General features: G+C 67.7%; 102 protein-coding genes, 1 other RNA gene and 2 riboswitches (2 of these 105 running past the window's edge). Of the genes, 76 read left to right on the forward strand and 27 right to left on the reverse strand.

Annotation, left to right across the window (positions count from 1 at the left end; translation table 11 throughout):
* The 20 genes from ABE463_RS03875 to bcsZ (ABE463_RS03970) all read left to right on the forward strand — a co-directional run.
* Nucleotides 1-278, forward strand: partial view of a type II secretion system F family protein gene (locus ABE463_RS03875; RefSeq protein ID WP_259261799.1) — the end only. Its footprint begins 943 nt before the window's first position; 278 of the gene's 1221 nt are visible here — the last part of the coding sequence; its start codon lies off the left edge, out of view; it ends in the stop codon at nt 276-278.
* A gap of 48 nt (nt 279-326) precedes the next feature.
* Nucleotides 327-758 carry a type II secretion system major pseudopilin GspG gene (gene gspG, locus ABE463_RS03880; RefSeq protein WP_259261800.1) on the forward strand — a complete coding sequence of 144 codons (432 nt, stop codon included), beginning with the start codon at nt 327-329 and terminating at the stop codon, nt 756-758.
* Nucleotides 759-848: 90 nt separating this feature from the next.
* Nucleotides 849-1268, forward strand: a complete 420-nt coding sequence (locus ABE463_RS03885; RefSeq protein WP_259261896.1) for a GspH/FimT family pseudopilin — start codon at nt 849-851, stop codon at nt 1266-1268.
* Entirely contained in the window at nt 1265-1681 is a 417-nt protein-coding gene (locus ABE463_RS03890; protein ID WP_346467322.1) for a prepilin-type N-terminal cleavage/methylation domain-containing protein, read from the forward strand. Before ABE463_RS03885 ends, ABE463_RS03890 begins: the two co-directional genes overlap by 4 nt.
* 2 nt (nt 1682-1683) lie before the next feature.
* Nucleotides 1684-2316 carry a type II secretion system protein J gene (locus ABE463_RS03895; RefSeq protein WP_259261897.1) on the forward strand — a complete coding sequence of 211 codons (633 nt, stop codon included), beginning with the start codon at nt 1684-1686 and terminating at the stop codon, nt 2314-2316.
* Nucleotides 2313-3176 carry a type II secretion system protein GspK gene (locus ABE463_RS03900; RefSeq protein ID WP_259261802.1) on the forward strand — a complete coding sequence of 288 codons (864 nt, stop codon included), beginning with the start codon at nt 2313-2315 and terminating at the stop codon, nt 3174-3176. Before ABE463_RS03895 ends, ABE463_RS03900 begins: the two co-directional genes overlap by 4 nt.
* Nucleotides 3173-4321 (forward strand): PilN domain-containing protein, encoded by a 1149-nt coding sequence (locus ABE463_RS03905; protein WP_346467323.1) that lies wholly within the window; start codon nt 3173-3175, stop codon nt 4319-4321. The genes ABE463_RS03900 and ABE463_RS03905 overlap by 4 nt, the downstream gene beginning before the upstream one ends.
* A complete protein-coding gene (gene gspM, locus ABE463_RS03910; protein ID WP_346467324.1) occupies nt 4290-5039 on the forward strand; it encodes a type II secretion system protein GspM in 750 nt (249 codons plus the stop codon). The genes ABE463_RS03905 and gspM overlap by 32 nt, the downstream gene beginning before the upstream one ends.
* Nucleotides 5029-5817: a hypothetical protein gene (locus tag ABE463_RS03915; protein WP_346467325.1), complete on the forward strand. Its 789-nt coding sequence runs from the start codon at nt 5029-5031 to the stop codon at nt 5815-5817. The genes gspM and ABE463_RS03915 overlap by 11 nt, the downstream gene beginning before the upstream one ends.
* Before the next feature lie 9 nt (nt 5818-5826).
* Nucleotides 5827-8025, forward strand: coding sequence for a type II secretion system secretin GspD (gene gspD, locus ABE463_RS03920; RefSeq protein WP_346467326.1), 2199 nt, complete (start codon nt 5827-5829; stop codon nt 8023-8025).
* 115 nt (nt 8026-8140) lie between these two features.
* Complete coding sequence (locus ABE463_RS03925; RefSeq protein WP_346467327.1) at nt 8141-9007, forward strand: glycosyltransferase; 867 nt, start codon at nt 8141-8143, stop codon at nt 9005-9007.
* On the forward strand, nt 9004-9840 hold the full coding sequence (locus ABE463_RS03930; RefSeq protein WP_346467328.1) for a glycosyltransferase family 2 protein: 837 nt from the start codon (nt 9004-9006) through the stop codon (nt 9838-9840). The genes ABE463_RS03925 and ABE463_RS03930 overlap by 4 nt, the downstream gene beginning before the upstream one ends.
* Nucleotides 9841-9948: 108 nt before the next feature.
* A complete protein-coding gene (gene pncB, locus ABE463_RS03935) occupies nt 9949-11127 on the forward strand; it encodes a nicotinate phosphoribosyltransferase (protein ID WP_259261809.1) in 1179 nt (392 codons plus the stop codon).
* 233 nt (nt 11128-11360) lie between these two features.
* Nucleotides 11361-11819, forward strand: coding sequence for a cellulose biosynthesis protein BcsD (locus ABE463_RS03940; RefSeq protein ID WP_123728319.1), 459 nt, complete (start codon nt 11361-11363; stop codon nt 11817-11819).
* Between the two features lie 27 nt (nt 11820-11846).
* Nucleotides 11847-12221 (forward strand): hypothetical protein, encoded by a 375-nt coding sequence (locus tag ABE463_RS03945; RefSeq protein WP_259261810.1) that lies wholly within the window; start codon nt 11847-11849, stop codon nt 12219-12221.
* Between the two features lie 99 nt (nt 12222-12320).
* Nucleotides 12321-14471, forward strand: coding sequence for a UDP-forming cellulose synthase catalytic subunit (gene bcsA, locus ABE463_RS03950; protein ID WP_259261811.1), 2151 nt, complete (start codon nt 12321-12323; stop codon nt 14469-14471).
* Nucleotides 14468-16807: a cellulose biosynthesis cyclic di-GMP-binding regulatory protein BcsB gene (gene bcsB / locus ABE463_RS03955; RefSeq protein WP_346467329.1), complete on the forward strand. Its 2340-nt coding sequence runs from the start codon at nt 14468-14470 to the stop codon at nt 16805-16807. Before bcsA ends, bcsB begins: the two co-directional genes overlap by 4 nt.
* 2 nt (nt 16808-16809) lie before the next feature.
* A complete protein-coding gene (gene bcsZ / locus ABE463_RS03960) occupies nt 16810-17970 on the forward strand; it encodes a cellulose synthase complex periplasmic endoglucanase BcsZ (RefSeq protein ID WP_259261813.1) in 1161 nt (386 codons plus the stop codon).
* Nucleotides 17952-22433: a cellulose synthase subunit BcsC-related outer membrane protein gene (locus tag ABE463_RS03965; RefSeq protein ID WP_346467330.1), complete on the forward strand. Its 4482-nt coding sequence runs from the start codon at nt 17952-17954 to the stop codon at nt 22431-22433. Before bcsZ (ABE463_RS03960) ends, ABE463_RS03965 begins: the two co-directional genes overlap by 19 nt.
* Nucleotides 22434-22533: 100 nt before the next feature.
* Nucleotides 22534-23682: a cellulose synthase complex periplasmic endoglucanase BcsZ gene (gene bcsZ, locus ABE463_RS03970; RefSeq protein WP_259261815.1), complete on the forward strand. Its 1149-nt coding sequence runs from the start codon at nt 22534-22536 to the stop codon at nt 23680-23682.
* Between the two features lie 37 nt (nt 23683-23719).
* Here the strand turns inward: bcsZ (ABE463_RS03970) and ABE463_RS03975 are convergent, their stop codons facing one another.
* Both ABE463_RS03975 and ettA read right to left on the reverse strand, forming a co-directional pair.
* Entirely contained in the window at nt 23720-25036 is a 1317-nt protein-coding gene (locus ABE463_RS03975; protein WP_346467331.1) for an NCS2 family permease, read from the reverse strand.
* Between the two features lie 93 nt (nt 25037-25129).
* Nucleotides 25130-26794, reverse strand: a complete 1665-nt coding sequence (gene ettA, locus ABE463_RS03980; RefSeq protein WP_121042662.1) for an energy-dependent translational throttle protein EttA — start codon at nt 26792-26794, stop codon at nt 25130-25132.
* Between the two features lie 235 nt (nt 26795-27029).
* Here ettA and ABE463_RS03985 point away from each other — a divergent pair, with 235 nt between their 5' ends.
* The gene (locus tag ABE463_RS03985; RefSeq protein WP_346467332.1) at nt 27030-27509 is read left to right on the forward strand and encodes an RcnB family protein; all 480 of its coding nucleotides are present in this window, start codon (nt 27030-27032) and stop codon (nt 27507-27509) included.
* A 102-nt stretch (nt 27510-27611) separates the two neighbouring features.
* Here the strand turns inward: ABE463_RS03985 and ABE463_RS03990 are convergent, their stop codons facing one another.
* Nucleotides 27612-30950, reverse strand: coding sequence for an autotransporter domain-containing protein (locus ABE463_RS03990; RefSeq protein WP_346467333.1), 3339 nt, complete (start codon nt 30948-30950; stop codon nt 27612-27614).
* 238 nt (nt 30951-31188) lie between these two features.
* Between ABE463_RS03990 and glyA the strand changes: the two genes are divergently transcribed.
* The 10 genes from glyA (at nt 31189) to thiL (ending at nt 39284) form a co-directional block, all read left to right on the forward strand.
* Nucleotides 31189-32442, forward strand: coding sequence for a serine hydroxymethyltransferase (glyA, locus tag ABE463_RS03995; protein ID WP_346467334.1), 1254 nt, complete (start codon nt 31189-31191; stop codon nt 32440-32442).
* Between the two features lies 1 nt (nt 32443).
* The gene (locus tag ABE463_RS04000; RefSeq protein WP_346467335.1) at nt 32444-32869 is read left to right on the forward strand and encodes a hypothetical protein; all 426 of its coding nucleotides are present in this window, start codon (nt 32444-32446) and stop codon (nt 32867-32869) included.
* Between the two features lie 34 nt (nt 32870-32903).
* Nucleotides 32904-33317: a hypothetical protein gene (locus tag ABE463_RS04005; RefSeq protein WP_259261820.1), complete on the forward strand. Its 414-nt coding sequence runs from the start codon at nt 32904-32906 to the stop codon at nt 33315-33317.
* 108 nt (nt 33318-33425) lie between these two features.
* Nucleotides 33426-33947 (forward strand): transcriptional regulator NrdR, encoded by a 522-nt coding sequence (nrdR, locus tag ABE463_RS04010; protein WP_019182518.1) that lies wholly within the window; start codon nt 33426-33428, stop codon nt 33945-33947.
* Between the two features lie 70 nt (nt 33948-34017).
* On the forward strand, nt 34018-35100 hold the full coding sequence (gene ribD / locus ABE463_RS04015; RefSeq protein ID WP_259261821.1) for a bifunctional diaminohydroxyphosphoribosylaminopyrimidine deaminase/5-amino-6-(5-phosphoribosylamino)uracil reductase RibD: 1083 nt from the start codon (nt 34018-34020) through the stop codon (nt 35098-35100).
* A gap of 189 nt (nt 35101-35289) precedes the next feature.
* A riboswitch (FMN riboswitch) is annotated at nt 35290-35434 on the forward strand.
* Between the two features lie 75 nt (nt 35435-35509).
* Nucleotides 35510-36112 carry a riboflavin synthase gene (locus ABE463_RS04020; protein WP_259261822.1) on the forward strand — a complete coding sequence of 201 codons (603 nt, stop codon included), beginning with the start codon at nt 35510-35512 and terminating at the stop codon, nt 36110-36112.
* Nucleotides 36109-37224, forward strand: a complete 1116-nt coding sequence (gene ribB / locus ABE463_RS04025; RefSeq protein WP_259261823.1) for a 3,4-dihydroxy-2-butanone-4-phosphate synthase — start codon at nt 36109-36111, stop codon at nt 37222-37224. The genes ABE463_RS04020 and ribB overlap by 4 nt, the downstream gene beginning before the upstream one ends.
* A gap of 133 nt (nt 37225-37357) precedes the next feature.
* Complete coding sequence (ribH, locus tag ABE463_RS04030) at nt 37358-37825, forward strand: 6,7-dimethyl-8-ribityllumazine synthase (protein ID WP_019182514.1); 468 nt, start codon at nt 37358-37360, stop codon at nt 37823-37825.
* Nucleotides 37822-38301 carry a transcription antitermination factor NusB gene (gene nusB, locus ABE463_RS04035; protein ID WP_123728334.1) on the forward strand — a complete coding sequence of 160 codons (480 nt, stop codon included), beginning with the start codon at nt 37822-37824 and terminating at the stop codon, nt 38299-38301. The genes ribH and nusB overlap by 4 nt, the downstream gene beginning before the upstream one ends.
* 8 nt (nt 38302-38309) lie before the next feature.
* Nucleotides 38310-39284 carry a thiamine-phosphate kinase gene (thiL, locus tag ABE463_RS04040; RefSeq protein WP_346467336.1) on the forward strand — a complete coding sequence of 325 codons (975 nt, stop codon included), beginning with the start codon at nt 38310-38312 and terminating at the stop codon, nt 39282-39284.
* Between the two features lie 6 nt (nt 39285-39290).
* Here the strand turns inward: thiL and ABE463_RS04045 are convergent, their stop codons facing one another.
* Genes ABE463_RS04045 through ABE463_RS04060 form a run of 4 tightly spaced genes read right to left on the reverse strand, consistent with a single transcriptional unit; the run spans nt 39291 to nt 43310 of the window.
* Nucleotides 39291-40676, reverse strand: coding sequence for an FAD-linked oxidase C-terminal domain-containing protein (locus ABE463_RS04045; protein ID WP_346467337.1), 1386 nt, complete (start codon nt 40674-40676; stop codon nt 39291-39293).
* 2 nt (nt 40677-40678) lie between these two features.
* Nucleotides 40679-41215 (reverse strand): metal-dependent hydrolase, encoded by a 537-nt coding sequence (locus ABE463_RS04050; RefSeq protein WP_346467338.1) that lies wholly within the window; start codon nt 41213-41215, stop codon nt 40679-40681.
* A complete protein-coding gene (locus tag ABE463_RS04055; protein ID WP_123729665.1) occupies nt 41215-41583 on the reverse strand; it encodes a YraN family protein in 369 nt (122 codons plus the stop codon). Before ABE463_RS04055 ends, ABE463_RS04050 begins: the two co-directional genes overlap by 1 nt.
* Nucleotides 41584-41588: 5 nt before the next feature.
* Nucleotides 41589-43310 (reverse strand): penicillin-binding protein activator, encoded by a 1722-nt coding sequence (locus tag ABE463_RS04060; protein ID WP_346467339.1) that lies wholly within the window; start codon nt 43308-43310, stop codon nt 41589-41591.
* A gap of 79 nt (nt 43311-43389) precedes the next feature.
* On the opposite strand from ABE463_RS04060, the gene rsmI reads away from it, so the two are divergent.
* Both rsmI and rnpB read left to right on the forward strand, forming a co-directional pair.
* Nucleotides 43390-44211, forward strand: a complete 822-nt coding sequence (rsmI, locus tag ABE463_RS04065; RefSeq protein WP_346467340.1) for a 16S rRNA (cytidine(1402)-2'-O)-methyltransferase — start codon at nt 43390-43392, stop codon at nt 44209-44211.
* Between the two features lie 38 nt (nt 44212-44249).
* Nucleotides 44250-44600, forward strand: an RNA gene (gene rnpB / locus ABE463_RS04070) — RNase P RNA component class A.
* 180 nt (nt 44601-44780) lie between these two features.
* On the opposite strand, the gene ABE463_RS04075 is transcribed toward rnpB, so the two are convergent.
* A complete protein-coding gene (locus tag ABE463_RS04075) occupies nt 44781-45542 on the reverse strand; it encodes an NRDE family protein (RefSeq protein WP_346467341.1) in 762 nt (253 codons plus the stop codon).
* 324 nt (nt 45543-45866) lie between these two features.
* On the opposite strand from ABE463_RS04075, the gene mraZ reads away from it, so the two are divergent.
* The 15 genes from mraZ to lpxC all read left to right on the forward strand — a co-directional run bounded on the left by mraZ (nt 45867) and on the right by lpxC (nt 62855).
* The gene (mraZ, locus tag ABE463_RS04080; RefSeq protein WP_019182494.1) at nt 45867-46313 is read left to right on the forward strand and encodes a division/cell wall cluster transcriptional repressor MraZ; all 447 of its coding nucleotides are present in this window, start codon (nt 45867-45869) and stop codon (nt 46311-46313) included.
* A 14-nt stretch (nt 46314-46327) separates the two neighbouring features.
* Complete coding sequence (rsmH, locus tag ABE463_RS04085; protein WP_346467342.1) at nt 46328-47296, forward strand: 16S rRNA (cytosine(1402)-N(4))-methyltransferase RsmH; 969 nt, start codon at nt 46328-46330, stop codon at nt 47294-47296.
* Nucleotides 47293-47556 carry a cell division protein FtsL gene (gene ftsL, locus ABE463_RS04090; RefSeq protein WP_019182492.1) on the forward strand — a complete coding sequence of 88 codons (264 nt, stop codon included), beginning with the start codon at nt 47293-47295 and terminating at the stop codon, nt 47554-47556. Before rsmH ends, ftsL begins: the two co-directional genes overlap by 4 nt.
* Nucleotides 47553-49397: a penicillin-binding transpeptidase domain-containing protein gene (locus ABE463_RS04095; RefSeq protein WP_259261831.1), complete on the forward strand. Its 1845-nt coding sequence runs from the start codon at nt 47553-47555 to the stop codon at nt 49395-49397. The genes ftsL and ABE463_RS04095 overlap by 4 nt, the downstream gene beginning before the upstream one ends.
* Entirely contained in the window at nt 49394-50896 is a 1503-nt protein-coding gene (locus tag ABE463_RS04100) for a UDP-N-acetylmuramoyl-L-alanyl-D-glutamate--2,6-diaminopimelate ligase (protein WP_346467343.1), read from the forward strand. The genes ABE463_RS04095 and ABE463_RS04100 overlap by 4 nt, the downstream gene beginning before the upstream one ends.
* Nucleotides 50893-52287, forward strand: a complete 1395-nt coding sequence (murF, locus tag ABE463_RS04105) for a UDP-N-acetylmuramoyl-tripeptide--D-alanyl-D-alanine ligase (RefSeq protein ID WP_346467344.1) — start codon at nt 50893-50895, stop codon at nt 52285-52287. The genes ABE463_RS04100 and murF overlap by 4 nt, the downstream gene beginning before the upstream one ends.
* Nucleotides 52277-53362, forward strand: coding sequence for a phospho-N-acetylmuramoyl-pentapeptide-transferase (mraY, locus tag ABE463_RS04110; protein ID WP_123728345.1), 1086 nt, complete (start codon nt 52277-52279; stop codon nt 53360-53362). Before murF ends, mraY begins: the two co-directional genes overlap by 11 nt.
* Entirely contained in the window at nt 53362-54687 is a 1326-nt protein-coding gene (gene ftsW / locus ABE463_RS04115) for a putative lipid II flippase FtsW (RefSeq protein ID WP_346467345.1), read from the forward strand. Before mraY ends, ftsW begins: the two co-directional genes overlap by 1 nt.
* Complete coding sequence (gene murG, locus ABE463_RS04120) at nt 54684-55778, forward strand: undecaprenyldiphospho-muramoylpentapeptide beta-N-acetylglucosaminyltransferase (RefSeq protein WP_259261835.1); 1095 nt, start codon at nt 54684-54686, stop codon at nt 55776-55778. Before ftsW ends, murG begins: the two co-directional genes overlap by 4 nt.
* Nucleotides 55779-55815: 37 nt before the next feature.
* Nucleotides 55816-57252, forward strand: coding sequence for a UDP-N-acetylmuramate--L-alanine ligase (gene murC, locus ABE463_RS04125; RefSeq protein WP_121042706.1), 1437 nt, complete (start codon nt 55816-55818; stop codon nt 57250-57252).
* Nucleotides 57249-58232 carry a D-alanine--D-alanine ligase gene (locus tag ABE463_RS04130; protein WP_346467346.1) on the forward strand — a complete coding sequence of 328 codons (984 nt, stop codon included), beginning with the start codon at nt 57249-57251 and terminating at the stop codon, nt 58230-58232. Before murC ends, ABE463_RS04130 begins: the two co-directional genes overlap by 4 nt.
* Entirely contained in the window at nt 58229-58981 is a 753-nt protein-coding gene (locus ABE463_RS04135) for a cell division protein FtsQ/DivIB (protein ID WP_259261837.1), read from the forward strand. The genes ABE463_RS04130 and ABE463_RS04135 overlap by 4 nt, the downstream gene beginning before the upstream one ends.
* Complete coding sequence (gene ftsA, locus ABE463_RS04140; protein WP_017355446.1) at nt 58978-60213, forward strand: cell division protein FtsA; 1236 nt, start codon at nt 58978-58980, stop codon at nt 60211-60213. Before ABE463_RS04135 ends, ftsA begins: the two co-directional genes overlap by 4 nt.
* Before the next feature lie 281 nt (nt 60214-60494).
* On the forward strand, nt 60495-61727 hold the full coding sequence (gene ftsZ / locus ABE463_RS04145) for a cell division protein FtsZ (protein WP_019182482.1): 1233 nt from the start codon (nt 60495-60497) through the stop codon (nt 61725-61727).
* Nucleotides 61728-61943: 216 nt separating this feature from the next.
* Nucleotides 61944-62855, forward strand: a complete 912-nt coding sequence (gene lpxC / locus ABE463_RS04150; protein ID WP_346467347.1) for a UDP-3-O-acyl-N-acetylglucosamine deacetylase — start codon at nt 61944-61946, stop codon at nt 62853-62855.
* Between the two features lie 308 nt (nt 62856-63163).
* On the opposite strand, the gene ABE463_RS04155 is transcribed toward lpxC, so the two are convergent.
* A complete protein-coding gene (locus tag ABE463_RS04155; RefSeq protein ID WP_259261839.1) occupies nt 63164-63592 on the reverse strand; it encodes a DUF721 domain-containing protein in 429 nt (142 codons plus the stop codon).
* Between the two features lie 12 nt (nt 63593-63604).
* Here ABE463_RS04155 and ABE463_RS04160 point away from each other — a divergent pair, with 12 nt between their 5' ends.
* The 3 genes from ABE463_RS04160 (at nt 63605) to ABE463_RS04170 (ending at nt 68901) form a co-directional block, all read left to right on the forward strand.
* Nucleotides 63605-64555 carry a M23 family metallopeptidase gene (locus tag ABE463_RS04160; RefSeq protein WP_019182479.1) on the forward strand — a complete coding sequence of 317 codons (951 nt, stop codon included), beginning with the start codon at nt 63605-63607 and terminating at the stop codon, nt 64553-64555.
* Between the two features lie 168 nt (nt 64556-64723).
* A complete protein-coding gene (gene secA, locus ABE463_RS04165) occupies nt 64724-67456 on the forward strand; it encodes a preprotein translocase subunit SecA (protein ID WP_259261840.1) in 2733 nt (910 codons plus the stop codon).
* A 485-nt stretch (nt 67457-67941) separates the two neighbouring features.
* On the forward strand, nt 67942-68901 hold the full coding sequence (locus tag ABE463_RS04170) for a Nudix family hydrolase (protein WP_346467348.1): 960 nt from the start codon (nt 67942-67944) through the stop codon (nt 68899-68901).
* Here ABE463_RS04170 and ABE463_RS04175 read toward each other — a convergent pair.
* On the reverse strand, nt 68891-69457 hold the full coding sequence (locus tag ABE463_RS04175) for a hypothetical protein (RefSeq protein WP_346467349.1): 567 nt from the start codon (nt 69455-69457) through the stop codon (nt 68891-68893). The two genes, ABE463_RS04170 and ABE463_RS04175, sit on opposite strands and share 11 nt — an antisense overlap.
* Nucleotides 69458-69507: 50 nt before the next feature.
* Nucleotides 69508-70335, reverse strand: a complete 828-nt coding sequence (metF, locus tag ABE463_RS04180) for a methylenetetrahydrofolate reductase [NAD(P)H] (RefSeq protein WP_259261843.1) — start codon at nt 70333-70335, stop codon at nt 69508-69510.
* A 124-nt stretch (nt 70336-70459) separates the two neighbouring features.
* On the opposite strand from metF, the gene ABE463_RS04185 reads away from it, so the two are divergent.
* The 5 genes from ABE463_RS04185 to ABE463_RS04205 all read left to right on the forward strand — a co-directional run bounded on the left by ABE463_RS04185 (nt 70460) and on the right by ABE463_RS04205 (nt 74832).
* Nucleotides 70460-71350 carry a TIGR01777 family oxidoreductase gene (locus tag ABE463_RS04185; RefSeq protein ID WP_346467350.1) on the forward strand — a complete coding sequence of 297 codons (891 nt, stop codon included), beginning with the start codon at nt 70460-70462 and terminating at the stop codon, nt 71348-71350.
* A 121-nt stretch (nt 71351-71471) separates the two neighbouring features.
* Nucleotides 71472-72392, forward strand: a complete 921-nt coding sequence (locus ABE463_RS04190; protein ID WP_346467351.1) for an alpha/beta hydrolase — start codon at nt 71472-71474, stop codon at nt 72390-72392.
* Between the two features lie 20 nt (nt 72393-72412).
* Nucleotides 72413-73483: a histidine kinase gene (locus ABE463_RS04195; protein WP_346467352.1), complete on the forward strand. Its 1071-nt coding sequence runs from the start codon at nt 72413-72415 to the stop codon at nt 73481-73483.
* The gene (locus ABE463_RS04200) at nt 73480-74220 is read left to right on the forward strand and encodes a LytTR family DNA-binding domain-containing protein (protein WP_346467353.1); all 741 of its coding nucleotides are present in this window, start codon (nt 73480-73482) and stop codon (nt 74218-74220) included. The genes ABE463_RS04195 and ABE463_RS04200 overlap by 4 nt, the downstream gene beginning before the upstream one ends.
* A gap of 54 nt (nt 74221-74274) precedes the next feature.
* Complete coding sequence (locus tag ABE463_RS04205) at nt 74275-74832, forward strand: DUF3228 family protein (RefSeq protein ID WP_123728362.1); 558 nt, start codon at nt 74275-74277, stop codon at nt 74830-74832.
* Between the two features lie 34 nt (nt 74833-74866).
* On the opposite strand, the gene ybaK is transcribed toward ABE463_RS04205, so the two are convergent.
* On the reverse strand, nt 74867-75340 hold the full coding sequence (gene ybaK, locus ABE463_RS04210) for a Cys-tRNA(Pro) deacylase (protein ID WP_346467354.1): 474 nt from the start codon (nt 75338-75340) through the stop codon (nt 74867-74869).
* Nucleotides 75341-75432: 92 nt separating this feature from the next.
* Between ybaK and ABE463_RS04215 the strand changes: the two genes are divergently transcribed.
* Nucleotides 75433-76191 (forward strand): hypothetical protein, encoded by a 759-nt coding sequence (locus ABE463_RS04215; protein WP_346467355.1) that lies wholly within the window; start codon nt 75433-75435, stop codon nt 76189-76191.
* A gap of 141 nt (nt 76192-76332) precedes the next feature.
* On the opposite strand, the gene ahcY is transcribed toward ABE463_RS04215, so the two are convergent.
* Entirely contained in the window at nt 76333-77778 is a 1446-nt protein-coding gene (ahcY, locus tag ABE463_RS04220; protein WP_123728366.1) for an adenosylhomocysteinase, read from the reverse strand.
* Between the two features lie 35 nt (nt 77779-77813).
* Nucleotides 77814-77902, reverse strand: a riboswitch (S-adenosyl-L-homocysteine riboswitch).
* A 126-nt stretch (nt 77903-78028) separates the two neighbouring features.
* Here ahcY and ABE463_RS04225 point away from each other — a divergent pair.
* Complete coding sequence (locus tag ABE463_RS04225) at nt 78029-80563, forward strand: prolyl oligopeptidase family serine peptidase (RefSeq protein ID WP_346467356.1); 2535 nt, start codon at nt 78029-78031, stop codon at nt 80561-80563.
* Nucleotides 80564-80720: 157 nt separating this feature from the next.
* Nucleotides 80721-83432, forward strand: coding sequence for a phosphoenolpyruvate carboxylase (ppc, locus tag ABE463_RS04230; RefSeq protein WP_346467357.1), 2712 nt, complete (start codon nt 80721-80723; stop codon nt 83430-83432).
* A gap of 112 nt (nt 83433-83544) precedes the next feature.
* Here the strand turns inward: ppc and ABE463_RS04235 are convergent, their stop codons facing one another.
* The 3 genes from ABE463_RS04235 to metK form a co-directional block, all read right to left on the reverse strand.
* Nucleotides 83545-84063 carry an acyl-CoA thioesterase gene (locus ABE463_RS04235; protein WP_070471768.1) on the reverse strand — a complete coding sequence of 173 codons (519 nt, stop codon included), beginning with the start codon at nt 84061-84063 and terminating at the stop codon, nt 83545-83547.
* Nucleotides 84064-84121: 58 nt separating this feature from the next.
* Entirely contained in the window at nt 84122-85336 is a 1215-nt protein-coding gene (locus ABE463_RS04240) for a hypothetical protein (protein WP_346467358.1), read from the reverse strand.
* A gap of 153 nt (nt 85337-85489) precedes the next feature.
* Nucleotides 85490-86701 carry a methionine adenosyltransferase gene (gene metK / locus ABE463_RS04245; RefSeq protein WP_019182462.1) on the reverse strand — a complete coding sequence of 404 codons (1212 nt, stop codon included), beginning with the start codon at nt 86699-86701 and terminating at the stop codon, nt 85490-85492.
* Between the two features lie 326 nt (nt 86702-87027).
* Here metK and ABE463_RS04250 point away from each other — a divergent pair, with 326 nt between their 5' ends.
* The 3 genes from ABE463_RS04250 to ABE463_RS04260 are packed head-to-tail and all read left to right on the forward strand — an operon-like array spanning nt 87028 to nt 89432.
* On the forward strand, nt 87028-87870 hold the full coding sequence (locus tag ABE463_RS04250; protein WP_346467359.1) for a UDP-2,3-diacylglucosamine diphosphatase: 843 nt from the start codon (nt 87028-87030) through the stop codon (nt 87868-87870).
* A 48-nt stretch (nt 87871-87918) separates the two neighbouring features.
* Nucleotides 87919-88995, forward strand: a complete 1077-nt coding sequence (locus ABE463_RS04255) for a metal-dependent hydrolase (protein ID WP_346467360.1) — start codon at nt 87919-87921, stop codon at nt 88993-88995.
* A complete protein-coding gene (locus tag ABE463_RS04260) occupies nt 88992-89432 on the forward strand; it encodes a hypothetical protein (protein ID WP_265309611.1) in 441 nt (146 codons plus the stop codon). The genes ABE463_RS04255 and ABE463_RS04260 overlap by 4 nt, the downstream gene beginning before the upstream one ends.
* A gap of 13 nt (nt 89433-89445) precedes the next feature.
* Here the strand turns inward: ABE463_RS04260 and ABE463_RS04265 are convergent, their stop codons facing one another.
* From ABE463_RS04265 to ABE463_RS04290, 6 genes are all read right to left on the reverse strand, one after another.
* On the reverse strand, nt 89446-90273 hold the full coding sequence (locus ABE463_RS04265) for a methyltransferase domain-containing protein (RefSeq protein WP_346467361.1): 828 nt from the start codon (nt 90271-90273) through the stop codon (nt 89446-89448).
* A 9-nt stretch (nt 90274-90282) separates the two neighbouring features.
* A complete protein-coding gene (dusB, locus tag ABE463_RS04270; RefSeq protein ID WP_346467362.1) occupies nt 90283-91275 on the reverse strand; it encodes a tRNA dihydrouridine synthase DusB in 993 nt (330 codons plus the stop codon).
* A 189-nt stretch (nt 91276-91464) separates the two neighbouring features.
* Nucleotides 91465-92211, reverse strand: a complete 747-nt coding sequence (locus ABE463_RS04275) for a SagB/ThcOx family dehydrogenase (protein WP_346467363.1) — start codon at nt 92209-92211, stop codon at nt 91465-91467.
* A 14-nt stretch (nt 92212-92225) separates the two neighbouring features.
* The gene (locus tag ABE463_RS04280) at nt 92226-93563 is read right to left on the reverse strand and encodes a YcaO-like family protein (protein ID WP_346467364.1); all 1338 of its coding nucleotides are present in this window, start codon (nt 93561-93563) and stop codon (nt 92226-92228) included.
* On the reverse strand, nt 93560-94135 hold the full coding sequence (locus ABE463_RS04285) for a hypothetical protein (RefSeq protein WP_346467365.1): 576 nt from the start codon (nt 94133-94135) through the stop codon (nt 93560-93562). Before ABE463_RS04285 ends, ABE463_RS04280 begins: the two co-directional genes overlap by 4 nt.
* A gap of 51 nt (nt 94136-94186) precedes the next feature.
* Nucleotides 94187-95005: a hypothetical protein gene (locus tag ABE463_RS04290; protein WP_346467366.1), complete on the reverse strand. Its 819-nt coding sequence runs from the start codon at nt 95003-95005 to the stop codon at nt 94187-94189.
* Between the two features lie 172 nt (nt 95006-95177).
* On the opposite strand from ABE463_RS04290, the gene ABE463_RS04295 reads away from it, so the two are divergent.
* A complete protein-coding gene (locus ABE463_RS04295; protein WP_346467367.1) occupies nt 95178-95780 on the forward strand; it encodes a hypothetical protein in 603 nt (200 codons plus the stop codon).
* Nucleotides 95781-96177: 397 nt separating this feature from the next.
* Here ABE463_RS04295 and ABE463_RS04300 read toward each other — a convergent pair whose 3' ends face one another.
* Nucleotides 96178-97143 (reverse strand): ribokinase, encoded by a 966-nt coding sequence (locus ABE463_RS04300; RefSeq protein WP_259261864.1) that lies wholly within the window; start codon nt 97141-97143, stop codon nt 96178-96180.
* Nucleotides 97144-97169: 26 nt separating this feature from the next.
* Nucleotides 97170-98468 carry a nucleoside transporter C-terminal domain-containing protein gene (locus tag ABE463_RS04305; RefSeq protein ID WP_121042760.1) on the reverse strand — a complete coding sequence of 433 codons (1299 nt, stop codon included), beginning with the start codon at nt 98466-98468 and terminating at the stop codon, nt 97170-97172.
* A 251-nt stretch (nt 98469-98719) separates the two neighbouring features.
* On the opposite strand from ABE463_RS04305, the gene ABE463_RS04310 reads away from it, so the two are divergent.
* The 4 genes from ABE463_RS04310 (at nt 98720) to ABE463_RS04325 (ending at nt 101850) form a co-directional block, all read left to right on the forward strand.
* Nucleotides 98720-99688: an aldo/keto reductase gene (locus ABE463_RS04310; RefSeq protein WP_346467368.1), complete on the forward strand. Its 969-nt coding sequence runs from the start codon at nt 98720-98722 to the stop codon at nt 99686-99688.
* A gap of 323 nt (nt 99689-100011) precedes the next feature.
* Nucleotides 100012-100209 (forward strand): hemin uptake protein HemP, encoded by a 198-nt coding sequence (locus tag ABE463_RS04315; RefSeq protein ID WP_019182448.1) that lies wholly within the window; start codon nt 100012-100014, stop codon nt 100207-100209.
* Between the two features lie 109 nt (nt 100210-100318).
* Nucleotides 100319-100909 carry a Hemin transport protein gene (locus ABE463_RS04320; RefSeq protein ID WP_259261866.1) on the forward strand — a complete coding sequence of 197 codons (591 nt, stop codon included), beginning with the start codon at nt 100319-100321 and terminating at the stop codon, nt 100907-100909.
* Nucleotides 100909-101850: a DUF6607 family protein gene (locus ABE463_RS04325; protein ID WP_346467369.1), complete on the forward strand. Its 942-nt coding sequence runs from the start codon at nt 100909-100911 to the stop codon at nt 101848-101850. The genes ABE463_RS04320 and ABE463_RS04325 overlap by 1 nt, the downstream gene beginning before the upstream one ends.
* A 307-nt stretch (nt 101851-102157) precedes the next feature.
* On the opposite strand, the gene ABE463_RS04330 is transcribed toward ABE463_RS04325, so the two are convergent.
* Together ABE463_RS04330 and ABE463_RS04335 are read right to left on the reverse strand one after the other, a co-directional pair.
* Nucleotides 102158-104644: an FtsX-like permease family protein gene (locus ABE463_RS04330; protein ID WP_346467370.1), complete on the reverse strand. Its 2487-nt coding sequence runs from the start codon at nt 104642-104644 to the stop codon at nt 102158-102160.
* Nucleotides 104641-105243 (reverse strand): ABC transporter ATP-binding protein, encoded by a 603-nt coding sequence (locus ABE463_RS04335; RefSeq protein ID WP_259261869.1) that lies wholly within the window; start codon nt 105241-105243, stop codon nt 104641-104643. The genes ABE463_RS04330 and ABE463_RS04335 overlap by 4 nt, the downstream gene beginning before the upstream one ends.
* Before the next feature lie 120 nt (nt 105244-105363).
* Here ABE463_RS04335 and ABE463_RS04340 point away from each other — a divergent pair, with 120 nt between their 5' ends.
* The 3 genes from ABE463_RS04340 (at nt 105364) to ABE463_RS04350 (ending at nt 108245) form a co-directional block, all read left to right on the forward strand.
* Nucleotides 105364-106014: an arylesterase gene (locus ABE463_RS04340; protein WP_346467371.1), complete on the forward strand. Its 651-nt coding sequence runs from the start codon at nt 105364-105366 to the stop codon at nt 106012-106014.
* A gap of 77 nt (nt 106015-106091) precedes the next feature.
* On the forward strand, nt 106092-106805 hold the full coding sequence (locus tag ABE463_RS04345; protein WP_019182442.1) for a response regulator transcription factor: 714 nt from the start codon (nt 106092-106094) through the stop codon (nt 106803-106805).
* Nucleotides 106806-106973: 168 nt separating this feature from the next.
* Nucleotides 106974-108245 (forward strand): HAMP domain-containing sensor histidine kinase, encoded by a 1272-nt coding sequence (locus ABE463_RS04350; RefSeq protein WP_346467372.1) that lies wholly within the window; start codon nt 106974-106976, stop codon nt 108243-108245.
* A gap of 31 nt (nt 108246-108276) precedes the next feature.
* On the opposite strand, the gene ABE463_RS04355 is transcribed toward ABE463_RS04350, so the two are convergent.
* Nucleotides 108277-108981: an SGNH/GDSL hydrolase family protein gene (locus tag ABE463_RS04355; protein ID WP_346467373.1), complete on the reverse strand. Its 705-nt coding sequence runs from the start codon at nt 108979-108981 to the stop codon at nt 108277-108279.
* A 232-nt stretch (nt 108982-109213) separates the two neighbouring features.
* On the opposite strand from ABE463_RS04355, the gene ABE463_RS04360 reads away from it, so the two are divergent.
* The 6 genes from ABE463_RS04360 to lgt form a co-directional block, all read left to right on the forward strand.
* Complete coding sequence (locus ABE463_RS04360; RefSeq protein WP_019182439.1) at nt 109214-109594, forward strand: diacylglycerol kinase; 381 nt, start codon at nt 109214-109216, stop codon at nt 109592-109594.
* Between the two features lie 54 nt (nt 109595-109648).
* Entirely contained in the window at nt 109649-110398 is a 750-nt protein-coding gene (locus ABE463_RS04365; protein WP_123728386.1) for a TerC family protein, read from the forward strand.
* Between the two features lie 112 nt (nt 110399-110510).
* On the forward strand, nt 110511-111164 hold the full coding sequence (locus tag ABE463_RS04370) for a LemA family protein (protein WP_346467374.1): 654 nt from the start codon (nt 110511-110513) through the stop codon (nt 111162-111164).
* A gap of 10 nt (nt 111165-111174) precedes the next feature.
* Nucleotides 111175-112065: a TPM domain-containing protein gene (locus tag ABE463_RS04375; protein ID WP_346467414.1), complete on the forward strand. Its 891-nt coding sequence runs from the start codon at nt 111175-111177 to the stop codon at nt 112063-112065.
* Nucleotides 112065-112553, forward strand: a complete 489-nt coding sequence (locus ABE463_RS04380; protein ID WP_346467375.1) for a TPM domain-containing protein — start codon at nt 112065-112067, stop codon at nt 112551-112553. Before ABE463_RS04375 ends, ABE463_RS04380 begins: the two co-directional genes overlap by 1 nt.
* Nucleotides 112554-112637: 84 nt before the next feature.
* On the forward strand, nt 112638-113502 hold the 5' portion of the coding sequence (lgt, locus tag ABE463_RS04385; RefSeq protein ID WP_346467376.1) for a prolipoprotein diacylglyceryl transferase. The gene runs 26 nt beyond the window's last position; the window shows 865 of its 891 coding nt (coding positions 1-865); its start codon is at nt 112638-112640; its stop codon lies off the right edge, out of view.

Here is a 113502-nt window from a genome sequence, read left to right on the forward strand (position 1 = left end):
AGGTCAAGAACGGCAACGGCCTGTCGGCGTCGTTGGCGCGTGGCAAGCGTTTCCCGCGCCTGGCGCTGCAGATGATCCAGGTCGGCGAGGAATCCGGCGCGCTGGATACGATGCTGCTCAAGACCGCCGATACGTTCGAACAGGAAAGCGCGCGCGCGATCGACCGGCTGCTGTCGGCGCTGGTGCCGGTGATCACCCTGGTGCTGGCCTCGGTGGTCGGCCTGGTGATCGTGGCCGTGCTGGTGCCGTTGTACGACCTGACCAATGCCATCGGCTGACCGGCCGCTGGTGACTATCCCAACGATTCGATGCAAGGAGCCTGCCATATGCAACGCCGTCGCCTGACCCGCTTTTCTTCCGCGCGCCACCAGTCCGGCATGAGCCTGCTGGAGATCATCATCGTGATCGTGCTGATCGGTGCGGTGCTGACCCTGGTCGGCAGCCGCGTGCTCGGCGGTGCCGATCGTGGCAAGGCCAACATCGCCAAGGCGCAGGTGCAGACCATGGCCGGCAAGATCGACAACTACCAGCTCGATACCGGCAAGCTGCCGGCCAAGCTGGATGATCTGGTCACCCAGCCCAGCGGCAGCGCGGGCTGGCTCGGCCCGTACGCCAAGCCGGCCGACCTCAATGATCCGTGGGGCCATGCGTTGGAGTACCGCGTGCCGGGCGAAAGCCAGCCGTACGAGCTGATCAGCCTGGGCAAGGATGGCAAGGTCGGTGGCAGCAGTTACGATGCGGACATCCGGTACGAGTAATCGGCATTGGGAGCGCTGTGGCCCGTGCCGAGCAGACCGCCGCATCGCGTGCCCACGGGCACCCATGCACGCGGTCTGTCGCTGCTGGAGATGCTGCTGGTGGTGGCCCTGATCGCCATCATCGGCGTGGTGACCGCCACCGCGATGAACGGTGGCATCGATGGCATGCGCCTGCGCAACGCCGGCAAGGAAATCGCCACCCAGCTGCGCTACACGCGTACCCAGGCCATTGCCACCGGCCAGACCCAGCGCTTCGTGATCGACCCGCGTGCGCGAACCTGGCAGGCGGCCAATGGTCGTCACGGGCAGCTTCCGGCCGCGCTGGACGTGCGGTTCCGCGGTGCGGGCCAGCTCAGCACCGCACCGGGGCAGGGCAGCATCGCCTTCTTCGCCGACGGCGCGGCCAGTGGCGGCAGCATCGAGCTGAGCACCCGCGGTGCGGTGTGGGAGATCCACGTCGGCTGGATCACCGGTGAAGTCCGTGCCGGTCCGCGCCGGGAGGGTGGATGAAGCGTCAGCGCGGCTATTCGCTGCTGGAGGTGATCATCGCGTTCGCGCTGCTGGCGTTGGCGTTGACCCTGCTGCTGGGCAGTCTGTCCGGTGCGGCGCGCCAGGTGGGCCAGGCCGATGTGCGCAGCCGGGCCACGCTTTATGCGCAGTCGCTGCTGGCCAGTACCGGGGTGGAAACGCCGCTGCAGGAAGGCAGCACCCAGGGCGAGTGGGAGCAGGGCAGGTACCGCTGGCAACTGCAGGTGGAGCCTTACGCGGAGCCGCGTATCACCACAGCGCCGGTGACCACCGACGTTGGTGGCCCGACCCTGGCGCAGATCACGCTGCAGGTGCGCTGGGGCGAAAGCAACGGCGAGCAGCTGCAGTGGCGCAGCCTGCGCTTGTTGCCGCCGGTACCGGGCGCACCGCGATGACGCTGCGCCCACGCCGCGCCGGCGGCTTCACGCTGATCGAGATCCTGCTGGCGACCGCGCTGCTGGTGGGCGGGCTGGCACTGGCCTTCGCCACCGTGCGCTCGGCCATGGCGATCAGCCAGCGCGGCGAGCGCATGGCCGCCCAGAACGAACGCATGCGCGCGGTCGACGGATTTCTGCGCCGTCGCCTGTCGACCGCGCTGGTCATTGCGACCTCGCCCCCGGATCCCACCCGAGACCCGGTGTACTTCATTGGCGAGCCGCAGCGGATGCTGTTTGTCTCCGATCTGCCCGGCTACCTCGGCCGCGGCGGGCCGTATGCGCATGAGCTGCAGGTCCGTCGTGCGGGTGGGCAGGAACAGTTGGAGGTCGGACTCACCCTGCTGCAGAACGGTGAAGCGATTGAAGAAGATCCGCCACGACCGCCGGAGATGCTGGCCGACCAACTGCGCGAGGTGCGCTTCCGCTACCGCGGCACCGATCCGCGCACCGGCCAGCTGAGCGAATGGCTGGACCGCTGGGAGGACACCCGCCGCCTGCCGCTGCTGGTCTCGATCGAGATCATCCCGCTGCAGGGGCCGGCGTGGCCGCCGATGATCGCGGCATTGCCGCCGCCGCGCGGAGATCTCCGATGAAGCCCGCGCGCGGTGCCGCGCTGGTGCTGGTGCTGTGGTTGATCGCGCTGCTCACCGCGGTGATCGGCGCATTTGCGCTGAGTGCACGCGTGGAGCACATGCAGCAGCGGGTGATTGGCGACGATGCCATCGGCCAGGAATACGCGCGCGCGGGGCTGGAATATGCCCTGCACCGTCTGCAGCCGCGCGCCAGCCAGCCGGCGTGGGTGGCCGATGGCCGCCGCTACCGGTGGACCTTTGATACGCGTCGGATCGATCTGACGATTCTCGACGAGAACGGCAAGATCAATCTGAATCTGGCCGACGTTAGCCTGCTCAGCGCATTCCTGCGCGCGATGGGGGAGGCGCCTGACCACGCCCAGCAGCTGGCCGGTGCCATCGTCGATTGGCGCGACGCCGACAGCCTCAAACAGCCCGGTGGCGGCGCGGAGACGCCGGATTACGTCGCGGCCGGCCTGCCCTATGGCGCACGCAACGCGCGCTTCGAGACGATGGGCGAGCTGCAGCGCGTGCTGGGCATGGAGGCGGACCTGTATGCGCGGATCGAGCCGATGCTGACCCTGTACAGCCGCCAGGCGCGGCCCGATCCACGCTTCGCGGCTGGCCCGGTGTTGACCGCGCTGGGGCTGGATGCCGAACGCCTGCTGGCCGAGCGCGAGCGTGCGGCGGCCGCGGATGACGCGGGATTACCGGCCGCAGCGCTTGCAGGTGGCAGTGGCACCTATAGTATCGAGAGTCGCGCCACGGACGAACGCGGCCGGATATCGGTACTGCGCGCCGTGGTGAGGATGGGGGCGGCAGGCACGCCGGGAACGGCATACACAGTACTTCGCTGGGAACAGGGAATGGCAGCAAGATGACGGCATGGCGTGACAGTCTGGTGCGGGCCCGCGGGCGCTTGTCGCCTGGCGTGGGCAGCAGCCTGCGCTGGTGGCGGCAATCGTTGCTGGCCTGGCTGCCGGTGCGTTGGCAATGGGCGATGGGCTGGTCGCGCTCACGGCTGCTGCTCAAGCGCGACGGTGAGGTGCTGCACGTTCAGCGCCAGACCGGTGAACAGCTCGAGGCGATTGCCGAACTGCACTGGCCGGTGTCGCCGGCCGCGCTGGACAACCTGTTGGATGCGCGTCTGCGCAGCCTGCCGAGGCATTGGTTGCTGGCTGCCGGAAGCGTGTTGCGGCGACCGCTGCGGCTGCCCGCGGCGGCCGCGGAGCGGCTGCGCGATGTGGTCGGTTTTGAGATCGATCGGCAAACCCCCTTCGATGCCAGCCAGGTCAGCTATGACGTGCGCGATCTCGGCGCGTTGCCGGATGGCCAGCTGCAGGTGGAACTGGTGGTGATCCCGCGCGTCCAGCTGGATCAGTGGGCGCAGCAGGCCGGGCCGTGGGCGCAGGCCGTGGCCGGCGTCGATGCGGTGGATGCCACGGGCCAGCCGCTGGACGTCAATCTGCTTCCGGTCGCGCAGCGGCAACCGTATCGCGACCCGATGGCGCGCTGGAACGGGCTCCTGGCCGTGGGCGCGATCGTGCTGCTTGCGCTGGCCGGCCATCAGTTGATCGACAATCGCCAGGCCGCGGCGGACCAGTTGCGTGAGCAGGTCGATGCCGCCGCGCGTGACGCACGCCAGGTCGCCGCCGAGCGGCAACAGCTTCAGAGCCTGGTCGAAGGCGCCGCGTTCCTGGAGGGCAAGCGTGCCGAGCATGCGAGCACCGTGGAGATCTGGAATGAACTTACCCGCCTGCTGCCCGATGGCACCTATCTGGAAAAAATGTCGATTGAAGGCACCACGCTGCAGTTGATCGGGCTCAGCCGCGAAGCCTCGCAACTGGTGCCGCTGCTGCAGGACTCGCCGCTATGGCGCAAGGTCAATCTGACCGGTGTGCTGCAGGCCGATGGGGCGACCAGCGGCCGCGACCGTTTCACGCTGACGGCCGAGCTGCAGCCGCTGCCCGGCGCGACACCGCCTGCCAAGGAGGTTGCCGATGGCAGCACAACCGACGCGCCGTGATCGCTGGCTGGCGCTGGGGCTGCTGTTGGCGGTGATCGCCGTGGCCTACCTGCTGCTGGTGCATCCGTGGTTGACCCGTCCGTCGCTGGCGATCAATGCCGACATCGCTGCGGTGCAGGAGCGCCAGCAGCGTGTGCAGGCGCAGTTGGCGCAGCGCGGCCAGATCGCTACCCAACTGAGCGAGGTGCAGACGGCGCTCGAGGGCCGCCCCGGCTTCCTGCGCGAGGCCACGGCCGAATCGGCCGCCGCCGCGCTGTCCAGCCGGCTGCAGGATGCGGTGGCCTCGGCCAGTCCGGGCAATCGCAGCTGCACGATCAGCAACCGCACGCCGCTGCCTGATGCCAGCCGCGAACCGGCGTTCCCGCGCGTGGCCCTGCAGGTGCGGCTGCGGTGCGGCGTGCCGGAAATGGCCGCGGTGCTGCACACGCTGGAGACCGGTACACCGCGCTTGTTCGTGGACAACCTGAATCTGCTGGCGCAGCGCTTCCAGCAATCGCCAAGTGAAACCGGCACCGGCCTGGACGTGTCGTTCGAACTGGTCGGCTATCTGCGCCCGGGCGCCGCGCTGGAGCCCGGTGCGACGGTGCCATCCCCCGTTCCGCTGCCGGCGGGACAGGACGCTGGGCAGAACGTTGAACCAGGTGCGGCCCCGCCCAGCGATGCGGCCGAACCCCCGCCAGTGCCGGATGCTGCCGAGGAGGTCGAGCATGAAGCTTGAAGCAGCCGGCCTGCGGACCTGGTGGCTGGGGGGCATCGCGCTGTGGGCGCTGGCGATCTGGATCGCCACGCTGTCCGGGCTGGGCAGCCGTATCGCGCCGGCAACCGAGGGCGATGTCGGGCCCGGGCCGTTGCCGCAGCTGGCACCGGCCGCGCCGGAGCGCATGGCCTCGGCCAGCACCTACGCACAGATCGGTGCACGGCCGCTGTTCGCCGAAGACCGTCAGCCGCGCCCGTATCTGCTCGGCGGCACCGAGCAGGGCACCGCCAGCAGCGTCTCGCTGACCGGCGTACTGCTCACGCCTGACTTCGCCATGGCCATCCTGACCACCGATCAGCGCCAGTCGCTGCGGTTGCGCTTGAACGGTGAGGCGGTGAACGGATGGCAGCTGCTGGCGCTGGAACCCCGCCGGGCCACTGTCAGCGGGCCGGGTGGCACCCAGACGCTGGAACTGCCGGTGTTCAACGGGCAGGGTGGCGAACCGCCGACGGCGCTGGGCAGCACAGCGCTCACGAGCGTTCCGCCGGCCGGTGCCGGCGCACGCCCGATCAATGGCGCATCGGCACCCATGCCCGCATCACCGCCGGCCGCCCCGCCCGCGCCGCAGCCAGTTACGCCCTCGGCTGCGGCGGCTCCCGCGCAGAACGCGCAGGGCCCCAGCGAAGACCAGATGAAGGCGATCCGCGAGCGCATCCAGGCGCGCCGCCAGCAATTGCAGCAACAACAGCAACAGCAGTCGCAGCAACCGCCCGCGGGCGGCTCCGGCCACAACCCTTAGAGTGACAGCATGACCCTGCGCCTTTTCCCCGTGTCTTTCCTTGTCGCCCTGCTGGTGGGCTGCACCACCGTGCCCGCGCCGGAGGTGCGCCGCGATGCGGTCCTCGACAGCCACCAGGTGATCGCCGGTGATGGCTCCCACGCAGGCGTCGATGCCGAGCCACTGGGAACCAGCGGTGCACCGCAGGCGGTGATCCGCCGCGGCACCGGCACGATGATCAACCGCAGCGCTGCCGCCGCGCCGCAGCCGTCGCTGGGCAATGCCTCCACCGGCAATGCGACCTTCAACTTCGAAGGCGAATCGGTGCACGCGGTGGTCAAGGCGATCCTCGGCGACTTCCTCGGCCAGAACTACGTGATCGCACCGGGCGTGCAGGGCACCGTGACCCTGGCCACGCCCAAGCCGGTGTCCTCGGCGCAGGCCTTGAACCTGCTGGAAATGGTGCTGGGCTGGAACAACGCGCGCATGGTCTACAGCGCAGGCCGCTACAACATCGTGGCCGCCGATCAGGCGCTGGCGGGCACCGTGTCGCCCAGCACCGCCTCGCCGGCCAATGCGCGCGGCTTTGAAGTGCGCGTGGTGCCGCTGCAGTACATCTCCGCCACCGAGATGAAGAAAGTGCTGGAGCCGTACGCGCGCCCGAACGCGATCGTCAACGTCGACAACGGCCGCAACGTGATCACCCTCGGCGGTACCCGCAGCGAACTGGAGAACTACCTGCGCACGGTGGAAATCTTCGATGTGGACTGGCTCTCGGGCATGTCCGTGGGCGTCTTCCCGATCCAGTCCGGCAAGGCCGAGCAGGTGGCCGCCGATCTGGAGAAAGTGTTCGGCGAGGAAAGCAAAACCCCCAGTGCCGGCATGTTCCGCTTCCTGCCGCTGGAGAATGCCAACGCGGTGCTGGTGATCACCCCGCAGGCGCGCTATCTCGACCAGATCCAGCAGTGGCTGGACCGCATCGATACCGCCGGTGGCAACGCGCGACTGTTCTCCTACGAGCTGCGCTACGTCAAGGCCAAGGACCTGGCCGAGCGCCTGGCCGAAGCCTTCGCCAACGAGAACGGCCGCAGCGGTCGTGGCAGCAGTTCGCTGGCGCCAGGCGCGTCGCCGATGGACATCGGCAGCCGCGATGGCAACAGCAACAACAGTAATTTCTCCAACACCGGCAGCAGCAACGGCAGCAGCCGCGGTGGGCTGGGCGAAGGCACGATGAGTCTGCCGCAACGCCAGTCCGGCAACGCCAGCTTCAGCCTGGAAGTGCAGGGCGATACCGTCGGTGTATCGGCGGTAGAAGAAACCAACACGTTGCTGGTGCGCTCCACCCCGCAGGCCTGGCGCTCGATCCGCGAGGTGATCGAAAAGCTCGACGTGATGCCGATGCAGGTCCACATCGAAGCGCAGGTCGCCGAGGTCGCGCTGACCGGCGATCTCAGCTATGGCGTGAACTGGTTCTTCGAGCAGGCCGTGGCCACCGGCAAGACCGAGAGCGGCATCGACCTGCCCAGTGCGCTTGGCCGTTCGATCTGGGGCAGCATCTCCGGCTCGGTTGGCAGTGATGGGGTCGGCTGGACCTTCCTCGGCAAGAACGCCGCCGCAGTGGTCAGTGCGCTGGACAAGGTCAGCAACCTGCGTCTGCTGCAGACCCCCTCGCTGTTCGTGCGCAACAACGCCGAAGCCACCCTCAACGTGGGCACCCAGATTCCGATCAACTCGGTGTCGGTCAATACCGGCGTAGGCGGCGACAACACTTACAGCCAGGTCCAGTACCTGGATACCGGCGTGATCCTCAAAGTGCGCCCGCGCATCACCCGCGATGGCGTGGTGTTCCTGGACATCGTGCAGGAGGTCAGCTCGGCCGGCGCGATCCCGAGCGGCTGCGACCCGACCCGCACCACCTGCAACCCGCCGATCAATACCCGCAAGATCTCCACCGAAGCGGCGGTGCAGAGCGGTGACACCATCATGCTCGCCGGCCTGATCACCGATTCCGGCGAAGACGGCTCCAGTGGCGTACCGGGCCTGAGCAAGCTGCCGGTGATCGGTGCGCTGTTTGGCCGGAAGACGTTGAAGTCAGAACGCTCCGAAGTGATCGTGCTGCTGACCCCGACCATCGTGCGCAACGCGCAGGAGTCGCGGAACCTGACCGACGAATACAGCAGCCGCTTCCGTGCGATGGAGCCATTCCCCGAGCGCAAGGGCAAGCGCTGAGCGATGCCAAGTCCCTGCTGTCATCGCAGGGGCCGATCTTGTTACGCTGGCCGCGCCCAAGGGAGCCTGCGATGACACAGCGACACGGCGAAGACGGCAGCACGCAGAGGTCGGCATGAGCACGGTCATCCTGCTGCCGATCGGGGTCGACGATGCCGCGCTGGACCGCTGCCTGGCCGCGCTCGATGCCGGCACAGCAGCGGGCACCGCGATCTGGCTCGCCGACGATGGCCAGGCCGGGCCGCGCGCCCAGGCCGTGATCGAACATTGGCTTGCACAGACGCCGCTGCAGGCCGAGTACACCCGCCGCGCCCGCGCGATCGGCGAGGTGGCCCATCTGGACGAAATGCTCACCGCCTGTGCGGGCGCTGATGTGGTGGTGCTCGCCCCGGATGCGATCCCGGCACCGGGTTGGTTGCAGCAGCTGGACGCCTGCCTGGCCCGCGATGCCTCGATCGGCTCGGCCACGCCGTGGTGCAACGCCGGTGAGACGGCCGCCTGGCCGCGTCTGGGCGAGATCAATCCACTGCCGGACGACCTTGATCTGGCCCCGCTGGCCCAGGCCTGCGCGGTGATGCCGCCATTGCATCCCGAACTGCCGTCTGCGGTGACCCATGCGGTGCTGTTGCGTGGCAATGCCCGACGCAAGGCCGGTGGGCTGGACATGCACAGTTACGCCTCATGGAATGCGGCCCTGATCGACCTCAGCCTGCGCATGGCCGGGCTCGGCTGGCGCAACGCCCTGTGCGAGACCGCCTTCGTCGCCCGCGTGGCCGAAGGTGTAACCGGCGAGGGCGACATGGAGGCGTTGGCGTCGCGCTGGCCGGCCTGGCCGCCGCGGCTGGCCGGCTTCCTGATGCTCGATCCACTGCAGCAGGCACGCCACGACCTGCAGCAACACCACCGGCAGGCGATAATGCCCAAGGCGCAGGGCGATCTGTTCGCGCCGCCTGTCATTGCCGCCCCGGAGTCCCCCGTTTGAGCCCTGCCATCGCCGCCATCATCGTCAGCTACCAGAGCGCCAGCACGCTGGATGCCTGCCTGCTGCGCCTGCGCGAGGCGCGCGACATCGCCGAGATCCGCGTGGTCGACAACGATTCCACCGACGGCACCCTGGAGATCGTGCAGCGCCATGCCAGCGCCGATCCGCGGGTGCGCTTCATCGCCAATCCGGACAACCCCGGCTTTGCTGCCGCCAACAACCAGGGCGTGGCCGACAGCCAGGCACCGTGGCTGGCCTTCATCAACCCCGACCTGATGGTCGGCCCGCAGACCCTGGCCCAACTGCGCGAACGTGCGCTGCCGCTGGGTGACTGCCTGCTGGGCGTCGAGCAGGTGGATGAAAGCGGTCGCCCGGACGATGCCGTGCGTCGCCGTGACCCGGATTTCGCCGCGATGCTGCGCAACCCCGGGCAGGGCGGGAAACTGGCCCTCCCGGTCGACCACCGCCAGCCGCTGCAGGTGGTGCCGGCCCTGTCGGGCGCGCTGCTGCTGATGCCGCGGGCCCTGTTCGACCGGATCGGTGGGTGGGATGCGGGCTACCGCCTGCATGCCGAGGATCTGGATCTGTGCCGGCGCGCACGCGAGGCCGGCGCGGTGATCGCCATCGCCAACGACCTGCAGGTGACCCACGTACGCGGCGTCTCCAGCCGCTCGCGGCCGTTCTTCGTGGAGTGGCACAAGCACCGCGGGCTGTGGCGGTACTTCCGGAAGTTCGAGGCGCCGCAACGTGGCTGGCCGGTGCGCTGCGCCGTGTGGGGCGCGATCTGGGCGCATGCGCTGGTGCAGGTCCCGCGGCTGCTCCGCCGCCGGTAGAGGGCCGCGCATCCGCTTCGGCACCGGGTCGATACGTGCCGTGAACGCTGTCCACGCTGAGGGCACCGGCCGTTGGTCGTACACGGTGGCAGGCGCATACTCTTCAGCATGATCATCCAGTCCCTGCTCGACACCGACCTGTACAAATTCACCATGATGCAGGCGGTGCTGCATCAGTACCCCGGCGCGCAGGTGCAGTACCGGTTCAAGTGCCGGACCCCGGGCATCGACCTGGCGCAGTTCATCGACCAGATCAACGCCGAGATCGACCATCTGTGCAGCCTGCGCTTCAGCGCCGAAGAGCTGGACTACGTGCGCGGCCTGCGCTTCGTCAAACCGGATTTCGCCGATTTCCTCGGCCTGTTCCACCTGGACCGCAAGTACATCGCGCTGCGCCCCTCGACCACCGTGCCCGGTGAGATCGATCTGGACATCACCGGGCCGTGGCTGCACACCATTCTGTTCGAAGTCCCGCTGCTGGCGATCATCAACGAGGTCTGGTTCCGCAACACCACCGACTCGGATTTCAGCGAAGGCGAGCGCCGCCTGCAGGCCAAGACCGCGCTGCTGCGCGATACCCCCGGCTTCGAGCTGTGCCGGATCGCCGACTACGGCAGCCGCCGCCGTTACTCGCGCCAGTGGCATGGGCGGATGCTGCCGATGCTGCGCGACGCGCTTGGTGCGCAGTTCGTGGGCACCAGCAACGTGCATTTCGCCCGGCTGTACGGCATGACCCCGCACGGCACGATGGCCCATGAGTACCTGCAGGCGTTCCAGGCACTCGGCCCGCGCCTGCGTGACTCGCAGGTGGCCGCGCTGGAATCCTGGGCGCGCGAGTACCGCGGCGACCTCGGTATCGCGCTGTCGGATGTGGTCGGGCTGGAGGCCTTCCTGCGCGACTTCGACATGTACTTCTGCAAGCTGTTCGACGGCGTCCGCCACGATTCCGGCGACCCCTTCACCTGGGGCGACCGCATGCTGGCCCACTTTGACAGCCGCCGGGTGGATCCACGCAGCAAGGTGCTGGTCTTCAGCGACGGGCTGAACATCGAAAAGGTGATGCAGCTGTTCGATTACTTCCGCGGCCGCTGCCAGGTGGCCTTCGGGGTCGGCACGCACCTGACCAATGACCTGGGCCCGACCCCGCTCAACATCGTCATCAAGATGGTCCGCTGCAACGGCCAGCCGGTCGCCAAGCTGAGTGATTCACCCGGCAAGAGCATGTGCGACGACCCGGGCTATCTGGCGTATCTGCGCCAGGTCTTCGAGCTGCCCGCCGAGGGCTGAGCAGTGCACCGGCGCGGCGATCCGCTGCCGCCGGACACCCTTCAACCCCGATTCCGTTCAGCCCGTCCGGGGCAGGTGACGCTGCGCGTCAGGAAGCGACGCAGCGCGCTCGCTATGCAGGAAAGCCAGATGTGCCACAATAATATGAGGCGCAGTTCACACTTTTGACCGACATCGATGCCGGTAATTGCCCGTATGCCGCCTCCGCATCGTGGTTCGTCTAGGCTTCCCGGATGAATGCATCAGCACCACTCGATTACTACCGTACCCACGCCTGCTCTCGCCAGTGGCGCGGCTTCCTGCTGGCGCTCTGCGAAGAGTTCGACAGTGCGTTGCCCGATGCCGAACTGGCGCGGTTGATGGCGCGGATCGGTGAACGCTTCGGCCGTGCCCATGCACTGCCGGCGGCAGCGACCCTGGAGGAACTGCAGGACGCCGCCAATGCGGTCTGGTCCTCTGCAGAGTGGGGCCAGGTGGCGTTCGAGGAATTGCCGGAACAGGTTCACATTCACCATGCCGCCTCGCCGTTGTCGGCGGTACTCGGCGGCCGCGTCGGGTGGGATACTGGTTTTCTGGAAGGTGTGTACCGGCAATGGTTCCGCGCCGCCGGGATGGTGTCGGTATTGGATGTCCGGCACCTGCAGAGCGACAACCCGGATGTAGCGACATACACGCTGTCGCGTGTGTTCTGAATCTCTCTCCCCCCCTTTGATGGTGCCATGAGCAAGCTTCTGAAACATGCCGATACAGAGAGCCACGACGATGACGTGGCCGGCCTCTTCAACCGCTTGGGCGGCCGCGATGACACGCGCACCTACCAGGATTTCACCCACAGCCAGCCGCAGGTCAGCACCACGGCCCGCCTGCGCGAGGAGGCCCCGCCGCCGATTCCGGCCGCGAGCCTGACCGCGGTACCCAGTGCCGCGCCGGTGATCACGCCCGTGATCGCCGCGGCCGAGGCGGCGCCGATGGACGTGCCGGCAGCGGCTGCACCGGCGCAGAGCACACCGCTGGAACAGCTGTTCCAGCGACTGGCCGGTGCGCGTAGCGCGACGCCGGGGCACAGCCCGCTGAGCCGGCTGCGCGGGGCGTGAAACGTAGCCGGTGATCGCTCGCCGCGCCCTTCGGGGTGGGGCGGGAGTGCCGGCTGATGCAAGGGGATGCCGCTGCGTGCGGCCGTGTTGGGGAACATCATGAGCAAAACTTCCACCCCGAGAGGGGATGCCGTTCTGGCCCGCTTGGCGCTGCTTGCGCTGGTGGTCGGCGGCGCCATGCTGCTGGCCTTCGTGATCACCGTGCCCATGGAGATCGGTCAGCAGTTCCTGTTCTCCGCGGTGGTGTTCCTGATCGCCCTGTGCCTGCGCAACCGCGAAAGCCGGTTGATCCCGCTGGTGTTGATGGGCCTGTCGCTGGTGATGTCCACGCGCTACATGTACTGGCGCCTGACCGACACGATGGGCATGAGCAGCTTCGTCGATCTCACTCTGGGCCTGGGCCTGGTGGCCGCCGAGGTGTACTCGTTCATCGTGCTGGTGCTGGGCTACTTCCAGGTGGCCTGGCCGCTGCATCGCAAGCCGATGCCGTTGCCCGAAGACCAGTCGCTGTGGCCCACCGTGGATGTGCTCATCCCGACCTACAACGAGCCGCTGTCGGTGGTACGCACCACCGTGCTGGCGGCCACCGTGCTGGACTGGCCGGCGGACAAGCTCAACATCTACCTGCTCGATGACGGCCGCCGCGAGGAATTCCGCGAATTCTGCGACGAGGTCGGGGTGAAGTACATCACCCGCACCAACAACAATCACGCCAAGGCCGGCAATATCAATGCGGCGTTGAAGAAGACCAGCGGCGAGTACGTGGCGATCTTCGACTGCGACCACATGCCGACCCGCTCGTTCCTGCAGATGTCGATGGGCTGGTTCCTGTTCGACGAGAAGATGGCCGTGGTGCAGACGCCCCACTACTTCTTCTCGGCCGATCCGTTCGAGCGCAACCTGGGCAACTTCGGGCGCGTGCCCAACGAAGGCGAGCTGTTCTACGGCCTGCTGCAGGATGGCAACGACCAGTGGAACGCGACCTTCTTCTGTGGCTCCTGCGCGGTGATCAAGCGCGGACCGCTGGAGGAAGTGGGTGGCGTGGCCGTCGAAACCGTCACCGAGGATGCGCACACCGCGATCCGTCTGCACCGTGCCGGCTACCGCAGTGCCTACATCCCGGTGCCGCAGGCGGCCGGCCTGGCCACCGAGAGCCTGTCGGCACACGTCGGCCAGCGCATCCGCTGGGCCCGTGGCATGGCGCAGATCCTGCGGGTGGACAACCCCATGTTCGCCAAGGGGCTGAGCCTGATGCAGCGCATCTGCTACACCAACGCGATGCTGCACTTCTTCTACGGCCTGCCACGGATCATCTTCCTGACCGCGCCGCTGGCCTTCCTGTTCTTCGGCGCCCACGTCATCCACGCCTCGGCGCTGATGATCCTGGCCTACGCGCTGCCGCACATCGTGATGGCCAACCTGACCAACCTGCGCGTGCAGGGCAAGCATCGCCATCTGCTGTGGAACGAGGTCTACGAGACCACGCTGGCCTGGTACATCCTGCGCCCGACCCTGATGGCGGTGATCAATCCGAAGCTGGGCAAGTTCAACGTGACGGCCAAGGGGGGCCTGGTCCAGCGCAGCTACTTCGATGCGCAGATCGCCCGCCCGTACCTGCTGCTGCTGTTGTTGAACCTGCTGGGCGTGGTGGCCGGCATCGTGCGGATGGTGATGGCCGATACCAGCGGCGAGGTCAATACGATCTGGTTGAACCTGGGCTGGACCGTCTACAACATGATCATGCTGGGCGCGGTCATCGCTACCTCCAGCGAACAGCGCCAGATCCGCCGCTCGCACCGCGTGCCGCTGAACATGCGGGCAGTCCTGCACCTGCCCGATGGCCAGGCGTTGCCGTGCCGCACGCTGAACTTCTCCACCGGTGGCATGGCGCTGCGGCTGGACCAGTCCCAGCCCGTGCAGCCGGGTACGTACGTGGAGGTTGAACTGGCCCATCGCCAGCGCAGCGAGCGCCTGCCGGCCGAAGTGCGGCACGATCGCGACGACCAGGGCATCAGCATCCAGTTCGGCGAGCTGACCTTGGAGCAGGAACGCTGGCTGGTCACCTCCACCTTCGCCCGTGCCGATATCTGGGTAAAGCTGTGGGGTCGCCATGACCGCGATACGTTCCTGCGTTCCACCACCGACGTCCTCAAGGCCAGCATGCGCGGCTTCCACCGCCTGGGCAGTTTCGTTCTTGCGGGAGGCCGCAAGGATGGCCCCACCCCGCCGCGCACCGGAGATTCCGCATGACCCGTCGTGACCGTTCCCTGTTCCGCCCGGTGCGCGTGCCGCGCCCGTCCGCCGCAGCGGTGGCGTTCACCCTGACCCTGCTGTGTGGCGCGGTCTACGCGCAGGATCCTGCGGTACCCGCAACGGCCACGCCCGTCGCCGCACCCGCCGATGCCGCCCCGGCAGTGCCCGTGCCGCCTGCCGCGCCAGCGGCTGGTTCGCGGCAGAGCCGCTCCACGCTCAAGCAGCTGGGCATCGATTACGAGATCACCCTGCGCGGCATCCAGGGCACCGCGGGCGTGCCGTTCTCGGTGCGCAACGACCAGGTGGTCGATCGCGCCTCGCTGCATCTGAAATACAGCTATTCACCGGCGCTGTTGCCGGATCTGTCGCACCTGAAGGTCACCGTCAACGACGTCACCGTGGCGACGTTGCCCACGCCGGTCGAGCAGGCCGGGCGGATGATCGAGCGCGACATCGATATCGATCCGCGCATGATCATCGATTACAACCGCATCAACCTGCAGTTGATCGGCCACTACACCCGCGAATGCGAGGATCCGGACCACACCAGCCTGTGGGCCAACATCGACGCCGGCAGCTATCTGGAACTGGGCTGGGCGCCGCTGCAGCTGACCAATGATCTGTCGCTGCTGCCGGTGCCGTTCTTCGATGCCCGTGACACCAACCGGCTTGAACTGCCGTTCGTGTTCACCGGGCAGCCGGGGCAGGGGCTGCTGCAGTCGGCCGGTATCGTCTCTTCGTGGTTCGGCGCGCTGGCCGGCTATCGCGGTGCGCTGTTCCCGGCCTCGATCGATACCGTGCCGCTGGAAGGCAATGCGGTGGTCGTGGCCACCCCGCGCAACCCGCCGGCCGGCCTGGTGCTGCCCGACATCAGCGGGCCGACCCTGGCCGTGATCGCCAATCCGAACGATGCCAACGGCAAGTTGTTGCTGGTGCTCGGCCGCGATGACGGTGAGCTGCGCATCGCGGCCACCGCGCTGACCCTGGGCACGCCGTTGTCCGGGCCGACCGCCAGCATCGGCGATTTCAAGGAGATCGCGCCGCGCAAGCCGTACGACGCGCCAAAGTGGGTGCCCAGCGATCGCCCGGTGCGAGTCTCCGAACTGGTCCAGCAGACCAGCGAGTTGAATGTGGTCGGTTACCACCCGGACCTGATCCGGATCGGCCTGCAGCTGCCGCCGGATCTGTTCACGTGGCGCCGTGAAGGCATCCCGCTGGATCTGCGCTACCGCTACACGCTGCCGGAAGGCGCGAACAAGTCGGCGCTGAACATCAGCATCAACGATGCCTTCGTCACCACGCTGCCCTTGAACGGCCGCCCGGCACCGCGCTCGGTGTCGGAGATGCTGTGGAACAAGATGAAGGCGCCGGGCGTGATGCCGATCCAGCAGAAGGTGATGCTGCCGACCGGGCCGTTCTCGTCCAACAGCCAGCTGCGCTTCCATTTCTTCTTTGATCGCCCGCAGGCGGCCGAATGCAAGAACACCTTCCCGGATGTGTCCGCGGCGATCGACGGCGACACCAGCATCGATCTGAGCGGCTTCGACCATTACATGGCGATGCCCAACCTGGCCGCCTTCGGCAACGCCGGTTATCCGTTCACGCGTCTGGCCGATCTGTCCGAGACCGTGCTGGTGCTGCCCAACAACCCCAACGCCGATGACGTCGGCAACGTGCTGACCCTGCTCGGCCGCATGGGTGCCTCGACCGGTTACCCGGCGCTGCGCAACCGCATCATCGCTGCCGGCCAGGTAGGCGAGCACGCCGACCAGGATCTGGTGGTGCTGGGGTCGCGTCGCAGCCAGCCGCTGTTCGGCGAGTGGGCCGCGCACCTGCCGATCGGCGAGGCGGGGCAGTCGCGCCGTTTCCAGCTGTCGGACTGGGTGTTCGAGCGGATGCCCTCGTTCCTGTCGCCGGATGCGCGCCGTACCGATCTGCCGACCACCGCCGAAGTGTCGGTGCGTCCGGATGCTGGCGATGTCGTGCTGATGGGCTTCGAGTCGCCCCTGCGCAAGGGGCGCAGCGTGATCGCGGTGATGGCCGATGATCCGGCGCAGGTCAACCGCCTGTTCGAGGCGTGGTTCGACCCGGACCGCGTGCGTGATTTCCAGGGCAGCGTGGTGCTGCTGCAGAAGGACAAGGTGCGCAGCCTGGCCGGCAACCAGACGTATTACGTCGGCCACCTGCCGCCGCTGACCTGGCTGCGCTGGTACTTCTCGCAGAGTCCGCTGCTGTTGGCTGGCTTCGTCGGTCTGGCCTGCCTGCTGTTGGCCCTGATCGCGCGCTGGCTGCTCAAGCGCAACGCCAAGTCCCGCATCGGGCTGTCAGGCTGAGCATGCGCGACACGTCCGTCCCCGCGCCGGCGCTCGCGCGCCGCCGCTTTCTGCAGGCACTCGCGGCAGCCGGTGCTGCCGCCGCGTTGCCGCTGGACGCATGGGCGCAGGCCTGTGGCACGCCGTGGCGTGAGTGGCGCACGTTCGTGGATCGGCACATCGAGCCCGACGGACGCGTGGTCGATCACCTCAACACGGACCTGCGCAGCACCTCCGAATCGCAGTCCTACGGGTTGTTCTTCGCGCTGGTCGACAACGATCCGGTGCTGTTCGACCGCATCCTGGCCTGGACCCGCCGCCACCTCTGCCGCGGCCGCGCCGATCTCAATCTGCCGGCGTGGCTGTGGGGCCGGGCCGCCGACGGCCAGTTCCGCGTGCTCGACCCCAACACCGCCTCCGATGGTGAGTTGTGGATCGCTTATGCGCTGCTTGAAGCCGGCCGCCTGTGGAAGCGCCCGGGCCTGGTCGAGGCCGGGCGGCAGACGCTCGCGCTGATGCGCACCGCCGAAATCGTCGAGCTGCCCGGATTCGGGCCGATGCTGCTGCCCGGCAACCGCGGCTTCGTGCAGGCCGACCGCTGGACGCTCAACCCCAGTTACCTGCCGCTGTTCGTGCTGCGCCGCTTCGCCGCCGTCGATGCACGCGGTCCGTGGGCGCGGCTGGCCGAGCGCAGCGTGGCGATGACCCGCGCCAGCGCCCCGGTCGGGTTCGCGCCGGACTGGATCGCCTGGAACGGCAAGGCCTTCGTGGTCGACGCCGGCAAGGGCGCGCTCGGCAGCTACGATGCCATCCGCTGCTACCTCTGGGCCGGGATGACCGACCCGGCCGATCCGCTGCGGCGCAGCTTGCTTGATGGCCTGTCCGGCCCGCTGTCGATGCTGCGCGCGCAGACCGGCTTCGCCGAGAAGATCGACACGCGTCTGGGGGTCGGCACCGGCGCACCCTCGCCGGGCTTTGCCGCCGCACTGCTGCCGTATCTCAGTGCGCTTGGCCAGCCTGCACTGGCCAAGGCACAGCTGGCGCGGATCCCGACCGGCACCCTCAACTATTACGATCGTGCCCTGGTGCTGTTCGGCAAGGGCTGGATGGATCGCCGCTACCGTTTTTCTGCCGATGGGCGACTGCTGCCCGCGTGGAGTTCGCCATGTTCCGCAAGACCCTGACCCCCCTTTGCCTGGTTGGCCTGTGCGTGTTGACCGTGCCGGCCTTCGCGCAGAACGCATCGTCCACGCAGCAGCTGGTCAGCCAGGGCAATTACTGGCAGGACCAGGGCCGTGAGGATCTGGCGGCCGATGCCTGGCGCAAGCTGCTGGCGACCGATCCCAACCAGGCCGACGCACTGCTTGGCCTGGGCCTGATCGACCTCAACCAGGGCCGCCGTGCCGAGGCACAGAAGCGGCTGCAGCAGCTGCAGGCACGCCACCCGTCCTCGGCGCAGACCACGCGCCTGCGCATGGCGCTTGGTGGCGGCGGCGGTGGCAACCAGCTGCAGACCGCGCGCCGTGCGGCGGCGGCCGGTCGATACGTCGAGGCGGTACGCGCCTATGACGAGGCCTTCGGTGCGGGCGGCCCGCCCAACGATCTGGCGCTGGAGTACTACCAGGTGCTGGCCGGTACGCCGGAAGGCTGGACGCGCGCGCGCGATGGCCTGCGCCGTATCGCCACCGGCAACAACAACCCGGCCAAGCTTGCACTGGCCCAGGTGCTGACCTACCGCGAGCCGACCCGCCGCGAGGGCATCGCCCAGCTGCGTACGCTCAGCCAGGCCACCGACACCGCCGGCCCCGCGCGTGCGGCCTGGCGCCAGGCGCTGCTGTGGCTCAACGCCACCACCGCCGATGCCGGGCTGTACCAGGCCTTCCTGGACGTGGTGCCGAATGATCGTGAAGTGGCGGCCAAGCAGGCGCAGCTGCGCGAGCAGGCCGTGGCCAACCGTCCCGTGCCGCAGGATCCGAACCAGCGCCTGCTCGGCGAGGGCTTCCGCGCGCTGGACGGTAACAATCTGGCGCAGGCCGAAGCGCGCTTTGCGCAGGTACTGCGCGCGCGGCCGCGCGATGCCGAGGCACTCGGTGGGCTGGGTTCGGTACGTCTGCGCCAGGAACGTTTCGGCGAAGCCAATGAACTGCTGCGCCCGGCGGCTGCGATCAACGGCAAGTGGCGCAGCGCGGCCGATGCCGCGCGCTACTGGCTGACCCTGCAGGAGGTGCGTCGCCAGCCCAGCGGCGATGCCATCGCCCGTGTGCAGCAGGTCATCGCGCTGCAGCCCAAGGAGCCCGCCGGCTATGTCGCGCTGGCCGACCTGCAGAGCGGCAGCGATCCGGCCGCGGCCGAGCGCAGCTACCGCAAGGCACTGGAACTGGATGCCGGCAACGCCGGTGCGCTGCAGGGCCTGGTCGGCCTGCTCGGCCGTCTCGGCCGCGCCGATGAAGCGGCCGCGTTGTTCGACCGGCTGACCCCGGCCCAGCAGGAAAGCGCCGGTGGCCAGTCCGTGCTGCGTGCCAACCTCGCCCGCGCGCGCGCGCAGCAGGCGCTGGCCGAGGGCAGCATCGAGATGGCGCAGATCGAATTGGAAGACGCGCTGCTGGTGCAGCCGCGCGATCCGTGGCTGCGGCTTGAACTGGCGCGGCTGTACACGCGCGCGGGCCGTCCGGACCAGGCCAACGGTGTGATCGAAGGGCTGCGCGCGCTGGACGACAGCTCGCCAACGTCGCTGTATGCGCAGGCCCTGTTCGCCCAGGAAAGCAGTGATTGGCCGCGGGCCTATGCGCTGCTCGAACGCATTCCCACCGCCTCGCGGGATTCTGAAATGACTGCGCTGCATGACACCGCGTGGGTGCAGGTGCAGGCCGCCCAGGCGCGCTCGCTCATGCAGCGCCAGCGCAGTGGCGAAGCGCAGCTGTTGCTGGCCCGCGCCGAAGCCGCACTCGGCGACCGGGTCAAGAATCCGTCCATCGTGGCCGCGTTGGCCGGTGCCTACGCCGACATCGGCAGCCAGCAGCGCGCCCTCGTGCTCGCGCAGCGCCTGATCGAAGGCGGTTCGCCCAGCGTCGACAATCGCCTGGAATATGCCTCGGTGCTGTTGCGCGCCGGTCGCGATGGCGAAGTCGCCGCGATCCTGCGCCAGCTCGCCGACGTGCCGCTCTCGGCGAGCCAGCAGACCCGCTTGAACGATCTGCGCAGCGGTTACGTGCTGCGCCAGGTCGATGCGCTGCGTGAGCTGGGCAATCTGGAAGGTGCATATGCGGTGCTGGCCCCGGCCTTGGCCGAGCGCCCGCAGGATCCGCGCAACATCGCTGCGCTGGCACGGCTGTACGCCGCCGCGGGCGACAACGGCCAGGCGCTGGCGCTGTATCAGCAGCAGCTGCAGTTGGCGCCGGGCGATCTGGATGCGATGGTCGCCGCTGCCGGCAGTGCCGCGGCGATGCGCGACATGGACCTGGCCGAACAGTATCTGGAGCGCGCGCTGAAGCAGGCGCCGGAATCGCCGGATGTGTTGGCGGCTGCAGGGCGCGTGTATCGCGCGGCCGGCAAGAACCGCCGCGCTGAAAGCTACTTCCGCGCGTCGCTGGCGGCTGCTGCGAAGGGCAGCGGCCAGCTCGACAACGGCTACCCGCAGGCCAGCACCGCGATGCTGGCAGGCGGTGGCAGCTTCAATCCGTTCGCCGGTCTCAACCGTGGCGGTGGCACCCGTACCGCGGCGCTGCGTGACGGCGGTCTGCCGCTGCCGGCGGCGACGGCCCGTCTGGCTGCCGAACCCCTGCCGATGGACGCCGGCCCGTCGATGGGCATGAGCCTGGGCCCGGCAAGCGTCACCCCGGTGATCGATGCCGATGGTCTGCCGGAACCGGTCATGGCCACGGCCGCGGCCAGCGGCGGTGTCGCCCTGCCGTTGCCGGTGCCCGGCTCGCGTCAGGTGCCCAGCCAGGCGAGCGCGCCGCGCGCCTCGCGCAATACCGCGCTTGGCCCGCTGCCGCCGGCCACCACCGGCAACGGCGTGCTGGATGAACTGCGCGCGCTCAAGGCCGAGAACAGCAGCAGCCTGGCCGTGGGCGCGGCGTATCGCACCCGCGCCGGCGAAGCCGGCATGGGCCAACTCGATGACCTGCAGGTGCCGCTGGAGGGGCAGTTCGCGGTCGGCGACGGCAAGCTCAAGGTCACGGTCACGCCGACCGTGCTCGATGCCGGTCGCCCGGATCCCGAATACACCAGCGCCAGCCGCTTCGGCGGTGGCCCGCAGGCCGCCTTGGCCGGCGCACTGGCGGCTGATCGCACGCCGGTCGATGACCTGGTCGGCTCGTCGCTCTACCAGACGCTGCTGACCCGAGGCGAGAGCAACGCGACCCGCAATCTGATCTACGACCGCGCACTGGACAACGGCCGTTACCAGGAACTGTTCAACCAGACCGATGGCTCGCTGACGCAGGCCGAACGTGCGGCGGCCGCGCGTGCGCTGCTGTTCGCCGATCCGCTGCCCAGCTACATCCTCAGCCGCGATCTGGCCAATACGCCGATCAGCGATATCGCCACGCAGGTGTTGGGCAACGCAGGCCTGGTGCGCGGGCTGAGCGCGGCCGAGCAGGCCCAGCTCAAGACCCTGTCCCAGGGCGGTGGTGGATCGCAGACCCCACAGGCCTTCCAGGACACCCTGTACGCGATGGTGGCCAATGCGGCCGGCTCGCAACGGATGAGCTCGCAGGATGCCAGCGGTGCCGGCGTCTCGGTGGGTTACGAACGTGGTGGCTTCCGCGCCGATGTCGGCAGCACGCCGCTCGGCTTCGATGACACCCAGATCGTCGGCGGCATCGGCTACCGCGGCCAGATCGGCGATGCGCTGACCTGGTCCGGCGAAGCCTCGCGCCGCGCCGTGACCGACAGCCTGCTGTCGTTCGCCGGTGTGGAAGACGGACGCAACGGGCTGCGCTGGGGCGGGGTGACCGCCAGCGGCGCCAAGCTCGCCGCGACCGTCGACAACGGTCAGTTGGGCGGCTACGCCAGTGCGTCGTGGCACCGCCTGGAAGGCGAGAACGTGGCCGACAACGATCGCCAGGAAGTCGGCGTGGGGGTGTACGTACACGCGCTGGAAACCACCAACCAGTCGCTGACCGCCGGCCTGAACCTGACCGCGATGCAGTACGACCGCAACCTCAGCGGCTTCACCTACGGGCACGGCGGCTACTTCAGCCCGCAGCGCTATGTGGATGTCGGCTTCCCGGTGCACTGGAACGGCCGCACCGCCAGCGGCCGCGTGGCCTGGCAGCTGGATACCAGCGTCGGCGTGCAGCACTTCAAGGAAGAGGCCGCGCCGTACTTCCCGACCGATCCGGCGATGCAGCAGGCCGCCTACGATGCCGCCTCGATGGCCGCGCTGCTGGGCCTGACCACCGAGTACGTCGATCCGGTCTACACCGGCCAGACCAAGACCGGCGTGTCCTACAACCTCAGCGCCGCCGCCGAATGGCAGCTGTCCTCGCAGCTGTTCCTGGGGGGGCGCATGGAGTTCAACAACGCGCGTGACTACCGGCAGTTCGGCACCAGCCTGTACCTGCGCTTCCTGCTCGACCGCCTCGGCGCCGGGCTGGGCAAGCAGCCGCAGCCGCTGCGTTCGCCGTACGCGTCGGGTGAATGATCGCCGTCATGCGCTGATGACCGGCCCGCTGCCAGGCTTTACCTGGCCGCGGGTGTCCCGCAGGCTTGGCCCGTTCCTGCTGCGAAGAGGCTGATGTCCCGTGACTGATTCCCCATCGTTCCACCCGATGCGCCGCCGCCTGCTGCAGGCGCTGGCCGTGACCCCGTTGTTGGCGTGTTCTGCCAACGGTCCAGCGCGTGGCCCCGGCCCGTGGACGGCGTGGCAGGTGATGCGCGCCTCCAGCGTGACCCCGGACGGCCGCATGGTCGACCACAACAACGCCGACCAGCGCTCGACCTCCGAAGGCCAGTCCTACGCGCTGTTCTTCGCGCTGGTGGACAACGATCAGACGCTGTTCGACCGCATCCTGCGCTGGACCGAGGACAACCTCGCCGGCGGCAGCATGGCCCAGCGCCTGCCGGCCTGGCTGTGGGGGCGCGATGCCGCCGCCAGCGCCTGGAAGGTGCTGGACGACAACCCGGCCAGCGACTCGGACGTGTGGCTGGCCTACACCCTGCACGAAGCGGCCCGGTTGTGGAAACGGCCCGCACTGCGGCAGACCGCCGAGGCGATGCTGGCCGCGATCCTGGCCCAGGAAGTGGTGAATGTGCCGGGCCTGGGCACGATGCTGATGCCGGGGCCGAACGGGTTTGCGACCGAAGACACCTGGCGCTTCAATCCCAGCTACGTCCCACTGCCGCTGCTGCGCCGGTTCGCCGCACTGGACCCGACCGGGCCGTGGACCACCGTGATCGGCAACAGCATGCGTCTGTTGCGCGACACCGCACCGCACGGCTTTGCGCCGGACTGGACCGCATGGCGCGACGGCAGCTTCATCGCCGACCCCGACAAGGGCCCGCTCGGCAGTTATGACGCGATCCGCTGTTACCTGTGGGCGGGCATGACCGCGGTCAACGATCCCAGCTTCCGCCCGGTGCTGGAGGCGCTGCACGGCCCGCTGACGGTGTTGCGCGACGGCCAGCTGATACCCGAGAAGGTCAACACACTCACCGGCGCGCGCGAGGGCACCGGCAACTACGGTTTCGAGGCGGCGTTGGTCCCGTACCTGCAGGCGCAGGGTGAAGTGGACCGGGCAAAGGCGATGGTGGCTGGCCTGCCCACACCGGAGCAGCAGCGTGCCGCGCCGCCGCGCTATTACGAGCAGGTGCTCAGCCTGTTTGCGCTGGGCTGGTACGAAGGTCGCTATCGCTTCGCCGCCGACGGCCAATTGCGGCCGGCCTGGGCCTGATCCGCCGCCTACCGACCGCGGGTCGGTAGGCACACCCTCATTCCAGCGCGTAACGCAGCACGAACAGCCCGGCCACCAGCCACACCGCCGGGTGCACCTCGCGCCAGCGCCCGGTGCCGGCCTTGAGCACCGCGTAGGCGATGAAGCCGAAGGCCAGACCATTGGCGATGGAGTAGGTGAACGGCATCGCCAACGCGCACAGCGCGGCCGGCACCGATTCGGTCAGGTCGCCCCAGTCCACATCGACCAGCTCACGCAGCATCAGCCCGGCCACGAACAGCAGGGCAGGCGCGGTGGCGTAGCCGGGCACCATCGCCGCCAGCGGCGAGAACAACAGGGCGGCCAGGAACAGCGCGGCCACCACCAACGCGGTCAACCCGGTGCGGCCACCGGCCTGCACGCCCGACGCGCTTTCAGCGAAGGCGGTGGTGCTGCTGGTCCCGAGCAGCGAGCCGGCCACGATCGCCGTGCTGTCGGCCAGCAACGCACGGCCGAAGCGCTTCTGTGCGCCCGGTAGTTTCAGCAGCCCCGCGCGACCGACCACGCCGTACAGCGTGCCGGTGGCATCGAACACTTCCACCAGCACGAACACCAGCACCACCTGCAGCAACACCGCGATCGGCGCGCCGCCGTCGTGGTGCAGCAGGCCGGGCAGGTCCAGCTGCAGGAAGGTCGGGGCCAGACTCGGCGGCAGCGAGATCAGGCCGTGGAACTGCACATCACCCAGCAGCCAGGCGGCACCGGTGACGGCCAGGATTCCGATCAGGATCGCACCGCGCACCTTGCGCGCCTCCAGGATCGCGATCAGCAGGAAGCCGGCCAGCGCCAGCAGCGGCGGCGCGGTGTTGAGCGGACCGAGTGCGACCAGCGTGTCGGTGTTGGCGATGATCACGCCGGATTTCTGCAGCGCGATGATCGCCAGGAACAGCCCGATGCCGGCCACGATCGCCGCACGCAGCGAGGGCGGGATGCCCGCCACCAACCACGCGCGTACGCCAGTGAGCGACAACACCAGGAACACCAGACCGGATATGAAGACGGCGGCCAACGCCTGCTGCCAGGGCAGGCCGGCGGCGCCGACCACGGTGAAGGCGAAAAACGCATTCAAGCCCATGCCCGGGGCCATGCCGACCGGGAAGTTGGCGGCGAACGCCATCACCATCGAGCCCAGTGCAGCGGCCAGGCAGGTGGCGACGAATACCGCACCCGGGTCCATGCCGGTGGTGCCCAGGATGTCCGGGTTGACGAACACGATGTAGCACATCGTCAGGAAGGTGGTCAGGCCGGCCAGCAGTTCGGTGCGCACGGAGGTGCCGTGCTGCTGCAGCTGGAACAGGCGCTCGGGGAGGGACATGGTGGTTATCTCGCGACGATAAGGCGTCACGACCAACGGTCGTGACCTACCGGAATGCAAACGGCCGCGCAGTGCGCGGCCGTTTTTCCTTTCTTATTTCAGCGCCTTGAAGCGCAGGCGCTTCGGCGCGGCGTCGTCGCCCATGCGGCGGCGCTTGTCTTCTTCGTACTCGCGGTAGTTGCCCTGGAAGAACTCCACGTGCGAATCGCCTTCGAACGCCAGGATGTGGGTCGCGATGCGATCCAGGAACCAGCGGTCATGCGAAATCACGAAGGTGTTGCCCGGGAACTCCAGCAGCGCATCTTCCAGCGCACGCAGGGTTTCGATGTCCAGATCGTTGGACGGTTCATCGAGCAGCAGCACGTTGCCACCCTGCAGCAGGGTCTTGGCCATGTGCAGGCGGCCACGCTCACCACCGGACAGCGAGCCGACCAGCTTCTGCTGATCCTGGCCCTTGAAGTTGAAGCGGCCGATGTAAGCGCGCGACTGGATCTCCACCCCGTTGATGTTGAGGATGTCCAGGCCGCCAGCGATTTCCTGGAAGACGTTGTGGTTGCCTTCCAGCGCGTCGCGGCTCTGATCCACGTAGGACAGCTTGACGGTCGGGCCGACCACGATCTCGCCGGTATCCGGCTTTTCCTGGCCGGTGATCATCTTGAACAGGGTCGACTTACCGGCACCGTTGGGGCCGATGATGCCGACGATCGCGCCACCCGGGACCAGGAAGTTGAGGTTGTCGAACAGCAGGCGATCACCGAACTTCTTGGAGACGTTCTTGAATTCCATCACCGCATTGCCCAGGCGCTCGCCCGGCGGGATGAAGATTTCATTGGTCTCGTTGCGCTTCTGGTAATCCACCGACTGCAGCTCTTCCAGGCGGGCCAGACGGGCCTTGCCCTTGGTGCGGCCGCCCTTGGCGTTCTGGCGCGACCACTCCAGTTCCTTCTGGATCGCCTTCTGGCGGGACTTCTCCTGGTTGTCTTCCTGACGCAGGCGGTCGTCCTTCTGGGTCAGCCAGTCGGTGTAGTTGCCCTTCCACGGAATGCCGCGGCCGCGATCCAGTTCCAGGATCCACTCGGCGGCGTTGTCCAGGAAGTAGCGATCATGGGTGACGGCCACGACGGTACCGGTGTAGCGGGCCAGGAACTGCTCCAGCCATTCCACCGATTCGGCGTCCAGATGGTTGGTCGGTTCATCGAGCAGCAGCATGTCCGGCTTCTGCAGCAGCAGGCGGCACAGCGCCACACGGCGCTTTTCACCACCGGACAGGGTGCCCACGATGGCTTCCCACGGCGGCAGGCGCAGCGCGTCGGCGGCCACGTCCAGCTGGTTTTCCAGGGTGTGCGCATCGCCGGCGGCGAGGATCGCCTCCAGGCGCTCCTGTTCCTTGGCCAGCTTGTCGAAGTCGGCGCCTTCCTCGGCATAGGCCAGGTAGACGGCGTCCAGCTGGGCCTGGGCCTGCAGCACTTCGCCCACGCCTTCCTCGACCGATTCACGCACCGTCTTGGTCGGGTCCAGCTCCGGTTCCTGGGCCAGGTAGCCGACCTTGATGCCGGCCTGCGGGCGGGCTTCGCCCTCGAAATCGGTATCCACGCCGGCCATGATCTTGAGCACCGTCGACTTGCCGGAGCCGTTCAGGCCCAGCAGGCCGATCTTGGCACCGGGGAAGAACGACAGCGAGATGTCCTTGATGATCTGCCGCTTGGGCGGGACCACCTTGCTGACGCGGTTCATGGTGTAGATGTATTGCGAGGACATGAGCTCTCCGAAGGCGCAACCCTGCGCCCGTTCCGGACGGAACAGGAACAGAAGAAGAAAAGGATGGCCCAATTATAGCCGGAAGCGATCAGGACCGCCGGGAGCCAAGGTGCCCGGGGCTTGCCGCCGCCTGAATGCGGGGTCAAAGCCCTTGAATTGGAAACCGTTTCCAGCCGGAGACCGTTCAGACGCGGTGCGCATGATGGAGCCATCAACCCACCAAGCGAGGCCAGTCATGCGCATGAATCGATTTGTGGTCGGGGCCGTTGCCTCGCTGCTGACCTTGGGCACCGTGGCCCCGGCCTTCGCCGATGACCACCGTGGCCGCGGTCACGACCGCCGGGAGTGGCGTGATGACCGCCGCGACAACCGCCATGACCGGCACGATCGTCATGACCGTCGCGAGGTCCGCCACGACCGCCGTTACGACCGCCGTTACGACCCTCGCTACGACAACCGTGGTTACTACCGTCCGGGCCCGCCGCCGCCGCGTGTGGTCTATCGCCCGGCGCCGGGGTATGGCTCCTACGGCTGGGCGCGTGGCCACCGTTACCGTGAGTACTACGGTGGCCCGGTCTACGTGGTCAACGACTACAGCCGCTATTCGGTGCGCCGCCCGCCGCGCGACCACCACTGGATCCGCGATGATCGCGGCAACCTGCTGCTGGTCGCCATCGCCACCGGGATCATTGCGGATTACGTGATCAACCGGTAAGCAGGCCTGGCATCGCACTGACACGCTGACCGTTAGCGTTCGAACGGCACCATGACAAAGGGCCCGCGCAAGCGGGCCCTTTGTTTGAAGCAACGCGCTGTATCAGAACTGGACGGACCAGTTCAGCTGTACGCCCACATCGCGCTGGCCGTCGCCGGCGCTGGTCTGCGCCTGCAGCGACAGGCGGCTTGCCGTCGTCGGGCTGACCGCCACGCCCAGCTCGGCAAGACCCATGCTGCGTGCCAGCGGCACGGACTGCATTGCAAAGGTCGTATCACCGTTCTCGAAGCGCGCACGCGTCGCTGCCCCCAGGTCACCATCGGCATACTGCCAGCCGACCCGTGCAATGAGCGCCGCACGGTCACGCTGCCCGCCGCTGATGTCCCACACCGCGCGCAGTGCTGCCACGCCGGTGCTCAGTTCATCGCGGTTGGCCTGCACCTGCAGCGCACTGCTGCCGCCGGTTTCGGCGATCCGGTCACTGCGCAGACGCACGTGTGCCAGTTCGATCTCCGGGGTCAACGTCAGGGTGCGGGCCGTGAAGTCCCAGCCCGCGCGCGCGAACACGCGGGTGGCGGTGGCATCCGACCGTGCCGCCAACGACTGCGACAAGGTGCTGCCGACGGTCACCGCGCGGGTGGTGTCGATGCGGTAGTCGGTGCGGCTGACGCCACCGCGCAACCCGAAGTGTTCGCCCTGGAACTGGCCGTACACGCCGTATTCGGTGGCATCCGCGTCGGCCTTGGCCTGGCGGTCGTCCAGTCGATTGGTCAAGGTCTGCTCGCCCACCGCCACGCCCAGCAGCACGCGCTCGCTGATGCGCCAGTCGGCACCGGCCATCAGGCCCTGCTGCTGCACGCGCGAACGCGCGCCCACGCCATCGGCATCCAGGCGCAGCGAGTTGCCGCTGCCGGCCACCCACACGCCGGTGTTGCCGGCGAGGACGCCACTCACCGCGGCACCGTCCAGGCGCTGATGGATGCCATCGCGCAGGAAGCGATCCTGCAGCAGTGCGGTGCGTGCGGCGGCGTGGATTTCACCGCCCAGACTGTCGAAGGCCGGCACTACCTGTGGCACTTCCAGGCGGACGACGGCGTCATACACCGCATTGCCCGCGCCCAGCGCTTCCACCGCGCCGGCCACGGCCTTCTGGTTGGCGTTGACGACCACGTCGGGGAAGGCCAGTTCGACCTCCGGCATGGAGACGTCATTGCGCGCCATGGTCAGATAGACGTTGTTGGCGTCATAGCTCAAGGTCGGATCGAGGAACGCGAAGTTGCTGCTCACCCCGGCGAACGTGCCCGTCACACCATCACCTGCCGTCAGCACGGTGTAGCGGGTGGAGATCGCCCAGTTGCCGGCTGCCGCAACGGCCACGGTACCCGCAGTACCCAGAGTGGCCTGTCCGGCCACCGAGACGAGGTCACTGCGGCCATCGGCGGCAACGTCCACCTGGTAGGTGGCGCTCGGGTCGAATACCAGGTCGCCGCTCATCGACAAACGCCCGACGCTGCCAAGCTGGCGGCTGCCAGGCGACAGCACGCTGCCGCTGAGCAGGTGCGCGCTGCCCACGCTGCCGGTGCCGGCCAGCAAGGCGTTGTTGGTCATCTGGATGTCGCCGCCCAGCGCACCGGTTACCTCCAGCATGCCGCCGTTGACGACGGTGGTGCCGGTGAAGGCGCTGCTGTCGCCGGTCAGGGTCAGGAAATGACGCCCCTGGCGCAGGGTGCCGCTGCCGCTGAACTGGCCGGCGTACTGCAGCACGCGGGTGGTGTCGGTCTCGAAGGTGGCACCGCTGCCGATCTCGATGTTGCCGCCGTTGAGCGCGTTGCCGGTCACGCGCAGGGAGCCGCCTTCCACGCGTGTCTCACCTACGGTGCCGCCGCCCAAGGTCAGCGTGCCCGCATCGCGCTTGACCAGCGTAGTGCTGCCGCTGCCGCTCACGTTGCCGGCCAAGGTGGCGCTGGTACCGCTGGCGACGGTCACCGCCACCTCGCCCAGCATCTGCACCGAGTTGTTGAACGCCACGCCATCGGCCAGGCCCAGCGTGGTGCCATCGGCCAAGCCCAGCCAGCCACCGCCGAGTGCCGCGGTATGCTGCAGGTTCACCGTCCCCGCGTCCACCTGCAGGGCACCCGTCCAGCCCGTGCTTTCGCCGCGCAGCGTCAGTTCACCGGTGCCGGTCTTGAGCAGCGTGCCGGTGCCCGAGAACGCGCGACTCGCCGTCAGGCTGCCGTCCACGTCGAAGGTCGAGTTGGCGCTGAGCAGTACGGCCGTATCCAGGTTCATCGCGCTACCCGTGCGCAGGGTGCCCCCCGCCATGTCGAAGCGGCTGGTGCCCGCGCCATTGAAGAGCACCGGGTTGCTGCTCTGGGTGCCAACGATCATCAACGCGTTCGGGCCCACCGTGATCGTGCCGCTGGCACCGGTGTTGCTGGCCAGGATGATGCCGCCGCCGATCTCGGCCGTGGCACCTTGGGTCACGGTGAAGCTGCCCTGGCCGGCTTCGCCCACGCTGAGCGAGCTGCTGATCCAGCTCGAGCCCGCACCGGCCACGAGAATGTCGCCGCGGCTGCCCGAGAACTCCCCCATCAATGCGTGGCCGACCGTCGCGCTGGCACCGTCATGAACCTCGTAGGTGCCTTGGCCCATGCGGCCGACCGTCAAGCTGCCAGTGTAATCGGCGGCGCTGCCGGTGCCGCTCACCTTGATCCGGCCCTCGCTGCCGACCTGGTTGCCGACAATGGCATCGTGCCCGTTGAGACTGCCGCCCCAGGTGACTTCGACGGTGCCGATGCCCGCTTGGCCGGCGAACAGGGTGTTGCCGGTGTTCCACGTGCTGTCAGCGCCCGCGATCCGCACCGAGCCGGTGCTGCCGCCCATCGAGGCGATGTAGCTTTCGCCGTCGATGGTCATGCTGCCGCCATTGAGGATCGACAGCTCGCCCGTGCCGAAGTGGCCCACGCCGATGCTGCGGCGGGCGTTCCACTGCGAACCGGGGCCATTGATAAGCGCCACGCCCCTCGAATCCGCCTGGGTGCCCATGTACAGGGTTTCGGTGTCCAGCCTGCCGCCCGCGAAGATATCCAGCCGACCGGCGAGGGTTCTGCCGATGTGCACTTCGTCGGCATCGGGCACGTGAGTGCCGGTGATTCGCACGCCACCGTTATTGACATAGACCATGTCGTCGGCGGTCGGGACGCCGTTGTTCCAGCTGCTGCCGACGTTCCACTCGGTGCCCGGTGGCCCAACCCATACCGTAGTGACGGCCAAGGCTGCCGGTGCCATGCAGGCCAGCGTGATACCAGTGAACAGAGGGGCCAGGCGCGGTGTGCGGCGGCGCTCGGTGCGGGCCACGCCACGGCCGCCACGGGCCACTTCCGATACCACCTGCACGCACTTCAGCGCGTGATTGAAGACCACCCGATACACATGATTCACAAGCCAACCCCTGTTTGAATGAAGACGGATCCCTGAATTGGCAATAACGGCCGCGGGCTGAACGGCTTTAGGGTTAAATTTCACGTCATCTGAACAATTCAAGGAGCCTGGTCCCAATTCAGCGTATTGGCCAAAATTGACAGGGGCAGCAGTCGGGTCCTCCGGCATGGGCCAGGGCCGCTTCGCCAGCCTTACAATGGAAGGCTGTCGTTCCCCTCACACTTGCCTGGAGTAAGCGATGTTCCCGCGTGACGTCCGCATCGAAACCTACGATCCCGAACTGGCCAAGGCCATTGCCGCTGAAACCCAGCGCCAGGAAGACCATGTCGAGCTGATTGCCAGCGAGAACTACACCAGCCCGGCGGTGATGGAAGCCCAGGGCAGCCAGCTGACCAACAAGTACGCCGAGGGCTACCCGGGCAAGCGTTACTACGGTGGCTGCGAATACGTGGACATCGCCGAGCAGCTGGCCATCGACCGCCTCAAGCAGCTGTTCGACGCTGACTACGCCAACGTGCAGCCGCACAGCGGCTCGCAGGCCAACCAGGCCGTGTACTTCGCGCTGCTGCAGCCGGGCGACACCATCCTGGGCATGAGCCTGGCCCATGGCGGTCACCTGACCCACGGCGCCAAGGTCAATGCCTCGGGCAAGCTGTTCAACGCCATCCAGTACGGCGTCGACGAAGCCGGCCTGATCGACTATGACGAGGTCGAGCGTCTGGCGCTGGAGCACAAGCCGAAGATGGTCGTCGCCGGTTTCTCGGCCTACTCGCAGGTCATCGACTGGGCGCGCTTCCGCGCGATCGCCGACAAGGTCGGTGCCTACCTGTTCGTGGACATGGCGCACGTGGCCGGTCTGGTCGCGGCCGGTGTCTACCCGAGCCCGCTGCCGCACGCCCACGTGGTCACCTCGACCACCCACAAGACCCTGCGCGGCCCGCGCGGCGGCATCATCATCGCCAAGGGGGCAGGCGAAGAGCTGCAGAAGAAGCTGCAGTCCATCGTGTTCCCGGGCATCCAGGGCGGTCCGCTGATGCACGTCATCGCCGGCAAGGCCGTGGCCTTCAAGGAAGCACTGGAGCCGGGCTTCAAGGCCTACCAGCAGCAGGTGGTCAAGAACGCCCAGGCGATGGCCAACACGCTGATCGCGCGTGGCTACAAGATCGTCTCCGGCGGTACCCAGAACCACCTGATGCTGGTCGACATGATCGGCAAGGATGTCTCGGGCAAGGATGCGGAAGCCGCGCTCGGCCTGGCCCACATCACCGTCAACAAGAACTCGGTGCCCAACGACCCGCGTTCGCCGTTCGTGACCTCGGGCCTGCGCCTGGGCACCCCGGCAGTGACCACGCGTGGTTACCTGGAACAGGACTGTGTGGACCTGGCCAACTGGATCGCCGACGTGCTCGATGCCCCGGCCGACGAGGCCGTGATCGCCCGCGTCCGCGACGCGGTCAGCGCGCAGTGCCGCAAGTACCCGGTCTACGGCTGATATGGATGAGGGCCGGCAACGGCGTACCTACGCCGTGCTGGCCCTGATCTGCGGCATCGTGGGGATGGCCGGCGGCGGCACCTTCGCCGCCATCGGGGTCTGGGTCGCGTTCGTCGAACCGGCCTATCTCGATCGCGCCTCGCGCCTGTTGATCGGGGGCTGGGGCAGTGCGGGCCTGATCGGGGTACTCGGCTGGCTGTGGTTGAGCAGCCGCTATCTTCGAGCGGGACGCACCGGCCTGCGTGACAGCGGGCCCTGGCCGTGGGCGGCCTTGGGTCTTGGAGCACTGGCCGCCGTGGCGGTCGTCGGCATGGCGTTGTGGCAGGCCGCCGCCAGTCCAACGGCGCTGGTCCTGCTGCTGGCGGGGCCGCCACTGCTGCTGCCGGCGGTCATGCTGGTGCGGCTGCGGCGAACCCAGGGCACCTGACCGGATGGAGGCCCATCGCACACAGCGGCGCGGAATGCTGCTGCACGCGGGTGTGTTTGGACTCCCGCATGCCCTGGCGGCGTTTGTCGTGGTGGGGCTCTGCCTGCGTGACGTGCTCCACCAGTACGGTGGGCCGGGCGACGCGCCGGGCTGGGCAGCGGCATGGTTCGGCACGGCCAGTCTCATCGTCCTGATCTGGCTCATCCTTGCCCGGTGCTGGTGGCAGGGCGGCCCGGTCGCCCTTCGGGCCGCCTCGACGGCATGGTGGGCGGGTCTGATCGCCGCCCTCGTCGCAACGGGCATTGTCTGGGCCGGTCTGCTGCGGTCGATCTTCCACGTTCATCTGTTCGACGGCGCCTTGCCCGCGGCGGTCGTCCTCCTGATGGCAGGCCTGCCGCTGTTCTCCTGTACGGCGCACCTGCTGTGGTTGCGTCGGCGCGTCACCTAGACAGGGCTGGACTCTCCCCCCGTCCATTTGCTGTAGCCGGTCCCTCTCAGGTACCGTTGCGACGCTGCCGTGACCACGGCATGACGTTTTCCCGATGTAAGGCGTTCCATGTACTGTCCGTTCTGCCAGCATGCCGACACCCGTGTGATCGACTCGCGCGTCTCTGAAGACGGCGCGACGATCCGGCGTCGCCGCGAGTGCGAGGCCTGCAACGAGCGCTTCAGCACCCTGGAAACCATCGAACTGAAACTGCCGGCGATCGTGAAAAGCGACGGCAGCCGCGAGGCCTTCGATGCCCGCAAGGTCCGCAGCGGCTTTGATCGCGCGCTGCAGAAGCGCCCAGTGCCCGAAGACAAGATCGAATTGGCGGTGCGCGCGGTGATGCAGCAGGCGCGTATCTGCGGTGAGCGCGAAATTCCGTCGATCAAGGTCGGCGAGTTCGTGATGAACGAGCTGCGCAAGCTCGACCATGTCGGCTACGTGCGTTTCGCGTCGGTGTACCGCAGCTTCGAAGACGTCGCCGATTTCCGCGAAGAAATCGAGAAGCTCGAGCGCGAGCTGCCCTCCAGCACCGAACAGCTGCAGCTGCTTGGCGATGTGATCGCGCTGACCAAGAAAAAGAAAGGCTGAGCCTGCGCCGCATCGCGGCCACCACGGCTGAGCTACCATCGCGGCTGCCTGCCGCCGGACGCTCACCGCCATGACTGAATTTACCGCTCTCGACCACCAGCACATGGCGTATGCGCTGCGCCTGGCCGAGCGCGCCGCGTACACCGCGCGGCCCAATCCGATGGTCGGCTGCGTGATCGCACGCGATGAGGTGGTGGTCGGCGAGGGTTGGCACCAGCGCACCGGCGGCCCGCACGCGGAAGTGTTCGCGCTGCGCCAGGCCGGCGAACAGGCCCGCGGCGCCACTGCCTACGTGACCCTGGAGCCGTGCGCGCACCACGGTCGCACGCCCCCGTGTGCACTGGCCTTGATCGAGGCAGGGGTGACACGCGTGGTGGCGGCGATGCGCGATCCCTTCCCGAAGGTCGATGGCGGTGGCTTCGTGCTGCTGCGCGAGGCGGGTATCGAGGTGGCCGAAGGCCTGATGGCCGCCCAGGCGCGCGAACTCAACCACGGGTTCCTCTCACGCATCGAGCGCGGGCGCCCCTGGGTGCGGGTGAAGCTCGCGGCCAGTCTGGACGGCCGTACCGCGATGGCCGATGGCAGCTCCAAATGGATCACCGGTGAAGCCGCCCGCGAGGACGTGCAGCACTGGCGTGCACGGGCCGGTGCGATTCTCACCGGCGCGGCGACCGTGTTGGCCGATGACCCGATGTTGACCGTGCGGCTGGCCGATACCGAGGTAGTGCCGCCGTTGCGGGTGGTGCTCGATACGCGGCTGCGCTCTTTGGAATGCGCACGTGTGCGCGAGGGTGGGGCGCCGACGCTGTATGTGCACGACGCCGCGGTCAGCCCGCCGGATGCCGCCGATGCGGAGTTCGCCAGCGTGCCCAGCCATGACGGTCGTCTGGATCTGGGCGCGGTGTTGGCGCTGCTCGCTGAGCGCGGCATCAATGAAGTGCATACCGAAGCCGGCGCCACCTTGGCCGGTGCGTTGCTGGCCGGTGGCTGGGTCGACGAACTGCTGCTGTACCAGGCGCCCACGCTGCTCGGCGAGCATGGACTGCCGCTGCTGTCCGGCCTGGGTATCCATGCGATGGACCAGCAGCGCCGGCTGCGGGTGCTGGACAGGCGCCAAGTGGGTGAGGACCTCCGCCTGTTGCTGCGCCCATAAAAAACGGGCCCCTTGCGGGACCCGTTCGATCATGGCGCGGCGCGGACGCCGCAGCCCGATCAGTAACCGACGTGTGTGCCCTCATATCCACGGGGCGCAGCACTCAGCGGGCTAACTTAACACTTATTTAACTTAAAGCCCCCAGTCAGGGTGCCCTGTTACACTAGCCGCGCCGGTCCGCCGGTACACAAACGTCTTCAGGGCGGGGTGCGATTCCCCACCGGCGGTAGGTGCGCAAGCACGAGCCCGCGAGCGCTTCCCGGTCCCCGGGAAGGTCAGCAGATCCGGTCCGATGCCGGAGCCGACGGTATAGTCCGGATGAAAGAAGACGGTGCGGCCGGGCCTTGCGCTCGGCGTGCACCTATATGCCTTGCGGCGTTTTTCGCTCACTTTCCGCGGAGAACGTTCCTTGTTTACTGGAATCATCGAAGGCGTCGGCCGTCTGGCCGCACGCGACACCCTTGGCGGCGATGTCCGCTTCACCTTTGACGTGGGCACCCTGCCGTTCGAGAACGTGCAGATGGGCGAGAGCATCGCCATCAACGGGGTCTGCCTCACCGTCATCGCGTATGACGCCACCCGCTTCCAGGCCGACGCCTCCACCGAGACGCTGGGCCTGACCACGCTGGGGCAGCTGGCCGACGGCGCCGTCATCAATCTCGAACGCGCGATGCGCCCGACCGATCGCCTGGGTGGCCATCTGGTCAGCGGCCATGTCGATGGCCTGGGCCAGGTGTTGTCGGTGCATGACGATGCACGTGCCCAGCGCTGGCGCTTCGCCGCGCCGGCCGCGCTGCTGCGCTACATCGCCAAGAAAGGCTCGATCTGCGTGGACGGGGTCAGCCTGACCGTCAACGACGTGGACGAGCAGGGCTTCGAGGTCGCCCTCATCCCGCACACCGTCGCCAACACCGCCTTCGCCGCTACTGCCGTGGGCAGTGCCGTCAATCTTGAAATCGATCTGGTCGCCCGTTACGTCGAACGTTTGTTGGGTGCAGGAGCACGCGCATGAATTTCGCCCCCATTCCCGAGATCCTCGAGGACATCCGCCTCGGCCGCATGGTCGTCATCGTCGATGACGAAGACCGTGAGAACGAAGGCGACCTGATCATGGCCGCCGAGCTGGTCAAGCCCTCGGACATCAACTTCATGGTCACCCATGGCCGTGGCCTGGTGTGCCTGCCGCTGACCCGCGAGCGTGCGGCCGACCTCGGCCTGGCACCGATGGTGCAGGCCAATACCGCGCAGTTCCAGACCAACTTCACGGTCAGCATCGAGGCTGCCGAAGGCGTCACCACCGGCATCTCGGCCTACGACCGCGCGCACACCATCCGCACCGCAGTGAAGCCGGATGCCAAGCCGGCCGACCTGCACCAGCCGGGCCACATTTTTCCATTGATCGCCCAGCCGGGCGGCGTGCTGACCCGCGCCGGGCATACCGAGGCCGGCGTCGATCTGGCCATGCTGGCAGGCCTGGAGCCGGCGGGCGTGCTGGTGGAGATCCTCAACCCGGACGGCAGCATGGCGCGCCGCCCGGAGCTGGAGGTGTTCGCCCGCGAGCACGGCCTGAAGATGGGCTCGATCGCCGACCTGATCGCCTACCGCCTGGCCACTGAAAAGACGGTCGAGCGTGTGGACGAACGCGAGATCGAGACCGAGTTCGGTCCGTTCACGCTGGTCACCTACCGCGACCGGATCGCCCACGACCTGCACTTCGCGCTGGTCCGCGGCACCCCGGATGCCGAGCCGACCCTGGTCCGCGTGCAGGTGGAAAACCCGTTGGCCGATCTGCTGCACTGGCGCCGCGATGATTTCGGCGTGGCCTCCACCGATGCCCTGCGCGCCATTGCCGCCGCCGAGCGTGGCGTGATGGTGGTGCTGTCGGCGCCACGCGATACCAACAGCCTGCTGGCCCGCCTGCGCCAGCAGCCGGTGCCGGTGGTACCGGGCAAGGACAAGGACGTGAGCCAGTGGCGCCGCAACGGGGCCGGTGCGCAGATCCTGTCCGACCTGGGCCTGGGCAAGCTGCGCGTGCTGGGCACCCCCCGCCGCCAGGTGGGCCTGGCCGGGTATGGCCTGGAAGTGGTCGAGACGGTGGAGAACACGTCATCGCAGGCGCGCTGACGTCGCGCCGCTTCGCGGCAGCCCCCTGACTCAGGGGGCTTTTGCACCCGACCCGTCCCCTGACGCGCGGCGACCCGGCTACACGCGGCCATGCGCTAGAATATTCACCTATTAAATGGACCCCACGCCGAACATGAGCCATTACGAAGGCGACCTCCGTACTCCGGAAAAGGCCCGTTTCGCCATCCTCGCCAGCCGCTGGAATGCCCGCATCACCGACGTGCTGGTGGCCGGTGCACGCCAGAGCCTGGCCGGTAACGGGATCGACGAGTCCGCCATCGATGTGATCCGCGTGCCTGGCGCGTGGGAACTGCCGCTGGTCGCCGCGCGTCTGGCCGCTGCCCATCAGCATGCCGCGATCATCACCCTGGGCTGTGTGATCCGCGGCGATACCCGCCATTACGAACACGTGGCCGACCGCTGCGCCGAGGGCCTGATGCGCGTGCAGCTGGACTTCGGCGTGCCGGTGCTCAATGGCGTGTTGGCGGTGGAACGTGTCGAGGATGCCGAAGCCCGCGCGGGTGGCAGCCACGGCAACAAGGGTGAGGAAGCCGCACTGACGGCGTTGGAAATGGTCAATCTTCTGGAGCAGCTGCCATGAACAAGTCAAACCAGGGCAAGCCCTCCGGTAAACCCGTCCGCCGTGATGGCGTCGACCCCGTGCTGCGTTCGCGCGCGCGTCGTCGTGCCCTGCAGGCAATCTACGCGTGGCAGATCTCCGGTGGCAACGCGCAGAGCGTGATCGCCCAGTTTGCCCATGAACAGGCCCGCGAAATCGCGGATCTGGCCTACTTCGAAGCGCTGGTGCATGGCGTGCTCGACAACCGCAAGGATCTGGATGCGGCGCTGGACCCGTACCTGGATCGTGGGATCGAGGAAGTGGACGCGATCGAACGCGCCGCGCTGCGCGTGGCCGCCTATGAGATGCGCTTCCGCTTGGACGTGCCGTACCGCGTCGTGATCAACGAAGCGATCGAATCGGCCAAGCGCTTTGGCTCCGAGCACGGCCACACCTACGTCAATGGTGTGCTCGACCGGGCCGCGGTGGAATGGCGCAAGGTCGAATCGGGTCACTGATCCGCCCCGTGTCCCTTGCCGAATTCGCTCTGATCGACCGCATCCGTGCGCGCACCACCGCGCGCGCCGATGTCGTGCTCGGCATCGGCGATGACGCCGCGCTGCTGCAGCCGCGTGCGGGCGAACAGCTGGTGATCACCACCGATACGCTCAACAGCGGCGTGCATTTCCCGGTCGAAACCCCGGCCTACGACATCGGCTGGAAAACCCTCGCGGTGAACCTGTCCGATCTCGCCGCGATGGGCGCCCGCCCGGCGTGGTGCACCTTGGCGCTGTCCTTGCCGGACGCCGACGCGGACTGGATCGAAGCCTTCGCCGATGGCTTCTTCGCACTGGCTGACGAGCACGACATCGTGCTGGTCGGTGGTGACACCACGCGCGGGCCGCTGTCGCTCTCGGTGACCGCGCTGGGCCAGGTCGCGCCCGGCCAGGCGCTGCGTCGCGACCGTGCCCAGTTGGGGGATGACATCTGGGTCAGTGGCACGCTGGGCGATGCCGCCGGTGCACTGCGCCTGTGGCAGCAGAACCGCTTGAAAGTGGCGGTGGCCACGCTGCTCAGCGATGACGAAACGCTGCGCGAGCGCCTGCTGCGTCCGATCCCGCGGGTCACGCTCGGCCTGCGCCTGCGTGCCTACGCGCATGCGGCCGTGGATATCTCCGATGGCCTGCTGTCCGATCTGGGCCACATCGCGGCACGCAGCGGTGTGCGCGCGGAAGTGGAGGCCGATGCATTGCCGATCTCGTCGGCGCTGCGCGAGCAGCTCGGGCGCGAGGGTGCCCGCGACTGCGCGCTGCGTGGCGGCGACGATTACGAGCTGTGCTTCACCGTCGCGCCGTCGCAGCGTGATGCGATCCATGCCTTGTCGGCGTCACTGGGTTTGCCGCTGACCCGGATCGGCCGGATCGTGGAAGGACAGGGCGTGCACTGCGCCGATGCCGACGCCACCGACGGTGGCTACGAGCACTTCTCCGAACGTCGCTGACGCCCATCACACCGGCGGCAGCACCTTGCCCGGGTTGAGAATTCCCTCCGGATCCAGCGCACCCTTGATCGCGCGCATCGCCGCCAGCGTGGCCGGCGTGAACGCCTGTGCCATGAAATCGCGCTTGGCCAGGCCGATGCCGTGTTCGCCGGAGAGCGTGCCGCCCAGTGCCAGGGTCAGCGCGAACACGCGCGGCAGCGCCGCATGGGCGCGTGCGTTCTCGCCGGCATCGTCCGGGTGGTAGAGGATGTTGACGTGCAGGTTGCCGTTGCCGGCATGGCCGAAGGTGACGATCGGCAGATCGAACTCCGCCGATAGTGCCTGCACCCCGGCGACCAGCGCGGGAATGCGCGAGACCGGTACCACCACGTCTTCGTTGATCTTGCCCGGTGCGATGCTGCGCAGCGCCGGTGACAGCGCCTTGCGCGCGGCCCACAGGGTTTCGCGCGCGCTGCCTTCCATCGCCACATCCAGCGCGATCAGACCGTCGCCTTCGGCGGCCGCCGCGAGGGCCTGCAGCAGGTAGGGCAGGGTGTCGTGGTCGCCGTCGGCCTCCACCAGCAGCATCGCGCCGGCCTCTGGCACGTCAGCACCATTGCGACGCAGCAGTTCGAGGCTGCGCGCATCCATGAATTCCAGGCGCGTGGGCACCACCGGTTGCGCCATCAGGCGCGACACCGCCTGCGCGGCGGCATCCGCATCGCGGTACAGCACGCGCAGCCCCGCCTGCGTCACCGGCAGCGGGGTCAGCTTCAAGGTCGCTTCCACGATCAGCGCCAGCGTGCCTTCGCTGCCCACCAGCAGATGGGTCAGGTCGTAGCCGGTGGCGTCCTTGGTGTACGGGCCGCCGCAGGTGATCAGTTCACCGGCGCCGGTGACCGCCACGAGGCCGAGCACGTTGTCGCGGCTGGTGCCGTACTTCACCGCGCGCGGGCCGCCGGCATTGCAGGCCAGGTTGCCGCCGATGCTGCATATCTCCGCACTGGAGGGGTCCGGCGGCCAGAACAGGCCGTGCGGCATCAGCGCCTGCTGCAGGTCGCCGTTGAGCACGCCGGGTTCGACCACCGCGCAGCGGTCGCCGGGCTGGATGGCGAGGATACGGTTCATCCGCGCGAACGAGAGCACGATGCTGCCTTCCATCGGCACGGCAGCGCCGGTGGTGCCTGTGCCTGCGCCACGCGCGACCAGGGCGATGCGATGTTCGCGGCAGGCGCGGACCAGCGCGACCACCTGCTCGCGATCGCGCGGGAAGGCGACACCGGCCGGCAGCGTGTGCCGCCACGAGTTGTCCTGCGCATGTGCCTCGAGCGCGCGGTCATCGGTGCGCCAGCCGTCCTCACCGAGCAGGGCATGCAGGGTGGCAACGAACGCCGTGGGCAGGGCAGGGGTCATCATCAGGTCCGGGAATCAACAGGGGCACGTTGGATCGCGCGCCAGCCGATCACGGCCAGCGCCAGTGGCAGCCACACCCAACGCAGTTCGGAAAGGACGGTCGCCATCCCGCGCGCGCTGAAGAATTGCGGCGCGAAGGGCGAGACGCGGATCGGGCGCCACGGGGCGAAGAAGCGTTCGCCGCTCCATGGCCACCACAGCGCGACGCCAAGGCCGCCGGAGGTGAATGCATCCAGCAATGGATGCGACAGCGCGCACAGGCCGACGAACGCAGCCGCCTGCACCGCCGTGGCGCGCAGGCGCCGGTGCAGCAGCGCGGCGAGCACGGCCATCAGCGCGGCGAATAGGATCGAATGGCTGGCGCCCCGATGGCCGAAGCTGTCGGCGTAGGGAATGTGCAGCGCGAAGGCGAGCACGTCCGCATCCGGCAGCATGGCCGCGACCACGCCGGCGGCCAGCAATGGCGTGGAGATGCGGCCGCGATCCGCGCCGCACCACAGCGCCAGCGGAATGGCGGCGTGGGTAAAGATCGAGGGCATCAGCAGTCTTCCAGCCGGAACGCGTCGCGCAGCCAGTTCAGCTGCGGGGGCTCGCCGGCGGCTTCGACGACATCGAAGCGACACGGCTGCTCGGCCAGCCAGGGATGCGACTGCAGAAACAACTGCGCGGCGATCACCAGCTTGCGTCGCTTGCGCCGGTCCACCGAGGCCGCGCCGCCGCCGAAGCGGGCGTCCGCGCGGTAGCGGACTTCCACGAACACGACGACATCACCGTCGCGCATGATCAGGTCGATCTCACCGCGGCGATACCGCGCATTGGTGGTGACCGGGCGCAGCCCGGCCTCACGGAGATGGTGCTGCGCGGCAGCTTCCACCGCCGCGCCACGTACCGCGCGCCCGGTGGGCACGTGGCTCAGTTGCTGCTGGCGATCGGCATCGGCCGGCCGCCGCTGAAGGTCGACCACGCCGGCACCCGCAGTACGTTGCCGTTGCTGTCCAGGAACAGGGTGCCGGTGGCGCCGGCCAGGCCGCCTTCAGTCGCGACCTTGTCCAGGTACGCGCTGATCTTCCACGCATCGAAACCGAACGCGAACAGGCGACCGGAGGCGCCGCGCGCCGAGGGCAGGATCTGCCCGGCGGTGGAGGCGGCCGGCAGGCCGGGCACGCCGCGCACGTTCCAGGCTTCGTTCGGATAGACGATGCCGTCCAGCGCCATGTCTTCTTCCGGCTTGCCGGCACCGACGGTCAGCTGCGAGGTGCCGACGCGGCTGGCGCCACCGGCACCGGCCAGCGCCAGCTGCGGGGTCAGTGCACGCGCCTGCGGCGCCTTCACCGCCAGCAACACACCGTCGATGGCGCCGGCCGCACGCACCTGCGCGCCGATGTCGCCGACCGTGTCGCTCACGCCGATCGTCGCCACCACCTGGCCACCGCGCTGCGCGAAGCGCTCGCGGAAGGCGGCGGCGGCGCGGCGACCGTTGTCGTCGTTGCTGTGGATCACCAGGACCTTGCTGCGCTCGCGGCCGCGCAGGTATTCGGCGGCGATGATGCCGTCGTCTTCCGGCGCCAGCGAGAAACCGGCACTGCCGGCCGGCGGGGTGTCCTTGCCGCGGTTGAGGGCCAGCACCGGCACCGGCAGGTCGCGGCGGCCGAACACGGCATCCACTTCATCGCGGCCGAGCGGGCCGACGATGAAATCGGCACCGGCGGTCACCGCCTTGTCGTAGGCGGCCACGGCACCGGCGGCGGTGCCGGCGGTATCGATGAACTGGATGTCCGGGCGGCGGCGGGTTTCACCGTAGTAACCGCTGAGCAGGCCATCGCGGACCGGCTGCGCAGCGGTGGCCAGGCGGCCACTGAGCGGCAGCAGCACGGCCATTTTCACGGGCGGGCGGTAGCCATCGCTCATCGCCGGCGGTCGCTTGCTGGTATCGAACTGCGAGGCACCTTCGCGATCGAACGGACGCGGCAGCGGCAGGCCGCGGGCGATCAGTGCACGGCCGGCGAAGTTGTACAGCGGTTCATTGGCCGGCAGCGCCGCCGCGCGGGCGCGCAGGGTGGCATCGTCCAGCGTGCCGAGCAGGCCGGCGATGGCCTGCTGGTTGTCGCTGCGTGCCTTGCCGGTCAGTGCAGCGTGCGCACGGGCGCGTTCCAGCGCGGCACCGAGGTTGTCGCCGGTGGCCTGCAATGCGTTGGCGCGGGCCAGGTGCCAGCGGGTGCGCAGCGAGGGGGTGACCGCGTCGGCCGATTCTTTCAGCGCAGCCAGCGCCTGCGCCGGCTGCTTGTCGGCCAGCGCGAGTTCGGCCGTGGTCAGCTGGTAGCGCTGCAGGCTGGCGCCGCTGAGCTGGCGCGCGGTGACCTGGGCCAGCAGCGTGCGGGCGCGGGTGGCATCGCCGGCTTCGTGCCAGGCGAAGGCGGCATCGGCCAGGGCTGCGCTGCGGGCACCGCCGCGCAGGGTGTTGGCCAGTGCTTCCAGCTGGAGGGCCGCATCGCGCGGCTTGCCCTGCTCGATCAGCGCCAGGGCCTGGCTCTGGGCCGGCGAATCCGGCGCACTGGTGAAGCTGGTCGTGGCGCAGCCGGCAAGCAGCATCAGCGACAACGAAAGGGCGGAGATCCGTACGACGGGCTTGTTCATGATCAGGTCCATTCGATGGGGGCAGCGGCCGTGGCCGGGGAACGGTACGATTCTACCCTTGACCACGGAAGAGCCGCTGATGAGTGCTGTCCCCACGCTGTATGTCGTTGCCACCCCGATCGGCAACCTCGCCGATCTGACCCCGCGCGCGCAGGACGTGCTGCGTTCGGTGGCCGCGATCTGCGCCGAGGACACCCGTCGCAGCGGCCAGCTGCTGGCCCACTTCGGCATCCAGCAGCCGCTGGTGGCGCTGCATGACCACAATGAAGAAGCGTTGTCGCAGCGGATCGTGGCGCGCCTGCTGGCGGGCGAGTCGCTGGCGCTGGTCAGTGATGCCGGTACCCCGCTGGTCAGTGATCCGGGTTACCGCCTGGTCCGCGCCGCGCGCGAAGCCGGGATCAAGGTCAGCCCGATTCCCGGTGCCTGTGCGGCGATCGCCGCGCTCAGCGTGGCCGGCCTGCCCAGCGATCGCTTCACCTTTGAAGGCTTCCTGCCGGCCAAGGCCTCCGGCCGCCGCGAGCGCCTTCATGCGCTGGCCGGTGAAACCCGCACGCTGGTGTTCTACGAATCCTCGCACCGGATCACCGAATCGCTGGCGGACATGGTCGCCGCGTTCGGGCCCGAGCGCCCGGCGGTGCTGGCGCGCGAGCTGACCAAGCTGTTCGAAACCGTGCTGGATGGCGACCTGGCCTCGCTGCAGCAGCAGGTCGAGGCGGACGACAACCAGCGCAAGGGCGAGTTCGTGGTGATGGTGCAGGGCGCGGCCGACGATGAGGAGGCCCAGCTGGTCCAGGGCCGTCGCCTCTACGCCAAGCTCAGTGAGCACCTGCCGCCCTCGACCGCGGCCAAGCTGGCGGCCGAAATCACCGGTGCCCCGCGCAAGGCGTTGTACGGCGGGTAACCGCGACGGTCCTTGTTTTGTGGGACAATGCGCGCGGCGGAGTCGGCCAGACAGTCGCGTCATCCCTTGCGGATGCCGAGGAAAGTCCGGGCTCCACAGGGCAAGGTGCCAGGTAACGCCTGGGCGGCGCGAGCCGACGGAAAGTGCAACAGAAAGATACCGCCTACGTTTCCTTCGGGAAGCCGGTAAGGGTGAAATGGTGCGGTAAGAGCGCACCGCGAGTCTGGCAACAGACCGGCACGGCAAACCCCACCTGGAGCAAGACCAAATAGGGACCTAATGGCGTGGCCCGCGTCGGGTCCGGGTAGGTTGCTTGAGCGCTGCGGTGACGCAGCGCCTAGAAGAATGACTGTCCACGACAAAACCCGGCTTATCGGCCGGCTCCGCCGCTTTTTTCGCGATTCGCGAAAAAAGCCCCACGGTTTGCAGCGCAAACCTTGGGGCCCAGGCTGCCAGCCTCCAATTCCCCGCGCCTGACGGCGCGCCCCCTTTACTAAAGGGGGCTGTTACTCCGCTTGATTGTCCTGTGCTTCGGGTGCCCGCTGATCACGGCGCTGTCCCGATCCAGCTCAGCCTTGCGCTGCCAGCGTTGTTTCACCCACACAGACACCCTCCGCATCGAACCGCCGTTCGGTGATGAAGCCGTGGCCGTTGGCGTCCAGCGCGATGATCGTGCTGGCGCGGGTGCCGTACTCGGGGCTGCGGATGAAGGCGGACGACAGCCAGCGCTCGCGCTCCAGGCCGATGCCGGTCTCCGGCAGAGCGCTGTCGTCAGCGCGGGTCTCATCACGCAGGGCCTCCCACAGCGGAGCCAGATCGTCATTGCCGAGGTCCACCCATATGCGCAGGGCGGCGTTCAATGTCACGGTTTTCGGCCAGGGCGCGTCCAGTGGGCCGTTGGACATGCCATGGATGCCCGGCGCCAGTGACTGGCGGTGCAGGGGATGGTTGCCCAGGAACTGGCAACTATCGCGATCGGCCAGTAATAAATTGAAGGGGGCGAACTCGGCCGCGTGCCGGGCGAGCTCGTCCGCGAACAGTGCGGCCGGCGCGGCATCACGCAGATAGTCGGCCACCAGCGCCCCGCGTGAGGGGCCGGTCTGCCGGGCTTGCGGGTCACGGACATTGGTCACCACCGCCATCCGCCCCTCCGGCCCGATTCCGGCCCAGGTTCCGCCCGAGCGCAGGTCCCGGCCGGCGGCCACCCCGTCATCGGGTGCGGGCCACCGGCCCAGGGCGGCGGTCGGCCGCGCGTGGAACTCATCGCGGTTACCGGCCATCACCAGTTGCCAGCGGGGGTGGGTTTTCCAGGCAAGGGCGAGCAGACACATGCCTCACAGTGTGCCGGTTCTGCGCAGGGCGGAGGCGATGGCGACCGGGTCAGGACTGAATACGGGCAGATGTTTCACGCGGTCTCCACAGGCCTGAACTTCGGCGAAATCTCAAAAAATGAGACGAAACAGCAACTTGTGGATAAGCCTTGAACAAGTCTCTAAACATTGCTGCAAGCCCTTGATGTTCAAAGTGATTTCCCCTTCGCAAAGTTGTTGACAACCCAATCGGCACTGCTAAGGTGGGCATCAGAGGGGAAACCGGGTTTTTTGTGGTTTTTCGTGGTTCAATGTTTCACCGGGCGAAGGAAAGGTGAAAACGTCGTGTTTCAAGGCGAGACGGCCATCACTGTTGACGACAAAGGGCGCATGGCGGTTCCGACCGCGCATCGCGACCTTGTCGCGCGTGTGAGCAACAACCGTCTGGTCCTGACCTACAACCCGTTCGAGTCCGGCTGCCTCTGGCTGTACGCCGAACAGGAATGGGAACGCGTCCGTGACGACGTCATGTCCAAGCCCAACACACAGCGCGTCGTGCGCCTCCTGCAACAGAAGCTGGTCGGTTCGGCCGCGCATCTGGAGCTGGACGGCAACGGCCGCATCAGTATTCCCGCCAGCCACCGTGGTGCCGTTGGCATTGAAAAGAAGGCGGTGCTGCTCGGTATGGGCGACAAATTCGAATTGTGGAGCGAGCAGGCTCATCGTGCGTTGATCCAGCAGACGTTGTCTGACGAGGATCTCGGCGATGGGTTGCTCGACCTGAAGTTGTGAGCCGGGGTGCCCGGATGCGCGGAGCAGCGCAGACCGGTCACCTTCCGGTGTCGCAGCCGCCGGCAGGCCACCTGCCGGTCCTGTACACGCAGGTCCTGGATGGCCTGAAGGTGATCGAAAACGGAGTGTATCTCGATGGCACGTTTGGTCGTGGCGGTCACGCCCGCGGCGTGCTCGAGCAACTCGGTCCTGGAGGCCGGCTGCTGGTCATGGACAAGGATCCGGAGGCGATTGCGGTAGCCGAGCGTGATTTCGCGCCGGACCCGCGCGTCTCGATCTTCCGTGGCAGCTTCGCCGACCTGCTGCAGTGGGAGGCCACCGCCGAGGGTCTGGATGGTGTGCTGTTCGACCTGGGCGTGTCCTCGCCCCAGCTGGATGTCGCCGAGCGTGGTTTCAGCTTCGGCAAGGACGGCCCGCTGGACATGCGCATGGACCCGGACAGCGGTGAAAGTGCGGCGCAGTGGCTCAACCGCGTTGAAGAGCGCGAGCTGATGGACGTGCTGTGGACCTACGGCGAAGAGCGCCAGGGCCGCCGCATCGCCAAGGCCATCGTCGCCCGCCGCGACAAGCAGCCCTTCACCCGCACCGCCGAGCTGGCGGAGTTGATCGCCTCGGTGATGCCGCGTGGCAAGGACAAGATCCACCCGGCCACGCGCAGCTTCCAGGCGATCCGCATCCATATCAACCGCGAACTGGCCGATCTCGAAGCCGGCCTGGACGCGGCACTGGCACGCCTCAAGCCCGGTGGCCGGCTGGCGGTGATCAGCTTCCACTCGTTGGAAGACCGCATCGTCAAGCAGTTCATGAACCGCTATGCCAAGGCACCGCCGAGCAACCGCCGGTTGCCCGAGCTGGCCGCCTTCGTGCCGACACTGGACCTGCACGGTGGCGCCATCAAGGCCGAAGACGACGAGCTGGCGGTCAACCCGCGCTCGCGCAGCGCCGTGCTGCGTGTCGCCGAAAAGCGCGAGGTGGCTGGATGAGCCGCCTGCTGTTGATCGTGCTGCTGGCCTGCACCGTCGCCTCGGCGATCGGGGTGGTGTTCATGCGCCATCGCCACCGCCAGACCTTCGTGGAGCTGTCCCGGGTCGAGCGTGCGCGCGATGAGATCAACATCGAGTTCGGTCGCCTGCAGCTTGAGCAGGCCACCCTGGCCGAGGCGACCCGGGTCGACCGCGTCGCCCGCGAGCGCCTGGGCATGAAGTTCCCCGAAGCGGCCGACGTCGTGGTGATCCGGCCATGAACAAGTCCGGCCGCAACCGTGCGCGCAACAGCTTCAACCTCCGCCAGCGCCTGAAGTGGGTGGGGCTGGCGCTCGGCCTGTGCTCGGTCTCGCTGGTCGGCCGTGCCGCCTACGTGCAGATCATCAACAGCGAGTTCTACCAGCGCCAGGGCGAAGCCCGTTACCTGCGCGAACTGCCGATCAACACCTCGCGCGGCATGATCACCGACCGCAATGGCGAGCCGGTGGCGGTGTCCACCCCGGTCGCCTCGATCTGGGTCAACCCGCAGGAACTGCTGCGTTCGCCGGACCGTATCCCCGAGCTGGCGACCGCGCTGGGCATGCCGCTGGATGAGCTGACCTCCAAGCTCTCGCAGAAGGCCGATAAGGAATTCATGTACCTGCGCCGCCGGATCAATCCGGACGACGCGGAGAAAGTGGTCGCGATGAAGATTCCGGGCGTGGCCTCGCAGCGCGAGTTCCGCCGCTTCTACCCGCAGGGTGAGGCGATGGCGCACGTGCTCGGCTTCACCAACATCGACGACCGCGGCCAGGAAGGGCTGGAGCTGGCCTTCGACGAATGGCTGCGCGGCAAGGCCGGCGCCAAGCGCGTGATCCGCAACCGCAAGGGCGACACGGTGGAGAGCGATCTGCTGCGCGCCGCCGAGCCGGGCAAGGACCTCACCCTCAGCATCGACCGCCGCATCCAGTTCCTGGCCTTCAAGGAGCTGCGCAACGCGCTGATCGAGAACAAGGCCGCGGGCGGCTCGATGGTGATCATGGATGTGGCCACCGGCGAGATCCTGGCCATGGTCAACCTGCCCACCTACAACCCCAATGCCGTGGGTGGCGCTGCGCCGGACACCCGCCGCAACCGCGCGGTGACCGATCTGGTCGAGCCGGGTTCGACCATGAAGCCGCTGACCATCGCCTCGGCGCTGCAGTCCGGCGTGGTCACCAAAGACACCACGGTGGACACCAACCCGGGTTACATGGCGCTGGGCCGCTACACGATCAAGGACGTGCCGCGGAACAATGGCGTGCTCACCGTCACCGGCGTGATCACCCGCAGTTCGAACATCGGCGCGGCCAAGATCGCCGCCAAGATGCCGGACCAGGTCTTCTACGACCACATTCACAGCTTCGGTTATGGCGTCGCCCCGCACAGCGGCTTCCCGGGCGAATCGGCCGGCGTGCTGCCGCGCCCGGCGCGCTGGAGTGGTCCGTCCAAGACCACCATGTCCTATGGCTACGGCCTGAATGTCAGCCCGCTGCAGATCGCGACCGCCTACTCGGCGCTGGGCAACGGCGGCAAGCTGATCGCGCCGACCTTCGTCAAAGGCCAGCGCAACGAAGGCAAGCAGATCATCGACGAGAACATCGCCAAGGAAGTCGTGGCGATGATGGAAACCGTGGTCACCCAGGGCGGCGCCAAGCAGGCGGCGGTGCTGGGTTACCACGTGGCCGGCAAGACCGGCACCGCCCGCAAGGCCGGCCCCGGCGGTTACGAGCGCGGCCATTACAACGCGCTGTTCGCCGGCGTAGTGCCGGCCACCAACCCGCGCTTCGCCACGGTCATCGTCATCAACGACCCGCAGGGCGGCAAGTATTACGGCGGCCTGGTCTCCGCACCGGTGTTCCACAACGTCATGGAAGGCGCGCTGCGCCTGATGGACGTGCCGCCGGATGACATCGAGTCGTGGCTGGCCGCCCAGCAGTCCGGAAAGATGGGCCACTCGGCCTCGGTGCTGCCGATGCCGCCGCCGGAAACGGTGATCGCGCCCGATGCCGCCGCAGAATTCGATGCCGCGCTGCCCAGCGCGCACGCCACAGTGCCGCCCGCGCAGGGAGGCACGCAATGAGCCAGATGATGTTGCTGTCGCAGTTGCTTCCCGATGTGGTGCTGAGCCACGACCCGACCATCACCGGCCTGGTGCTGGACAGCCGCGCGGTGCGCCCGGGCAATGCTTTCGTGGCGATCGCCGGCTTCGGCGCGCATGGGCTGGGTTTTGTCGATCAGGCCCGCGCCAATGGCGCCGGGGCGATCCTGTTCGACCCGCCGGCCCCGGTCGAGCTGCCGGCACCGGCCGATGCGATTGCCGTGCCGGGCCTGCGCCACCGCATGGGCGCGATGGCCGATCAGTTCCACGGCCACCCCTCGCGCGCGATGACGATGGTCGGCGTGACCGGCACCAACGGCAAAACCTCCACCGTGCAGCTGCTGGCCCAGGCCTGGCACCTGCTCGGCACCCGCAGTGGAAGTATCGGCACGTTGGGCGTCGGACTTTATGGCGACGTGGTGCCGACCGGCTTCACCACGCCGCTGGTGCTGCAGATGCATGAGGTGCTGGCGCAGCTGCGCGACGCAGGTGCCCAGGCCGTGGCGATGGAAGTCAGCTCGCACGCGCTGGATCAGGGCCGCGTGGATGCCGTCCACTACGACGTGGCGGTGTTCACCAATCTCACCCGCGACCATCTCGACTATCACGGCGACATGGCGCAGTACGGTGCGGCCAAGGCCAAGCTGTTCCACCGCGACGGGCTCAAGGCCGCCGTGGTCAATCTCGATGACAGCTTCGGCAGTGAACTGCTGCGCACTGTCGGCGAGACCGTGCGCCCGATCGGTGTGAGTTCGCGCGGTGCCGCGCAGGCCACCCTGCGCGCCGATTCGCTCACCCTGGACGGTCGGGGCATCGCCTTCGATCTGGTCGTGGACGGTCAGCGCCATCCGGTGCTGTCGCCGCTGCTCGGCCGCTTCAACGTGGACAACCTGCTGGCCGTGGCCGGTGCGCTGTATGCGCTGGACCATGCCCCGGCCGCGATCGCCGCGCTGCTCTCGCAGTTGCAGCCGATCGCCGGGCGCATGAACCGCCTGGGCGGCGAGGGCGGCCTGCCCACCGTCGTGGTCGATTACGCCCACACCCCGGATGCGCTGGAACAGGCACTGGCCAGTGTGCAGGGCCATCTGGCCGGGCGCCTGATCTGCGTGTTCGGTTGCGGCGGCGAGCGCGACACCGGCAAGCGCCCGCAGATGGCCGCCATCGCAGAACAACACGCCGACGTGGTGATCGTCACCGACGACAATCCGCGTGGCGAAGACGGCGACGTGATCGTGGCCGACATCCTGAAGGGATTTGATGCGCCCGCTGCCGTCACCGTGCAGCGTGATCGCGCCGCCGCGATCGCCACCGCGATCGGCCAGGCCGGCGCGGGCGATATCGTGCTGATCGCCGGCAAGGGCCATGAGCCCTATCAGGAGATCGACGGGGTCAAGCACGCCTTCGACGACACTGAAGTAGCCGGCCGTGTACTGGCCGCGCGCGTAGATAAAGCGGGTACGCCGCGCATGGAGGCACCATGAAGCGCACCCCGCTGTCGCTGATCGCCCACTGGGCCGGTGGCGAGATCCATGGCGAAGACACCGCCATCGATGCCATCAGCAATGACACCCGTACGCTCGCGCCGGGCAGCCTGTATGTGGCGCTGCGTGGCGAGCGCTTCGATGGCCATGACTTCGCGGCCGACGCGCTGGCACGCGGTGCCTCGGCGATGCTGGTCGAGCGACTGCTGGATGTCACCCTGCCGCAGATCGTGGTGGCCGACAGCGAGCATGCTCTGGGACGCATCGCCGCCGGCATGCAGCGTGACCGCGACACCGCGGTCTTCGCGATCACCGGCAGCAATGGCAAGACCAGCGTCAAGAGCCTGCTGCTGGCGATCCTGGAACAGGTGGCACGTGACGACCGCAAGGTGGTCTACGCCAACCCCGGCAACCGCAACAACGAGATCGGCCTGCCGCTGGCGGTGCTCGATGCCCCGGAAGATGCCGACTACGCCGTCTACGAGATGGGCGCCGGCAAGCCGGGCGACATTGCCTACCTCACCGAGATCGTGCGCCCGCACTACGCGCTGGTGAACAACATCGCCCCGGCGCATCTGGAACGCATGGGCAGCCTGCAGGGCGTGGCCACCACCAAGGGCGCGATCTACGCGGCGCTGCCTTCCGATGGCGTGGCCGTGATCAATGCCGATGACGCCTTCGGGATCTGGTTCGAACAGCACATCGTCGGCCAGCCGCCGCGCTGCCGCGTGCTGCGTTACGGCCTGGAGCACACCGCCGATGTCACCGCGCGTGCGATCCGCCCGGCCGCGCAGGGCAGCCAGTTCGTGCTGTCCACGCCGGCGGGCGATGCCGAGATCACGCTGGGCCTGCCGGGCCGGCACAACATCAGCAACGCGCTGGCCGCCGCCTCGCTGGCGCTGGCCGCGGGCATTGCGGTGGCGCAGATCGCCGCCGGCCTGGCCCGCGCCGAGCCGGTGCCGGGCCGCCAGATCGCGCACCAGCTGCCCAGCGGCGCGGTGCTGATCGATGACAGTTACAACGCCAACCCCGGTTCGCTGGCCGCCGCCATCGATGCCCTGGCCGCCTCGAAGGACGAGGGCTGGCTGGTACTGGGCGATATGCGCGAACTCGGCCCGGACGGCGAGGCGCTGCACGCCCAGGCTGGCCGCCGCGCCCGCGACGCCGGCCTGAAGCGGCTGTACACGCTCGGCCCGCTGAGCGCCGCCGCTTCGACCGCCTTCGGTGAAGGCGGCCAGCCGTTCCAGAGTCACCAGGCCCTGGCCGCCGCGCTCGCCACCGAACTGCATGCCGGCGTGCGCTGCCTGGTCAAGGGCTCGCGTGGCAGCGCCATGGACACGATCGTCAAAGCGCTGCTCGCGCAAGGAGAGGAAACCCCCAATGTTGCTTGAACTGGCCCGATGGCTGCAGCAGTTGGAGAGCCTGTTCGGGCTGTTCGGCTACCTGACCCTGCGCGGCATCCTCGCGGCGCTGACCGCCCTGTTCCTGTCGCTGTGGCTCGGCCCGGCGATGATCCGCAAGCTGGCCCAGTTCAAGGGCGGGCAGCCGATCCGTACGGATGGTCCGCAGACCCATTTCGCCAAGGCCGGCACGCCGACCATGGGCGGCTCGCTGATCCTGCTGACGATCACGCTGTCGGTGCTGCTGTGGGCTGACCTGCGCAACCGTTACGTCTGGCTGGTGCTGGCCGTGATGCTGTGCTTCGGCGCGATCGGCTGGTACGACGACTGGATCAAGATCGTCCGGCGTGATCCGAACGGCCTGAAGTCGCGCTGGAAGTACCTGCTGCAGTCGATCTTCGGTCTGGCGGCCGGTCTGTTCCTGTTCTACACCGCCGATGTCCCGGCGGCGATGACGTTCTACATCCCGATGTTCAAGTCGATCGCGCTGCCGCTGGCCGGGGTCAGCTTCGTGGCCATCGCGTATTTCTGGATCGTCGGCTTCTCCAACGCGGTCAACCTGACCGACGGCCTGGACGGCCTGGCGATCATGCCGACCGTGCTGGTCGCCTGCGCGCTGGGCGTGTTCGCCTATGCCTCGGGCAACGTGGTGTTCTCCAGCTACCTGCAGATCCCGCAGATCCCGGGGGCCGGTGAGCTGGTCATCATCTGCGCGGCGATCGCCGGTGCAGGTCTGGGCTTCCTCTGGTTCAACACCTATCCGGCCATGGTCTTCATGGGCGACATCGGCGCGCTGGCGCTGGGTGCGGTGCTGGGCACGATCGCGGTGATCACCCGCCAGGAACTGGTGCTGGTGGTGATGGGCGGCGTGTTCGTGATCGAGACGCTGTCGGTGATGATCCAGGTCGCCTCGTTCAAGCTGACCGGCAAGCGCGTGTTCCGCATGGCGCCGATCCACCACCACTTCGAACTGAAGGGCTGGCCGGAGCCGCGCGTGATCGTGCGCTTCTGGATCATCTCGGTGGTGCTGGTCCTGATCGGCCTGGCCACGTTGAAGGTCCGCTGATGAACGACCTGTCGCGCCAAGCCACCCGCCTTGAAGCCATCGGAGGCCACTTCGACAAGTGGCTGCTGGGCGCGATCATCGCGCTCACCGGGCTGGGCGTGGTGATGGTCGCGTCGAGCTCGATCGCGCTGATGAGCAGCCCGTTCTATTACCTCAACCGCCACCTGATCTTCCTGGCGGTGGGTATCGGCCTGGCGATCATCGCCATGCGCACCGAGCTCAAGAGCATCGAGCAGTACAACCAGATCCTGCTGCTGGGCTGCTTTGCGCTGCTGGTGGTGGTGTTCATCCCGGGCCTGGGCAGCAGCGTCAACGGCGCCCGCCGCTGGATCAACCTGGGCATTTCCAAGTTCCAGACCGTCGAAGCGGTCAAGGTGCTCTACATCGTGTGGCTGTCCAGCTATCTGGTCCGCTTCCGCGATGAGGTCAACGCCACCTGGCCGGCGATGCTCAAGCCGCTCGGCGTGGCCGGCGCGCTGGTGGTGCTGCTGCTGCTGCAGCCGGACTTCGGCTCGTCCACCCTGCTGCTGGCGATCACCGCCGGCATGCTGGTGCTGGGCGGGGTCAACCTGCCACGCATGTCGATGCCGATCGTGTTCGGCATGATCGGCATGACCGCGCTGGCGATCTTCGAGCCGTACCGCATGCGCCGCATCACCTCCTTCCTGGACCCGTGGGCCGATCAGCAGGGCGATGGCTACCAGCTGTCCAACGCGCTGATGGCCGTGGGCCGTGGCGAGTGGACCGGCGTGGGCCTGGGCAACTCGGTGCAGAAGCTCTACTACCTGCCCGAAGCGCATACCGATTTCATCTTCTCGGTCACCGCCGAGGAGCTGGGCTTCCTTGGCACCTGCCTGATCATCTCGCTGTATGCGCTGCTGGTCGGCCGCACCTTCTGGCTGGGCATGCGCTGCGTGGAAATGAAGCGCCACTTCTCCGGCTACATCGCCTTCGGCATCGGCCTGTGGATCAGCATGCAGAGCTTCGTCTCGATCGGGGTCAACCTCGGCATCCTGCCGACCAAGGGCCTGACCCTGCCGCTGATTTCCTCGGGCGGCTCGAGCGTGCTGATGACCTGCGTGGCGATGGGCCTGCTGCTGCGCGTCTCCTATGAACTGGACCGCGCCGAGCGCCGCCAGGCCGTGCGCATGGGCGCCGACCAGGAGGGGCCGCTGCCGGGCGACGTGCCCAAAGCCGACAGCGCCAGCGCCATCGCCGCGGCGATGCAGGACAGCGCACGCGATACCGCACCGCGTGACAGCGCCACCCGTGGCACCAGCCGCATGCAGCAGCGCATTGAACCGACCCTGGGGAGGATGGGATGAGCACGCCTCGCCTCGATCCGTCCCAGCGCCCGGTCATGATCATGGCCGGCGGCACCGGTGGGCACATCTTCCCCGGCCTGGCCGTGGCCAAGGTGCTGCGCGAACGCGGTGTGCCGGTCACCTGGCTCGGTGCCGATGGCGCGATGGAAACGCGCCTGGTGCCGCAGCACGATATCCACATCGACACGCTGGCCATCGGTGGCCTGCGCGGCAAGGGCAAGCTGGCCCTGATCGGCGCGCCGCTGCGGCTGCTGCGCGCGATCCGCGCGGCCGGTTTCCTGATCCGCGATCGCCAGCCGCGGGCGGTGATCGCCTTCGGTGGCTTCGCCTCCGGCCCCGGTGGTATCGCCGCGCGCCTGCATGGCCTGCCGCTGCTGGTGCACGAACAGAACCGCGCACCGGGCATGACCAACCGCGTGCTGTCGCGCTTCGCGCGCCGCGTGCTGGCCGGTTTCCCGGGCAGCTTCGCCCAGCGTGAGGAAGCGGTGGGCAACCCGGTGCGTGCCGAGATCGCCGCGATCACGCCGCCCGAGCTACGCCTGGCCAACCGTCAGGGCCCGCTGCGTCTGCTGGTCCTCGGCGGCAGCCAAGGGGCACGCGTGCTCAACAACGCGGTGCCCAAGGCACTGGCTGCGCTGGGCGCTGGCATGCCGGTGCAGGTGCGCCACCAGAGCGGCGAGAAGCTGCATGCCGAGGCGCTGCAGGCGTACGCCGATGCCGGTGTGCAGGCAAGCGTGGAACCGTTCATTGCCGATATGGCCGAGGCGTTCGCCTGGGCCGATCTGGTGGTGTGCCGCTCCGGCGCCTCCACCCTGGCCGAGCTATGCGCGGTCGGCGTGGGCAGCGTGCTGGTGCCGTTCGCCGCGGCCGTCGACGATCACCAGACCCGCAATGCGGAGTATCTGGTCGAGCGCGGCGCCGCGGTGTTGCTGAAGCAGGATGAAACGCTGGCGACGCAGCTGGAAGGCGTGTTGCGCGAATTGTCCGAACATTCCGCCCGACGCATGCAGATGGCCCATGCCGCGCGTGCCCTGGCCAAGGTCGATGCCGCTGAGCGCATCGCCGACATCATTCTCGAGGAATCCAAATGAACACCGCTACGCGCGCCAGCCTGGCGCGAGGCCGCGCATGATCCGCCGCCTCCACGACACCAACGACCTGGTACGCGCGTTCCCGCGCGTGCACTTCGTCGGCATCGGCGGCACCGGCATGAGCGGCATCGCCGAAGTGATGCTGACGCTGGGCTATGAAGTGTCCGGTTCGGACAATGCCGACAACGCCGCGACCCGTCGCCTGGCCGGCCTGGGTGCGCGCGTGATGCGCGGCCACTCGGCGGCCAACGTGCTCGGCACCGATTGCGTGGTCGTCTCCAGTGCGATCCGCGATGACAACCCGGAACTGATGGAAGCGCGCAGCCAGCGCATTCCGATCATGCCGCGCGCGGCGATGCTGGCCGAACTGATGCGCTTCCGCCGCGGCATCGCGGTGGCCGGCACGCACGGCAAGACCACCACCACCAGCCTGACCGCTGCCGTGCTGAGTGAAGGCGGGCTGGACCCGACCTTCGTGATCGGCGGCCAGCTGCTCGCCGCCGGTGCCAACGCCAAGCTCGGCGGTGGCCAGTGGCTGGTGGCCGAAGCCGACGAGAGCGATGGCAGCTTCCTGCGCCTGAACCCGCTGGTCTCGGTGATCACCAACATCGATTCGGACCACCTGGAAAACTACGGCAACGATTTCGCCCGCGTCCAGGCCGCGTTCGCCGAGTTCCTGCAGCGCCTGCCGTTCTACGGGCTGGCGGTGCTGTGCATCGACGATCCGGAAGTGGCCGCATTGGCCGCGCAGACGCCGCGCCATGTCATGAGCTATGGCATGAGCAGCAACGCTGACGTGCGTGCCGAGGACGTGGTCCAGGACGGCCCGCGCATGCATTTCACCCTGCGCCTTCCGGAAGGCAGCAGCCACCCGGTGACGCTGGCCCTGCCGGGCGAGCACAACGTACTCAACGCGCTGGCCGCCGCCGCCGTGGGCTGGCAGCTGGGCGTGGCCCCGGAGGCGATCGCGCGTGCGCTGGAGAGCTTTGCCGGCATCGGCCGCCGCTTCAATGATCTGGGCATCGTCACCACGCACACCGGTGCCAAGGTCCGCGTGATCGACGACTACGGCCACCACCCGCGTGAGCTGGCCGCCGTGTTCGCTGCCGCCCGGGGCGGCTGGCCGAGCCAGCGCCTGGTCGTGGCGTTCCAGCCGCACCGTTACAGCCGTACCCGCGATCAGTTCGATGCCTTCGCCGCGGTGCTGTCCGAAGTGGATGCGCTGGTGCTGAGCGAGGTGTACCCGGCCGGCGAAGCGCCGATCCCGGGCGCCGATTCGCGTTCGCTGGCCCGCGCCATCCGTGCGCGCGGCCGTAGCGAGCCGGTTGTGGTCGGCAACGCTGCCGAACTGGCGCACGTGCTGCCCGATGTCCTGCAGGACGGGGATCTGCTGCTGATGATGGGGGCCGGCGACATCGGCTACATCGCCCAGCAGATCGCCGGCGAAGGCTTCCAGGAGACCCCGGCCGCATGAACGCGCTGACCTTCCCGCCGCTGCGCCTCACCGACCCGGCCATGTTCGGCCGCGTCGGCGTGCTGCTGGGTGGCACCTCCAGCGAGCGCAACGTCTCGCTGGATTCCGGCCGCAACGTGATCGAAGCCCTGCGCGCGCGCGGCGTCGATGCGATCGCGGTCGATGGCATCCCGGCGCTGGCGCTGGCGCTGGTCGAGAAGCGCTTCGACCGCGTCTTCAACATCCTCCACGGCCATAACGGCGGTGGCGAAGATGGCATCGTGCAGGGCCTGATGGAAGCCTTCGGCGTGCCCTACACCGGCTCGGACGTGCTCGGCTCGGCGCTGAGCATGGACAAGATCCGCACCAAGCAGGTATGGCTGTCGCACGGCCTGCCGACCCCGCGCTTCATCGCGCTGGACCAGGCCTCCGATGTCCACGCCGCTGCGGCCGAACTCGGCCTGCCGGTGGTGGTCAAGCCGGCCAATGAAGGCTCCAGCGTCGGCATCAGCCGCGTGGTGGAAGAGGCCGGGCTGGACGAGGCGGTCGCGCTGGCGGTGCGTTACGACGGTCAGCTGCTGATGGAGCAGATGGTGGTCGGCGACGAGTTGACCGTGGCGATCCTGGGCGACCAGGCGCTGCCGTCGATCCGCATCGTGCCCAAGGGGCAGTGGTACGACTACAACGCCAAGTACATCGCCGAGGACACCCAGTACCTGTGCCCGGGCCTGGAGGGCGAGGATGAAATCGAGATCCGCCGCCTCGCACTGGCCGCGTTCCGCGCCGCCGGTTGCCGTGGCTGGGGCCGGGTGGACGTGATGCGCGACCGCAGCAGCGGCCGCTTCTACCTGCTGGAAGTGAACACCGCGCCGGGCATGACCAGCCATTCGCTGGTGCCCAAGTCGGCCAGCCAGGCCGGAATCGGCTTTGAAGAGCTGGTCTGGCGGGTGCTGGAACAGACCCTGCCGGGTCACGCCGCTCAGGAGCACAGCCACGCATGAACGCGGTGCTGCGCATCTTCGTCTGGTTGCTGGCCCTGTCGGTCGTGGCACTGCCCGTGGTGGCGGTGCTCAACGGCTGGGTCGGTGCCGAGCGGTGGCCGTTGGCCAAGCTGCGTGTGCACGGTGAGTTCAAGCGGGTGCCGGCCGAGCAGCTGCAGCAGGTGGTGCTGCCGTATGCGAAGTCCGGCTTCTTCGCGGTCAAGCTGCAGGATGCGCAGGACGCCATCGAAACGCTGCCGTGGGTGGAGAGCGCGCAGGTCCGCAAGCAGTGGCCGGACGTGCTGGAAATCACCTTGGTCGAGCACAAACCGTTCGCGCGCTGGGGCCATGACCGCCTGCTCTCCGAGCAGGGCAAGCTGTTCGCCACCCCGAAGAAGCTGCAGGACCTGGAGCTGCCCGACCTGGATGGGCCGGACAGCCAGACCGAAGAAGTGGTGGCGCTCTACAACGATGCGCGCGCGCTGTTCGCGCCGGCCGGGGTGGACGTCAAGCGGGTCACCATGGATGCACGCGGCAGCTGGTCGCTGGTGCTGAGCAACGGCACCGAAGTGGTCGTTGGCCGCGATGATGCCCGCTCGCGCCTGCAGCGGTTCGTACGCGTACTGCCGCAGCTGGCCAATCAAGCGGCGCCGATCGAGCGCGCCGACCTCCGATACACCAATGGTTTCACGCTGAGCTGGGGTACCCCGGCTCCGGCCGCACCGGCCACGCCGGCCAATGTGGCGCACAGGACGCAGGACAGGACATGAATCGCAAGGGTGACAAATCACTGATCGTCGGTCTGGATATCGGCACCTCCAAGGTGGTGGCGCTGGTCGGCGAGTACTCGCCGGGCAATCCGATCGAGGTCATCGGGATCGGCTCGCACGAATCGCGCGGTCTCAAGCGCGGCGTGGTGGTGGATATCGAATCGACCGTGCAGTCCATCCAGCGTGCGGTCGAAGAAGCCGAGCTGATGGCCGGCTGCGAAATCCGCTCGGTGTACGCCTCGATCTCCGGCAACCATGTGCAGTGCAAGAACTCGCCCGGCATCGTGCCGATCCGCGACGGCGAAGTGACCTGGGGCGACCTGGATCGCGTGCTGGATGCGGCCAAGGCGGTGGCGATCCCGGCCGACCAGAAGATCCTGCATGCGATCCCGCGCGAGTACGTGCTGGACGATTCGCAGGAAGGCATCCGCAACCCGGTCGGCATGACCGGCGTGCGCCTGGAAGTGCACGCCCACCTGGTGGTATGCGCACAGTCGGCGGCGGCCAACATCTCCAAGTGCGTGCAGCGCTGCGGTCTGCAGGTCGATGACCTGGTGCTCTCTTCGCTGGCCTCCAGCGTGGCTGTGCTGACCGCCGACGAGCGCGAGCTGGGCGTGGTGCTGGTCGACATGGGCGCCGGCACCACCGACCTGGCGGTGTTCGTGCAGGGTGCGATCTGCCACACCGCCTCGCTGCCGATCGCCGGCGACCACGTCACCAACGACATCGCGCACATGCTGCGCACGCCGACCCCGGAAGCCGAGCAGATCAAGGTGCGCTATGCCTGCGCGCTGGCCCAGCTGGCCACTGCCGAGGAAAGCATCCAGGTGCCCAGCGTCGGCGATCGTCCGCCGCGCCGGATGCCGCGCCACGCACTCGCCCAGGCGGTGCAGGGCCGCTACGAAGAGATCTTCGAGATGGTGCAGGCCGAACTGCGCCGCTCGGGTTTCGAAGAACTGGTGCGCGCCGGCATGGTGCTCACCGGCGGCGCGTCGAAGATGGAAGGCGTGGTCGAACTGGCCGAGGAAATGCTGCAGATGCCGGTGCGCGTGGGTATTCCGCAGCACGTCACCGGGCTGGGCGAAGTGGTGGGCAACCCGGTGCATGCCACCGGCGTGGGCCTGCTGCTGATGGGCAGCCAGATCGAACACCCGCGTCGCCCGTCGCTGCCCACCGGCCGCGCCGGCAGCATGTTCAAGAAACTCAAAACCTGGTTCCGCGGCGAATTCTGATCGCGGACCGCAACACGCAGTACACATGCAATAAGCGATAAGCAGTTCCCGAAAAATCCACACACCGTCCACGCAACACCGCAACAGATCGCATCACGACGTACACAGCAAGCGCATCACCCGGCCACCTGGCCGACCATTGAAGCAGGCAACACCGCCGCGGTTGGCTCTATCCGGCCCGGCATACCAACTACAACTCGCCGGCACGATGGGTGGGGAGGACAGGAGAAGGATTCTCCGAAGCCCCCGTCCCGCGTAAACGGCAACACGAGGACACGGACATGGCGCATTTCGAACTGATTGAAAAGATGGCACCCAATGCGGTGATCAAGGTGATCGGCGTGGGCGGCGGCGGCGGCAACGCCGTGGCGCACATGGTCAGCACCAGTGTGGACGGCGTGGAATTCATCACCGCCAACACCGACTCGCAGGCCATCAAGAATTGTGGTGCCAAGCTGCAGCTGCAGCTGGGTACCAACGTCACCAAGGGCCTGGGCGCAGGCGCGAATCCGGAAGTCGGCCGCCAGGCCGCGCTGGAAGACCGTGAGCGCATCATGGACGCCCTGCAGGGTGCGGACATGGTGTTCATCACCGCCGGCATGGGCGGTGGCACCGGCACCGGTGCAGCCCCGGTCGTGGCCCAGCTGGCCAAGGAGATGGGCATCCTGACCGTGGCCGTGGTCACCAAGCCGTTCCCGTTCGAAGGCCGTCGCCGCATGCAGGTCGCGCTGAAGGGCATCGAAGAGCTGAGCCAGCATTGCGATTCGCTGATCACCATCCCGAACGAAAAGCTGATCACCGTGCTGGGCCGCAACGCCACCATGATCCAGGCCTTCCGTGCCGCCAACGACGTCCTCCAGGGCGCCGTGCAGGGCATCGCCGACCTGATCGTGCGTCCGGGCCTGATCAACGTCGACTTCGCCGACGTGCGTACCGTCATGTCCGAAATGGGCCTGGCGATGATGGGCACCGGCACCGCGCGTGGCGATGACCGCGCCCAGGCCGCTGCCGAAGCCGCCATCCAGAACCCGCTGCTGGATGACGTGAACCTGGCCGGTGCCAACGGCATCCTGGTCAACATCACCGCCGGCGCCGACTTCACGATGGCCGAGTTCGACGAGATCGGCCGCACCATCGACGGCTTCGCCTCCGAAGATGCCACCGTGGTCGTGGGTACCGTGCTGGATCCGGACATGCAGGACGAAGTCCGCGTGACCGTGGTCGCCACCGGCCTGAACCGTGCCGTCACCGCCAAGACCCAGCGTCCGGGCGAGCGCGCACCGATCAAGCTGGTCCGCAATGCCACCACCGGTCAGCCGGAGTTCGGCGAGTTCGACAACGGCGGCGATGCGGTCTCCAAGGCCGTGGGCGGGATGGGCATGGGCATGGGCCTGCGTCGTCCGAGCGCCGACACCGTGGCACCGTCGGCACCGAGCGCGTCGGGTCCGGCTGCCGCTGAACTGCCGAACGATTACCTGGACATCCCGGCGTTCCTGCGCCGCCAGGCGGACTGAGTACTGCGTGCCGGGGCCTTGTCCTCCCCGGTAAGCATCTCCATGTCCCATGCTGCCGGGCCAGGATCGGCCCGGCAGTCTGACCGCCGTCGTGCATTGCGCACGTCCGGGCAGTGCTGTCCACGCACCACGGTTCACGGAAGGGACAGCGGTAGTGCGTGTTATTCTTGTTTGTCACAGCCGCGCTGACCGCGCGCTTTCTGGTCCTGCCCCACGATGATTCCGCAACGCACCCTCAAGAACACGATCCGCGCCACCGGCGTTGGCCTTCACAGCGGTGACAAGGTCTACATGACCCTGCGCCCGGCCCCGGTCAACCACGGCATCGTCTTCCGTCGCGTCGATCTGGACCCGGTGGTGGAAGTGCCCGCGCGTGCGGATCTGGTCACCGAAGTCACCCTGTGCACCGGCCTGACCTATCACGAGGCCAAGATCCAGACCGTCGAACACCTGATGTCGGCCCTGGCCGGCCTGGGTGTGGACAACATCATCGTGGAACTGTCCTCGGCCGAGCTGCCGATCATGGACGGTTCCTCCGGCCCGTTCGTCTTCCTGCTGCAGTCGGCGGGCATCGCCGAACAGGACGCGCCGAAACGCTTCATGCGCATTCTCAAGACGGTGGAAGTCACCGATGGCGACAAGGTCGCCCGCTTCGAGCCGTACGAAGGCTACAAGCTCGGTTTCACCATCCAGTTCAACCACCCGATGATCCCGGCCAAGCAGTCGCGGGCGGAAATCGAGTTCTCGACCCTGGCCTACACCAAGGAAATCTCGCGCGCCCGGACCTTCGGCTTCATGCGGGATCTGGAGTACATGCGCGAGCGCAACCTGGGCCTGGGCGGTTCTATGGACAACGCCATCGTGCTTGACGAGTTCCGCGTGCTCAACGACGACGGCCTGCGCTACGCCGATGAGTTCGTGCGCCACAAGATCCTCGATGCGATCGGCGATCTGTATCTGGCCGGCGGCCAGGTGCTGGGCGCGTACGAAGGCTTCAAGTCGGGCCACGCGCTCAACAACAAGCTGGTGCGTGCGCTGCTGGCCGACGCCAGTGCCTGGGAGTGGGTCAGCTATGACTCGCCCGCGGCCGCCCCACCGGTCGTCTACGGTCTGCCGGCGTACGCCTGAGTCAGGCGTTTCCGCAAGTCATTGATTTAAAAGGAAACGAGACGGCGCCCACGGCGCCGTTTCTGCGTTCAGGGCTGCGCAGGCGCGGAGCGCGGCGTGATCTTGACGTCAATGAACCGTGGGGGTGCACAGCGCACAGATTTGTGAACCTCATCAAGGTTTCTACCGAATTTAACGTTAATTTAATAAAACACTAACGACTGGCGGCGGTTCCGCCGCTACAGTGCAGACCGGCTCCCAGCCAAAGTTCACGTGATCGTGACGCGGCCGGGAAGGGGCGGGATGCCCCGATGGCTTCACGATTTGGATCAATCCACGTCGCGCAGACAAGCCAACGCGTCGCGTAGCCCTTTGTGCGTGGCGGCTGAAACAGCGTGGGGGCCATTCCTGTTGTCGATCGCTGGGGAGCGTGGGGGAGGGGCAGACGCTGTTTTGACGGTCACTTTGGTGACCTTCAGCCCGATGGACCGGGCCGCGTCGATCAACTGTGCTTCGGCAAGCCGGACCTTGGCATGCCACACGGGAGATTCGACGAGAAAAACGAGGTGCTCGCCGTTTACATTCGCCAGCCGGCAACGGGTGGCCAGTGCAGGCGGCAAATGGGGGCGCAATTGACGGTCCAGCGCGTCGAGCCACAAGGCACGACGCAGCGGGTTACCGGCTTTGTCCGCCATGACCGCATCCAGCGCCGGCTTCGGCGTGGATGGGGAACGGGCACTGGATTTCGGCTCAGACATGAAAACTCACTGATGGCATTCAAAAAGATCGTAATCAAAACGCGTGAAGGACAGGCCAAGACGCCGCTGGCGCGTTTGCGTTTCTACTTCGAAGATTCCCCCCGGGCCCTGCTGGGCAGTGTGCTGGGGGTGGGCTGCCTGATCGGCTTCGGTGCCGGTATCGGTGGCAGCATGTTCAACGATTCCCGGCTCCACGCCAAGGTCGCACAGCAGGAACGCGAGCTGGCGCAGGCCCAGAAGGACGCTCAGACCCAGGTCAACGCGCTGGCTGCGCGGATGGGCGAGCTGCAGGCGCAGGCCACTCGTCTCAATGCGCTGGGCGAACGCCTCACCCAGATGGGCAAACTGGAAGACGGCGAATTCGACTTCAACGAGACCCCCGGCCTCGGTGAAGGCGAGCCCGGCCCGACCCAGGACATCCCGGTCAGCGCGGTCAACGCCGACTTACAGGTGCTGGAGCAGCGCTTTGCTGCTTCAGGCCGCCAGCTGTCGGTGATGGAATCGCTGATGTTCGATCACCAGCTCGAACAGAACGCCGTGCCCTCGCGCATGCCGATCCGCAATACCTACATCACCTCCAACTTCGGGACCCGCAGCGATCCGTTCGGTCGTGGTGCGGCCACCCACAAGGGCATGGATTTCCACGCCAAGGTCGGTGACCCGGTGATGTCGGTGGCCGACGGCGTGGTCAGCTTCGCCGGTGTGAAGGGCGGCTACGGCAATGTGGTCGATGTGGACCATGGCAACGGCTATGTGACCCGCTATGCGCATAATTCGCGCCTCGTGGTGAAGCCGGGCGATCTGGTCCGGGCCGGCCAGGAAGTGGCCAAGGCCGGTTCCACGGGCCGTTCCACCGGTGCCCACGTGCATTTCGAGGTCTGGGAACGCGGCCAGGTGGTCAATCCGCGCAAGTTCCTCGGTGATGGCGGCAACACCCCGGTCGGCCGCGTTTCGCGGGGCTGATCACGGTAACGAACTTGAACGGGGGTGCTTGAAACGCCGGACCCCCGTCCCAAGCTACAATGGGTGTTGCCATAGACAGGGCGCGGTGCGCCCTGTTTCGTTTGCGGCGTGCGCATCCCCCGGGGAAAGCGCCGCCGTTGGGGCGTCTCATTCCAACCGGTTCCTTCAATGATCAACAGCCTGCTTACCCGCGTCTTCGGCAGTCGTAATGAACGACAGCTGCGCCAGCTCAACCGCATCGTCGCCAAGGTCAATGCGTTGGAGCCGGAAATCGAAAAGCTCTCCGACGAGCAGCTCAAGGCCAAGACCCCGGAATTCAAGCAGCGCATCGCTGACGGTGAAGCCCTGGACAAGGTGCTTCCCGAAGCGTTCGCGGTCTGCCGTGAAGCCAGCCGCCGCGTTCTGGGCATGCGCCATTACGACGTGCAGCTGATCGGCGGCATGGTCCTGCACCTGGGCAAGATCGCGGAAATGCGCACCGGTGAAGGCAAGACCCTGGTCGCCACGCTGCCGGTGTATCTGAACGCGCTGGAAGGCAAGGGCGTCCACGTGGTCACGGTGAACGACTACCTGGCCCGCCGTGACTCGGCGCAGATGGGCAAGCTCTACAACTGGCTGGGCCTGAGCGTGGGCGTGGTCTACCCGGGCATGCCGCACGGTGACAAGCGCGAGGCCTATGCCAGCGACATCACCTACGGCACCAACAACGAATTCGGCTTCGATTACCTGCGCGACAACATGGCGCTGTCCCGTGCGGACCGCTACCAGCGCGGCCTGCATTACGCGATCGTCGACGAAGTCGACTCGATCCTGATCGATGAAGCCCGTACCCCGCTGATCATTTCCGGCCCGGCCGATGATTCCCCGGAGCTGTACATCCGCGTCAACCGCGTCGTCCCGAACCTGATCAAGCAGGAGGCCGAGGAAGGCGAGGGCGACTTCTGGGTGGACGAGAAGGGCAAGCAGGTCCATCTGTCCGAAGCAGGCATGGAGCATGCCGAGGCGCTGCTGGTCGAAGCCGGCATCCTCAATGCCGAGACCGAAGGCCTGTACGCCGCGCAGAACCTGACCGTGGTGCATCACCTCAATGCCGCCCTGCGTGCGCATGCGATCTACCAGCGCGACGTGGATTACATCGTGCGCGACGGTGAAGTGGTGATCGTCGATGAATTCACCGGCCGTACCCTGGCCGGCCGCCGCTGGTCCGATGGCCTGCATCAGGCCGTGGAAGCGAAGGAAGGCGTGCCGGTCCAGCGCGAGAACCAGACGCTGGCCAGCATCACCTTCCAGAACCTGTTCCGCATGTACAAGAAGCTGTCCGGCATGACCGGTACGGCCGATACGGAAGCCTACGAATTCCAGAGCATCTACAACCTGGAAGTGGTGGTGATCCCGACCAACCGCCCGACCATCCGCAAGGACGGTTCGGACCAGGTCTTCCTCAACCGCAACGGCAAGTTCAATGCGGTGCTGGCCGATATCCAGGCCTGCAACGAGCGCGGCCAGCCGGTGCTGGTGGGCACCACCTCGATCGAGACCTCGGAGATGCTGTCCGAGCATCTGACCAAGGCCGGTGTGCACCACGAAGTGCTCAACGCCAAGCAGCATGACCGCGAAGCGACCATCATCGCCAACGCCGGCATGCCGGGCGCAGTGACCATCGCCACCAACATGGCCGGCCGTGGTACCGACATCGTGCTGGGCGGTTCGCTGGAAGCGCAGCTGCACGAGCTGGGCGAAGAGGCGACGCCGGAACAGCGCGCCCAGGTCAAGGCCGAGTGGCAGGTCCGCCACGATGCGGTCAAGGCAGCTGGTGGCCTGCACATCGTCGGCACCGAGCGCCATGAGTCGCGCCGTATCGATAACCAGCTGCGTGGCCGTTCGGGCCGCCAGGGCGATCCGGGTTCGTCCCGCTTCTACCTGTCGCTGGAAGACAACCTGATGCGCATCTTCGCCTCGGACTGGGTCCAGAAGGCGATGCGCATGATGGGCATGAAGGAAGACGACGTCATCGAGGATCGTCTGGTCAGCCGTCAGATCGAAAAGGCGCAGCGCAAGGTCGAGGCGCACAACTTCGATATCCGCAAGAACCTGCTGGACTTCGACGACGTCAACAACGATCAGCGCAAGGTGATCTACAGCCAGCGCGATGAGCTGCTGGACGCCGAGTCGGTGAAGGACAACGTGGATGGCATCCGTGGCGATGTGATCTTCGACGTGGTGGCGCGCTTCGTGCCGCCGAACTCGATCGACGAGCAGTGGGACCTGCAGGGTCTGGAAGCCACGCTGGCGTCGGACTTCGGCATCGACATGTCGGTGACCGAACTGGTCAAGTCGCACGAGGAGCTGGACGCCGAGGGCATCGCCGAAAAGGTGCAGGCCAAGGTCGACGAGCACTTCGCGGCGAAGGAAGCCGGCGTGGGCGACGAGACCATGCGCGCGCTGGAGAAGCACGTGATGCTGACCGTGCTGGACCAGAGCTGGAAGGAGCATCTGGCGCGCATGGACTACCTGCGCCAGGGCATCTACCTGCGTGGTTATGCGCAGAAGCAGCCGAAGCAGGAATACAAGAAGGAAGCCTTCGAACTGTTCTCGGAGATGCTGGAGAACGTGAAGCGCGAAGTGGTGACGTTGCTGGCGCGCGTGCGTATCCGCAGCGAGGAAGAAGTGGCGGCGTTGGAGCAGGCCGAGCGTCAGCAGGCGGAAGCGCGTCTGCTGCAGTCGCAGTTCCAGCATCAGGATGCGGGCGGTTACGGTGCGGACGAAGAGGCTGCGCAGGTGGAAGCGGCGCAGAATGGCGTGGCGCAGGTCAGCCGCGATGAGCCGAAGGTCGGCCGCAACGATCCGTGCCCGTGCGGCAGCGGCAAGAAGTACAAGCACTGCCATGGTCAGCTGAGCTGATCGGTTGATGGGAAGTGCTGAAGAAGCCCCGCCTGGTGCGGGGCTTTTTTGTGGTTCGTCGCCAACGGCGTGGCGCCTCGAATGTCCATGGCGTGAGGCGACCGGGCAGCCCCGTCCAGGACACGCCGTAAATACCTCCTTGTAGGCTCGACACCCGCATCCATGCGGGTGACGGTCCTTCCCGGAGCAGCCCGGTCGCCTCGTGACAGTAGGCTGCGGTAGCGGTGGGTAGATCAAGGACCGCTTTGCGCACTCCCACCACACGCGAGCGCCGTAGCGGCCGGCAGGCTCCTGGGCAAAATCAAGGAGGAGGCCGTCGCCGCCAGGCGGCGGCCGGGGGACATTTGCCGAGGGGCCTGCCGGTCGCTGCGGGGCCCTTACGGTCGCGGCAGACGCGAACGGAGACACATGACGGTCCGCACTGCACCTCGACGACACCCGCGGGGGCATTGCGTCATCGGGTCGGCTTTGGGCATCCTCCGGGTATGTCATCTCCCCTTCGTTCGATCCATGTCGTGGCCGGCGTCATCACCGATGCCCGTGGCCGCATTCTGCTCAACCGTCGTACCGAGAACCGCGATATGGCCGGCCTGTGGGAATTCCCGGGCGGCAAGCGGGAAGCCGGCGAGACCTCCGAGGAGGCGCTCGTGCGGGAGCTGCGCGAAGAGCTGGGGATCGAGGCGGAGATCGGTGAGTGGATCATGGACGTGCCGCAGATATACCCGGACAAGCGGCTGCGGCTGGAGGTTCGCCGGATCCAGAGCTGGAAGGGCTCGCCGCGGGGCCGCGAGGGACAGGCGATCACCTGGGTGGCGCCGGACAAGCTGCACCGGTATTCGATGCCGCCGGCCGATCTGCCGGTGGTGGCGGCACTGCGGCAGCCGGATCGGTATCTGATCACGCCGGAGCTGGAGGGTGAGGAGGACAGCGTCCACCAGGCCTGGCTGGGGCGCTTGGCGCAGGCGCTGGAAAGCGGGGTCCGCCGGGTGCAGCTGCGCACGCCGTCCAGCCCGGCGCGGGTGGCGCTGGCCGAGCGGGTGATCCAGCAGCACGGGCCGCGCACGCAGTGGCTGGTGAATCGGGATATCGAGCTGGCCGCTCGGTTGGGGGTCGGCGTGCATCTGGGCAGTGAGCAGCTGTTGGGGCTGGATGCGCGGCCGCTGGCCGCCGGTCAGCTGGTGGCGGCGTCCTGCCACGATCTGGCGCAGCTGCAGGCGGCGCAGCGGCTGGGCTGCGATTTCGCCGTGCTGGGGCCGGTGCAGACGACGGCAAGCCATCCCGGAGCGGCACCGCTGGGATGGGCGGCGTTCGAGGCGCTGCGCGAGCAGGTGTCGTTGCCGCTGTATGCGCTCGGCGGGATGACCCCCGGTGATATAGAGGCGGCGCGCCGCCACGGGGCGCAGGGCATCGCGGCGATCCGGTCGCTGTGGCCGGCTACAGCGTGATCCAGAAGCAGCCGTACTGACGGCGCAGGCCGAATACGGTCCTGGCCGGGGTGGCGGTGCTGCCGAGGGTCTGCTCGATGCGCAGGCCGACCGGGCGGGGTCGCGAGGGGGCCTCCACAGCGCCCGCAGCGGCGAGTGCCGGGTCCAGCATGACAGGCGCGCTGTCCGGATAGACCGGCACGATGTCGATCAGCGGGCGCTGCACCACCGATTCCAGCCGACCGATAATGTGGTTCGCCGTCGCGTTGGAGACGTTGCTCCAGAGGTAGATCGACGACAGCCGGTTGACGTCCTGTGCGCTGACGGCGTCGCGGATCTGCCCGGTCAGTTCACTGAGCCGGCGCGCGCAGCCGGCGCGGTAGATGCCGGTGTTGCCGACGCTCGCGGTGCGCGGGGGCATACGGGAGGTGGCACCCAGTGCATCGCAGCGGCGATCGGTGAAGACGGTTTCGCCCTGGGCAGTGGTGCAGCGGTTCACGCGCTGCGGCGCCTGCGCCAGGGCAGGCGGCGAGGGCAGGCACAGCGCACACAGCAGGAGCCACACGAGCAGTTTCATCGCAGCAGCGTAGCGGCGTGGGCGTTATCTGCAAGCGATGCGTGGCGGCCTCAGCCGCGCAGCAGTTTCAGGACCTGGGTGGTCGGCCTGGCCAGGTTGAGCGTGTAGAAGTGCAGGCCCGGCGCACCGCCGGCGACCAGCCGTTCGCACAGGCTGGCCACCACCTCGGCACCGAACGCGCGGACCGAGTCGGCATCGTCACCGTAGGCCTGCATGCGCTTGCCGATCCAGCGCGGAATCTCGGCACCGCACTGCTCGGAGAAGCGGCGCAGCTGGCTGAAATTGGAGATCGGCATGATGCCCGGCACGATCGGCACGGTGACCCCCAGCTTGCGTACCGCATCGACGAAGTGGAAGTAGGCATCGGCGTTGAAGAAGTACTGGGTGATCGCCGCATCGGCACCGGCGTCGATCTTGGTCTTGAAGTGCTTCAGGTCCAGCAGCGCGTCGTTGGCCTGCGGGTGGGTCTCCGGATACGCGCCCACTTCGATGCGGAACGCATCGCCGTGCTCGGCGCGGATGAAGCTGATCAGGTCGGAGGCATACCGCAGGTCACCGGGGTGGCCCATGCCCGAGGGCAGGTCACCGCGCAGGGCGACGATGCGGCGGCAGCCGATCGCGCGGTACAGCTTGAGCAGTTCGCGGATCTCCTCGCGGCTGCCACCGACGCAGGACAGGTGCGGGGCCGCATCGAAGCCATGGTGCTGCTTGAGGTGACGGACGGTCTCGGAGGTGTAGCTGAGCGTAGAGCCGCCGGCACCGAACGTACACGACACATATTCCGGTGCGAACACCTTCAGCTTGGCCGCGGTCCGGTCCAGCTGGGCACGCTGCTCGTCGGTCTTGGGCGGATAGAACTCGAAGCTGATGGCGGTCATGGGCAGGGTGCGTCGGCGGGCGTGGGTCAATCATATCTCTCCATCGCGATGAATGTGAAGTGCGCCGCATGCGCCGTGCACACCCCCCGGCTTACAGTGATGGCCACCTCAAGGAGCAACCGTCATGCAGATTCTCGTCACCGGTGGCACTGGCTTCATCGGGCGCCGCCTGTGCACGCGCCTGCTGGCCGAGGGCCACGACCCCATCGTCCTGACCCGCCGGCCCGGCCGGAACCCGCAGCCGGGGGTACGCAGCGTTGCGGCGCTGGACGAGGTCGGCCCGGTCCAGGCGGTGGTCAACCTGGCCGGCGAGCCCTTGATGGACGGCCGCTGGACCGATGAACGCAAGCAGGCGCTGCGCGATTCCCGGATCGGCACCACGCAGTCGCTGCTGGCCTGGATGGCCGCGTTGTCCGAACGCCCCCGGGTGCTGGTGTCCGGCTCGGCGATCGGCTGGTACGGCCCCCGCGACAGTGCGCCGCTGGATGAGACGGCCTCGCCCGGCCACGATTTCGCGGCGATGCTGTGCCGGCAATGGGAGGCCGAGGCGCTCAAGGCCGAGGACCTCGGCGTGCGCACCTGCGTGCTGCGGACCGGCATCGTGCTCGAACGTGAGGGCGGCGCACTGCAGAAGATGCTGCCGCCGTTCCGGATGGGGCTCGGCGGGCCGATGGGCGATGGTCGGCAGTGGATGAGCTGGATCCATCGCGAGGACCTGGTCGACATGATTCTGTGGCTGCTCACTCGCGATCAGTCACGCGGCGCCTACAACGGTACGTCGCCCGGCACGGTCACCAACCGGACCTTCGCCACCACGCTGGGCGAGGTGCTGCACCGCCCGGCACGGCTGACCACCCCGGCATTCGCCTTGAAACTGGGTTTCGGCGAAATGAGCGGACTGCTGCTGACCGGACAGAACGTGCAGCCGGCGCATGCCTTGGCGGAGGGGTTTGTTTTCCAGTATCAGTCGCTGGCGGCGGCCTTGCAGGCCATCGTGGGCGCGCCGGATCGCTGAGGCGCCGATGTTCATCCGCCGCTGCCGACCGCTCATCGCCGGTCTGCAGCCGCTGCTCATGTAATTGCCCATGCCGCCTCGCCCCGCGCCACGCTCCATGCTCACCCAGCAGGAGTCAGCCATGTCGACCGTCCGTCCCCGCCGCATCTACTCCATCGCCCCGTTGGCCGCGCTCGCGCTGACCGCATGGGCCACCTTGGTCAGCCCCGCCCACGCAACCACCGAGCGCTTCCAGGATCTGCAGATCGAGGTGATCGGCAGCGGCCGGCCGGTGCTGATGATCCCGGGCCTCAACAGCGGTGCCGACGTCTGGCGCGAGACCTGCGCCGCGCTGCAGCCGCAGGTGCAATGCCACCTGATCCAGCTGCCGGGCTTTGCCGGTGCGCCTGCGGTGGCCAGCGATGACTTTCTGAGCGCCATGCGCGATCGCCTGCTGGCCTACAGCGCGGACCGCAAGCTCGATCATCCGGCCGTGATCGGCCACAGCCTTGGTGGTGTGCTGGCGCTGCAGATGGCGATCGCGGCGCCGCAGAAGATCGGGCCACTGGTGATCGTTGATGCCCTGCCGTACTTCGGCGCGGTCCAGAATCCGGCCGCGACACCGGCCACGCTCAAGCCGATGGCCGAGCAGATGCGAGCCGGCATGCTCGCCGCCGACGCCACGCAGTACGCGGCACAGACCGATGCCGCGGTCGCCAACATGGCGCACGCCCCCGGGCACGTCGCGACCTTGAAGCAATGGGGACGCGACAGTGACCGCGCCACCACCGCCAACGCGATGTATTCGATGACCATGACCGACCTGCGCCAGCCGATCGCCGGCATCACCACGCCGGTGCTGGTGCTGGGCGCGTGGGCCGCCTATCAGCCGTTCGGTGCGACCGAAGCCAGCACGCGGCAGGTGTTTGCGACCCAGTACGCCGCGCTGCCCGGCGTGCGGATCGAGATGAGTCGGGCCGGCTACCATTTCCTGATGTGGGATGATCCCCGCTGGCTGCAGACGCAGATCCGGGGCTTCCTTGATCTGCCTGTGGCGCCCTGACCGGTAGCAGCGTGGAGACGATGAGCGAGAAGCGGGCAGCACGCGATTCCGGTTTCTGGTGGCGCAACAGCGCGGTGTGGTTGGCCTACCTTGGCGTGAGCCTGCTGCTCGGGTTCACCTACGGCGGGCACTGGTCCGGCATCGTCCTGATTTCTGCGATGGTGTCGCTTTCCCTGTGGGTGGGCAGCGCATTCATCCGCGGCTATGCGCTGCGGCATGACTGGTTGAAGCGCGATCTGCTGGGATTGACGTGGCGACTGCTGCTCGCGGTGGTGATCGTGGCGGCGGCCGCCCAGGTGCTCACTGCTGCCGCGCTGTTGCCCGCGTTGGCCTGGGACTGGGTGCAGCTGCCGGGACAGCGTGCGAACTATCGCCCGGCCGCTGTCTTCGGCTACTGGTTCAATACCGCCATCGTGCTGAGCGTGTGGTGCGCGCTGTGGACCGGCCGCCGCGCGCTGCAGCGTGCGCGCCACAGCGAGATGGCGCAGCTGCGCGCCGAAGCGCAGCGGGCGACGCTGGAGCACCAGGCACTGCGTGCGCGGCTCAATCCCCACTTCGTGTTCAACGCGCTCAACAACCTGCGTGCGCTGATCAATGAAGACCCGGCGCGTGCACGCGACATGGTCACCCATCTGTCCAGCACGCTGCGCCACGCCCTGGTGCATACCGACGGGGGCTGGGTCACCCTGGCCGAGGAGTGGCGCGTGGTGCAGGACTACCTGGCGGTGGAAGCGATCCACTACGAAGACCGCCTGCGGGTGCACACCGACATCGATCCGGCCGCGCTGTCCGCGCGGCTGCCGCCGATGGCGCTGCAGCTGCTGGTGGAGAACGCGATCAAGCATGGCATCGCGGTGCACCCCGGCGGCGGTGAGCTGACGATCCGCGTGCGCCTCGATGGTGGCTGGCTGCGGGTGGAGGTGGACAATCCCGCCGCGCACGACGCCAGCAGCGAAGGCCATGGCATCGGGCTGGCCTATCTGCGGGCGCAGCTGGGCATCGACGCGGCGCCCTCTTCATCCAGCCGGGGCACGTTCCGGCTGGAGCGACTGGGCGAGCGCATGCTGGCCCGCCTGGAGGTGCAGCAATGAGTGCTTCACTGCGCGTGTTAATCGTGGATGACGCGCGGCTGGCGCGCAGTGAGCTGCGCACCCTGCTGGCGGAGATCCCGTGGGTGGCGTGTGTCGGCGAGGCCGACGACGTGCCCGCGGCACGCGAGGCGATCCTGCGCGAGCAGCCCGATCTGGTGTTGCTCGATGTACAGATGCCCTCGGGCGAGGGCTTCGATGTTCTCGAGGGACTGGAGACGGTGCCGATGGTGGTGTTCGTCACCGCCTACGATCAATACGCGGTCCGCGCCTTTGAAACCAACGCGCTCGACTACCTGGTCAAGCCGGTGGAGGCAGGCCGCCTGCAGGCGGCGCTGGAACGCGGTCGGGAGCGCCTCTCGGCACCGGCCGCCCCCACTGCGGCGGACAGCGTGCGCGATGCGCTGGGTGCCGAGGATCAGGTGTTCCTGCGCGATGGCGAGCGCTGCTGGTTCGTGGCGCTCGGGGAGATCCGCAAGGTCGTGGTCGACGGCAACTACGCGCGGCTGTGGTTCCGCGACCAGAACGCGGTGCTGGCACGCAGCCTCAGCACGCTGGAGGCACGGCTGTCGCCGGCGCTGTTCTTCCGCGCCAACCGCAATACTTTGGTCAATCTGCGACGTGTGCGTGCGATCGAGCCGTCCCTCGGCGATGGCTACGACCTGACCCTCGATGACGGCAGCCAGGTCGAGGTCTCGCGGCGGCAGGCCCGCGAGCTGCGTGAGCGGCTGGCGCTGTAGGGCACGCGCCGCACGCGTTACCCTGTGCGGGATCTCCGCCGCCTGACTGTACCCATGTCCATTGTTCTTACTGCGTTCGCCCGGCCCCGCCTGTTCCCGCGCGTGCCGCGCGGCAACACCATTCAGGACTGCAGCGCCGAGCAGTTCGAACAGCACCTCAACACGCATGCGCCGTTCAAGGTGCTCGATGGCTACGCGCCCTTCTGCAAACTGCATGTGTACGAAAACTGGACCTCCACGCGCTGCCTGACCGTGCCGATCACCGAGGCCAACCGTCACCAGCTGCGCAGTGGTTATGAAGCGCGCAACCGCGAGGAACTGCCGGTGCTGGTGCGCTGGTTTGAAGGCGTGGAATCGCCGCGCGCGAACTACCTGGTGGTGATCCTGTACAGCGCCGAGCAGTTGGCCAAAGAGGGCTCCCCCATCGATGCGGAGTGGGGGATCGTGGGCTGCATCTACACTGCCGAGCCGGAGGAAGTGCCGATGGCCCCGATCACCATGATGCGCAATGCGCTGGGCGTGGAAGAGGGGGGCTCGGGCGTGCCGCTGGATCGCGAGGCGTATCAGCGCGCGGTGACGTTCTGGGACAGCAACGCCAATTGGCGGCCCTGAGGCGCTGGAGCCGGCCAGCGGCCGGCACTACCGGTCAACGTGCTTTCCCGATGCTCGCGTAGCATCCGCCAGTAAGCTGCAGCAGATCGGCCGGTGCCAGCGCCACCTCCAGTCCACGCCGCCCGGCGCTGACGTGCAGCACGGGCAGCGCCCGTGCGCTGGCATCGAGGAAGGTGCGGTGCCTCTTCTTCTGCCCCAATGGGCTGATGCCCCCGACCAGGTAACCGGTCGCGCGCTGCGCCGCCTCGGCGTTGGCCATCTCGCACTTCCGGCAGCCGGCCGCTGCGGCGAGTGCCTTGAGGTCCAGGGTGCCGCTCACCGGCACGATCGCCACCAGCAGCTCGTGCTTCTCGGTGCTTGCCAGCAGTGTCTTGAACACCTGCGCCGGATCCAGCCCGAGCTGCTCTACCGCCTCGCCGCCGTAGGACGTGGCGGCGGCGTCATGGTGGTAGGACAGCACGCTGTGCGCGATGCCGAGCGTCCTGAGCAGGTTGATGGCGGGGGTCATGGCGGCATCCTAGCGCGGTGCGGACCGGCTGCCTTGACCGAAGCTACTGCGGTCGCTGCGATAATGGCGGCGTTCCCGTCTGGAAAGATCCCATGCGCCTCTCTGGTCAATGCAACGCGCTCAGCTTCGACAGCGATGTGGCGCGCGGACCGTATCCCCCTCAGGGATTTGTGTCGATCGCGGAAGGCGCGCTCGGCAATGGCGATTGTTTCGGGCTGTATTGGCCGTTGGGGCGTGAAGAAGACGCGCCGTTCGTGTGCGAGATGTTCCATGACGAATGGCGTATGGAACTGCGCCATTCCTCGGTGCAGGTGTTCTCGCGCTGGCTGGAGCTGAACGAAGGCGAGTATGGCGAGCATGAGGTCGAAGATCCCGGTTCGCCCTCCGAGCAGCTGGAGCAGGCGCGGGCGCAGGTGCTGGCAGGGCAGGTCGAGCAGGCCATTGAACGGCTGCGTGCAGCCTGCACGGCCTTCCCGGAGCTTCAGCAGGGCTGGGCGCTGCTGGCAAGCCAGTACATGCGGCAGGGGCAGCGCGATGCGGCGATCGATGCGGCACGTTCGGCGGTGCTGGCCAACTGGGCGTTTGGCATTCCCGAGGCCGGCGTGCTGCGCATCCTGCGCGCTGCCCCGGCCAGCACTGACCCGGTAATCGCAATGGCGCAGCGGATGGGCTTCGCTTTCGGCGGCGCCAAGACCAATCCGGACTACGCGCTCATGCAGGCCTGCATCGATGAATGCTGGGCCGCCGGTGACACCCTGACGGCGCTGCAACTGTCGCAGAACCGCTGCTACGTGCTTGCTGGCGAAACGGTCTCTTTTCAGGAACGCGAAGGGTTCACGCTGTCGCGCTGACAAGCGGACTTCGCCGGGCAGTGCCAGGCCGTCCTCAACGACGACCGCAGGGGTTTCAGCCAGGACTGAAGGGCATCGCACAAAAAAACGGGCGCCTTCCGGCGCCCGTCTGTTTTCAACGCAACTGGACCGGCATGCCGATCAGTAGCGGTAATGCTCCGGCTTGAACGGACCTTCCACCGGCACGCCGATGTAATCGGCCTGTTCCTGGCTCAGGGTGGTCAGCTTCACGCCGATCTTTTCCAGATGCAGGCGCGCCACTTCTTCGTCCAGCTTCTTCGGCAGCAGGTACACCTTCTTCTCGTAGCTGTCCTTGTTCGCCCACAGGTCGATCTGTGCGAGCGTCTGGTTGGCGAACGAGTTGGACATCACGAAGCTCGGGTGGCCGGTGGCGCAGCCCAGGTTGACCAGACGGCCGTCGGCCAGCAGGAAGATCGCATTGCCGTTGTCGAAGATGTACTTGTCGACCTGCGGCTTGATGTTGATCTTCTGCACGCCGGCCAGCGCGTTCAGCGCATCGACCTGGATCTCGTTGTCGAAGTGGCCGATGTTGCAGACGATGGCCTGGTCCTTCATCGCGCTCAGGTGCTCGATGCGGATGATGTCCTTGTTGCCGGTGGTGGTGACGTAGATATCGCCACGGCCCAGGGTGGATTCGATGGTGTTGACCTCGAAGCCCTCCATCGCGGCCTGCAGGGCGCAGATCGGATCGATCTCGGTGACCACGACGCGTGCGCCGTAGGCACGCAGCGAAGCGGCGCAGCCCTTGCCCACGTCACCGTAGCCGCAGACCACGGCAACCTTGCCGGCCAGCATCACGTCCATCGCGCGCTTGAGGCCATCGGCCAGCGACTCGCGGCAGCCGTACAGGTTGTCGAACTTGCTCTTGGTGACCGAGTCGTTGACGTTGATCGCCGGGATCAGCAGGGTGCCGGCCTGGGCCAGCTGGTACAGGCGGTGCACGCCGGTGGTGGTCTCTTCGGAGACGCCCTTCCAGTCCTTGACCACGCGGGCCCAGTAACCCGGACGCTCCTTGGCCACGCGCTTGAGCAGGTTCTTGATGACCTGCTCTTCGTGCGAGGCGGCCTTTTCATCGACCCAGGTGCTGCCGTTTTCGAGCTCATAGCCCTTGTGGATCAGCAGGGTCACATCGCCGCCGTCGTCCACCACCAGCTCCGGGCCGGTCAGGGTGCCGTCGGGCAGGGTGAAGGTCAGCGCGTCCAGGGTGCAGTCCCAGTACTCTTCCAGGGTTTCACCCTTCCAGGCGAACACCGGGGTGCCCGATGCGGCGATCGCCGCGGCGGCATGGTCCTGGGTCGAGAAGATGTTGCACGAGGCCCAGCGCACATCGGCGCCGATGTCCTTCAGGGTCTCGATCAGCACAGCGGTCTGGATGGTCATGTGCAGCGAGCCGGTCACGCGCACGCCCTTCAGCGGCAGGGTGGCGGCGTGCTTGCGACGGATCGACATCAGGCCCGGCATCTCATGCTCGGCGATGTCCAGCTCCTTGCGGCCCCAATCGGCCAGGGAGATGTCGGCAATCTTGTAATCGCCTTCGGTGGAGAAGGTCTTGGCAACAGCGTTCATTCAAAGCTCCGGTGTAATGACGAGTCGATACTCGTGTTCGCCGGGCGCCGTTGGAACCAATCCTGGCCACCGAGCCTGGCCGCCCCCGGACAAGTCCGGCACGGTCGCAGCGCCCCTCGGTGGAGGGTCACCCATTATATCGCGGCCGGTTGCATTGGCATGAATCGGTCCCTGCCCCCAACCATCGGCAGGGGGGCGATCGGCGCGCGGCTGTTAAGGTCGGGGGTTCGTATCAGTACAGGCACAGAACATGACACGCACCCCCGGTCGACGCGCTCCACAGTGGCGCCATACCTTGATCCTCGGCCTGGCCCTGCTGGCGGTGCCGCCGTTGGCGCTGGCCGCCACCCCGGCCGCGAAGACCACTGCGCCGACCGCAGCCGCCGCCAAGGTCGATCAGGGCGGCTACCAGCTGCCGTCGCCGGCCCTGCAGGCTGTGGTCGATGCACCGCGTGCCCCGACCCTGAGCCTGTCCCCGCGCCGTGACCTGGCCGCGCTGCTGCAGACGCCGCCGCTGCCGTCGATCAACGACGTCGCCCAGCCCGAACTGAAGCTGGCCGGCCTGCGCATCAACCCGGCCACGCATTCGGCCAGCCGTTTCAGCTTCGCCGACAAGCTGTGGCTGATGAGCGTGGCCGACGGCAAGGAGCGCCAGATCAGCGGGCTGCCGCAGCCGTTGTCGATCGCCACCTTTGCGTGGTCGCCGGACCAGAAGTACATCGCCTTCAACCAGGTGCACGCCGCCACCAGCACCAATGAACTGTGGGTCGTTGATGTCGACGCCGGGTCGGCGCGCCGCCTGCTCGGTGATCTCAACACGGTGATGGGCGATGGCTACAGCTGGCAGCCCGACAGCCGGGGGCTGGTGGTGATGCAGCAGCTCAAGGGCCAGGGCGCGGCGCCGGCCGCCGGCGGCATTCCGACGGGCCCGGCGATCCAGCAGACCGAGGCCGACGCCGGTGTGCGCACGATCCGCACCTACCAGGACATGCTCAAGAACGAGGCCGATGCCCGCCTCTTCGACTACTACGCCAGCGCGCAGCCGGCCAAGGTCGCGCTCAACGGCGTGACCACGCCGCTGTCCACCGGTGGGGTGTACTGGGATGTCACCCTCTCCCCGGATGGCCGTTACCTGCTGAGCGAGCGGGTGGTGCGTCCGTATTCCTATCTGGTGCCGGCCAGCGCATTTGCGCGTCGCATCGAAGTGCTGTCCGCGGTGGATGGCAAGCTTGAACACACCGTCGCCAATCTGCCGTTGAAGGAAGGCCTGCCGACCGGCAACGATGCGGTGGCCAGCGGCGTGCGCCGGATCGACTGGCGCGCTGATGCACCGGCGACCCTGGTCTGGGCCGAAGCGCAGGATGGTGGTGACCCGAACCGCGAGGCCAAGGTGCGCGACGCGGTGCTGATGCAGGCGGCGCCCTTCGATAAGCCGCCGGTGACGCTGGCGCAGCTGGGCAGCCGTTATGCGGGCATCCAGTGGGGCCGTGGCGATCTGGCGCTGCTCAACGAGTCGTGGTGGAAGAACCGCGAGGTCAAGCAGTGGCGGATTGCGCCGGATCAGCCGGAGAAGGCGGCCGAGCTGTTGTCGGCGCGTTCCTCTCAGGACCGTTACAACGACCCGGGCCGCCCGGGCCTGGTGCGCGACGTCAACGGTCGCTCGCGCCTGCAGGTCAGTGCCGACGGCCGCAGCATCTTCCTTTACGGTCTGGGGGCCTCGCCGGAAGGCGACCGTCCGTTCGTGGACCGTTTCGATCTGGACAGCAAGCAGACCACCCGCCTGTTCCACTCACAGGCGCCGTCCTACGCCGCGCCGGTGGCGCTGCTCGACCAGGAGGGCACCTCGCTGTTGTTGACCCGCGAGTCGCCCGATGAGCCGGCCAACTTCTACGTGCAGTCGCTGGCCGATGCCACTGCTTCGCCGAAGGCGCTGACCCACTTCCAGCACCCGTTGCCGCAGCTGCGTGGGGTGAGCAAAGAGCAGATCCGCTACAAGCGCAACGACGGCGTCGACCTGACCGCCACGCTGATGCTGCCGCCGGGCTACAACGCGAAGAAGGACGGTCCGTTGCCGCTGCTGATGTGGGCCTACCCGGGCGAGTTCAAGACGGCCGAAGCCGCCAGCCAGGTCACCGATTCCCCGTACCGCTTCAACGCGATCAGCTACTGGGGCCCGCAGGCGTTCCTGGCCAAGGGCTACGCGGTGCTGGTCAGCCCCTCGATGCCGATCATCGGCGAGGGCGACAAGGAGCCGAACGACACCTACCTGCCGCAGCTGATCGCCAATGCCGAGGCGGCCGTGAATGAAGTGGTGCGGCGTGGCGTGACCGATCGTGAGCACATCGCGATCGGTGGCCATTCCTACGGTGCCTTCATGACCGCCAACCTGCTCGCGCATACCCGCCTGTTCAAGGCCGGCATCGCGCGCAGCGGTGCGTACAACCGCACGCTGACCCCGTTCGGCTTCCAGGCCGAAGAGCGCAACTACTGGCAGGCGCAGGACGTCTACCAGAAGATGTCGCCGTTCAACTACGCCGACAAGATCAAGGACCCGATCCTCTTCATCCACGGCGTGGACGACAACAACTCCGGCACGTTCCCGATCCAGAGCGAGCGCATGTTCGCCGCGGTGAAGGGACTGGGCGGCACCTCGCGCCTGGTGATGCTGCCCAACGAATCGCACGCTTACCGTGCACGCGAATCGATCATGACCATGCTGGCCGAGAGCGAGCGCTGGCTGGCGCAGACCGTGGGCGAAGGGAAGCCGGTCAAGAAGAAGCGCTGAGCGTGCAGGTGCCGGCCGTTGGCCGGCACCTGACAACACCCGGTAGGTACCGGCCGTTGGCCGGCATTACCAGATGTAACTATTTGCGCGACGCAGCAACGACGCGATTGTGGGTTAGGCTTGAGCGGATTCCGTTCCCGAGGCCAGTGCGTCGCAGATGAACGAGTACCGTAGCAGCATCGTTTTTGCCACTCCCGATATTCCCCTGCGTGACGATGTACGCCGACTCGGCGCACTGGTCGGCGACCTGCTCGCCGAGCAGGTCTCCACGCAGTTTTTCGAAGATGTGGAACAGGTGCGTACGCGCGCCATCGCCCGCCGCGAAAGCGACGCCCCGCTGTCCGATCTCAACGATGCCCTGACCGGCCTGCCGCCGGCGCGCGCCGAAGCAATGGTGCGTGCTTTCAGCACCTACTTCCAGGTGGTGAACATCGCCGAGCGCGTGCACCGCATCCGCCGCCGCCGTGACTACCAGCGTGCCGGTACGGCCACGCCGCAGCCGGATGGCCTGCAGGATGCACTGGTCAATCTCAAAGCGCAGGGCGTGACCCTGGCCGAGCTTGCCGAGTGGCTACCGCGCATCGATATCGAGCCGGTGTTCACCGCCCATCCGACCGAAGCGGTCCGCCGCGCGCTGCTGGAAAAAGAGCAGTTGATGGTCGCCAGCCTGGTCGACAACCTCGACGGCCAGCGCACGCCGGGTGAAGCCGCCGCCGACGCTGCGCGTTTCCGCATGGCCCTGACGGCGTCGTGGCAGACCACCGATTCCTCGCCCGTGCGCCCGACCGTGGACGACGAGCGGGAGCATGTCGGCTTCTATCTGGTGCAGGTGCTGTACCGGGTGATTCCGGTGCTGTACGAATCGCTGCAGCAGGCGCTGCTGGATACCTACGGCGAGGAACTGCCGCTGCCGCGCCTGCTGCGCTTCGGCACGTGGGTGGGTGGCGACATGGATGGCAATCCGAACGTGGATGCCGGCACCATCCGCAACACGCTCGATGCGCAGCGCCATGCCGTACTCGGCCGCTACCAGAAAGACCTGCTGCAGCTGGCCAGCCTGCTCAGCCAGTCCACCGAGCGGGTGGCGGTCAGCGATGCGCTGCAGGCGCGCGTGGACCATTACAAAACGCTGCTGCCCAAGGTCACCTCGCGGCCGCGTCACGCCGATATGCCCTATCGCCTGCTCAACGACCGCATGCGCGCACGCGTGCAGGCGACGATGGACGATGCGGAAGGTGCTTACGCGTCGCCGCAGGAACTCACCGACGACATCGAGCTGATCCTGCGCAGCCTGCACGACAACAAGGGCGACCACGCCGGCGGCTTCGCGGTGCGTCGCCTGCTGTGGCGGGTGCGTACCTTTGGCTTCCATCTGGCGAGGTTGGATGTGCGTCAGGAATCGAGCGTGCACGGCCGGGCGTTGGCCAGCGTGCTGGATGGACAGGACGCCTGGGACGGCGCCGATGCGGTCACCCGCGCCGCGCGCCTGGCCCCGTTCGCCAGTGGCGAGCAGGCGCTGCCGGCGAGCAACGAAGAAGGCGGTGAGCGCCTGGACGCGGTGTTCGCGGCGCTGGCCGATGCACGCCACCGGCACGGTGCCGACGCGCTGGGCAGTTACATCATTTCAATGGCGCACGACCGCAGCGATGTGCTCGCCGTACTCGCGCTGGCGCGTCGCGGCGGCCTGGTGGATGACGCCGGCGCGGTGCCGCTGGACATCGCGCCGCTGTTCGAAACGGTGGACGATCTCAAGCGCGGTACCGACACCCTGCGCGATCTGCTGGCCGACCCGGTCTACCGCACGCACCTGGCCTCGCGCGGTGATGTGCAGATGGTGATGCTCGGCTATTCGGACAGTGGTAAGGACGGCGGTATCGCGGCCTCGCGCTGGGGCCTGCAACGTGCCCAGGTGGAACTGCTGGACGTCGCCGCCGAGAACGACATCCGGCTGACCTTCTTCCACGGCCGTGGCGGCTCGATCAGCCGCGGCGGCGGCAAGACCACGCACGCCGTGGATGCCTCGCCGCGCGGCAGCATCGACGGCCGTCTGCGCGTGACCGAGCAGGGCGAAGTGATCCATCGCAAGTACGGCATCCGTGCACTGGCGCTGCGCTCGCTGGAACAGTCCACCGGTGCGGTGCTGCGCTCCAGCCTGCGCCCGCGCGCAGCGGAACCGCGCGAGGAACAGTGGCGCCCGGTGATGGACCTGATCGCGCAGAAGAGTTCGGAGGCGTACCGCGCCTTCGTCGGCCAGAGAGACTTCATGCAGTACTTCCGCCTGGCCACGCCCATCGACGTGATCGAGCGGATGACCTTGGGTTCACGCCCTTCGCGCCGGCTGGGCGAGGATGCCGCACTGACCAACCTGCGTGCGATTCCGTGGGTGTTCGCGTGGAGCCAGGCACGTGCCGTGATTCCGGGCTGGTATGGCGTCGGCAGTGGCCTGCAGGCGGCGATCGATGCCGGTCACGAAGGCCTCCTGAAAGAGATGGCGCGCGACTGGCCATTCTTCAGCACCTTTCTGGACGACATCGCCATGGTGCTGTCCAAGGGCGACCTGACCATCGCCGAACAGTTCTCGCAGCTGTCCGGTGCGTTGCATGGCCGCTTCTTCCCGCAGATCCAGGGCGAGCTGGAGCTCACCTCACAGTGGATCCTGGCACTCACCGGGCAGGACGCACTGCTGCAGCACGATCAGCGTCTGGCGCTGTCGATCCGCCTGCGCAATCCCTACATCGATCCGATCAGCGTGCTGCAGGTGGACCTGCTGCGCCGCTGGCGGGAGAGCGGGGGCGAAGACGACGATGTGCTGCGCGCACTGGTGGCCTGCGTGAACGGTGTTTCGCAGGGCGTACAGAACACCGGGTAGGCCATGAAGGGGTAGTGCCGGCCGCTGGCCGGCAGCGCGCGCCATATGGCAGGTATCGACCCACGGTCGATACCTGCCGGGCAGGCCGTGACCGTGGGTCATGGCGCAGAGCTCAGACCCGCTCCACCAGATCACCCGGTGCGGGCGGATTGGATGCCAGCAGCTCCAGGTGGCGCTGCTCCATCTCCTCGCGCAGCTGGCGGCGGATCAACGCGGCGGCATGCCGGCGGCGTTCGTCGGCGGTCTCCAGCACCAACGGCGGCACCGGGGTCGGCTTGCCGTCGTCATCCACCGCGACCATGGTGAAGAAGCAGCTGTTGGCGTGGCGCACGCTGCGCTTGAGGATGTCCTCGGCCACCACCTTGACCCCGATTTCCATCGAGGAGGTGCCGGTGTAGTTCACCGAGGCCAGGAAGGTGACCAGCTCGCCGACCGCGATCGGCTGGCGGAACATCACCTGGTCCACCGAGAGGGTGACCACGTAGCTGCCGGCATAGCGGCTGGCGCACGCGTAGGCAACCTGGTCCAGCAGGCGCAATACCGCACCGCCGTGCACCTTGCCGGAGAAATTGGCCATGTCCGGTGACATCAGCACCGTCATGGAGAGCTGGTTGGATTTGAATTCGGGCATGGCTGGAGTGTATCCCCACGACTGGAACAGCGTCAGCGAGGGGCTGACCCCTGTGTTGCTATTGGACGGCAAGGCGCTCCAAAAGGTCTGCCGAAGGGTAGCCGAGGGTGAGGTAGCGTGGCGGATGCAGGTGCCGGAGATCCGGCTCCAGCAGGTGGCCAATCACCGGCATGGCAGCTTCCCATGCGACGAACATGACCCGGGGGGATTCCGCGTCGGGTATTACGAATCCGATCATGTCAGTCTGCGGGAGTGATGCGAGCGCCACGTTTCCCCAACTGCAGAAAGACGTGAGCTCGCCGTCCTGCTCTTTCACCAGATAACTGGCAACGTGCACATCTTCGTCCTGTGCCTCATGCACACGTCGCAGCAGCTGCTGCTGCATCTGGTAGGCATCCTGCCGGAATGCGTAACGCAGGCGGGCCTGCTTGGCGCGGAGGAGGTCCGACGCCGGCGTGAATGCCTGGATGCGGCCTTCATCGTCGTAGCAGAGCAGTTCCCATGAAATGCCGCGCCCTGCCGCCACTGCATCGCTGGCCAGGTCGAACATCCGGGCCTGCGCGTCCAGATCCCGTTCTCCGGCGACCATGAACAGATCGCGTGTGGGCAGCATGAACACCGGTCGTCCCGTGATCGGGATCCGGTTGACCAGTTCGGGCAGCAGGGCGCGACTGCTGTCGTAGCCGTCTTGCCAGGCGGCGTGGAACAGGCCCGGGGCGAGCGGCAGGAAGGGCACCTGTTCAAGGCCGCGCAGGTTGCTGCGTGCGGTATTGAGCGCCTCATGCAGAGACACCCCCCAAGCGGGGTCAGGGCCATCCTGTTTGGTCAGGGTGTGCTCGGGATGATCCACCGCAAGCAGTTCCACGCATTCCTCCGTGATCCTGCGGAACTGGAGGGTGCTCGGAGCCTCCCAGCCCGTCGTTTCGATCGCGTGCAGCCGCACCTGCTCCAGCTGGGAGATGCTGCGGAGAATCGGGCGGAGCAGTGGACGCAGCGCATTCCACCCTGCGTCACCGTCGTCCACGGGACGCAGGCTGCGCACGAACATGTCCAGCGCCTCCTGCTGCTTGCCGCGCTTCGCATCAAGGTAGGCGCGGTGGGCGTTGAAGAGGTGAAAATACGAGCCGTCACCCACGCGGATGCGGAACAGATCCGCCTCGTAGGTCATGGGGGCCGTCATGCCGTGGCGGTGTGCGGTAGCAATGAAACGCTCGGCAAATGCATCGTTGCCGGGTTTGTCTTTGAACAGCCTGTCCATCAGTGCTGAAAACATCGGTGACCTTCCTTGTCCTGTGTTCGTGCATCCTCGCCTGCCGGGACAGTACAGGCAACCTGTGACCTGACATTTCCGCAGTCCGGAAAAGAAAACGGGCCGCTGGTGCGGCCCGTTTTCCAATCGACGTCGGGCGGAGCCCGATGCGACGGCTTACTTCAACTTCGCATCCGCGCGCAGGGCGGCGGCGCGATCGGTCTTCTCCCAGGAGAAGGCGGTCGCGTTGACCTGTTCGCCAGCACCATTGGTGTAGCTGAACTCCTTGGCCTTGCGGCCGAAGTGGCCGTAGGCCGCGGTCTGCTGGTACATCGGGTGGATGAGGTCCAGCATCTGGATGATGCCGTACGGGCGCAGGTCGAAATGCTTGCGGATCAGCTTCTCGATCTTGTCATCGCTGATCTTGCCGGTGCCGAAGGTGGTGACCGAGATCGAGGTCGGCTCGGCCACGCCGATGGCGTAGGAGACCTGCACTTCGCAACGGTCGGCCAGGCCGGCGGCAACGACGTTCTTGGCGACGTAACGGGCCGCGTAAGCCGCCGAACGGTCGACCTTGGAGGGATCCTTGCCCGAGAACGCACCACCACCGTGACGGGCCCAGCCGCCGTAGGTGTCGACGATGATCTTGCGGCCGGTCAGGCCACAGTCGCCCACCGGGCCGCCGATCTCGAACTTGCCGGTCGGGTTGATGTGGAACTTGGTGCCCTTGTGCAGCCACTTGGCCGGCAGCACCGGCTTGATGATCTCTTCGCGGACGGCCTCGATGAGGTCCTTCTGCTTCACGCCCGGGGCGTGCTGGGTCGACAGCACCACCGCGTCGATGGCCGAGACGGCGCCGTTTTCATAGCGCAGGGTGACCTGGCTCTTGGCATCCGGGCGCAGCCAGGACAGCGGTGAGTTCTTCTTCTTGCGGATCTTGGCCTGCTGCTCGACCAGGCGGTGCGACAGGTGGATCGCGGCCGGCATGTAGCTGTCGGTCTCGTTGGTGGCATAGCCGAACATCAGGCCCTGGTCGCCAGCGCCCATTTCTTCGGGCTTCTTGCGGTCCACGCCCTGGGCGATGTGCGGCGACTGCTTGCCGATCAGGTTCAGCACGCCGCAGGTCGCGCCGTCGAAGCCGACGTCGGAGCTGTCGTAGCCGATGTCCAGGATCACCTTGCGGGTCAAGGCTTCCAGGTCGATCCACGCGCTGGTGGTGATTTCACCGGCGACAATAGCCACGCCAGTCTTGACCATGGTTTCGCAGGCCACGCGCGCACGCTTGTCCTGGGTCAGGATCGCGTCCAGCACCGCATCGGAGATCTGGTCGGCAATCTTGTCCGGATGGCCTTCGGAGACCGATTCGGAGGTGAACAGGTAGCTGGACATCAGGCGTAATATCCTTTGATTCGGATGGAAAGATGGCCGCGAATGATACACGGCAAGTCGCGCACTTGCATTGTGCGTCAGCACGGGTTGCCGGTGGTTAAGCTCGCGTGCCCGTCGCAGGGCCCTATGTGACGGGATTGCGTCCCAGCGTCGCCGCCCAGTGTTCCACGGGCGTGACAAATGGCCCGCGGGCCCTCCCGGTCGGCGGGCGTGGCAGACGCTCCAGTCCTGAGCGTGTCACCCGGCCGTCGTCAAACCGCCATCGGGCTGTCGCCGGGGCCGTGCAGGCTTCGGCGCATCCGGCCGCCGGACCTGAGGAGCACGCCATGCACGCATTCGAGCAGCGCGACGCGCGGGAGGCCGCCACGCGGCCGGTGACGACCTTGCCGCCCCATCGGCGGGCCGTCTTCCTGTCTGACGTGCACCTGGGCTCACGCCACTGCCATGCCGCCGAACTGGCCCGGTTCCTGGCCGAGCTGCGTTGCGAACGCCTGTATCTGGTGGGCGACATCATCGACCTGTGGTGGATGGCGCACCGCCGGGCCGCCTGGCGGCCGGCCCACAGCGAGGTGATCCAGGCGCTGCACGCGCTGCAGCGCACCGGCACCGAGATCATCTACATCCCCGGCAACCACGATGCTTCGCTGCGCAAGGTCTGCGGGCTGATGCTGCCGGCCATGCAGGTGCGTCGGCGGGCGATCCATGTGACCGCGGACGGGCGCCGGCTGCTGGTCGTGCACGGCGATGACTACGACGGTGTCACTCACTTCGGAGGTCTGCAGGAGAAGTTCGGGGACTGGCTGTACTACCGCATCCTCACCGGCAACCACCTGCTCAATGCCGCGCGACGACGGCTCGGCCAGCGCTACTGGTCGCTCTCCGAATTCCTCAAGAAGCGCAGCGGCGCGGCCGAGCGCTACATCGAACGTTTCGTCCAGGCCGGGCTTGCGGATGTGCGGCGGCGCGGTCTGGATGGCATCGTCTGCGGGCATATCCACCGTGCCGCGCTGGTCGAACGCGACGGGCTGATCTATGCCAACGACGGCGACTGGGTGGAAAGCCTGACCGCGTTTGCCGAAGACCCGGATGGGAGCCTGCGGCTGCTGGATCACACCGGGCAGACCCTGGTGGCGCTGCCCGGCAGCGCCGCATTGGCCAGAGCGGCCTGAGCAAAACGGCAGAGGCGCATGACCAGTCCCGGCTGCTAGCATCGGCCGATGGACTCCTTTACCCAGATCGTTCTCGGCGGCGCAGTCGCCGCCGCCATCGCCCCGGCCGGCCATCGCCGCGCGGCCCTGTTGGCCGGTGCCGCACTCGGCACCCTGCCGGACCTGGATGCGCTGGTACTGGCCTTCACGGCTGCCGATCCCGTGGCGCTGATGGTCGAACACCGCAGCTACAGTCACTCGCTGCTGGTGCTGCCGTGGGTGGCCGCGCTGATCTGGTGGTTGTTCAAACGGTTTGGTCACGGCCGCGTGGCGCAGGCGCCGGGGCGCTGGTTCTGGGCGATCCTGCTGGCGCTGATCACCCATCCGCTGCTGGATGCCTTCACCGTTTACGGCACCCAGCTGTGGTGGCCGTTCACCCCGCACCCGACGATGTGGGCCAGCGTCTTCATCATCGACCCGCTGTATACCGTGTGGCTGCTGCTCGCCTGCGCAGTGGCATGGTTCGCGCGGGCGCGCCCGCTGGCGCAGAAAGCGCTGGTGGCCGGGCTGGTGCTCAGCAGTGGTTACCTGGGCTGGTCGTTGCTGGCCAAGCACACCGTCGATCGCGAAGCCGACCGCGCGCTGGCCGCGATGGGGCTGGGCGATGCACCGCGCTTCTCGGTGGCGATGCCATTCAACACACTGCTCTGGCAGGTGGTGGCGATGACGCCCAACGGCTACGTGATCGGCGAGCGTTCGCTGATCGCCGACCACGGCCCGATGACCTTCGAGGGCCATCCCTCCAACGTACAGGCCCTGCGCCAAGCGGCGACGCTGCCGGCCGTGCAGCGCCTGAACTGGTTCAACCGTGGCTTCATGCGCGCCCAGGTGGTCGATGGCGAACTGCGGCTCAGCGATCTGCGCATGGGCCTGGAGCCGGACTACACCTTCACCTTCGCGGTTGCGCGGGCTGAAGGCGATGGCTGGGCCGGGATCACACCGCGACAGCTGCGCCAGGCGTATGAAGGGGAGCAGGGCAGGGCGATGCTGAAGCGCCGGTTCGCGGCCCTGTGGCAGCGCATCTGGCATGCGCCGCCGAGCACCGACGTGATCGCACCGAAGGCAGGTTGGACGGAGGCACCGTGACCGAACGGTTTGAAATGGAGATCAATGGCACGCGCTACACGCGGCTGGCCGATGTGCCGCCGGAATACCGCGCGCTGTTGCTGGATGTGACCCCGGGCCGCTCCGCCGAGCAGCCGGCGGTGCCGTTGCGCGAGATCCTGCACAAGGCCAAGGCGCAGCCGGACCGCGCGCGCCAGCAGCAGGTGCTGTTGGACGAGCTGCGCAAGGTCGATCCCGAGCGGGCGCGGCGCATGCAGAACAAGATCACCGAGCGCAGCCAGCGGCCGGCCACCGGTACCCTGGAAGTGGGCAACACACCCACCGCACGCCCGCGCGAAGGCGCGCGCAACACCGCCGGTGGCAGCACGGTGGCCCCGGGGGATCGGGGCGGACTGGGTATCTGGGTGTTGCTGGCGGCAGCGGTCGTGGTAACCCTGGTCGCCTGGGCGACGCGCTAGCGCCGCGCCGCGATCAATACACCGTCGCGCGGGCCTGCACGAAGGAGAAGAAGAACACCGCGTTCGGGTCGTTCTGGACCAGGCTGAACTCGCGGCGCATGCCGTCCACCGTTTCCTGGTCGACCAGGCCGGCCTCCAGCAACGGATCGGCGGCCGACAACAGCAGTTGCTCCCAGAACGCGATCATGGTCTTGCGACGGGCCGGTTCGCGGTTGTCCAGGTGGATGGTCTTGATCTCGGTGTGCACGTCGCGGAAGCCACCGGCCAGCAGCAGGTTGCCGAGCTTGGCACCGACGAACGGATCGCCACCGTGGTCGTACTGGAAATCGTTGAAGGCCATCCAGTAGCGCCAGATATGCGGCGAGTACGGGTCGAGCAGGAACGAGGCATTCATCACTTCGGTGACGTACACCGGCGAGCCCGGCACCAGCACGCGGCGCACTTCGTTGAGCACCCGCGCCGGTGAGGGCACATGCTCCAGCACCCAGCACAGGAAGGCCGAGTCGAACTCGCGCGCGCCGAACGGCAGGTTGCCGGCATCGGCCTGCAGCAGCGTGTAGCGCTCGCGGCACCATGGCGTCCTGGCCAGGTTGGAGGCGGCGGTGGCCAATTGCGCCTCGCTCAGGTCCACGCCGGTGACATGCAGTTCCGGGAACCGCCGCAGCAGGATGTCCGTCTGTGCGCCCACGCCGCTGCCGACTTCCAGCAGGCGCGTGGCGCCGCCGTAATCGATGCCGCTGAAGATGCTCGATTCGAACAGGCGCGACTGGGTGACCAGGCGGTGCTGCTCGGTATCGGAGAAGCCGTGGAGATAGGTCGGTGCAGTGATGGGCGGGGTCATGGCGAAGGCTCAGGCAGCGGACGACAACGACTCGCCGGCGGCGAGGGCGTCGAAATATTCGGTGGTCAGGGCGACCTGGCTGGCCGCATCCTCGGCGCGGTTGACCACCGCACGGAAGGCGGCGTTTTCCGGCCGGTCCTTGGCGTACCAGCCCAGGTGCTTGCGCGCGATGCGCACGCCCTGCTGCTCGCCATAGAAATCATGCAGCGCATGCAGGTGGCCCAGCAGCAGGTCGCGTACCGCGGCGACCGACGGCGGCGCCAGCAGTTCGCCGGTGGCGAGGTAATGTGCCACCTCGCGGAAGATCCACGGGCGGCCCTGGGCCGCGCGACCGATCATCACCGCATCCACGCCGGTCTGCTTGAGCACCTGCGCGGCCTTCTGCGGCGAATCGATGTCGCCGTTGGCGATCACCGGAATGCGCAGCGCGGCCTTGATCGCGGCGATGGTCTCGTACTCGGCGGTGCCGGTGTAATGCTGGTCGCGGGTACGCCCGTGCACCGCCAGCGCGGCGATGCCGCTGTCTTCGGCGATGCGGGCGATCAGCGAGCCATTGCGGTGGTCGCAGTCCCAGCCGGTGCGGATCTTCAGGGTGACCGGTACGTCCACCGCGTTGACCACGGCGGTCAGGATGCGCGCGACCAGATCCTCATCGCGCATCAGCGCCGAACCGGCCCAGGCGTTGCACACCTTCTTGGCCGGGCAGCCCATGTTGATGTCGATGATCTGCGCGCCGTGGTCCACGTTGTAGCGCGCGGCCTCGGCCAGCTGCTGCGGCTCGGTACCGGCGATCTGCACGCTGATCGGGTCCGGCTCGCCGGCATGGTCCATGCGGTGGAGCGATTTACGGGTGTTCCAGAAGCGCGGATCGGAGATGGTCATCTCCGAGGCAGCCAAGCCTGCACCCAGCTGTTTGCACAGCAGGCGGAAGGGCTTGTCGGTGACACCGGCCATCGGCGCCAGCACCACGTTGGGCTGGATGTTGTAGGGGCCAATCTGCATGCAGGCATTGTAGTGCCGGCCGCTGGCCGGCAACCACGCAGGTACCGTCACCCGTTCAGGCCGATCTGGAAGGCCCTGATGCGCTCCGGTCATGAGCATATGCTTGACGATTGCTTCCGTCGTCCCCAACGGCCGGGGATGCTGGGCAGTTACGCCCTGCGCAGCCGGCGTTGCGACACCGGCGGTTGTTCACGGCGCCGGACCACACGCATAGGCCAACACCGCCAGATGCCGCTGCCGGTCGAGCCCGAGCAGGGCCAGCACAGCGGCGTCGTCGAACGAGCCGATCGCGCAGCCGGCGGCGTTCATCGCTGCCACTTCCTGCCCCAGCGCCCCCAGCCAGACCCCGGCCTCGATCAACACGAAGCGGCCACCGCGCTCGCCGTATTTGGCCAGCGTCCCAGCCGGTTCGGCGATCAGGAACAGCACGGCCGCCGGGCGCTCGGGCCAATCCACGCCGAGCAGCTTGGCCAGCGTCGGCCATGCGGGGCAGGGCGCCACCGGCACCAGCGCATGTTCACGCGGGTCGTACCAATGGATGCCTGGCTCTGCGGCGATCGCATCGTCGCTGCCGTACAGCGCGGCATAGGCCTGGATCGGGTACTTGGCCCCACCGGACGGCAGGCGCCGCGTGTCACTGTCGCCGGGCCGTGCCCGCAGCGGGGCCAGCACACGGCCCAGCTCCTTGGCGCCCCAGCGCGCGTCACCGAAGCGGCGGCCACTGTGGCGCTGTGCCAGAGCGTCACCGGGGAGCACCGGGTCCGGCAGAGCGATGCCGGCGGCTGCATGCAACGGCCGCGGCGGCGACCAGGCACGCGCGGCATCCTCGGCGATGCGCGTACGCATCACCTCCGCGCGCGCAGGCGTGAGTTCGCCGTTGTGCCAGAACAGATGGAACAGGGGGGCATCGTCCCAGGGGGAAGGCGGTGACGGCATGCGGTCCTCGGGGATCAGCCCAATGGATGCGGGAAGGGATTGGGAAACGCGCCGCGGTGCGGCACGCCGGGATATCGCCAGGCCACGTCCTGGCAACGGCCGCCGAGGAACGGTGCACGCTCGTCGGCGTGCAGGCCGCTGAGCTGCGGCGACAGCACCCGCATCACCCGCAGCCCGGCTGCGGCGACATCGGCGGTGGTCAACTCGCGGTAGTACAGCGCGATGCCGGCACTGCCCAGCCGGCGCCGCAGCTGATCGAGCTCGGCGATGGCGCGCGGTGCGGCGGGCGGGATCGCCGCGCCCGGCAGGGGCAACTGCAAGGTGCTGTGGCCCGCCTCCCCGAGCAACGGCAGCTGCGGCCATAGCTCCGGGCGCAGGGTGTAGAACGCGGCATGTTCATCGAAACTGCGCAGTGCTGCCGGATCGCGCGGCAACCGGGCGCTTTCGCGGCCACACAGATGCGCGGCAAAGGTCAGCGCCTGTTGCCATTCCAGCAGCGCCTTGTGCAGCGCCTCGCCCGGATCGGCGCGGCAGGCGATGCCCAGCACGTGGCGGGGGCGGCCTTCGAACGGGATGCTGCCCGCGACCGCGATCACCGGGTGCGGGTTCCAGTGCTGGGTCAGGTCGAAGGCCTGCAGTTCACCGCCGCGCGCGTCCACATGGGCGTGCCATTGCGGCGGCAACGCGATCCGCCGGCCGGCCACGCCATTGAGCCATGTCACCGCCAGTGCATCGCGCTCCAGCAGCTCCTGGGCGGCCCGCAACAGCGCCAGCCAGGCGCCATCGCGGCCATCGCGCCACGCCGCCAGCCCACTGGACGTGGACGGCAAACGCGCCAGGCCACGGCGCGGCCCCAGTCCGACCAGTTCCTGCGGCACCCAGACCATGCGGTTGTCATCCAACGCGTGCACCGCCGCGAACAGATCGTCATCGCGTTCGGGCATCGGCCACGGGAAGCCGGGCGTGGCGCGTTGGCGTGCCGAGAACAGGGCGAAGGCCGATTCGTCCAGGCGGTGTGCGGGTGTCAGCGCATCACGCCGACGCACCTCCACGCTCGCCTGCGCCGCCGCCAGCCGCTCCAGTGCCTCGGCGACCGCGCCATCGGCGGCCGCCTCGGCATCCAGGGCGACCGCGCCTGACACCCCCTGCCAGGGATTGGCCGGATCGGCCGGGGTGGCGGCGTTGTGCACGCGCCGTCCGTCGAACAACGGCCCGGTTGCATCGCAGGGACTGGCCTCGATCGGCTGCGCCGGGCGTACCAGACCACAGCGCGCACGCGCCGCGCCATGCAGCAGGTGCGAGGACAGCGTGGGCGTTTCCGGCTGCGCCGCCTGCACGGCGGCGCGGCTCATTTCATCACGCTCAGCCAGAGCATCATCTCGAAGGCGCCGACGGCGAACAGGCCCAGCAGCAGGGCGATGCCGATGCCGATGCCGCGCCCGAGCGAACGCCCCGAGCGCTCGTAGACGAGGGCGTAAATCCCGACATACAGCCCGACGGCGACGAACAGGCCGAATATCGGGTTGGCGGTGCCGAAAATGCCGCCGCCGATCGCGGCCAGCGGCAAGGCGAACAGCCCCAGCAACACCCGACTGGTGCGGCTCAATCCGGCCACCGGCACGACAGCGACAGGTGTCTCCGAACGATCCGGCGTCGCAGCGCTGATCGGCGCCTGCGGCAACGCAGGTGGCTGGGGGTGGAGGTCCGTACGGGTGTCGACGCTGGCGACCGTGGCGTGTGCGTCGCTGCTGACGGCGGCAGGCGTTACGGGGTCCAGCTTGCCAAGCACCACCGCCGACAGCACGGAGGTGCCGAGCAGCGTGACGATGCAGGAACTGCAGGTGGTCGACGTCGAGCCGCCGCCTGCCGCGGCAAGGTCTTGGCGTGAAGCACTGGCATCGAACTGGGTCGGCAGGCGATACATGAGGTCACTCCATTGACCGGGGCGGAAACGCCCGGCGCGTGGCGCACATTATCACGGGCGCCCGGTGTCCCAAGGCAAGGACAGCGGTGGCGGCAGCGACGCCTCGCCGCCCTGGCAGGCGGGGCACCACGGCAGCCGCGGCACCCGGTCGCGCTCGCCGTGCAGGCGATGCAGGTCGAGCCAGACGCTGCGTTCGAGATAGCCCAGCAACAGCGGCGGCTGATCCAGCAACGGCGCGACCAGCGCCGCGATCCGTGCCGGTTGCGCTGCGACCGCCGGCATCGCCGGCACGGGTGCTTCGCCCCAGCGGCGTAGCACCCGGTTGCCCAGGCAATACACACAGGCGCTCTGGCCGGGCACCACATAGGGGCCCAGCGCAAGCGTGTGGTGATAGCTGAGGTCGAGCAGCAGATGCGGTTGTGTCGGCATCTGCGTGCGGTAGCGGGCCAAGGCCTGTTCCCAGCCCAGCCCGTGCCGGACCAGCACGAGGAGGTCGGCATCGGCGACCGTATCGACGCGCTGTAGATCCGCGCCGGCATGCTGGTCGAAGGCGTCGGCCAACCCGGGCAGCGGTTCGCCGAGCCAGTCGAGAGCGTAGCGCGTCACTCTGCGCGCGGCGCGCAGCGGCACCAGCACACCGAGACGTATCAACTGGCGGACCGCCGGGCCGCACTCGGCATCGTCCTGCAGGATCGCCAGCGTGTCTTTTTCCCAGTGGCCGAGGATCCGTTCGATGATCGTCGGGGTATCGGCCTCATCGACCACATACAGTTCGTCGGCGCCACCGGACACCAGCAACAGCTGGCGCTGCGCATGGGTCTGCGAAAACAGCGCCCATGCCGGATTGCGCGTCCAGCGCGGTTCGCCCACGTGCGCACCTGTGTGTTCCTGACTGCCTGCTGCTGCCACTGCGTACAGTCCGTGTATCCGCGAAACCGCAAGGATAGCGGCAAACAGGCGGGCCACGTTCTGCTACGGTGCGCGCGTGCCCACGCCGCCTGTTGCCAATGCGTCCGTCCCCCAGCCGCCCTGGCGCGAGGCGATGCTGTGGATGCTGCTGCTCGGTGCGATGTTCATCCATGGCTACAGTTGGACGAACCACTGGGCGGCCAGCCAGGCGCACACCTACAGCCTGCACGGTCGCTGGGACGAAGCGATCCCGTTCTGGGCGTGGTCGATCTGGCCGTACCTGGCGCTGAACCTGCTGTACCCGCTGACGTTCTTCCTCTGCCCGACCCGATCCGCCTTGCGCCGCCATGCGCTGGCCATCGCGCTGGTGCAGGCCGCCTGCATGCTCGCCTTTGTGTGCTGGCCGACCGGCAACGTGCGTGAGCTGCCGCAGCCGGAGGGCGCGAGCGGCCTGCTGTTCGCACAACTGCGCGCGTTCGAAGCGCCCTTCAACATGGCGCCGTCGCTGCACGCTGCGGTATTGGTGGTGGTCTGGCAGACATGGCGGCAGTCGCTGCAGGCGAATGCGGCAGCGGTGCGCTGGCTGTGGCATGGCGCCTGTGGGCTGATCCTGGTCTCGACGCTCACTACTTGGCAGCACGATCTGCTGGATGTGCTTGCCGGGCTGTTGGTCGGTGCGCTGGCGCTGTGGATCACGCACTGCGTGCTGTTGCCACGTGGTCTACCGCGAGCGTGAGGGCCCCGTAGCGACCGGCAGGCCCCTTGGCAAATGTCCCCCGGCCGCCGCCTCGCGGCGACGGCCTCCTCCTTGATTTTGCCCAGGAGCCTACCGGCCGCTACGGGGCTCCGGCTCGCGGTAGGCAGAAGGGAAACCGGTGCTTTCCATACGGCGCCAGTAGTCTGGACACGTGGGGTGCGATGCCCTTGTGGGCGAAATCAAGGAGGAGGTGGCGGCCGCAGGCCGACGCCGGGGGGCATTCGCCGGCAAGGGCATCGCGCCCCAGCGCTCAACCACCCGGCCGCCGCGCATTGAAAGGCCCAGAGGTCGCTTCCTGCATTCCATGCAAGCAGGAGAAAAACCAAAAAAAAGGCCAGCGCGAACGCTGGCCTCTTGGTATCCACACCGGAGACGCTTACTTGTTCTCGGCATCACCCGGGGTGAAGTGCGGCATCGCCGCGGCGGCGCCTTCCTTCTCGGTCGAACGACCGGCGAACTGATTGGCGAAACGCACGTGGCGGGCAAACGCCGCCTCCGGGTCCTGCGCGATCGAGGCCACCAGCGCACCGTTGAACGCATCGCCCGCACCGGTCGTGTCCAGCACCTGCACCTGCTCGGCGCCGACGCGGTAGTACGGCTGGGTATCGCCACGCAGGTTTTCTTCGGCGTGCGACACGAACACACCGACCGAGCCCAGGGTCACCACCACGGTGCCGTTGCCGACCAGCTTGCGGCACAGCGCATGCAGGCTGGCGCCGTCCAGCGCGGCGACGTCGTTGGCATCCACGCGCTCGCCGACATGACGGCCGAGCAGGGCAGCGAACTCGGTCTCGTTCGGGGTCAGCACATCGGCCAGCTTGAGCAGGCCGATGCTGGAGGGGGCATCGGCGGGCGCCACGTTGAGCACGGTGGTGGCACCGGCCTCACGTGCGATCGCCAGCGCCGCCTCGATGGTTTCCACCGGCGATTCCAGCTGCGCCAGCACCACCTTGGCGCCGGCCAACAGCGCGCGCTGCTGTTCGACGAAGTCCAGGCTCAACGCGGCGTTGGCGCCCGGGCCGATCACGATGGTGTTGCGGCCGCGGCTGTCGACATAGATGCCGCCGGTGCCGGTCGGCTCGCTGCTGGCCTCGGCGGTCAGCGCAAAGCCATCCTGCTCGGCCAGGCCGCGGGCCATCGCACCGCCGGCGTCATTGCCCAGCGCGCACAGGAACGTGGTCGGCGCGCCGGCACGGCGGGCGGCCACGGCCTGGTTGAAGCCCTTGCCGCCGGGACCGGTGCTGTAGCGGCCGGCAATGGTCGCGCCCGGGGCCGGGAGCGACTCACAACGCCAGACATGATCCACATTGAAGGAACCGATTACGACGACACTGCTACTCATAAAGACTGTTTCTCAAAGAACGGATATCAGCTGAAATGCGTCAGCACGCCGGCGATGGTCGCCGTCATGAAGGTGGCAATGGTACCGCCGAGCACCGCACGCAGGCCGAACTTGGCCAGATCGTGGCGACGCTCCGGCGCCAGACCACCAATACCACCGATCTGGATCGCGATGGAGCTGAAGTTGGCAAAACCGCACAGCGCGTAGGTGGCGACCAGGCGGCCTTCGGCGGAAAGCACCGTGCCCGGCACCTCGCCTCGGATGATCTTGGCCAGTTCCGAATACGCCACGAACTCGTTGATCACGACCTTCTGGCCGATCAGCGAGCCCACGGTGGTGGCATCGGCCCACGGGGTACCGATCACCCAGGCGATCGGGGCCAGCAGGAAGCCGAACAGGGTGGACAGGTCGGTCGGGCGGCCGATGAGCGCGGCCAGGCCGGTGATGTCACCCAGCCAGGTCAGCGGGGCGTTGATCAGGGCGATCAGGGCGATGAAGGCCAGCAGCATCGCACCGATGTTCAGCGCCAGCTTCAAGCCATCGCCCGCACCGGCTGCGGCAGCGTCGATGATGTTGCTGGAGGTCTTCTCCACTTCCATCTTGACCGTGCCGCGGGTCAGCGGGGTGCCGGTCTCGGGCACCAGCAGCTTGGCCACCACCAGGGTCGCCGGGGCGGCCATGATGCTCGCGGCGAGCAGATGCTTGGCGTAGAAGGCCTGTTCTACCGGATCACCGGCACCGAGCATGCCCACGTACGCGGCCAGCACGCCGCCGGCGATGTGCGCCATGCCGCCGATCATCATGGTGATCAGCTCGGACTGGGTCATCTTGGCGATGTACGGACGCACCGTCAGCGGGGCTTCGGTCTGGCCGATGAAGACGCTCGCGCAGACGCTGGTGGTTTCGGCGCCGGACACGCGCATGATCTTGGTGATCGCCCATGCCATGCCGCGCACGATCATCTGCATCACGTTGAGGTGGTACATGACCCCCATCAGCGCCGAGAAGAAGATGATGGTCGGCAGCACCTGGAAGGCGAAGATGAAACCGAACTGGCTGGTGTCCATCAGGCTGCCGAAGATGAAGCCGGAGCCGGCGTTGACGAACTCCAGGATCTTGACGAAGCCCTTGCCCAGCGCGTCGAACACATCGCGGCCACCCGGGACCAGCAGCACCACCGCCGCGAAGGCGATCTGCAGTGCGATACCGGTGACGACCAGGCGCCAGTCGACAGCCCGCTTGTTGTTCGAGAACAACCAGGCAATGCCGATCAGCACTGCCAACCCGAACAGGCCGAAGCCAATCCTGCCCAAACCTTCGACCATGAGACTTCCCTTGGGGCGCCGCGAAAAACGGGAAGCCTAGAGCAGCGGCAAGGGCGGGGCAAGGAAAAGCAGCGTCTGCGAGCCGATCGGTCGTGATCGGGCCTGTATCGGCAAGGCATGGCCCGGTTTCCGTGCGGCGTGTCACGGGCCGTGAGACCGCCGCCGCGGCCAGCCGCGCGGAACTGCGCCGCCCCGCTCTACACTTACCGCATCGATCCGGCCCGGTCGCGGGCCCGCAGCAGGAGAACCACATGCTCTATCGCCGTCTCGGCTCCACCGGTCTGAAGCTCTCGGCCCTGTCCTTCGGGGCCTGGGTGACCTTCGGCGACCAGATCGGCCGCGATGAGGCCCGCAAGCTGATCGCCACCGCCTGGGATGCCGGGGTCAACTTCTTCGACAACGCCGAGGGCTACGCCCGTGGCCGCGCCGAGCAGGTGATGGGCGATGTGATCGCCGACCTGCGCCTGCCGCGCGATGGCTTCTGCGTCTCCAGCAAGGTGTTCTTCGGCGCCGTCGACGACCCGCGCCCGACCCAGCACGGCCTGTCGCGAAAGCATGTCACCGACGCCTGCCACGCCGCGCTCAAGCGCCTGCGGGTGGAGTATCTGGACCTTTACTATTGCCATCGCCCGGATCCGGACACCCCCATCGCCGAGACCGTGCAGGCCATGGACACCCTGATCCGCCAGGGCAAGGTGCTGTACTGGGGGACCTCGGAGTGGTCGGCCGCGCAGATCCAGGAGGCGGTGGACATCGCCCGCGCGCGCAACCTGCATGCGCCCTCGATGGAGCAGCCGCAGTACAACCTGCTGCACCGCGAGCGGGTGGAACGCGAGTACGCGCCGCTGTATGCCGAGGCCGGCCTGGGCACCACCATCTGGTCGCCGCTGGCCTCGGGCCTGCTGACCGGCAAGTACAACGCCGGCGTGGACCCGCAGTCCCGGCTGGGCCAGGACCAGCTGGGCTGGCTGAAGTCGCAGGTGCTGGACGACGGCAGCGACCGCATCGAGCGGGTGCGGCGCTACACCGCATTGGCCGCGCAGCTGGGCGTCTCCCCGGCACAGCTGGCGATCGCCTGGTGCCTGCGCAACCCGAATGTCTCCAGCGTGATCCTCGGTGCCAGCCGGGTCAGCCAGCTGGAAGAGAACCTGGGCGCGCTGGCGCTGTTCGAGCAGCTTGATGAAAGCGTGTGGCAGCAGGTGGAAGCGGTGTTTGCCTGATCGCGCGTGTCGGGATTCGGGGAGCCGGCCAGCGGCCGGCACTACCGATGGTATGGCGGGAGATGGAACGGGACGAGCAGAGCTCGGATGCTTGGCAGAACGGAGCAGGGCGCCTGGAACAGGCGCCGTCCCTCCACGGTAGTGCCGGCCGCGGGCCGGCTCTGCAGCTCACGCGACGGGCGACCACACACAGAGCGCGATTGACTGAGGCTATTGAATTTTATAATTCGATCATTAATGCCATCTATCAAAGTGAGAATGGTTGTTGATTGTCAACTGAGAATCATTATCATTTGACTCGCCCCTCGCAACGAGTCCAGACGATGAACACTCAAGCTGCTGTACTGCTGCGCCCCGAAACGCTGACCCTCCGCGACCGTCCGGTCCGCGTGGTCCCGCCGGAAGAAGTGATCGACAGCGAAGCCCTGCTCAAGGGGCGCCGCGAAATCCTGATCCAGCACGGCGATCGTTTCTATCGCCTGCGTCATACCAGCAACGACAAGCTGATCCTGACCAAGTAACGGCCTTTCCTTCCCCAGCTCTCTCCCCCTCGACACTCCGCCGTCGGCTCCGGTCCACGGCGTGGGTCGAGGGTCTCCCCCCGCAACCGCCGATTGCAGGTAGACCGCCATGAGCCGTGCCCTTTCCGTCGGCCGCCCACCGGGCCGCCATCCCATCGCCGGCCTGCCATCGGCCGCGCAACTGGCCTCGCTGGGTACCGTGCTGTGCCTGTACCGTCCGGACAGCAGCGAACTCGGTGGCTGGAAGCACGCCGTCTCCGCGCATGCCTGCCAGGGCATGGACAGTGAAGGCATCCGCGAAAGCCTGTGCTTCGTCGACGCCCGCGGCCGCTGCTGCTGGCGGCTGTACCTGCTGCCCGACAGCGACTTCCTCGCCTGGGATCGGCTGGTGTCCGCCTTCCCCGCACGGCCCGAACCGGTCACCGACGCCGGGGTCGCCGAACGCCTGTGGCGGCGCCTCGCCGTGCGCCTGGGCAACGACGCATGGCGCATGTGCGCGCTGCGCCTGCAGGTCGGCGAAGGCCGCGAACTGGCCGCCAGCCTGGCCTCGTTGTCGTCCCTGGGCGCCACCACCGCGCGCCGGATCGGCAACGTTGAAGGTGCCGAAGGCGAGCTCTGGGTCGACGACTGCTGCTGCGCCAGCGCGGCCCGCCGCAGCGGACCGTGGACGGCAGACGGTATGCCGGTGATCCAGCTGTAATGACGCACTCGCTCGCCTTGGCAGGGCTGCTGCTCGCGCTCACCGCCAGTGCGCATGCCACACCGGCCGACCCCGCACGCGACCGCGCCAGCATCCTGGCCATGCAGGGCGAATACATCGTCGATTTCGCCTTTGACGAAACCGTCCTGCTCACCCCCGGCTACGAACGTGCCCCGGCCGTACGCACCGGTGGCAACGAAGTGGTGATCGTGGTCGAAGACACCCCGAAGCGGGTGGTCTTGCAGCACCTGCTGGTCGACGCCAAGAGTGGCCACGTCACCAAGCACTGGCGCCAGGACTGGGTCTACCAGGCACCGACCCGATTCGAATTCACAGCCGACCAGACCTGGCACGTGCGTCCGATTCCCACGGCGCTCACCACCGGCGCCTGGACCCAATGCGTCTACGAAGTCAGCGACGCACCGCGCTACTGCGGCACCGGCGCCTGGCGCTACGACAACGGCATCGCCGAATGGACCAGCGACCTGAGCTGGCGTCCCCTGCCGCGCCGCGAATACACCCGCCGCAGCGACTACAACGTCCTGGCCGTAGTCAACCGGCACACGCGCACACCCAACGGTTGGACCCACGAGCAGTTCAACACCAAGATCCAGCGGCGCCCCGACGGCACGCAGACACCGATCGCGCGCGAATTCGGCTTCAACGAGTACAACAAAACCACCGAGGTGGACTTCACCCCCGCCTACGCCTACTGGACCGCCACCGCGGGTTACTGGGCGAAGGTGCGCCAGCGCTGGGACGACTTCCTCGGGCAGGCACCGGGCGTGCACCTGAAAACCAAACCCGACGGCATGGCCATGATCATCCCGCTGTTCACCCAGGCCCAGGACATCCAGGACGGCAAGACCGTGGTGGACACCGAGATCGACGCCGTCTTCCAGCAGTGGGTAGAAAAAGCACCGCCAGAAAGCGCGCGCTGACACCGACGCCATCGGTAGCGCACGCGTCCATCGCCAAACCTCGAAGCAGCACATTGCCTCATCGATGGTTGTACCAACTCGAGTCCAACGGTAGACCCGCCGCTCTCCCATCCGCCCAAGGCCATCCCTCGAGAAGGATGGCGGGTAGCCCTGCCCAGGACCGTCAGGGCGCCAAGGATGGCGCCCACGAGCCCCCAGGGATGGGTTTACGGCGCGTCCTGGGCAGGGCTACCCGCCAGCCTTCAGACAGTGGACACATGGACGCCGTCGCTTTCGCTTTCGCTTTCAATGCAACGGCGCCCCAAACTCACGCCTCCCGAAGCGCCAACGCCGGCGGCGTATGCAGAATCCGCCGCGTGCCCCACCAGCCGGCCAGCATGCTCAACAGCACACCCAACGCACCGCCCACCAACAACGGCCCCCACGGCGGACTCAGCGTCAACTCGAACACCTGCCGCGCCACCACCGTGCCCAGCAGCGCCGCCGCACCCACCGCCAACAACGCTGACAACACGCCCAGCGCCCCGAACTCCACCAGCACCGCACCGCGCAGCTGACGGCGCGTCGCCCCCAGCGTACGCAGCACCGCACTGTCGTAGCGCCGCTCACCGGCGGTGGCCTGCAACGCCGCCAGCAGCACCAGCAGCCCGGCCAGCAGACTGAACCCCATCACCAGCTGCACCGCCTGGCTCACCCGATCCACCACCTCGCGCACCCGCTCCAGGATGCCGTCGATATCCAACAGTGAAATGTTCGGGTACTCCCGCGTCAGCCCAGCCAGCGCCGTTGCCTGCGCGCGTGGCAGATGGAAGGCGGTGATCAGGTTGTACGGCGCATCGGCAACCGCGCCTTCGTTGAGCAGCAGGAAGAAGTTGACCCGGAACGAATCCCAGTCCGCCTTGCGGATGCTGGTGATCGTGAAACTGCGCTCCTGATCGCCCATCTGCAGCGTCACCGTGTCGCCCAGCGTCATCCCGTAGCGCTCGGCCCAGCCCTGCTCGATCGAGGCCTCCGCCGCCGTGCTGCCGGCCTTCCAGAACGTCCCGCTGAGCAGCGTATTGGCCGGCGGGAAATCATGCCGCCACGAGAAATTGACCGGCCGGTTGGCATCGTCATCCTCGTTGCTGTTGTCCTCGCGCATCTGCCGCTGCGGCGGCCGATCATTGACCGCCAGCAGGCGGCCGGTACTGAACGGCTCGATGCCCGGTGATGCCACGCCCAGCCCACCCAGCGTGGCCAGCACGGCATCGCGCTGCTCGGGCTGGATGTTCATCAGGAAGTAGTTCGGTGTATCGGTCGGCAAGCGATCGCGCCACTGCGCCAGCAGCCCCGGACCGATCACCGACAGCAGCAGCAGCGAACACAGCGACAGCGACAGGCCGACCAGCTGCATCACCGCCAGCCCGCGGCGTCGCGTCAACGAGGCCAGCCCCAGCTTCCAGCGTCCGCGCAGGCGCGGCTGCAGCCCGCGCAGCAGCCACAGCAGCAGGGCACCGAGCGCGCCGGCCAGCGCCGCCAGCGCGGCCAGCCCGCCCAGCACCCACGCGGCCAGCTTTACATCGCCGGTGGCCTGCACGGTCAGCGCGACGGTCGCGGCCAGCGCAGCGGCATAGACCAGCATCGAACTTGGCGGCAGCGCGGCGAAGCTGCGGTTGAGCACGCGCATCGGCGGCACGCTGCGCAGGCGCAGCAGCGGCGGCAGGCCAAAGCCCAGCAGCAGCACCAGGCCGATGCCCGCACCACTCAGCGCCGGTGTGGCCTGCGGCAGCGGCAGGCGATTCGGAATCAGGCCACCCAGCGCCTGCACCAGCCCGGCCTGCGCGGCCATGCCCAGGCCGATGCCGACCAGGCAGGCCGGCACCGCCAGCATCACCAGCTGCAGCGCCATCGCGGTGAGGATGTCGCGCTGGCGCGCGCCCAGACAGCGCAGGATCGCGACCTGATCGATGCGTCGCATCGCGAAGCGGTTGGCGGCCAACGCGGTGGCGACACCGGCCAGCAACACCGCCAGCAGCGCGGCCAACGACAGGAAACGTCCGGCCAGATCGAACGCGCCGCGCACGCCGCGCTGGGTATCGTCGATCCCCACGATGCGATAGCCCTTGGCCTGCGGCGTCAGCCACTCGCGGAAGGCGGCGATCTGCGCCGGCTCACCGGCGAACATCATCCGATAGGAAGCCCGGCTGCCCGGCCCGAGCAGGCCGGCGCGATCCACATCGATGCGGTTCACCAGCAGCGGCGGCGACAACTGCATCAGCTCACCGGAGGTATCCGGCTCGGCCTGCAACACGCGGGTCACGGTCAACGTGCCCGCGCCGAATTCCAGTGCATCGCCCACCTGCAGGCCAAGCGCCTGCATCAGCCGCGGATCGGCATACGCTTCGCCTGGCGGTGGTGTTCCTGCGGTCTCGCTGGCGCTGTCATGCAGCGTGCGGCTGACCCGCAGTTCGCCACGCAGCGGATAGCCATCGGCAACCGCCTTGATATTGGCCATCTGGCTGTCATCGCCATGGAACAGCACGCTGGGGAAGCTGACCATGCGCGTGTTGGCCAGGCCGCGCTCGCGCGCGGCATCGGCGAAGGTCTGCGCGATATCCTCGCGCCCGCTCAGGCCCAGATCACCGCCGAGCATCTCCGCCGCGCTGCCGGTCAGTGCCAGGGTCACCCGGTTGACCAGGGTGCCGACCGCGGTCATCACCGCCACGCCCAACACCAGTGCGGCAAACACGGTCAGCAGATCGCCGGCCAGGAACTCGCGGCGCAGCGCACGCGCCGCGTGGCGCACGACGTTCATGCGCCTGCGCCGGCAACGGTGTCGGCCAGGCGGCCACCGTCGAGCTGGTAGATACGCTCGCAGCGCTGCGCCAGGCGCAGGTCATGGGTGACCAGCACCAGGGTGGTATCGCTGGTGGCGTTGAGCGCGAACAACAGGTCGCTGATCTGCTGCCCGGTGGTCTGGTCCAGGCTGCCGGTCGGCTCATCGGCGAACAGGATGCGCGGCCGCGCCACGAACGCACGCGCGAGTGCGACACGCTGCTGCTCGCCACCGGAAAGCTGGCGCGGGTAGTGACGTGCACGATGGCCCAGGCCGACCTGTTCCAGCACCTCGCGCACCCGCGCGGGATCTTCGCGGCCGGCCAGTTCCAGCGGCAGCGCGATGTTCTCTTCGGCGGTCAGTGCCGGCAGCAGGTGGAAGCTCTGGAACACGAAGCCGACCTCGCGTGCGCGCAGCTGCGCGCGGGCTTCCTCATCGAGCGTGTTGAGCTCGGCACCGGCCAGCGCGATGGTGCCGTGGCTGGGCAGGTCCAGTCCGGCGAGCAGGCCGAGCAGGGTGGTCTTGCCCGAACCTGAAGCGCCGACGATGGCCACGCTCTCGCCTTCATGGACGGTCATGTCAATGTTGTCCAGTATGTGGACTTCACCCTCCGGGCCACGTGCAGACTTGCCCACGTTGTGGGCGGCGATGGCGACGGGCGCGCTGCGGGGGGACAGGCTGTCGATGAGGATTCTCCAATGAACCAAGCAAGTGGAAAGGGCCGCGTGGCCTCGATGGGCTGGCTGCTGGCAGGGTTGCTGCTGATGCCGATGCTGGCCTGTGCCAAAGGTCCGGACACCCGTGCGGCGGTGCTGGTGGTCGGCGACAGCCTCAGTGCCGCCCACAATATCCCGGCCGCGTCGGGCTGGGTAAACCTGCTTCAGCAGCGGGTCAAACAACAGATCAAGGCGCCGCCGGCGATCATCAATGCCAGCATCAGCGGCGAAACCACCGCCGGCGCGCTGACCCGCCTGCCGGACCTGCTGGAAAAGCACCGGCCGTCCGTGGTGGTGATCGAACTGGGCGGCAACGATGCGCTGCGCGGGCTGACCCCGGCGCAACTGCGCGGCAATCTGGAAAAGATGATCGTCGCCAGCCAGAAGGCGGACGCCAAGGTGCTGCTGCTGGGCATCGACGTGCCGCCCAACTATGGCCCGGCCTACCGCCAGCGCCTGCGCCAGACCTATGCCGAGCTGGCCAAACAGTACGACGTGCCGCTGCTGCCGTTCCTGCTTGAGGGGGTGGCCTTGAAGCCGAATCTGATGCAGGCCGACGGGCTGCACCCCACCGCAGCTGCGCAGCCGCAGGTGCTGGACAACGTCTGGCCGCTGCTCAAACCCCTGCTTTGATCGGTGTGTGAGGAACTTCACACCGCGTCCACTGACGATGCGGCATGTTTCACAAAGCTGAAGAAAGAGGGAATCCCATGCGTCAGACAAAGGAGACCTCCGGCCTGGTGCTGGTGGTCGAAGACAACCGTAATATTTCCGAGATGATCGGCGAGTACCTGGAAGGGCGCGGCTTCGAAGTCGACTACGCCCAGGATGGGCTGGACGGTTATCGTCTGGCGGCCGAGAACAGCTACGACGTGGTCGTGCTCGATCTGATGCTGCCGCGTCTGGACGGCATCGAAGTCTGTCGCCGCCTGCGCAACGACGCCCGCAAGTCCACGCCGGTGCTGATGCTGACCGCGCGCGACACGCTGGACGACAAGCTCACCGGCCTGGGGTTCGGCGCCGATGACTACCTGACCAAGCCGTTCGCGATCCAGGAACTGGAAGCCCGCCTGCGCGCGCTGATCCGCCGCGAGCGTCGCCAGGTCGGCTCGGAAGTGCTCAAGGTCGCCGACCTCGTGCTCGATCCGGTCAGCATGCGCGCCACCCGTGCCGGGACCGAACTGCAGCTCTCGCCGATCGGCCTGCGCCTGCTGACGATCCTCATGCGCGAATCGCCGCGTGTGGTGACCCGCCAGGAAATCGAACGCGAGATCTGGGGCAATGGCCTGCCCGACTCGGACACCCTGCGCAGCCATCTGTACAACCTGCGCAAGATCATCGACAAGCCGTTTGATCGCCCGCTGCTGCATACCGTGCAGAGCGCCGGTTACCGCATTGCCGATATCGCCCAGCCGATGAGCTGATGGGCGGTCGATCGCCGCTCGGCCGCCTGCGGGCGGCATGAGCGATCCGATCCTCCGGTACCCTCTGGAGCATGACGGCCCGGCATCTGCCGGGCCGTTGTCATGGTTTGCACGATGGACTCACGGCAAGCTTTCCTATAATCGCCGCGAACCGCCCTGGACCCCGTAATGCCGCACGGTCTGCCGCGCAAGATCCGCATCGTCTTCATCCTCCAAGCCGTGCTCGCCAGCCTGGGCATCCTGCTGGGTGCGTGGCTGGTGTCGTTGGTGATCAAGCACAGCCTGGTCAGCAGCGCGCTGCAGGAAGAGGCCGGGTACTACTGGCAACTGCACGAGGCCTCGCCGGTGCAGCCACCGCCCAATACCCAGAACATCCGCGGCTATCTGCTTGAGACCGGGCAGTCCCCGCTGAGCCTGCCGGCCAACCTGCGCACGCTCCCCCCCGGCTTCCATGAGCTCAAGGACGACGACCAGCTGGTGCTGGTCGATGCGCGGCCGGAAGGTCGCCTGTACCTGGTGTTCCTGCGTTCGCGTGCGGAAATGCTGGCGTTCTGGTTCGGCGTGGTGCCGGTGCTGCTGACCCTGCTGGCGGTCTATGGCGCCTCGTGGATCACCTACCGCGCCTCCAAACGTCTGGTGTCGCCGGTCAACTGGCTGGCCCGCCGTGTCTCGCGCTGGGACCCGGGGCACCCGGAAGCGGCCGACCTGGCGCCGGCCAAGCTGCCGGCCGACATGCAGGGCGAGACCCGTCAGCTGGCCGCCGCGCTGCACTCGCTGGCCGCCAAGGTCACCGCGCACGTCGCGCGCGAGCGCAACTTCACCCGCGATGCCAGCCACGAGCTGCGCACCCCGCTGACCGTGATCCGCGTGGCCAGCGACATGGCGCTGGGCGACCAGGACATCACCCCGCGCCTGCGCCGCGGCCTGCAGCGCATCCAGCGCGCCGGGCGCGACATGGAAGCGGTGATCGATGCCTTCCTGATCCTTGCCCGCGAGGCCGATGTCGAGCCGCAGATCGAGCTGTTCGACGTCAACGAGATCGTCCGCCACGAGGTGGACAATGCCCGCGAGCTGATCGCCGGGCGGCCCGTGGAGATCCATCTGCACAGCAGCGGACCGGTGATGCTGCACGCACCGCCGCGGGTGTTGCAGGTGGTGATCAGCAATCTGCTGCGCAACGCGTGCAGCTATACCGACGAGGGCCGGATCGACGTGGAGGTCGGGGAAGATCGCGTGGTCGTGCGCGATACCGGCATCGGCATGTCCGCCGAAGCGCTGGGCCGCGCCTTCGAGCCGTTCTACCGCGCTGAGCCCAGCCGCCCGCAAGGGACCGGGCTGGGGCTGTCGATCGTACGCCGGCTGTGTGACCGCTTCGGCTGGAAGATCGGCCTGACCAGTGAGCCCGGGCAGGGCACCCAGGCCACGATCCACTACCGTTGAGTCGGGGAGGCGCTGCGCCTCCCCGATTGGCTCAGTCGCACTGCACCTTGGGCGCGAGCGCCGTGCGCCAGATCGCATACCCTTCGGGCGTCATGTGCAGCATGTCCTCGAGGAACAGCGCGGCACGCGGCTGGCCATCGGCACCGAGCATCGGCGTGTAGACGTCGGTGTAGCCGGTGTTGGGCAGCGTGGTCAGCGCGGCCTTGATCAGCCCGTTGGCTTCCACCACCGCCGGCAGCAAGTTCGCGCGCGACGGGCTGGGTTTGATCGAGATGATCTCCACCGTGGTCTTGGGCAGGTCGCGGTGCACGCGCTTGACGAAGGCCACCACGTCATCGCGCACCTGGGCAGGGCTGCGGCCGCTGTTGAGGTCGTTGTCGCCGGCGTAGAAGAACACCTTGCATGGCGCATACGGGATCACGATGCGGTCGGCATACCAGGTGCTGTCGCGCACTTCCGAGCCGCCGAAGCCGCGGTTGAACACCGGCTGGCCCGGGAAATCGGTGGCCAGGCCCTCCCACATGCGGATCGAGGAGCTGCCGATGAACTCGATGCCGCCGCGCGGCGGCGGGGTGACCGCGTCCTGGGCCGCGAACTGCGCCATGTCGCCGGCCCAGGCCACGTTGGAGACCTGGTCGGGTACCTGCGGCGCGGCGGGGGCCGGGGTGCCCAGGGCAGGCAGGGCGGCGCCAAGGGCAAGGGCGAGCAGAAGAGGGCGGGCACGGCGGTGCAGCATGGACGACTCCTGTGGTGGGGTACCCGAAGGCACCCGGACGGGTAGGCAGTCATCATAGGAGTTGCCGCCGGACCGCGCTTTACCACAGGCGGGCGTTGGCCGCCTTCGACAATGCCCCGGCCGGCTTATGGCAAAATGCGCGATTGCCTGCCCCATTCAGCGATGCCCATGACTGTCTGCCGTGTGCTGTTCCTGCCGTTCCGGCCCGCGTTGCCGACCGGGGTGATTGCCCATGGCGGATGAAATCGGGCACCTGCCGCGCGGCCCCAAGCGCATCTTCAAGGCGGCGGTCTGGTCGTGGCAGGGGCTGCGTGCCGCCTGGCTGCATGAGTCCTCGTTCCGGCTGGAGGTCTACCTGCTGATCGTGCTCGCCCCGCTGGCACTCTGGCTCGGCCAGACCCCGGTGGAGCGTGCGCTGATGATCGGTTCGGTGCTGCTGGTGCTGGCCATGGAACTGGCCAACTCGGCGATCGAGGCGGTGATCGAACGCTACGGCGCGGAGTTCCACGAGCTGGCCGGTCGTGCCAAGGACATGGGCTCGGCCGCCGTGTTCGTGCTGATGATGAACGTACTGGTGTGCTGGGTCCTGATCCTGTTGCCGCAGATCTTCTGACGTAACACTTCTGACGCCTCACCCGCGTCATCCCCCCTGTAAGGATGGAAGTCCATGTTTCTTGAGCTGTTGTCCGACCCCAATGTCTGGTTGACCCTTCTGACGCTGAGCGCACTGGAAATCGTGCTGGGCATCGACAATCTGGTGTTCATATCGATCGCGGTGAGCAAGCTGCCCGAAGCGCGCCGCCCGTTCGCGCGCAAACTCGGCATCGCCGTGGCCTGCATCACCCGCATCCTGCTGCTGGTCTCGCTGGCCTACCTGGCGCACATGCAGGCCAACCTGTTCACGGTGGCCGGAATGGGCATCTCGATCCGCGACCTGGTGCTGATCGTCGGTGGCCTGTTCCTGATCATCAAGGGCGGCATGGAAATCCGCGAGCTGATCACCGGCGGTGAGGACGAAGATCCGACCACCACCAAGGCCTCTGCCGTGTTCGGCATGGTCATCGCGCAGATCGCCATCATCGACATCGTGTTCTCGCTGGACTCGGTGATCACCGCCGTCGGCATTGCCGAACATGTGCCGGTGATGGTCGCCGCGATCCTGCTCTCGGTCGCGGTGATGCTGCTGGCCGCCAACCCGCTGGGCCGCTTCATCGACGCCAACCCGACCGTGAAGATGCTGGCCCTGGCCTTCATCCTGCTGATCGGCGCGGTGCTGATCCTCGATGGCCTGGATGTGCATGTGCCCAAGCCCTACATCTACGCCGCGATGGGCTTCTCGGTGCTGGTGGAGTGGCTGAACCTGCTGATGCGCCGCCGCGCCGTGGCCCACCACGTGCCGGGTGCTGGCAACTGGTAAGAAGGTAGGGGGAAGCGGCAGCCCCCTGACTCAGGGGGCGTGGCTGGTTACGCCGGCTTTACTGCAGACGTGGCATGCTCCGGATCCCGTTCATCGAGATCCGGAGCCGGCCATGCGATCGTTCTCCCGTTTGTTGTGCCTGGCCGTGCTGGCCTCGCTGTTGTCCGGTTGTGGCTACAACGCCATCCAGCAGAAGGATGAGCAGGTCAAGGCCGGTTGGGCCGAGGTGCTCAACCAGTACAAGCGCCGCGCCGATCTGATCCCCAACCTGGTGCAGACCGTGGAAGGCTATGCCAACCAGGAACGCCAGGTCCTGACCGATGTCACCAACGCCCGTGCGCGCGTGGGGCAGGTCAACGTCAACGCCGACGATGCCGACTCCCTCAAGCAGTTCCAACAGGCCCAGGGCGAGCTGAGCGGTGCGCTGTCACGCCTGCTGGTGGTCACCGAGAACTACCCGAACCTGAAGTCCGACCAGGGCTTCCGCGATCTGCAGGCGCAGCTGGAAGGCACCGAGAACCGCATCACCGTGGCGCGCGGCCGCTATATCCAGATGGTGCAGGACTACAACACCTACATCCGCCAGTTCCCGCAGGTGATCACCGCCAAGCTGTTCGGCTATGCGACCAAGCCGAACTTCACGGTGGAGAACGAAGCGCAGATCTCGCAGCCGCCGGCGGTCAAGTTCGGTTCGCAGCCACCGGCCCCGGCACCTGCACCACAGGCGCCGCAGCCGCAGCAGCAGCAGCCGCAGCCGGCGAACTGAGCCCGTGACCATGCGCCTGCTGCGCTGCCTGCTGCTGTTCTGCCTGGCGCTGGCGCTGGCGTTGCCTGCCTTGGCGCAGACGCAGGCGGCGATCCCGGCGATGTCCTCGCCGGTGGTCGACACGACCGGCACCCTGGATGCCGCGCAGATCCAGGCGCTGGAGGCGCAGGCGTTGGCCTTGCAGCAGCGCAAGGGCAGCCAGCTGCAGATCCTGATGGTGCCGACCACCGCGCCGGAAACCATCGAGCAGTACACCCAGCGCGTGTTCGAGCAGTGGTCCATCGGCCGCAAGGGCGTGGATGACGGCGTGCTGCTGGTGGTGGCCAAGGACGATCGGCGGGTTCGCATCGAGCCGGGCTACGGCCTGGAAGGCGCGATCCCGGATGCGATCGCCAATCGGGTGATCCAGGAATACCTGGCCCCGCGGTTCCGCACCAATGACTACGCCGGTGGCCTCACCGACGCCAGCGCCGCGCTGGTCAAGCTGATCGACGGCGAAGCGTTGCCCGCCCCGGTCAGCACCCACCGCGCCACCCGCAACCCCGATGGCGACGGCTGGACGTTCGCCCTGGTGATCGGCTTCTTCGTCGGCAGTTTCCTGCGCGCCATCCTCGGCTGGTTGCCGCGGCCGGTGCGTGCGCTGCTGGGCGGCGGTGGCGCGGCGGCGGTCGCCTTCCTGTTCACCTCGCTGTGGCTGGCCAGCGGTCTGGCCGGGCTGATCGGCCTGTTCGTCGGCCTGTCTTCGGGCAAGGTCGGCCGGTTCGCCCGCAACAGCGGGTGGGGCGGGGGCGGATGGGGCGGCGGTGGCTTTGGCGGAGGCGGTGGCTTCGGCGGCGGTGGAGGCGGCTGGGGCGGTGGCGGTGGACGATCAGGGGGCGGTGGCGCCTCGGGAGGCTGGTGATGCGTTGGTGGCGACACCTTTTCTCGCCGTCGATGGCGCGCGCCTTCCCGCCGGCGCGGTTGCAGGCCATCACCGAGGCGATCACCGCCGGTGAGCGCCGGCATGGCGGGCAGGTGATGTTCGCGGTCGAGGCGGACCTGCCACTGCTCGCGTTGTGGCAGGGCGTGAGTCCCCGCCAGCGTGCAGAGCAGGCCTTCGCCCAGCTGCGCACCTGGGATACCGAACACAACAACGGCGTGCTGATCTACCTGCTGCTGGCCGACCACGCCATCGAGCTGGTCGCCGACCGCGGCCTGCGCGGGCACATCGGCGAGGCGCAGTGGCAGGCCATCTGCGCGCACATGCAGCAGCGGCTGCGTGAGGGCGCTCTGCAGGATGCCGTTCTGCTGGCGATCGAGGAGGTCTCGGACCTGCTGGCCAGGCACTATCCGCCGGTTCCGGGGTCACACGATGACGGCCTGCCGGACACGCCGCAGATGCTGGGCTGAAGCCCGGCAATCGCGCGATCGGGGCCGCCGTGAGGCCGCTCCCGCGCGGCGCTAGAATATCGGTATCCCTGCAAGGCGCCCTTCATGATCTATTTCCACGATATCGACCCCATCGCCATCTCGCTCGGGCCGATCAAGGTGCATTGGTACGGCATCATGTACCTGCTCGGCTTCACCGCCGCCTGGTGGCTGGGGCGCAAACGGATCGCGGAAGGGCGCCTGCCCGGGGTCGATGCCAACGGCTTCTCCGATCTGCTGTTCTACGCGATGCTCGGCGTGGTCGTCGGTGGCCGCGTGGGCTACATGCTGTTCTACGCGACCTCGGAATTCCTGCACAACCCGCTGCTGCTGTTCAAGGTGTGGGACGGCGGCATGAGCTTCCACGGTGGCCTGCTCGGCGTGCTGCTCGCCGCGTGGTGGTGGTCGCGCAAGCATCGCCTGCATCTGTTCGACACCCTCGATTTCGTCGCCCCGCTGGTCCCGTTGGGCCTGGGCTTCGGGCGCATCGGCAACTTCATCGGCGCCGAGCTGTGGGGCAAGTACACCGGCGGCAGCTGGGGCGTGGTGTTCCCGAGCGGCCTGCCGGCGCCGTTGAACGGGCTGGATCTGGCCACGCTCAAGGCCGAGTTCGCCACCGGCGCGTTGAACCAGTACGCCCGCCATCCCTCGCAGCTGTATGAAGCGCTGCTGGAAGGCCTGGTGATGTTCCTCGTGCTGTGGGCGGTGTCGGCCAAGCCGCGCCACCGCTACGTGATCGCCGGCCTGTTCGCACTGATGTACGGCATCTTCCGCTTCGCGGTGGAGTTCGTGCGCATGCCGGACAATGGCGTCTACCTCGCCTTCGACTGGTTCACCCGTGGCCAGCTGCTCAGCCTGCCGCTGGTGGCCTTTGGTCTGGTCCTGCTGGTGCTGTCGCGTCGCGCACCGGTCCTGCAGCCGGTGCTGCCGG

This window comes from Stenotrophomonas sp. TWI819, assembly GCF_039673075.1.
Classification (GTDB): Bacteria; Pseudomonadota; Gammaproteobacteria; order Xanthomonadales; family Xanthomonadaceae; genus Stenotrophomonas; species Stenotrophomonas rhizophila_B.

Excerpts from the sequence above, each read along its gene's own strand:
- ABE463_RS04190 (WP_346467351.1), top strand. The coding sequence starts at position 71,472 with ATGTCGACCGTCCGTCCCCGCCGCATCTACTCCATCGCCCCGTTGGCC.
- ABE463_RS03940 (WP_123728319.1), top strand. The coding sequence starts at position 11,361 with ATGAATGCATCAGCACCACTCGATTACTACCGTACCCACGCCTGCTCT.
- ABE463_RS04315 (WP_019182448.1), top strand. The coding sequence starts at position 100,012 with ATGAACACTCAAGCTGCTGTACTGCTGCGCCCCGAAACGCTGACCCTC.
- ABE463_RS04375 (WP_346467414.1), top strand. The coding sequence starts at position 111,175 with ATGCGCCTGCTGCGCTGCCTGCTGCTGTTCTGCCTGGCGCTGGCGCTG.
- ABE463_RS03890 (WP_346467322.1), top strand. The coding sequence starts at position 1,265 with ATGAAGCGTCAGCGCGGCTATTCGCTGCTGGAGGTGATCATCGCGTTC.
- ABE463_RS04215 (WP_346467355.1), top strand. The coding sequence starts at position 75,433 with ATGCGCCTCTCTGGTCAATGCAACGCGCTCAGCTTCGACAGCGATGTG.
- ftsZ (WP_019182482.1), top strand. The coding sequence starts at position 60,495 with ATGGCGCATTTCGAACTGATTGAAAAGATGGCACCCAATGCGGTGATC.
- ABE463_RS04170 (WP_346467348.1), top strand. The coding sequence starts at position 67,942 with ATGTCATCTCCCCTTCGTTCGATCCATGTCGTGGCCGGCGTCATCACC.
- bcsA (WP_259261811.1), top strand. The coding sequence starts at position 12,321 with ATGAGCAAAACTTCCACCCCGAGAGGGGATGCCGTTCTGGCCCGCTTG.
- ABE463_RS03945 (WP_259261810.1), top strand. The coding sequence starts at position 11,847 with ATGAGCAAGCTTCTGAAACATGCCGATACAGAGAGCCACGACGATGAC.
- ribD (WP_259261821.1), top strand. The coding sequence starts at position 34,018 with ATGACTGAATTTACCGCTCTCGACCACCAGCACATGGCGTATGCGCTG.
- ABE463_RS04235 (WP_070471768.1), bottom strand. The coding sequence starts at position 84,063 with ATGCCCGAATTCAAATCCAACCAGCTCTCCATGACGGTGCTGATGTCA.
- ABE463_RS04320 (WP_259261866.1), top strand. The coding sequence starts at position 100,319 with ATGAGCCGTGCCCTTTCCGTCGGCCGCCCACCGGGCCGCCATCCCATC.
- murG (WP_259261835.1), top strand. The coding sequence starts at position 54,684 with ATGAGCACGCCTCGCCTCGATCCGTCCCAGCGCCCGGTCATGATCATG.
- pncB (WP_259261809.1), top strand. The coding sequence starts at position 9,949 with ATGATCATCCAGTCCCTGCTCGACACCGACCTGTACAAATTCACCATG.
- ABE463_RS04360 (WP_019182439.1), top strand. The coding sequence starts at position 109,214 with ATGGCGGATGAAATCGGGCACCTGCCGCGCGGCCCCAAGCGCATCTTC.
- ABE463_RS04225 (WP_346467356.1), top strand. The coding sequence starts at position 78,029 with ATGACACGCACCCCCGGTCGACGCGCTCCACAGTGGCGCCATACCTTG.
- ABE463_RS04280 (WP_346467364.1), bottom strand. The coding sequence starts at position 93,563 with ATGAGCCGCGCCGCCGTGCAGGCGGCGCAGCCGGAAACGCCCACGCTG.
- ABE463_RS04365 (WP_123728386.1), top strand. The coding sequence starts at position 109,649 with ATGTTTCTTGAGCTGTTGTCCGACCCCAATGTCTGGTTGACCCTTCTG.
- ABE463_RS04355 (WP_346467373.1), bottom strand. The coding sequence starts at position 108,981 with ATGCTGCACCGCCGTGCCCGCCCTCTTCTGCTCGCCCTTGCCCTTGGC.
- bcsZ (WP_259261813.1), top strand. The coding sequence starts at position 16,810 with ATGCGCGACACGTCCGTCCCCGCGCCGGCGCTCGCGCGCCGCCGCTTT.
- ABE463_RS04185 (WP_346467350.1), top strand. The coding sequence starts at position 70,460 with ATGCAGATTCTCGTCACCGGTGGCACTGGCTTCATCGGGCGCCGCCTG.
- rsmI (WP_346467340.1), top strand. The coding sequence starts at position 43,390 with ATGAGTGCTGTCCCCACGCTGTATGTCGTTGCCACCCCGATCGGCAAC.
- ABE463_RS04255 (WP_346467360.1), top strand. The coding sequence starts at position 87,919 with ATGGACTCCTTTACCCAGATCGTTCTCGGCGGCGCAGTCGCCGCCGCC.
- nrdR (WP_019182518.1), top strand. The coding sequence starts at position 33,426 with ATGTACTGTCCGTTCTGCCAGCATGCCGACACCCGTGTGATCGACTCG.
- ABE463_RS04240 (WP_346467358.1), bottom strand. The coding sequence starts at position 85,336 with ATGTTTTCAGCACTGATGGACAGGCTGTTCAAAGACAAACCCGGCAAC.
- ABE463_RS04340 (WP_346467371.1), top strand. The coding sequence starts at position 105,364 with ATGAACCAAGCAAGTGGAAAGGGCCGCGTGGCCTCGATGGGCTGGCTG.
- ABE463_RS03885 (WP_259261896.1), top strand. The coding sequence starts at position 849 with ATGCTGCTGGTGGTGGCCCTGATCGCCATCATCGGCGTGGTGACCGCC.
- ribB (WP_259261823.1), top strand. The coding sequence starts at position 36,109 with ATGAATTTCGCCCCCATTCCCGAGATCCTCGAGGACATCCGCCTCGGC.
- ABE463_RS04325 (WP_346467369.1), top strand. The coding sequence starts at position 100,909 with ATGACGCACTCGCTCGCCTTGGCAGGGCTGCTGCTCGCGCTCACCGCC.
- ahcY (WP_123728366.1), bottom strand. The coding sequence starts at position 77,778 with ATGAACGCTGTTGCCAAGACCTTCTCCACCGAAGGCGATTACAAGATT.
- ABE463_RS04045 (WP_346467337.1), bottom strand. The coding sequence starts at position 40,676 with ATGACCCCTGCCCTGCCCACGGCGTTCGTTGCCACCCTGCATGCCCTG.
- metF (WP_259261843.1), bottom strand. The coding sequence starts at position 70,335 with ATGACCGCCATCAGCTTCGAGTTCTATCCGCCCAAGACCGACGAGCAG.
- metK (WP_019182462.1), bottom strand. The coding sequence starts at position 86,701 with ATGTCCAGCTACCTGTTCACCTCCGAATCGGTCTCCGAAGGCCATCCG.
- ABE463_RS04250 (WP_346467359.1), top strand. The coding sequence starts at position 87,028 with ATGCACGCATTCGAGCAGCGCGACGCGCGGGAGGCCGCCACGCGGCCG.
- ppc (WP_346467357.1), top strand. The coding sequence starts at position 80,721 with ATGAACGAGTACCGTAGCAGCATCGTTTTTGCCACTCCCGATATTCCC.
- ABE463_RS04060 (WP_346467339.1), bottom strand. The coding sequence starts at position 43,310 with ATGAACAAGCCCGTCGTACGGATCTCCGCCCTTTCGTTGTCGCTGATG.
- ABE463_RS03985 (WP_346467332.1), top strand. The coding sequence starts at position 27,030 with ATGCGCATGAATCGATTTGTGGTCGGGGCCGTTGCCTCGCTGCTGACC.
- ABE463_RS04135 (WP_259261837.1), top strand. The coding sequence starts at position 58,229 with ATGAACGCGGTGCTGCGCATCTTCGTCTGGTTGCTGGCCCTGTCGGTC.
- secA (WP_259261840.1), top strand. The coding sequence starts at position 64,724 with ATGATCAACAGCCTGCTTACCCGCGTCTTCGGCAGTCGTAATGAACGA.
- ABE463_RS04295 (WP_346467367.1), top strand. The coding sequence starts at position 95,178 with ATGCTGTGGATGCTGCTGCTCGGTGCGATGTTCATCCATGGCTACAGT.
- ftsW (WP_346467345.1), top strand. The coding sequence starts at position 53,362 with ATGAACGACCTGTCGCGCCAAGCCACCCGCCTTGAAGCCATCGGAGGC.
- murC (WP_121042706.1), top strand. The coding sequence starts at position 55,816 with ATGATCCGCCGCCTCCACGACACCAACGACCTGGTACGCGCGTTCCCG.
- ABE463_RS04275 (WP_346467363.1), bottom strand. The coding sequence starts at position 92,211 with ATGCCGTCACCGCCTTCCCCCTGGGACGATGCCCCCCTGTTCCATCTG.
- ABE463_RS04265 (WP_346467361.1), bottom strand. The coding sequence starts at position 90,273 with ATGACCCCGCCCATCACTGCACCGACCTATCTCCACGGCTTCTCCGAT.
- ABE463_RS04380 (WP_346467375.1), top strand. The coding sequence starts at position 112,065 with ATGCGTTGGTGGCGACACCTTTTCTCGCCGTCGATGGCGCGCGCCTTC.
- ABE463_RS04195 (WP_346467352.1), top strand. The coding sequence starts at position 72,413 with ATGAGCGAGAAGCGGGCAGCACGCGATTCCGGTTTCTGGTGGCGCAAC.
- ABE463_RS04205 (WP_123728362.1), top strand. The coding sequence starts at position 74,275 with ATGTCCATTGTTCTTACTGCGTTCGCCCGGCCCCGCCTGTTCCCGCGC.
- ABE463_RS03915 (WP_346467325.1), top strand. The coding sequence starts at position 5,029 with ATGAAGCTTGAAGCAGCCGGCCTGCGGACCTGGTGGCTGGGGGGCATC.
- ABE463_RS03925 (WP_346467327.1), top strand. The coding sequence starts at position 8,141 with ATGAGCACGGTCATCCTGCTGCCGATCGGGGTCGACGATGCCGCGCTG.
- ettA (WP_121042662.1), bottom strand. The coding sequence starts at position 26,794 with ATGTCCTCGCAATACATCTACACCATGAACCGCGTCAGCAAGGTGGTC.
- murF (WP_346467344.1), top strand. The coding sequence starts at position 50,893 with ATGAAGCGCACCCCGCTGTCGCTGATCGCCCACTGGGCCGGTGGCGAG.
- ABE463_RS04285 (WP_346467365.1), bottom strand. The coding sequence starts at position 94,135 with ATGTATCGCCTGCCGACCCAGTTCGATGCCAGTGCTTCACGCCAAGAC.
- ribH (WP_019182514.1), top strand. The coding sequence starts at position 37,358 with ATGAGCCATTACGAAGGCGACCTCCGTACTCCGGAAAAGGCCCGTTTC.
- ABE463_RS04095 (WP_259261831.1), top strand. The coding sequence starts at position 47,553 with ATGAACAAGTCCGGCCGCAACCGTGCGCGCAACAGCTTCAACCTCCGC.
- gspG (WP_259261800.1), top strand. The coding sequence starts at position 327 with ATGCAACGCCGTCGCCTGACCCGCTTTTCTTCCGCGCGCCACCAGTCC.
- ABE463_RS04050 (WP_346467338.1), bottom strand. The coding sequence starts at position 41,215 with ATGCCCTCGATCTTTACCCACGCCGCCATTCCGCTGGCGCTGTGGTGC.
- ABE463_RS04160 (WP_019182479.1), top strand. The coding sequence starts at position 63,605 with ATGGCATTCAAAAAGATCGTAATCAAAACGCGTGAAGGACAGGCCAAG.
- ABE463_RS04305 (WP_121042760.1), bottom strand. The coding sequence starts at position 98,468 with ATGGTCGAAGGTTTGGGCAGGATTGGCTTCGGCCTGTTCGGGTTGGCA.
- ftsL (WP_019182492.1), top strand. The coding sequence starts at position 47,293 with ATGAGCCGCCTGCTGTTGATCGTGCTGCTGGCCTGCACCGTCGCCTCG.
- ABE463_RS04130 (WP_346467346.1), top strand. The coding sequence starts at position 57,249 with ATGAACGCGCTGACCTTCCCGCCGCTGCGCCTCACCGACCCGGCCATG.
- mraY (WP_123728345.1), top strand. The coding sequence starts at position 52,277 with ATGTTGCTTGAACTGGCCCGATGGCTGCAGCAGTTGGAGAGCCTGTTC.
- rsmH (WP_346467342.1), top strand. The coding sequence starts at position 46,328 with ATGCGCGGAGCAGCGCAGACCGGTCACCTTCCGGTGTCGCAGCCGCCG.
- glyA (WP_346467334.1), top strand. The coding sequence starts at position 31,189 with ATGTTCCCGCGTGACGTCCGCATCGAAACCTACGATCCCGAACTGGCC.
- ABE463_RS04155 (WP_259261839.1), bottom strand. The coding sequence starts at position 63,592 with ATGTCTGAGCCGAAATCCAGTGCCCGTTCCCCATCCACGCCGAAGCCG.
- ABE463_RS04175 (WP_346467349.1), bottom strand. The coding sequence starts at position 69,457 with ATGAAACTGCTCGTGTGGCTCCTGCTGTGTGCGCTGTGCCTGCCCTCG.
- ftsA (WP_017355446.1), top strand. The coding sequence starts at position 58,978 with ATGAATCGCAAGGGTGACAAATCACTGATCGTCGGTCTGGATATCGGC.
- ABE463_RS04300 (WP_259261864.1), bottom strand. The coding sequence starts at position 97,143 with ATGAGTAGCAGTGTCGTCGTAATCGGTTCCTTCAATGTGGATCATGTC.
- ABE463_RS04200 (WP_346467353.1), top strand. The coding sequence starts at position 73,480 with ATGAGTGCTTCACTGCGCGTGTTAATCGTGGATGACGCGCGGCTGGCG.
- ABE463_RS04075 (WP_346467341.1), bottom strand. The coding sequence starts at position 45,542 with ATGTGTCTGCTCGCCCTTGCCTGGAAAACCCACCCCCGCTGGCAACTG.
- dusB (WP_346467362.1), bottom strand. The coding sequence starts at position 91,275 with ATGCAGATTGGCCCCTACAACATCCAGCCCAACGTGGTGCTGGCGCCG.
- nusB (WP_123728334.1), top strand. The coding sequence starts at position 37,822 with ATGAACAAGTCAAACCAGGGCAAGCCCTCCGGTAAACCCGTCCGCCGT.
- ABE463_RS03905 (WP_346467323.1), top strand. The coding sequence starts at position 3,173 with ATGACGGCATGGCGTGACAGTCTGGTGCGGGCCCGCGGGCGCTTGTCG.
- ABE463_RS03975 (WP_346467331.1), bottom strand. The coding sequence starts at position 25,036 with ATGTCCCTCCCCGAGCGCCTGTTCCAGCTGCAGCAGCACGGCACCTCC.
- gspD (WP_346467326.1), top strand. The coding sequence starts at position 5,827 with ATGACCCTGCGCCTTTTCCCCGTGTCTTTCCTTGTCGCCCTGCTGGTG.
- ABE463_RS04350 (WP_346467372.1), top strand. The coding sequence starts at position 106,974 with ATGCCGCACGGTCTGCCGCGCAAGATCCGCATCGTCTTCATCCTCCAA.
- ABE463_RS04005 (WP_259261820.1), top strand. The coding sequence starts at position 32,904 with ATGCTGCTGCACGCGGGTGTGTTTGGACTCCCGCATGCCCTGGCGGCG.
- ABE463_RS04345 (WP_019182442.1), top strand. The coding sequence starts at position 106,092 with ATGCGTCAGACAAAGGAGACCTCCGGCCTGGTGCTGGTGGTCGAAGAC.
- ABE463_RS04330 (WP_346467370.1), bottom strand. The coding sequence starts at position 104,644 with ATGAACGTCGTGCGCCACGCGGCGCGTGCGCTGCGCCGCGAGTTCCTG.
- ABE463_RS04100 (WP_346467343.1), top strand. The coding sequence starts at position 49,394 with ATGAGCCAGATGATGTTGCTGTCGCAGTTGCTTCCCGATGTGGTGCTG.
- ABE463_RS03965 (WP_346467330.1), top strand. The coding sequence starts at position 17,952 with ATGTTCCGCAAGACCCTGACCCCCCTTTGCCTGGTTGGCCTGTGCGTG.
- ABE463_RS03900 (WP_259261802.1), top strand. The coding sequence starts at position 2,313 with ATGAAGCCCGCGCGCGGTGCCGCGCTGGTGCTGGTGCTGTGGTTGATC.
- ybaK (WP_346467354.1), bottom strand. The coding sequence starts at position 75,340 with ATGACCCCCGCCATCAACCTGCTCAGGACGCTCGGCATCGCGCACAGC.
- ABE463_RS04000 (WP_346467335.1), top strand. The coding sequence starts at position 32,444 with ATGGATGAGGGCCGGCAACGGCGTACCTACGCCGTGCTGGCCCTGATC.
- ABE463_RS04370 (WP_346467374.1), top strand. The coding sequence starts at position 110,511 with ATGCGATCGTTCTCCCGTTTGTTGTGCCTGGCCGTGCTGGCCTCGCTG.
- ABE463_RS04335 (WP_259261869.1), bottom strand. The coding sequence starts at position 105,243 with ATGACCGTCCATGAAGGCGAGAGCGTGGCCATCGTCGGCGCTTCAGGT.
- bcsB (WP_346467329.1), top strand. The coding sequence starts at position 14,468 with ATGACCCGTCGTGACCGTTCCCTGTTCCGCCCGGTGCGCGTGCCGCGC.
- lpxC (WP_346467347.1), top strand. The coding sequence starts at position 61,944 with ATGATTCCGCAACGCACCCTCAAGAACACGATCCGCGCCACCGGCGTT.
- ABE463_RS04310 (WP_346467368.1), top strand. The coding sequence starts at position 98,720 with ATGCTCTATCGCCGTCTCGGCTCCACCGGTCTGAAGCTCTCGGCCCTG.